This window comes from Amycolatopsis ponsaeliensis, assembly GCF_030182635.1.
In the GTDB taxonomy this organism is placed as follows: Bacteria; Actinomycetota; Actinomycetes; order Mycobacteriales; family Pseudonocardiaceae; genus Amycolatopsis; species Amycolatopsis ponsaeliensis.
The window spans coordinates 1-109,829 of record NZ_JAPZLD010000035.1 but is presented as its reverse complement, the minus strand read 5'-3'; the positions used below and the strand labels follow the sequence as shown (position 1 = coordinate 109,829).

At 70.5% G+C, this 109,829-nt stretch carries 125 protein-coding genes, 2 tRNA genes and 1 pseudogene (1 of these 128 running past the window's edge); 66 read left to right on the top strand and 62 right to left on the bottom strand.

From position 1 onward, the window contains the following. Positions 1–858, bottom strand: partial view of a PQQ-dependent sugar dehydrogenase gene (locus QQ657_RS39175; protein ID WP_284747400.1) — the start only. 1,971 nt of this gene lie to the left of the window's left edge; only the first 858 of its 2,829 coding nucleotides appear in the window; it begins with the start codon at positions 856–858; its stop codon lies off the left edge, out of view. A gap of 111 nt (positions 859–969) precedes the next feature. Beyond that, positions 970–1,620 carry a L,D-transpeptidase gene (locus tag QQ657_RS39170; protein ID WP_284747399.1) on the bottom strand — a complete coding sequence of 217 codons (651 nt, stop codon included), beginning with the start codon at positions 1,618–1,620 and terminating at the stop codon, positions 970–972. A gap of 108 nt (positions 1,621–1,728) precedes the next feature. Between QQ657_RS39170 and QQ657_RS39165 the strand changes: the two genes are divergently transcribed. Further along, a complete protein-coding gene (locus QQ657_RS39165) occupies positions 1,729–2,250 on the top strand; it encodes a GrpB family protein (protein ID WP_284747398.1) in 522 nt (173 codons plus the stop codon). A 113-nt stretch (positions 2,251–2,363) separates the two neighbouring features. After that, the gene (locus QQ657_RS39160) at positions 2,364–2,873 is read left to right on the top strand and encodes a hypothetical protein (RefSeq protein WP_284747397.1); all 510 of its coding nucleotides are present in this window, start codon (positions 2,364–2,366) and stop codon (positions 2,871–2,873) included. On the opposite strand, the gene QQ657_RS39155 is transcribed toward QQ657_RS39160, so the two are convergent. After that, positions 2,863–3,753 carry a serine/threonine-protein kinase gene (locus QQ657_RS39155; protein ID WP_284747396.1) on the bottom strand — a complete coding sequence of 297 codons (891 nt, stop codon included), beginning with the start codon at positions 3,751–3,753 and terminating at the stop codon, positions 2,863–2,865. The genes QQ657_RS39160 and QQ657_RS39155 overlap by 11 nt on opposite strands. Before the next feature lie 8 nt (positions 3,754–3,761). Next, on the bottom strand, positions 3,762–5,453 hold the full coding sequence (locus tag QQ657_RS39150) for an HsdM family class I SAM-dependent methyltransferase (RefSeq protein WP_284747395.1): 1,692 nt from the start codon (positions 5,451–5,453) through the stop codon (positions 3,762–3,764). Positions 5,454–5,531: 78 nt separating this feature from the next. Here QQ657_RS39150 and QQ657_RS39145 point away from each other — a divergent pair, with 78 nt between their 5' ends. From QQ657_RS39145 to QQ657_RS39120, 6 genes are all read left to right on the top strand, one after another. Continuing rightward, on the top strand, positions 5,532–6,296 hold the full coding sequence (locus tag QQ657_RS39145; RefSeq protein ID WP_284747394.1) for a PP2C family protein-serine/threonine phosphatase: 765 nt from the start codon (positions 5,532–5,534) through the stop codon (positions 6,294–6,296). 46 nt (positions 6,297–6,342) lie between these two features. Then, positions 6,343–6,427 (top strand) — tRNA-Ser (locus QQ657_RS39140). 576 nt (positions 6,428–7,003) lie between these two features. Beyond that, positions 7,004–7,264, top strand: coding sequence for a hypothetical protein (locus QQ657_RS39135; RefSeq protein ID WP_003056176.1), 261 nt, complete (start codon positions 7,004–7,006; stop codon positions 7,262–7,264). A 4-nt stretch (positions 7,265–7,268) separates the two neighbouring features. Beyond that, on the top strand, positions 7,269–7,514 hold the full coding sequence (locus QQ657_RS39130) for a hypothetical protein (protein WP_284747393.1): 246 nt from the start codon (positions 7,269–7,271) through the stop codon (positions 7,512–7,514). Positions 7,515–7,547: 33 nt separating this feature from the next. Beyond that, positions 7,548–10,277, top strand: a complete 2,730-nt coding sequence (locus QQ657_RS39125) for an FtsK/SpoIIIE domain-containing protein (protein WP_284747392.1) — start codon at positions 7,548–7,550, stop codon at positions 10,275–10,277. Beyond that, positions 10,274–10,681, top strand: coding sequence for a hypothetical protein (locus tag QQ657_RS39120; protein WP_284747391.1), 408 nt, complete (start codon positions 10,274–10,276; stop codon positions 10,679–10,681). The genes QQ657_RS39125 and QQ657_RS39120 overlap by 4 nt, the downstream gene beginning before the upstream one ends. Here the strand turns inward: QQ657_RS39120 and QQ657_RS39115 are convergent. The 6 genes from QQ657_RS39115 to QQ657_RS39090 form a co-directional block, all read right to left on the bottom strand. Then, positions 10,678–11,082, bottom strand: coding sequence for a YbaB/EbfC family nucleoid-associated protein (locus tag QQ657_RS39115; RefSeq protein ID WP_284747390.1), 405 nt, complete (start codon positions 11,080–11,082; stop codon positions 10,678–10,680). The two genes, QQ657_RS39120 and QQ657_RS39115, sit on opposite strands and share 4 nt — an antisense overlap. Next, positions 11,079–11,411 carry a hypothetical protein gene (locus tag QQ657_RS39110; RefSeq protein ID WP_284747389.1) on the bottom strand — a complete coding sequence of 111 codons (333 nt, stop codon included), beginning with the start codon at positions 11,409–11,411 and terminating at the stop codon, positions 11,079–11,081. Before QQ657_RS39110 ends, QQ657_RS39115 begins: the two co-directional genes overlap by 4 nt. Then, positions 11,408–11,983: a hypothetical protein gene (locus QQ657_RS39105; protein ID WP_284747388.1), complete on the bottom strand. Its 576-nt coding sequence runs from the start codon at positions 11,981–11,983 to the stop codon at positions 11,408–11,410. Before QQ657_RS39105 ends, QQ657_RS39110 begins: the two co-directional genes overlap by 4 nt. Further along, a complete protein-coding gene (locus QQ657_RS39100) occupies positions 11,983–13,185 on the bottom strand; it encodes a putative T7SS-secreted protein (RefSeq protein ID WP_284747387.1) in 1,203 nt (400 codons plus the stop codon). The genes QQ657_RS39105 and QQ657_RS39100 overlap by 1 nt, the downstream gene beginning before the upstream one ends. Then, on the bottom strand, positions 13,182–13,751 hold the full coding sequence (locus tag QQ657_RS39095) for a hypothetical protein (RefSeq protein WP_284747386.1): 570 nt from the start codon (positions 13,749–13,751) through the stop codon (positions 13,182–13,184). The genes QQ657_RS39100 and QQ657_RS39095 overlap by 4 nt, the downstream gene beginning before the upstream one ends. Before the next feature lie 135 nt (positions 13,752–13,886). Further along, complete coding sequence (locus QQ657_RS39090) at positions 13,887–16,364, bottom strand: DUF8508 domain-containing protein (protein WP_284747385.1); 2,478 nt, start codon at positions 16,362–16,364, stop codon at positions 13,887–13,889. A 126-nt stretch (positions 16,365–16,490) separates the two neighbouring features. On the opposite strand from QQ657_RS39090, the gene QQ657_RS39085 reads away from it, so the two are divergent. Further along, positions 16,491–17,462, top strand: coding sequence for a CapA family protein (locus QQ657_RS39085; RefSeq protein WP_284747384.1), 972 nt, complete (start codon positions 16,491–16,493; stop codon positions 17,460–17,462). Positions 17,463–17,755: 293 nt separating this feature from the next. On the opposite strand, the gene QQ657_RS39080 is transcribed toward QQ657_RS39085, so the two are convergent. The 3 genes from QQ657_RS39080 to QQ657_RS39070 are packed head-to-tail and all read right to left on the bottom strand — an operon-like array spanning position 17,756 to position 19,309. Further along, positions 17,756–18,202 (bottom strand): limonene-1,2-epoxide hydrolase family protein, encoded by a 447-nt coding sequence (locus QQ657_RS39080; RefSeq protein ID WP_284747383.1) that lies wholly within the window; start codon positions 18,200–18,202, stop codon positions 17,756–17,758. A gap of 16 nt (positions 18,203–18,218) precedes the next feature. Beyond that, positions 18,219–19,139, bottom strand: a complete 921-nt coding sequence (locus QQ657_RS39075; RefSeq protein WP_284747382.1) for a TauD/TfdA dioxygenase family protein — start codon at positions 19,137–19,139, stop codon at positions 18,219–18,221. A gap of 47 nt (positions 19,140–19,186) precedes the next feature. Then, positions 19,187–19,309 carry a hypothetical protein gene (locus QQ657_RS39070; protein WP_284747381.1) on the bottom strand — a complete coding sequence of 41 codons (123 nt, stop codon included), beginning with the start codon at positions 19,307–19,309 and terminating at the stop codon, positions 19,187–19,189. 152 nt (positions 19,310–19,461) lie between these two features. Here QQ657_RS39070 and QQ657_RS39065 point away from each other — a divergent pair, with 152 nt between their 5' ends. Both QQ657_RS39065 and QQ657_RS39060 read left to right on the top strand, forming a co-directional pair. Next, the gene (locus QQ657_RS39065) at positions 19,462–19,896 is read left to right on the top strand and encodes a hypothetical protein (protein WP_284747380.1); all 435 of its coding nucleotides are present in this window, start codon (positions 19,462–19,464) and stop codon (positions 19,894–19,896) included. Next, positions 19,893–20,465, top strand: a complete 573-nt coding sequence (locus QQ657_RS39060) for a hypothetical protein (protein ID WP_284747379.1) — start codon at positions 19,893–19,895, stop codon at positions 20,463–20,465. The genes QQ657_RS39065 and QQ657_RS39060 overlap by 4 nt, the downstream gene beginning before the upstream one ends. Here QQ657_RS39060 and QQ657_RS39055 read toward each other — a convergent pair. The 3 genes from QQ657_RS39055 to QQ657_RS39045 are packed head-to-tail and all read right to left on the bottom strand — an operon-like array spanning position 20,458 to position 22,855. Beyond that, positions 20,458–21,225: an SDR family oxidoreductase gene (locus QQ657_RS39055; protein WP_284747378.1), complete on the bottom strand. Its 768-nt coding sequence runs from the start codon at positions 21,223–21,225 to the stop codon at positions 20,458–20,460. The two genes, QQ657_RS39060 and QQ657_RS39055, sit on opposite strands and share 8 nt — an antisense overlap. Positions 21,226–21,281: 56 nt before the next feature. Continuing rightward, the gene (locus QQ657_RS39050) at positions 21,282–22,454 is read right to left on the bottom strand and encodes a hypothetical protein (RefSeq protein WP_284747377.1); all 1,173 of its coding nucleotides are present in this window, start codon (positions 22,452–22,454) and stop codon (positions 21,282–21,284) included. Continuing rightward, positions 22,451–22,855, bottom strand: coding sequence for a polysaccharide biosynthesis C-terminal domain-containing protein (locus tag QQ657_RS39045; protein ID WP_284747376.1), 405 nt, complete (start codon positions 22,853–22,855; stop codon positions 22,451–22,453). Before QQ657_RS39045 ends, QQ657_RS39050 begins: the two co-directional genes overlap by 4 nt. Positions 22,856–22,938: 83 nt before the next feature. Between QQ657_RS39045 and QQ657_RS39040 the strand changes: the two genes are divergently transcribed. After that, positions 22,939–23,463 (top strand): GNAT family N-acetyltransferase, encoded by a 525-nt coding sequence (locus tag QQ657_RS39040; protein ID WP_284747375.1) that lies wholly within the window; start codon positions 22,939–22,941, stop codon positions 23,461–23,463. A 25-nt stretch (positions 23,464–23,488) separates the two neighbouring features. On the opposite strand, the gene QQ657_RS39035 is transcribed toward QQ657_RS39040, so the two are convergent. The 4 genes from QQ657_RS39035 to QQ657_RS39020 form a co-directional block, all read right to left on the bottom strand. Continuing rightward, positions 23,489–23,576, bottom strand: a tRNA-Ser gene (locus QQ657_RS39035). Between the two features lie 33 nt (positions 23,577–23,609). Continuing rightward, positions 23,610–23,825, bottom strand: a complete 216-nt coding sequence (locus QQ657_RS39030; RefSeq protein WP_284747374.1) for a CsbD family protein — start codon at positions 23,823–23,825, stop codon at positions 23,610–23,612. 33 nt (positions 23,826–23,858) lie between these two features. After that, entirely contained in the window at positions 23,859–24,287 is a 429-nt protein-coding gene (locus tag QQ657_RS39025) for a nucleoside deaminase (RefSeq protein ID WP_284747373.1), read from the bottom strand. A 23-nt stretch (positions 24,288–24,310) separates the two neighbouring features. Further along, positions 24,311–24,793, bottom strand: coding sequence for a tRNA adenosine deaminase-associated protein (locus QQ657_RS39020; protein WP_284747372.1), 483 nt, complete (start codon positions 24,791–24,793; stop codon positions 24,311–24,313). A 77-nt stretch (positions 24,794–24,870) separates the two neighbouring features. Between QQ657_RS39020 and QQ657_RS39015 the strand changes: the two genes are divergently transcribed. Continuing rightward, on the top strand, positions 24,871–26,100 hold the full coding sequence (locus QQ657_RS39015) for a M20 metallopeptidase family protein (protein ID WP_284747371.1): 1,230 nt from the start codon (positions 24,871–24,873) through the stop codon (positions 26,098–26,100). Here QQ657_RS39015 and QQ657_RS39010 read toward each other — a convergent pair. Beyond that, positions 26,097–28,043, bottom strand: coding sequence for a phosphocholine-specific phospholipase C (locus QQ657_RS39010; protein ID WP_284747370.1), 1,947 nt, complete (start codon positions 28,041–28,043; stop codon positions 26,097–26,099). The genes QQ657_RS39015 and QQ657_RS39010 overlap by 4 nt on opposite strands. A gap of 69 nt (positions 28,044–28,112) precedes the next feature. Here QQ657_RS39010 and QQ657_RS39005 point away from each other — a divergent pair, with 69 nt between their 5' ends. Further along, a complete protein-coding gene (locus QQ657_RS39005; RefSeq protein ID WP_284747369.1) occupies positions 28,113–28,490 on the top strand; it encodes a VOC family protein in 378 nt (125 codons plus the stop codon). A 25-nt stretch (positions 28,491–28,515) separates the two neighbouring features. Further along, positions 28,516–28,980, top strand: coding sequence for a heme-degrading domain-containing protein (locus QQ657_RS39000; protein WP_284747368.1), 465 nt, complete (start codon positions 28,516–28,518; stop codon positions 28,978–28,980). Here the strand turns inward: QQ657_RS39000 and QQ657_RS38995 are convergent. From QQ657_RS38995 to QQ657_RS38970, 6 genes are read right to left on the bottom strand one after another with little or no spacing between them, the layout of a single operon-like run. Continuing rightward, positions 28,977–29,591, bottom strand: a complete 615-nt coding sequence (locus QQ657_RS38995) for a DUF3558 domain-containing protein (RefSeq protein ID WP_284747367.1) — start codon at positions 29,589–29,591, stop codon at positions 28,977–28,979. The two genes, QQ657_RS39000 and QQ657_RS38995, sit on opposite strands and share 4 nt — an antisense overlap. Positions 29,592–29,596: 5 nt before the next feature. Then, the gene (locus QQ657_RS38990; protein WP_284747366.1) at positions 29,597–30,325 is read right to left on the bottom strand and encodes a WXG100 family type VII secretion target; all 729 of its coding nucleotides are present in this window, start codon (positions 30,323–30,325) and stop codon (positions 29,597–29,599) included. Further along, positions 30,325–30,681, bottom strand: coding sequence for a hypothetical protein (locus QQ657_RS38985; protein WP_284747365.1), 357 nt, complete (start codon positions 30,679–30,681; stop codon positions 30,325–30,327). The genes QQ657_RS38990 and QQ657_RS38985 overlap by 1 nt, the downstream gene beginning before the upstream one ends. Beyond that, positions 30,678–30,983 (bottom strand): YbaB/EbfC family nucleoid-associated protein, encoded by a 306-nt coding sequence (locus QQ657_RS38980; protein ID WP_284747364.1) that lies wholly within the window; start codon positions 30,981–30,983, stop codon positions 30,678–30,680. Before QQ657_RS38980 ends, QQ657_RS38985 begins: the two co-directional genes overlap by 4 nt. Then, complete coding sequence (locus tag QQ657_RS38975; RefSeq protein WP_284747363.1) at positions 30,980–31,411, bottom strand: YbaB/EbfC family nucleoid-associated protein; 432 nt, start codon at positions 31,409–31,411, stop codon at positions 30,980–30,982. Before QQ657_RS38975 ends, QQ657_RS38980 begins: the two co-directional genes overlap by 4 nt. A gap of 7 nt (positions 31,412–31,418) precedes the next feature. Further along, on the bottom strand, positions 31,419–31,688 hold the full coding sequence (locus QQ657_RS38970) for a hypothetical protein (RefSeq protein WP_284747362.1): 270 nt from the start codon (positions 31,686–31,688) through the stop codon (positions 31,419–31,421). A 12-nt stretch (positions 31,689–31,700) separates the two neighbouring features. Between QQ657_RS38970 and thrS the strand changes: the two genes are divergently transcribed. Continuing rightward, positions 31,701–32,870, top strand: coding sequence for a threonine--tRNA ligase (thrS, locus tag QQ657_RS38965; RefSeq protein WP_284747361.1), 1,170 nt, complete (start codon positions 31,701–31,703; stop codon positions 32,868–32,870). On the opposite strand, the gene QQ657_RS38960 is transcribed toward thrS, so the two are convergent. The 5 genes from QQ657_RS38960 to QQ657_RS38940 all read right to left on the bottom strand — a co-directional run bounded on the left by QQ657_RS38960 (position 32,860) and on the right by QQ657_RS38940 (position 37,791). Next, a complete protein-coding gene (locus QQ657_RS38960) occupies positions 32,860–33,699 on the bottom strand; it encodes a MerR family transcriptional regulator (RefSeq protein WP_284747360.1) in 840 nt (279 codons plus the stop codon). The two genes, thrS and QQ657_RS38960, sit on opposite strands and share 11 nt — an antisense overlap. 111 nt (positions 33,700–33,810) lie before the next feature. Then, entirely contained in the window at positions 33,811–34,638 is an 828-nt protein-coding gene (locus tag QQ657_RS38955) for an ABC transporter permease (RefSeq protein ID WP_284747359.1), read from the bottom strand. Next, the gene (locus tag QQ657_RS38950; RefSeq protein ID WP_284747358.1) at positions 34,635–35,528 is read right to left on the bottom strand and encodes an ABC transporter permease; all 894 of its coding nucleotides are present in this window, start codon (positions 35,526–35,528) and stop codon (positions 34,635–34,637) included. The genes QQ657_RS38955 and QQ657_RS38950 overlap by 4 nt, the downstream gene beginning before the upstream one ends. Then, entirely contained in the window at positions 35,525–36,568 is a 1,044-nt protein-coding gene (locus QQ657_RS38945) for an ABC transporter ATP-binding protein (RefSeq protein WP_284747357.1), read from the bottom strand. Before QQ657_RS38945 ends, QQ657_RS38950 begins: the two co-directional genes overlap by 4 nt. After that, on the bottom strand, positions 36,565–37,791 hold the full coding sequence (locus tag QQ657_RS38940; protein WP_284747356.1) for an extracellular solute-binding protein: 1,227 nt from the start codon (positions 37,789–37,791) through the stop codon (positions 36,565–36,567). The genes QQ657_RS38945 and QQ657_RS38940 overlap by 4 nt, the downstream gene beginning before the upstream one ends. Positions 37,792–37,852: 61 nt before the next feature. On the opposite strand from QQ657_RS38940, the gene QQ657_RS38935 reads away from it, so the two are divergent. From QQ657_RS38935 to QQ657_RS38915, 5 genes are all read left to right on the top strand, one after another. Beyond that, positions 37,853–38,548, top strand: coding sequence for a GntR family transcriptional regulator (locus QQ657_RS38935; RefSeq protein ID WP_284747421.1), 696 nt, complete (start codon positions 37,853–37,855; stop codon positions 38,546–38,548). Continuing rightward, positions 38,545–39,450, top strand: coding sequence for a dihydrodipicolinate synthase family protein (locus QQ657_RS38930; protein WP_284747355.1), 906 nt, complete (start codon positions 38,545–38,547; stop codon positions 39,448–39,450). The genes QQ657_RS38935 and QQ657_RS38930 overlap by 4 nt, the downstream gene beginning before the upstream one ends. Positions 39,451–39,922: 472 nt before the next feature. Next, positions 39,923–40,966 (top strand): fatty acid desaturase family protein, encoded by a 1,044-nt coding sequence (locus QQ657_RS38925; RefSeq protein WP_284747354.1) that lies wholly within the window; start codon positions 39,923–39,925, stop codon positions 40,964–40,966. Then, positions 40,873–41,211, top strand: coding sequence for an RGCVC family protein (locus QQ657_RS56810; protein ID WP_350310740.1), 339 nt, complete (start codon positions 40,873–40,875; stop codon positions 41,209–41,211). The genes QQ657_RS38925 and QQ657_RS56810 overlap by 94 nt, the downstream gene beginning before the upstream one ends. After that, the gene (locus QQ657_RS38915) at positions 41,208–41,366 is read left to right on the top strand and encodes a DUF6307 family protein (protein WP_284747353.1); all 159 of its coding nucleotides are present in this window, start codon (positions 41,208–41,210) and stop codon (positions 41,364–41,366) included. The genes QQ657_RS56810 and QQ657_RS38915 overlap by 4 nt, the downstream gene beginning before the upstream one ends. Here the strand turns inward: QQ657_RS38915 and QQ657_RS38910 are convergent. Then, positions 41,363–41,518, bottom strand: a complete 156-nt coding sequence (locus QQ657_RS38910) for a hypothetical protein (protein ID WP_284747352.1) — start codon at positions 41,516–41,518, stop codon at positions 41,363–41,365. The two genes, QQ657_RS38915 and QQ657_RS38910, sit on opposite strands and share 4 nt — an antisense overlap. 147 nt (positions 41,519–41,665) lie before the next feature. On the opposite strand from QQ657_RS38910, the gene lysA reads away from it, so the two are divergent. Beyond that, positions 41,666–43,009, top strand: a complete 1,344-nt coding sequence (gene lysA, locus QQ657_RS38905) for a diaminopimelate decarboxylase (RefSeq protein ID WP_284747351.1) — start codon at positions 41,666–41,668, stop codon at positions 43,007–43,009. Here lysA and QQ657_RS38900 read toward each other — a convergent pair. Beyond that, positions 42,987–43,607: a TetR/AcrR family transcriptional regulator C-terminal domain-containing protein gene (locus QQ657_RS38900; protein WP_284747350.1), complete on the bottom strand. Its 621-nt coding sequence runs from the start codon at positions 43,605–43,607 to the stop codon at positions 42,987–42,989. The genes lysA and QQ657_RS38900 overlap by 23 nt on opposite strands. Before the next feature lie 63 nt (positions 43,608–43,670). On the opposite strand from QQ657_RS38900, the gene QQ657_RS38895 reads away from it, so the two are divergent. Both QQ657_RS38895 and QQ657_RS38890 read left to right on the top strand, forming a co-directional pair. After that, on the top strand, positions 43,671–45,032 hold the full coding sequence (locus tag QQ657_RS38895; protein ID WP_284747349.1) for an FAD-dependent monooxygenase: 1,362 nt from the start codon (positions 43,671–43,673) through the stop codon (positions 45,030–45,032). 192 nt (positions 45,033–45,224) lie between these two features. Further along, positions 45,225–45,701, top strand: a complete 477-nt coding sequence (locus QQ657_RS38890) for an Lrp/AsnC family transcriptional regulator (protein WP_284747348.1) — start codon at positions 45,225–45,227, stop codon at positions 45,699–45,701. 51 nt (positions 45,702–45,752) lie between these two features. Here the strand turns inward: QQ657_RS38890 and helR are convergent, their stop codons facing one another. After that, entirely contained in the window at positions 45,753–47,957 is a 2,205-nt protein-coding gene (gene helR / locus QQ657_RS38885) for an RNA polymerase recycling motor ATPase HelR (RefSeq protein ID WP_284747347.1), read from the bottom strand. Positions 47,958–48,095: 138 nt separating this feature from the next. Between helR and QQ657_RS38880 the strand changes: the two genes are divergently transcribed. Next, positions 48,096–48,488: a VOC family protein gene (locus QQ657_RS38880; protein ID WP_284747346.1), complete on the top strand. Its 393-nt coding sequence runs from the start codon at positions 48,096–48,098 to the stop codon at positions 48,486–48,488. Here QQ657_RS38880 and QQ657_RS38875 read toward each other — a convergent pair. Both QQ657_RS38875 and QQ657_RS56805 read right to left on the bottom strand, forming a co-directional pair. Then, the gene (locus QQ657_RS38875; RefSeq protein ID WP_284747345.1) at positions 48,464–48,952 is read right to left on the bottom strand and encodes a DUF6328 family protein; all 489 of its coding nucleotides are present in this window, start codon (positions 48,950–48,952) and stop codon (positions 48,464–48,466) included. The two genes, QQ657_RS38880 and QQ657_RS38875, sit on opposite strands and share 25 nt — an antisense overlap. A gap of 415 nt (positions 48,953–49,367) precedes the next feature. Further along, positions 49,368–49,934, bottom strand: a pseudogene (locus QQ657_RS56805) (helix-turn-helix transcriptional regulator); the annotation flags it as partial. A 56-nt stretch (positions 49,935–49,990) separates the two neighbouring features. On the opposite strand from QQ657_RS56805, the gene QQ657_RS38865 reads away from it, so the two are divergent. Beyond that, positions 49,991–50,518: a DinB family protein gene (locus tag QQ657_RS38865; protein ID WP_284747343.1), complete on the top strand. Its 528-nt coding sequence runs from the start codon at positions 49,991–49,993 to the stop codon at positions 50,516–50,518. Next, positions 50,515–51,123 (top strand): GNAT family N-acetyltransferase, encoded by a 609-nt coding sequence (locus QQ657_RS38860; RefSeq protein WP_284747342.1) that lies wholly within the window; start codon positions 50,515–50,517, stop codon positions 51,121–51,123. The genes QQ657_RS38865 and QQ657_RS38860 overlap by 4 nt, the downstream gene beginning before the upstream one ends. Before the next feature lie 3 nt (positions 51,124–51,126). Here the strand turns inward: QQ657_RS38860 and QQ657_RS38855 are convergent, their stop codons facing one another. The 3 genes from QQ657_RS38855 to QQ657_RS38845 all read right to left on the bottom strand — a co-directional run bounded on the left by QQ657_RS38855 (position 51,127) and on the right by QQ657_RS38845 (position 54,440). Beyond that, positions 51,127–51,519: a TIGR03667 family PPOX class F420-dependent oxidoreductase gene (locus QQ657_RS38855; RefSeq protein WP_284747341.1), complete on the bottom strand. Its 393-nt coding sequence runs from the start codon at positions 51,517–51,519 to the stop codon at positions 51,127–51,129. Positions 51,520–51,587: 68 nt separating this feature from the next. After that, positions 51,588–53,432 carry a DUF2339 domain-containing protein gene (locus tag QQ657_RS38850; protein ID WP_284747340.1) on the bottom strand — a complete coding sequence of 615 codons (1,845 nt, stop codon included), beginning with the start codon at positions 53,430–53,432 and terminating at the stop codon, positions 51,588–51,590. A 45-nt stretch (positions 53,433–53,477) separates the two neighbouring features. Further along, positions 53,478–54,440 (bottom strand): Gfo/Idh/MocA family protein, encoded by a 963-nt coding sequence (locus QQ657_RS38845; protein ID WP_284747339.1) that lies wholly within the window; start codon positions 54,438–54,440, stop codon positions 53,478–53,480. A gap of 100 nt (positions 54,441–54,540) precedes the next feature. On the opposite strand from QQ657_RS38845, the gene QQ657_RS38840 reads away from it, so the two are divergent. Beyond that, positions 54,541–54,933 (top strand): hypothetical protein, encoded by a 393-nt coding sequence (locus QQ657_RS38840; protein ID WP_284747338.1) that lies wholly within the window; start codon positions 54,541–54,543, stop codon positions 54,931–54,933. Positions 54,934–54,970: 37 nt separating this feature from the next. Next, on the top strand, positions 54,971–56,116 hold the full coding sequence (gene dusB, locus QQ657_RS38835) for a tRNA dihydrouridine synthase DusB (RefSeq protein ID WP_284747337.1): 1,146 nt from the start codon (positions 54,971–54,973) through the stop codon (positions 56,114–56,116). Here the strand turns inward: dusB and QQ657_RS38830 are convergent. Continuing rightward, a complete protein-coding gene (locus QQ657_RS38830) occupies positions 56,037–56,438 on the bottom strand; it encodes a hypothetical protein (RefSeq protein ID WP_284747336.1) in 402 nt (133 codons plus the stop codon). The genes dusB and QQ657_RS38830 overlap by 80 nt on opposite strands. 109 nt (positions 56,439–56,547) lie before the next feature. Here QQ657_RS38830 and QQ657_RS38825 point away from each other — a divergent pair, with 109 nt between their 5' ends. From QQ657_RS38825 to QQ657_RS38770, 12 genes are all read left to right on the top strand, one after another. After that, positions 56,548–57,201, top strand: a complete 654-nt coding sequence (locus QQ657_RS38825) for a VC0807 family protein (protein WP_284747335.1) — start codon at positions 56,548–56,550, stop codon at positions 57,199–57,201. Between the two features lie 32 nt (positions 57,202–57,233). Further along, the gene (locus QQ657_RS38820; RefSeq protein ID WP_284747334.1) at positions 57,234–57,926 is read left to right on the top strand and encodes a GntR family transcriptional regulator; all 693 of its coding nucleotides are present in this window, start codon (positions 57,234–57,236) and stop codon (positions 57,924–57,926) included. Beyond that, the gene (locus QQ657_RS38815; protein WP_284747333.1) at positions 57,923–58,942 is read left to right on the top strand and encodes an ADP-ribosylglycohydrolase family protein; all 1,020 of its coding nucleotides are present in this window, start codon (positions 57,923–57,925) and stop codon (positions 58,940–58,942) included. The genes QQ657_RS38820 and QQ657_RS38815 overlap by 4 nt, the downstream gene beginning before the upstream one ends. Positions 58,943–58,956: 14 nt before the next feature. Further along, the gene (locus QQ657_RS38810; RefSeq protein WP_284747332.1) at positions 58,957–60,396 is read left to right on the top strand and encodes a purine-cytosine permease family protein; all 1,440 of its coding nucleotides are present in this window, start codon (positions 58,957–58,959) and stop codon (positions 60,394–60,396) included. Then, a complete protein-coding gene (locus QQ657_RS38805) occupies positions 60,393–60,920 on the top strand; it encodes a cysteine hydrolase family protein (protein WP_284747331.1) in 528 nt (175 codons plus the stop codon). The genes QQ657_RS38810 and QQ657_RS38805 overlap by 4 nt, the downstream gene beginning before the upstream one ends. A gap of 10 nt (positions 60,921–60,930) precedes the next feature. Beyond that, on the top strand, positions 60,931–64,014 hold the full coding sequence (locus QQ657_RS38800) for an NACHT domain-containing protein (protein WP_284747330.1): 3,084 nt from the start codon (positions 60,931–60,933) through the stop codon (positions 64,012–64,014). Next, positions 64,011–64,844, top strand: a complete 834-nt coding sequence (locus QQ657_RS38795; protein WP_284747329.1) for an alpha/beta fold hydrolase — start codon at positions 64,011–64,013, stop codon at positions 64,842–64,844. The genes QQ657_RS38800 and QQ657_RS38795 overlap by 4 nt, the downstream gene beginning before the upstream one ends. Positions 64,845–64,930: 86 nt before the next feature. Further along, positions 64,931–65,494 (top strand): isopentenyl-diphosphate Delta-isomerase, encoded by a 564-nt coding sequence (gene idi, locus QQ657_RS38790; RefSeq protein ID WP_284747328.1) that lies wholly within the window; start codon positions 64,931–64,933, stop codon positions 65,492–65,494. A gap of 120 nt (positions 65,495–65,614) precedes the next feature. Continuing rightward, entirely contained in the window at positions 65,615–66,304 is a 690-nt protein-coding gene (locus QQ657_RS38785; RefSeq protein ID WP_284747327.1) for a GGDEF domain-containing protein, read from the top strand. 1,487 nt (positions 66,305–67,791) lie between these two features. After that, the gene (locus QQ657_RS38780) at positions 67,792–69,219 is read left to right on the top strand and encodes an LCP family protein (RefSeq protein ID WP_284747419.1); all 1,428 of its coding nucleotides are present in this window, start codon (positions 67,792–67,794) and stop codon (positions 69,217–69,219) included. A gap of 84 nt (positions 69,220–69,303) precedes the next feature. Continuing rightward, positions 69,304–69,969: a phosphate signaling complex protein PhoU gene (gene phoU / locus QQ657_RS38775; protein WP_284747326.1), complete on the top strand. Its 666-nt coding sequence runs from the start codon at positions 69,304–69,306 to the stop codon at positions 69,967–69,969. A 116-nt stretch (positions 69,970–70,085) separates the two neighbouring features. Beyond that, positions 70,086–70,646, top strand: a complete 561-nt coding sequence (locus QQ657_RS38770; RefSeq protein ID WP_284747325.1) for a dihydrofolate reductase family protein — start codon at positions 70,086–70,088, stop codon at positions 70,644–70,646. An 81-nt stretch (positions 70,647–70,727) separates the two neighbouring features. Here QQ657_RS38770 and pstB read toward each other — a convergent pair whose 3' ends face one another. The 6 genes from pstB to QQ657_RS38740 form a co-directional block, all read right to left on the bottom strand. Continuing rightward, complete coding sequence (pstB, locus tag QQ657_RS38765) at positions 70,728–71,504, bottom strand: phosphate ABC transporter ATP-binding protein PstB (protein WP_284747324.1); 777 nt, start codon at positions 71,502–71,504, stop codon at positions 70,728–70,730. 10 nt (positions 71,505–71,514) lie between these two features. Continuing rightward, positions 71,515–72,432, bottom strand: coding sequence for a phosphate ABC transporter permease PstA (gene pstA, locus QQ657_RS38760; RefSeq protein WP_284747323.1), 918 nt, complete (start codon positions 72,430–72,432; stop codon positions 71,515–71,517). 2 nt (positions 72,433–72,434) lie between these two features. After that, positions 72,435–73,499 (bottom strand): phosphate ABC transporter permease subunit PstC, encoded by a 1,065-nt coding sequence (gene pstC, locus QQ657_RS38755; RefSeq protein ID WP_284747322.1) that lies wholly within the window; start codon positions 73,497–73,499, stop codon positions 72,435–72,437. Between the two features lie 52 nt (positions 73,500–73,551). Beyond that, a complete protein-coding gene (gene pstS / locus QQ657_RS38750; protein WP_284747321.1) occupies positions 73,552–74,682 on the bottom strand; it encodes a phosphate ABC transporter substrate-binding protein PstS in 1,131 nt (376 codons plus the stop codon). 225 nt (positions 74,683–74,907) lie between these two features. Then, positions 74,908–75,813 carry a mycothiol synthase gene (gene mshD / locus QQ657_RS38745; RefSeq protein ID WP_284747320.1) on the bottom strand — a complete coding sequence of 302 codons (906 nt, stop codon included), beginning with the start codon at positions 75,811–75,813 and terminating at the stop codon, positions 74,908–74,910. Between the two features lie 63 nt (positions 75,814–75,876). Next, positions 75,877–76,626 carry a winged helix-turn-helix transcriptional regulator gene (locus tag QQ657_RS38740; protein ID WP_284747319.1) on the bottom strand — a complete coding sequence of 250 codons (750 nt, stop codon included), beginning with the start codon at positions 76,624–76,626 and terminating at the stop codon, positions 75,877–75,879. Between the two features lie 152 nt (positions 76,627–76,778). On the opposite strand from QQ657_RS38740, the gene QQ657_RS38735 reads away from it, so the two are divergent. The 9 genes from QQ657_RS38735 (at position 76,779) to QQ657_RS38695 (ending at position 82,833) form a co-directional block, all read left to right on the top strand. Further along, on the top strand, positions 76,779–77,675 hold the full coding sequence (locus QQ657_RS38735; protein ID WP_284747318.1) for an LmeA family phospholipid-binding protein: 897 nt from the start codon (positions 76,779–76,781) through the stop codon (positions 77,673–77,675). Between the two features lie 10 nt (positions 77,676–77,685). Then, positions 77,686–78,138 carry a TlpA family protein disulfide reductase gene (locus QQ657_RS38730; RefSeq protein WP_284747317.1) on the top strand — a complete coding sequence of 151 codons (453 nt, stop codon included), beginning with the start codon at positions 77,686–77,688 and terminating at the stop codon, positions 78,136–78,138. Between the two features lie 264 nt (positions 78,139–78,402). Continuing rightward, entirely contained in the window at positions 78,403–78,834 is a 432-nt protein-coding gene (locus QQ657_RS38725) for a DUF4395 domain-containing protein (protein ID WP_284747316.1), read from the top strand. Positions 78,835–78,863: 29 nt separating this feature from the next. After that, positions 78,864–79,700, top strand: coding sequence for a sulfurtransferase (locus tag QQ657_RS38720; protein ID WP_284747315.1), 837 nt, complete (start codon positions 78,864–78,866; stop codon positions 79,698–79,700). Then, a complete protein-coding gene (locus QQ657_RS38715) occupies positions 79,700–80,011 on the top strand; it encodes a DUF1416 domain-containing protein (RefSeq protein ID WP_284747314.1) in 312 nt (103 codons plus the stop codon). The genes QQ657_RS38720 and QQ657_RS38715 overlap by 1 nt, the downstream gene beginning before the upstream one ends. Before the next feature lie 240 nt (positions 80,012–80,251). Further along, the gene (locus QQ657_RS38710; protein ID WP_284747313.1) at positions 80,252–80,866 is read left to right on the top strand and encodes a heme-binding beta-barrel domain-containing protein; all 615 of its coding nucleotides are present in this window, start codon (positions 80,252–80,254) and stop codon (positions 80,864–80,866) included. A gap of 4 nt (positions 80,867–80,870) precedes the next feature. After that, a complete protein-coding gene (locus tag QQ657_RS38705) occupies positions 80,871–81,467 on the top strand; it encodes a 5-oxoprolinase subunit B family protein (RefSeq protein WP_284747312.1) in 597 nt (198 codons plus the stop codon). Further along, positions 81,464–82,309: a 5-oxoprolinase subunit C family protein gene (locus QQ657_RS38700; protein ID WP_284747311.1), complete on the top strand. Its 846-nt coding sequence runs from the start codon at positions 81,464–81,466 to the stop codon at positions 82,307–82,309. Before QQ657_RS38705 ends, QQ657_RS38700 begins: the two co-directional genes overlap by 4 nt. 98 nt (positions 82,310–82,407) lie before the next feature. Then, entirely contained in the window at positions 82,408–82,833 is a 426-nt protein-coding gene (locus tag QQ657_RS38695; protein WP_284747310.1) for a hypothetical protein, read from the top strand. Here QQ657_RS38695 and QQ657_RS38690 read toward each other — a convergent pair. Continuing rightward, positions 82,812–83,660 carry an aminodeoxychorismate lyase gene (locus QQ657_RS38690; RefSeq protein WP_284747309.1) on the bottom strand — a complete coding sequence of 283 codons (849 nt, stop codon included), beginning with the start codon at positions 83,658–83,660 and terminating at the stop codon, positions 82,812–82,814. The genes QQ657_RS38695 and QQ657_RS38690 overlap by 22 nt on opposite strands. Before the next feature lie 31 nt (positions 83,661–83,691). Here QQ657_RS38690 and ygfZ point away from each other — a divergent pair, with 31 nt between their 5' ends. The 3 genes from ygfZ to QQ657_RS38675 are packed head-to-tail and all read left to right on the top strand — an operon-like array spanning position 83,692 to position 86,376. Further along, positions 83,692–84,831 carry a CAF17-like 4Fe-4S cluster assembly/insertion protein YgfZ gene (gene ygfZ / locus QQ657_RS38685; protein ID WP_284747308.1) on the top strand — a complete coding sequence of 380 codons (1,140 nt, stop codon included), beginning with the start codon at positions 83,692–83,694 and terminating at the stop codon, positions 84,829–84,831. A 49-nt stretch (positions 84,832–84,880) separates the two neighbouring features. Further along, the gene (locus QQ657_RS38680) at positions 84,881–85,444 is read left to right on the top strand and encodes an RsiG family protein (protein WP_284747307.1); all 564 of its coding nucleotides are present in this window, start codon (positions 84,881–84,883) and stop codon (positions 85,442–85,444) included. Continuing rightward, on the top strand, positions 85,441–86,376 hold the full coding sequence (locus QQ657_RS38675; protein WP_284747306.1) for an asparaginase: 936 nt from the start codon (positions 85,441–85,443) through the stop codon (positions 86,374–86,376). Before QQ657_RS38680 ends, QQ657_RS38675 begins: the two co-directional genes overlap by 4 nt. Positions 86,377–86,406: 30 nt before the next feature. Here QQ657_RS38675 and QQ657_RS38670 read toward each other — a convergent pair whose 3' ends face one another. Beyond that, positions 86,407–87,303 carry a DUF8083 family protein gene (locus QQ657_RS38670; RefSeq protein WP_284747305.1) on the bottom strand — a complete coding sequence of 299 codons (897 nt, stop codon included), beginning with the start codon at positions 87,301–87,303 and terminating at the stop codon, positions 86,407–86,409. A 207-nt stretch (positions 87,304–87,510) separates the two neighbouring features. On the opposite strand from QQ657_RS38670, the gene QQ657_RS38665 reads away from it, so the two are divergent. The 3 genes from QQ657_RS38665 to QQ657_RS38655 all read left to right on the top strand — a co-directional run bounded on the left by QQ657_RS38665 (position 87,511) and on the right by QQ657_RS38655 (position 89,573). Further along, entirely contained in the window at positions 87,511–87,699 is a 189-nt protein-coding gene (locus QQ657_RS38665; protein ID WP_284747304.1) for a DUF3073 domain-containing protein, read from the top strand. A 125-nt stretch (positions 87,700–87,824) separates the two neighbouring features. Continuing rightward, entirely contained in the window at positions 87,825–88,679 is an 855-nt protein-coding gene (locus QQ657_RS38660; protein ID WP_284747303.1) for a 3-hydroxybutyryl-CoA dehydrogenase, read from the top strand. Between the two features lie 75 nt (positions 88,680–88,754). Next, a complete protein-coding gene (locus tag QQ657_RS38655) occupies positions 88,755–89,573 on the top strand; it encodes an alpha/beta fold hydrolase (protein WP_284747302.1) in 819 nt (272 codons plus the stop codon). Here QQ657_RS38655 and QQ657_RS38650 read toward each other — a convergent pair. The 4 genes from QQ657_RS38650 to QQ657_RS38635 form a co-directional block, all read right to left on the bottom strand. Next, a complete protein-coding gene (locus QQ657_RS38650) occupies positions 89,555–90,397 on the bottom strand; it encodes an ECF transporter S component family protein (protein WP_284747301.1) in 843 nt (280 codons plus the stop codon). The genes QQ657_RS38655 and QQ657_RS38650 overlap by 19 nt on opposite strands. 229 nt (positions 90,398–90,626) lie before the next feature. After that, positions 90,627–92,237 carry an ABC transporter ATP-binding protein gene (locus QQ657_RS38645; RefSeq protein ID WP_284747300.1) on the bottom strand — a complete coding sequence of 537 codons (1,611 nt, stop codon included), beginning with the start codon at positions 92,235–92,237 and terminating at the stop codon, positions 90,627–90,629. After that, a complete protein-coding gene (locus QQ657_RS38640) occupies positions 92,234–93,295 on the bottom strand; it encodes a CbiQ family ECF transporter T component (protein WP_284747299.1) in 1,062 nt (353 codons plus the stop codon). The genes QQ657_RS38645 and QQ657_RS38640 overlap by 4 nt, the downstream gene beginning before the upstream one ends. Beyond that, positions 93,285–93,917, bottom strand: coding sequence for an SCO2322-related protein (locus tag QQ657_RS38635; protein WP_284747298.1), 633 nt, complete (start codon positions 93,915–93,917; stop codon positions 93,285–93,287). The genes QQ657_RS38640 and QQ657_RS38635 overlap by 11 nt, the downstream gene beginning before the upstream one ends. A gap of 66 nt (positions 93,918–93,983) precedes the next feature. On the opposite strand from QQ657_RS38635, the gene QQ657_RS38630 reads away from it, so the two are divergent. From QQ657_RS38630 to QQ657_RS38620, 3 genes are all read left to right on the top strand, one after another. Next, positions 93,984–94,889, top strand: coding sequence for a Gfo/Idh/MocA family protein (locus tag QQ657_RS38630; protein WP_284747297.1), 906 nt, complete (start codon positions 93,984–93,986; stop codon positions 94,887–94,889). A gap of 263 nt (positions 94,890–95,152) precedes the next feature. After that, positions 95,153–95,809, top strand: a complete 657-nt coding sequence (locus QQ657_RS38625) for a VanZ family protein (RefSeq protein WP_284747296.1) — start codon at positions 95,153–95,155, stop codon at positions 95,807–95,809. Between the two features lie 173 nt (positions 95,810–95,982). Next, a complete protein-coding gene (locus tag QQ657_RS38620; RefSeq protein ID WP_284747295.1) occupies positions 95,983–96,726 on the top strand; it encodes a GNAT family N-acetyltransferase in 744 nt (247 codons plus the stop codon). Here the strand turns inward: QQ657_RS38620 and arfB are convergent. The 6 genes from arfB to QQ657_RS38590 all read right to left on the bottom strand — a co-directional run bounded on the left by arfB (position 96,723) and on the right by QQ657_RS38590 (position 101,660). Next, a complete protein-coding gene (gene arfB, locus QQ657_RS38615) occupies positions 96,723–97,154 on the bottom strand; it encodes an alternative ribosome rescue aminoacyl-tRNA hydrolase ArfB (RefSeq protein ID WP_284747294.1) in 432 nt (143 codons plus the stop codon). The two genes, QQ657_RS38620 and arfB, sit on opposite strands and share 4 nt — an antisense overlap. Before the next feature lie 33 nt (positions 97,155–97,187). Beyond that, on the bottom strand, positions 97,188–98,258 hold the full coding sequence (gene purM / locus QQ657_RS38610) for a phosphoribosylformylglycinamidine cyclo-ligase (RefSeq protein ID WP_284747293.1): 1,071 nt from the start codon (positions 98,256–98,258) through the stop codon (positions 97,188–97,190). Positions 98,259–98,288: 30 nt separating this feature from the next. Further along, the gene (purF, locus tag QQ657_RS38605) at positions 98,289–99,815 is read right to left on the bottom strand and encodes an amidophosphoribosyltransferase (RefSeq protein WP_284747292.1); all 1,527 of its coding nucleotides are present in this window, start codon (positions 99,813–99,815) and stop codon (positions 98,289–98,291) included. A 117-nt stretch (positions 99,816–99,932) separates the two neighbouring features. Then, the gene (locus QQ657_RS38600) at positions 99,933–100,238 is read right to left on the bottom strand and encodes a hypothetical protein (RefSeq protein ID WP_284747291.1); all 306 of its coding nucleotides are present in this window, start codon (positions 100,236–100,238) and stop codon (positions 99,933–99,935) included. Then, complete coding sequence (locus QQ657_RS38595; RefSeq protein WP_284747290.1) at positions 100,225–100,464, bottom strand: DUF397 domain-containing protein; 240 nt, start codon at positions 100,462–100,464, stop codon at positions 100,225–100,227. The genes QQ657_RS38600 and QQ657_RS38595 overlap by 14 nt, the downstream gene beginning before the upstream one ends. 317 nt (positions 100,465–100,781) lie before the next feature. Then, positions 100,782–101,660 carry a Sco1979 family transcriptional regulator gene (locus QQ657_RS38590; RefSeq protein ID WP_284747289.1) on the bottom strand — a complete coding sequence of 293 codons (879 nt, stop codon included), beginning with the start codon at positions 101,658–101,660 and terminating at the stop codon, positions 100,782–100,784. A gap of 200 nt (positions 101,661–101,860) precedes the next feature. On the opposite strand from QQ657_RS38590, the gene QQ657_RS38585 reads away from it, so the two are divergent. Continuing rightward, positions 101,861–102,658 (top strand): SAM-dependent methyltransferase, encoded by a 798-nt coding sequence (locus QQ657_RS38585; RefSeq protein WP_284747418.1) that lies wholly within the window; start codon positions 101,861–101,863, stop codon positions 102,656–102,658. A gap of 12 nt (positions 102,659–102,670) precedes the next feature. Here the strand turns inward: QQ657_RS38585 and QQ657_RS38580 are convergent, their stop codons facing one another. Next, positions 102,671–103,051, bottom strand: coding sequence for a sterol carrier family protein (locus QQ657_RS38580; RefSeq protein WP_284747288.1), 381 nt, complete (start codon positions 103,049–103,051; stop codon positions 102,671–102,673). Positions 103,052–103,112: 61 nt separating this feature from the next. Here QQ657_RS38580 and QQ657_RS38575 point away from each other — a divergent pair, with 61 nt between their 5' ends. The 5 genes from QQ657_RS38575 (at position 103,113) to QQ657_RS38555 (ending at position 107,983) form a co-directional block, all read left to right on the top strand. Next, a complete protein-coding gene (locus QQ657_RS38575; protein WP_284747287.1) occupies positions 103,113–103,811 on the top strand; it encodes a type VII secretion system-associated protein in 699 nt (232 codons plus the stop codon). Positions 103,812–103,910: 99 nt separating this feature from the next. Then, positions 103,911–104,708, top strand: coding sequence for a lysozyme (locus tag QQ657_RS38570; protein WP_284747286.1), 798 nt, complete (start codon positions 103,911–103,913; stop codon positions 104,706–104,708). Between the two features lie 192 nt (positions 104,709–104,900). Next, positions 104,901–105,770, top strand: coding sequence for a lysozyme (locus tag QQ657_RS38565; RefSeq protein WP_284747285.1), 870 nt, complete (start codon positions 104,901–104,903; stop codon positions 105,768–105,770). 235 nt (positions 105,771–106,005) lie between these two features. Continuing rightward, the gene (locus QQ657_RS38560) at positions 106,006–106,905 is read left to right on the top strand and encodes a flagellar basal body-associated FliL family protein (RefSeq protein WP_284747284.1); all 900 of its coding nucleotides are present in this window, start codon (positions 106,006–106,008) and stop codon (positions 106,903–106,905) included. A 4-nt stretch (positions 106,906–106,909) separates the two neighbouring features. Beyond that, positions 106,910–107,983 carry a pentapeptide repeat-containing protein gene (locus QQ657_RS38555; RefSeq protein WP_284747283.1) on the top strand — a complete coding sequence of 358 codons (1,074 nt, stop codon included), beginning with the start codon at positions 106,910–106,912 and terminating at the stop codon, positions 107,981–107,983. Here the strand turns inward: QQ657_RS38555 and QQ657_RS38550 are convergent. Then, the gene (locus QQ657_RS38550; protein ID WP_284747282.1) at positions 107,980–108,900 is read right to left on the bottom strand and encodes an NADP-dependent oxidoreductase; all 921 of its coding nucleotides are present in this window, start codon (positions 108,898–108,900) and stop codon (positions 107,980–107,982) included. The two genes, QQ657_RS38555 and QQ657_RS38550, sit on opposite strands and share 4 nt — an antisense overlap. Positions 108,901–108,991: 91 nt before the next feature. Between QQ657_RS38550 and QQ657_RS38545 the strand changes: the two genes are divergently transcribed. Further along, the gene (locus QQ657_RS38545; RefSeq protein ID WP_284747281.1) at positions 108,992–109,552 is read left to right on the top strand and encodes a TetR/AcrR family transcriptional regulator; all 561 of its coding nucleotides are present in this window, start codon (positions 108,992–108,994) and stop codon (positions 109,550–109,552) included. A 22-nt stretch (positions 109,553–109,574) separates the two neighbouring features. Here QQ657_RS38545 and QQ657_RS38540 read toward each other — a convergent pair. Continuing rightward, on the bottom strand, positions 109,575–109,829 hold a 255-nt coding region (locus QQ657_RS38540; protein ID WP_284747280.1), incomplete at its 5' end, for an IS30 family transposase.

Here is a 109,829-nt window from a genome sequence, read left to right as displayed (position 1 = left end):
CGGGTGGTTGCCCTCCCAGCACGGCCAGCCCTGGTTGGAGCCGCGCTGGACGACGTCGACCTCTTCCCAGGTGTTCCAGCCGACGTCACCCACGACCGGCAGGCCGGAGTTCTGGTCGATGGTCATCCGGAACGGGTTGCGGAACCCGCGTGCGAAGACCTTGCTGGCGGTCGACGCCGGGTTGGCGGCGTCGTAGTACGGGTTGCCCGGCACGCCCTTGCCGTCGGCGGCCAGGTGGAAGATCTTGCCGTACGGCTGGTTGATGTCCTGCGAGCGCAGCGCGCCCGGGTCCACCTTCGTGAAGTCGCCGTTGTCCCCGATGGACAGCCACAGCGTCCCGTCGGCGGCGGGGATGATGCCGTTGATGCCGTGGACTTCGAAGATGCCCGGCACCTCGAACAACGACTGCTCACCGGACAGCGACGCGGGTGCGCCGGCCCCGTCCAGATCCACGGTGAACTTCGAAAGCCGCATGACGAAACCGTTGCCGACGTTCAGCGAGCGCGTGACGTAGATCGTGTGCGACGTCGCGTAATCCGGCGCGACGGCCAGCCCGACCAGCCCGATGTCACTGATTTCGCGGACCGGCAGTGTCGCGATCGTCCGCGGTGTCCCGCTGGTCGGAACCCACTGGACGCGGCCGTTCTTCCCCGTGGCGAGAACGGACTGGTCCGGCAGGTACGCGAAGTCGGTGAGCTGGTAGTTCCCCAGTCCGGTGCTGCTGTCCTGCAGGACGAACCCCGGTGGGAGTGTGGTCGCCGCTGCCGCCACCCCCGTGGTCACGACGGGCAGCAGCGCCCCTGTCAACACCGCCGCCACGAGGGCGTGACGCAGTGCTCTGAGCTTTCCCAAGGCCATTTGGCCCCCCTTCCCAAGCGATCATTTATCGCCTGAGAAGGAGGGCCAGTTGCACTCGGCCGAGTGAATTTATCTGTTTGTAACCTACTGTCCGTGTTGGCTTATCGGTGGTTACGGGACAACCTGCACGACATCACCGATGTGCAATGTGGTGAAGAACTTCAGGGACGCGCTCGCCGACAGGTGGATGCAGCCGTGCGAATACACCGACAGGCTGCCGGTGTGGAAGGCGTCGCCCGGGTAGAAGAACACCGAGTTCGGCATCGGCGCGTTGTCGAACTCCTTCGACAGGTGCACCTTTTCCTTCGACAGCACGTGGAAGGTGCCGGTCGGCGTCGCGTAGCCCTTGCGGCCCGGCAGCATCGGCACCGGCCCGTAGACCACCTTGCCGCCCTGCAGGATCCACGCCTTGTGCGCGGAGATGTCGACGCAGGCGGCGGTGCCCGACGCGGCAGCCGCGGCGGCGCACGGGACGCCGGGGTTGCCCGCCGGAGCGACCGGCTTGGGCTTCGGCTTCGGCTTGGCCGTGGTGCTGGTCGGCGCCGGTTTCGTGGTCGACGGCGTCGGCGTCGGAGTCGCACTGGTCGTGGTGGGGGCCGCGGTGGTGCTGCTCGACGTCGTGGGCGTCCCACCCCCGGTACCGGCGGCCGCGACACCCCCGCCGCCGGCGTTCGGCCCCCCGGGTGCCGCCCCGCCCCCGGAGCAGGCGGCCAGCACGAACGCGGTGGCCAGCGCGGCCGCTCCCGCCAGAAGCCTCTTCACGATCCGTTACCCCCATGTTCGATCATCGCTTGTGGACACCCGTAAAGACGGCGGTCACCCGTTCGAGGTTCGTCCGGGAAGGTCACGATTTGGGTAGAACATGAACCCATGGTGATCGTTTCCCCGTACAACCCGGCGTGGCCCGCGCTCTTCGCCGCGGCCCGCACCGAAATCCTCACCGCCGCCGGCGGGCGGCTGACCGAGATCGAGCACATCGGCAGCACGTCCGTGCCCGGCCTGGCGGCCAAACCCATCATCGACATCGCCGCGCTGGCGCCGCACCTCGACGCGGTCCCGCCCGGGCTGTTCGACGGCCTCGGCTACCGCGCCGAGGACTTCGGCGCGCCGGGCCGGCTGCTGTTCGTCCGGCGCGACGGCGACGTCCGCACCCACCACCTGCACATCTTCCCGCCGGGCAACTGGACGCACAACAAGGAGCGAGTCATGGCCGCTCACCTGCGGAAGTACCCCGAAGAGGCACGCCGCTACGGCGAGCTGAAGCAGCAGCTCGCGGCGTCCGGCGTGACCGGCGACGCCTACACCCGGGCCAAGACGGCCCTCATCCAAGAACTGTCCGATGCGGCCCGCGCGGAACGCGGCCTGCCGCCGGCGCCGGTCTGGGAGGAATAGCGCCTCCACCCCCGGGTTGATCCCCGGTTCCACCCGGGCCCGGTCCCCACGCCGACGATTCCGCCCCGCCGTTCGCCGAAGCTGGGAGCACCTCGAAACCAAGGAGCCCCGAAATGCCCAGCGCAGCGAACGTCCTGCTCTACGCGGTCATCGCCGCCTACGTCCTCTACAAGGTCGTCTACCAGCAGGTCCGCGGCACGCTGCTCAACCGCAAGACCCTGGTCATGATGCCGCTGATCCTGGTCGCCGCCGGCGTCTACCTCGCCGCGAAGGCGCTGCCTGACGCGTCGCCAGCCGAGCTCGGGCTGCTCGGTGCCGACCTCGTCGTCCTCGCCGGCCTGGGCGTGCTGCGCAGCACCACCACGACGCTCACCGAACGTGACGGCACCACGTTCCAAAAGGGCTCGGCCGTCACCGTCGGGCTGTGGCTGCTGACCATCGCCGTCCGGGTGGGCCTGGTCGCGCTGGGCACCGCGCTCGGCGTCGCCGGTCCGCTGACCTCCGCGTCGATCGCGCTCACCCTGGGCGTCAGCATCGCGGTGCAGAACGCGACGACCTACTCCCGCATCCAGCGGCGCGGCCTGCCGCTCGCCGACCAGCGGCCGGCGGCGCTCAGCCGCTGACGCGCCCCAGCATCCGCGCGTACATCCGGCCCGGGCTGGGCACGGACGGCGGCACCAGGAACCCCGGCAGCGGGGGCAGCTCCCCGACGAACGCGCCGAGCCGGTCGTACAGCGCGGCCGCTCCGGGCGGCCGCGCTTCGGGGTCTTTCGCCAGCGTCTCGGCGAGCAGCGCGTTGAGCTGCTTCGGGACCCCCGCGACCGGCGGCGGCAGCTCCTTGACCTGCCGCTCGAACACCGCGTAGGCGGTGGGCCCGTCGAAGAGCCGCCGCCCGGTGAGCATCTCGTGCAGCACGCACCCCAGCGCGTACAGATCGCTTCGCGGTTCGGCACCGCCGCGCTGGATCTGCTCGGGCGCCATGTACGACGGCGTCCCCAGCAGCTGCCCGGCTCGCGTGAACTGCGCGGCGTCGGCTTCGCGCAGCACCGCGAGCCCGAAGTCCATCACCTTGACGCCGCCGTCGGGCCCGAGCATCAGGTTGGACGGCTTGAGGTCGCGGTGGCACACCGCGAGCGAGTGGGCGGCGGTCAGCACCGCGCACGCCTGCGCCGCGATCGCCGCGGCCCACGGCACCGGCAGCGGCCCGTGCTCGGCGAGCAGGTCGGCGACCGTCACGCCGTCGACGAACTGCATGACCTGGAACAACCGGTCGTCGTGCGTGCCGTAGTCGTACAGCGTCGGCACGCCGGGGTGGTCGAGCGTCGCCAGGATCCGTGCTTCGCGCGCGAAGCGGGCCTCGAGCTCTTCGTCCCGGCCCGGCAGTCTGAGCAGCTTGATCGCCACGCGCCGGCCGAGCCGGCGGTCGTGCCCGCCGTGCACCGCGCCCATCCCGCCGCGCCCGAGCGGCAGCTCGTCGAGCTCGTAGCGGTCGGCGATCAGCATCCGTTCCCCTATCGGCCCGGGATGAGCCGTCCTTCGACAAGTCCCGCGAAGCCTAGCCGGACCAGCTCACGACCCGTTTCCGCCGTCTCGCGCAGGACGGCGTCGAACTCGGCGAGCCGCCGGAAGACCTGGCCGTACTCGCGCTGGACGCCGATCGCGACCCGCGGGATCCGCACGCGCCTGCCGTCGATGCGCGTCGACGCGGACGCGGCGGGCAGGTCGGCCGCGCGCAGGCAGCCGGCCAGGAAGTCCGCGTCCAGCCGGTCCGGGTCGACGCGGTACACGGTGAGCCCGGGCCCGACCGGCTCCGATGGTCCACTGTGGACGTACGCGATCCCGGTGACGGACGCGACGACGTCGCCCGCTTCGGCGCTCGGGTGCTCGGCGTCGGTGCGGGCCGCGTGCTTGACCTCGACGACCCCGGCCTTGACCAGCTCGCCGATCGTGGTGAACGTCGGTTCGGTGTCGGCGGCGTCCAGCGGTGGCAGCCTCGGCGCCAGTTCGGCGAACCGGCCCCGCACGGCCTGGAACGCCTGCCCGAGGTCTTCGTCCCGGCCGCGGCGCCGAGCCGGCGTCAGGTCGATGTCGTCGTCGAGCAGGTCGATGATCCGGACGCCGGATTCGGGGTGCTCGCGGAAGTCCTGCCACATCTCGTCCACTGTGGACAAGTCCTCGCCGGCCTCCGCCAGCAGCACGGTGGACGGCGGACGCTGCCCCGGCACCGGCCGCCGCAGCAGCCAGAGATCGGGGCCGGCCGGCGTCAGCGTGACGACCGCGCGGACCGCGCCCGCGCGCAGCAGGTTGCCGCGGATGCGCTTCCCGCTGCGCCGCCCGGCCGCCGCGCCCGGCATCAGGATCGCCACCGCACCACCGGGTTCGACGTGGGCGAGGCAGTGCTGCACCCACGCGAGCTCGGGCTCGCCGCGCGGTGGCAGGCCGTACTCCCAGCGCGCGTCGCCGACGAGCTCGTCGTGCCCCCAGGCCCGTTCGTTGAACGGCGGGTCGCACAGCACGGCTTCGGCGGTCCGGCCGGCGAAGGCGTCTTCGCGCAGCGCGTCGACCGCGTAGACCTCGGCCTCGATGCCGCGCAGCCGCAGTCGCAACGTCGCGATCGAGGCCGTCATCGGGTCACTGTCCTGGCCCAGCACGGTTTTCGCGCCGCTCGCCAGCGCGAGCGCGCCGAAGCCGCACGCCGGGTCGAGGATCGTCGAAACCGGGCCGGTGAGCCGGGCCATCAGCTCGGCAACCGGCTCCGGAGTGGCCGACAGCCGCCGCGAATGCGCCTCGAAGTACCGGCGGCACAACAGTTCGAACGACTCCAGCGGCCCGGCGCGGTGCGTCATCTCACTGAGCAGGGTGAGCAGCTCGGGGTCGTCGAGCTTGCTGTCGAAGGTGTCGAGGACCCCGGCCTGGAAGGCGAAGAAGACGCCGGCGCGGCTCACGCGCTCGGCGAGGTCGAGGTCGTCGCCCAGGGCACGCAGGCGCTGCCACGCGCGTTCACCGGCGGACAGCTCGAACTTCTTGCCCCGGGCGCGGAACCAGCCGGCGACGGCGGACAGGCCGAACAACGGGCTCGACGCCGTGCCGCCGACCGGCGGCGGGAAGTCCGGGTAGCGACGGCGCCAGTTGCTCACCGCGGCCCGGCCGACCCCGGCGAGCCGCGCGATGTCGGCCGCGCTGACCGTGGCGTCGTCGTCCATGGCGGGCACTCTATCGGAGAGTGCTCCATTCAGCCGAGTTGCTTGTGAACTCAGTCAACCAATGCTTTCATGGGAGGCATGACACACGATCGGTACGTCCTGCGGTACGCCGCGGGGTCGGACGTCGGCAGGCGCCGCCAGATCAACGAGGACTCGCTGTACGCGAGTTCCCGCCTGCTCGCCGTCGCCGACGGCATCGGCGGCCAGCCGCACGGCGAAGTCGCCAGCGCGACCGCGGTCGACGTGCTGCGCGAGCTCGACGTCGACCTCCGGCGGATGGACCTCACGGGCGTCGACCTGGCCGCGACCCTGGCCGGCGTGGTCAAGTCGATCGACCAGCGGCTGACGGAGGTCGCTTCGAACGAGCCGGCGACCGTGGGCATGGGCACGACGCTGACGGCACTGATGTTCGACGGCGTCGAGTTCGCGGCGGCCCACGTCGGCGACTCCCGCGGGTACCTGCTGCGCGAAGGCGGCCTGCGGCGGCTGACCCGCGACCACACGCTCGTGCAGGCCCTGGTCGAGGACGGCCGGGTCGCGGCCGAGGACGCGGACTCGCACCCGCGGCGTTCGCTGCTGATGAAGGCCCTGCAGACGACGGGGTCCAGCGACCCCGACATCTGGACGTTCAAGGCGAAGCCGGGCGACCGGTACCTGCTCTGTTCGGACGGCCTCAGCGGCCCGGTGACCGAGGCGACCATGCGCGACGTCCTGGCGGCGATCCGCGAGCCGGCCGACGTGATCCCGGAGCTGATCCGCCTGGCCAACGAAGGCGGCGGCCCGGACAACATCACCTGCGTGGTGGCCGACATCGTCGCGCCACCGCAGCCCACCGACGGCTGAGACCCACCTTCAGGTCCCGGGACTGCCATCCGGTATCGTCTCCTGCGGAGGATTGGCCGAGCGGCCTAAGGCGCACGCTTGGAAAGCGTGTTGGGTTCACGCCCTCGCAGGTTCGAATCCTGTATCCTCCGCACTTGAACAGGCGAAACGCCGGGCCGCGCGCCCGGCGTTTCGCCGTTCCGCCCCGGATACCGTGGCCTGTCCCGAATCCAGTGAGTGCGCACCGGCTTCCCCGCGTGATCGACCCAGCGAACCGGGCTCGCACGAGCACGTGCCTGTGCGGATGCGGATGCGGCACTCGTCCCGTTCGTCCGACTGCCCGAAATGTGAAATGTCTTTCGAGCGATTGCTGGACAAATCTGTTCGTCCACAGGGAGTTACGAGTAGGGCTGAACGCAGCCCGTTGCTCCGGTCGCGCTAGTCTCACCCCAACCCGAGCCCGACGCTTCCAGAAAGGCCAGCAGTGGCACGAAAACCGCTCTGACCTGGGGTTGCGCCGGCCAGCGACTTCAGTGTGCGACAGCCGTGCCAGGTCAACCCCGGCACGCACCGTGATCGGCCCGGCCCCGGACGTCCCACGTCCGGGGCCTTGCTGATTCCGGGGCCGTGATCACTCGGCACAGTCAGATGATCACGCTGAGTCGTTGGATCTGTTTCAATGGATTCGCCCCCGCAAGACCGACGAAATTTCGAGGAGTAGAGGCCCGATGGCCGGAGTCGAAGAGATCCGCGCTGGCATCGCGCTCGCCAATGAAAAGGCGTCCGCGAGCATCGCCGCCCTGCAGCAGGCAGCGCAGTCTCTCGAAGAAGCCCAGCAGTCGCTCGCACAAGCGACGCAAGGCAGCAGCCAGCACGAAGTGAGCCAGGCGCACGGGTTGCTGGCGGAGGCACTGCAAGGCATCAACGGCTTGCAGAGCACGGTTCAAGCAAGCATTTCCTCCGCCGACTCCTACTCGGCGCGTCTCTAGCCGGATGACGCTCGCCGAACTCCACCAGCTGCTCACCGCCGTCGTGGCCGGGCTCGCCGACGCGCGCGCCCACTCCGAGCGGGCCACAAGCCTGCTCGGGGAAGCCCGGCAAGCTCTCGTGGACGCCCAGGCCAAGGCCGATCCCTGGCTTCCTTCGCAGTACGCGCAGGCCGGCGAGGGGCTGGACCAGCTCCTCGTCCGCCTGTCCTCTGCCGAAGATCTGGTGAGCGGATACCGGTCGCGCCTGTAATCCTTTTGGGGACACCTTTTCTTGGGGACGCCGATGGCCAACAAGTCAGCCGAGCAACGCAACCGCGTCGAAACCGCACTCGACCGGGTCCGCCACCAGATCGGTCTGGTCCTGGGCGCGGCGGCCGGAGCGCGCCAAGCCGCCGAGACCGACCTCGCCAAACTCGAGCTGGAGCGCGACATCGTCCGCGTCGGCATGAACCACGCCAATGCCGAGCAACAGAACGAGTGGTCCCGGCACCCCGCCGCGCACGAGGTGTTCGGCGCGCTCGGCAGTGTGCGGAGCGCTTTCTACACCGACTGGGGTCAAGGGCCTTCGACACTGCGCGAGCTCGTCTCGCAGAACGCACCCGGCCCGGCCGGGCTGCCACCGGGTGACTGGCTCGGCCGCGTCGGCCACATCGCCGGCATCACCTCGCCCGGCCTGTGGCGCGTCGGCTCCGCGACGGCGGCCGGCGGCGACGCCACCCGCACGTTCGACGTCGCCGTCCCGCTGCTCGACGAGTCGCACCTGGCGATCACGTCGGCGCCGAAGACGCGGCCCACCATCGACGGCATCGTGCAGAACCTGCTGATCCGCGTGCTTTCGACGTTCGAACCGGGCGCTGTTCGCGTGCACCTGTGGGACATCGGGCAGCTGACCGCGATCCTGCCCGACCTCTACCCGCTGAGCCGCACGAGCGCGCTTTCGCTGTACGACCCGGGCCGGCTCGAGGACCTCCTCGACGAGCTGGCCGGGCACATCCGCCGCATCCACGCGACCGGGATGCAGGACGGCAAAACGTCACTGCGGGAGCTGCGCATCCACCGGCAGGAGCGGATCGAACCGTTCCGCATCGTCGTGCTGTACGGCAACGGCGAAACGCTCGAGCCGGAACGCGCGCGCGACCTCAAGCGCGTCGCGAGCGGGGCGCTGGCCGCCGGGATCTGCCTGATCATGATCGACGTGCCGACCGCCGTGAGCGCGTCGGTCGAGACGCTCAGCCTCATCGACGACCGGCACGCGATCAGCAGCATGACCGGCACCGACCTGGTCGTCGACCTCGATCCGCCGATGCCGTCCGGGCAGGTCATCCGCGCCGCCGACCGGATCGCCGCGGCGCTGATCGCCAAGCAGGGCGGGCCGCGGTCGTTCGACGACCTGCTGCCGGCCGAGATCGGGCACGAGAGCTCGGCGCGTGAGCTGCGCGCGCCGGTCGGGTTCTTCGAGGGCGAGCCGGTCGAGGTCGTCATCGGCGACGCGAGCCCGCACGCCCTGATCGGCGGGCCGTCCGGTTCGGGCAAGACGAACTTCCTGTACGCGCTGCTCGGCAGTCTCGCGGCCCGGTACTCGCCGGAAGAGCTGGCGCTGTACCTGTTGGACTTCAAGGAAGGCGTCTCGTTCGCCGGGCTGGCGCCGGGGCGCAAGGACGCGAGCTGGCTGCCGCACGCGCGGCTCGTCGGCGTCAACGTCAACACCGACCGCGAGTTCGGCCTGGCGCTGCTGCGGTTCCTGGCCGACGAGCTGCGGCGCCGGTCCGCGGCCGCGAAGGAGCACGAGGTCACGAACCTCGCCGACCTCCGCGAAGCCGACCCCGGCGGGCACTGGCCCCGGATCGTCGCGGTGATCGACGAGTTCCAGTACTTGTTCGCGGGCCGCGACCAGGTGACGGCCACGGCCACGCAGCTGCTGGAGGACATCGCGCGGCGCGGCCGGTCGCAGGGCATCCACCTGGTGCTGGCCAGCCAGGACGTCGCCGGCATCGAGGCGTTCTGGGGCAAGCCGGCGGTGTTCGAGCAGTGCACGCTGCGCATCGCGATGCCGAAGGCACGGCGCGTGCTGGCCGAGACGAACAACGCGGCGGTGTCGGCCCCGAAGTGGCACGGGGTGATCAACCACGACTCCGGCGTCGCGCACGGCAACCAGCTGGCCCACATCCCGGACGCGAGCAGCAAGAACGTGTTCGTCCGGCTGCAGCACCGGCTGTGGGAGGAGTACCAGGGCCGGTTCCCGCGGCCGCGCCTGTTCGACGGCGCGCATTCGCCGGTGCTGGAACAGTTCTCGGCGTACCTGGACCTCAAGCCGAACTCGCGGCCGCGGGCACTGCTGGGGCAGTCGATCGACGTCGCCGAGGCCGCGTGCAGCGTGGAGCTGCCACGGGCGCCGGGCCGCAACATCGCGGTGCTCGGGTCGGCCACCGCCGAAGCACTGTCCATCATGGACTCGGCGGCGCGCTCGCTGTCGCGGCAGTACGAGCCCGGCGAGGTCGAGTTCGTGCTGAGCTGCCCGATCGAGGCCTGCGCCCCGGCGGCGCTGGAGCTGACCGAGCGGCTGCGCGCCGACGGCCACGCGGCCACGCTGGTGGACGACCTGACGGGCGTGCTGGAGTCGATGACCGGCTCGATGTCCGGCGGCGCGAAGATCCTGCTCCTCTACGGGGTCGACGCGGCGCTGCCGGCCTTGGAAGCGAAAGCCGTCGGGCAGCTGAAGAGCGGCCTCGACCACCTGCGCGTGATGCTAAAGCACGGGCCGGGCCACGGCATCCACACGATCGGCTGGTGGCGCAGCATCGCCCGGCTCAAGGACACGCTGGGCTTCGCGGGCACCGACGACATCGGCACGTGGGCGGCGCTCGACGTCCAGGGCAACGAGCTGTCGCCGTTCGCGGCGGGCCAGGTGGTGCACTGGTCCCCGCGTCCGGGTCGAGCGTTGTTCTTCGACCGCACGACCCACGGCGCTCCTGAAGTGATCATCCCGTTCCAGCGCCCGGAGAACGACCGATGACCGACGACGGTGCCACCGCGGCCATGCGGTACAAGGAAATCATCGCCCTCTCCCGGGGCTCGGCGGAGAACCTGCGCGCGTGGGAACTGGCCCGCGCCGAAGAGCTGACCGGGGAGATCGAGGAAGCCCAGACGGCGATCGAGGTGGCGACGGAGCGCGAAGCCCGCGCGGCCGAGCGCGCGACCCGCTGGTGGAAGATGGCGCTCCACAACATCCAGGGCTTGCTTTGGCTGGACCCGGGCGACGAGCCCCGCCCGGTGTTGACCGCGCGTCCGGCGTATCTGGAGCGGTACCTCGAGGAGGTCAAGCCCAGTTACCAGGAGCTGGTCCAGGCGGTGTTGGGCTTGGGGTGGCGCGCCAAGCGAGCGGTTTCGAAGCGGGGGGAGCAGCCGCCACCGGGCTAAACATCGAACACCGTGTCGTAGGGCTCGTCGTCGGCCGGGCTCGGCTTGCGTTGCGGCGTCGGCGCACGGTGCGGCTGCGGCGCCGGCCGCAGCTGCTGTGGCGACGGACTCTGCGGCGCCTTGGCCGGCTGTCCTCCGGCAGCGACCGCCTCCCGGATGGCGGCGGTGATGGTCCGGCTCAGCGTGACAGCGTCGAGCCGCATGGCCTCGGGCGCGAGCCGCACCTCGGAGACGACCCCGCCGGGCCCGGCGAGCACGGTGACGGACCGATCCGGCGAGACGACCGTGGTGTGGTCGCTCCCGGCGATGCCGGCGAGGAGGCGCTGGTTGTCGGCCTTGCGGTCGTCGATCCGCTTGAGCTGCCAGCGTATTTCCTCGATGAGCTGCGCGTTGTCGCTCATGCCAGTCTCCCCGGCTGGTGCGGTGTGTAGACGAACTCGTAGTACTTCCCGACCCGGTGGTCGATCAGTGAGTAGCCCCGGCTGTGGGCGACGCGGAGGAGATCCTCCTGGGCCAAACCGATCTCCATCTTCCGGAAGTACACCTGCGGCCGGCCGTCGAGTTCGCCGGCCAGCACCGCCATCTGGTGTTCACGCGGCTTCATCGAACGCCGGGTACGGACGAAGGTCAACGTCAGGCCGCCGATGATCACCACGCCGAACAGCGCGAAGATCAGCCAATCCGACGGCGAAGAGGGGTCAAAACCGTGCGACGACGCCACGGCGCTCACGCCCCCTCCCCGCTGCGAAGGCTCCAAGCCACCCTTGCCGTTGCTTCGGCGACCGAGGGCCAGGCGTCCTCGGACTCCGCGACCACGGAAAGGATCACCACGGACCGGCCGTCCGGCATCGGGATCTGGTACTCCGCCTTGATCTGGGCGCGGACGTCGCTTTCGGGCAGGTGGAACTCACCGCCGCTGATCGCGACGATCGCCGGGCCGATCGGGAGGCGTACGGGCTGCACCACCGCCCGCTTGTGCCGGCTCCGGTACTGCTCGGCCATGGCCGCCACGATGGCGTCCCGGCTGCCGGGCGCCGACTCCGGCCACTGCACTACACCCAGCGTCAGGGTCGCGACGTCCCCCTTCCGGGTACCGACCGCGAACTTGCCGAACACGCGGATGCCGTTGGCTTGCATGGTCGGCACGAGGGCCATCAGGTAGCTGCCGAACTCTTCGGCGGACTTCCCGGCCCCGGCCGCGACGTTCTCCGCGATGGACCAGGCGTGACCGCGGTTCATCTTGTCGTCCGTGCCCACCGGCATGCCCGCGAACCCCGGCGGCAGATCGATCTCGAGAGGCATCAGTTCCACACCTCGTCTTCCGCCCGCTCACGCTGGCGCTTCGGCGCGTTGTCGGCCTGCACTCCCGCATCAGCCGCATTGCCCAGCGCCACCGCCGCCCATGGCGCGGGCCCGGCGACGAGCGTGCCGGCGACCACCGCCGCCTGGCCCATGTCCTTGGGCACCCAGTAGTTCTTGAAGTCGTCTATGGGGCTCTCGAAGTCCTTGCCGCCCACGCCCTCACCGATCCCTTGGTCGACGAGCAAGCCATAGGTCACCACCTTGATCGCGGTATCCGGAAGTACCTCGGCGAGGCCAGCCAACGACGTGGCCGCGCCCGCCAGGTCGAAGGTCAGCGTCTCGGTCGACACATTGGCTCCGGCTGCCTTGGCGAGAGCGTGACCGCCGAGTGCTCCGAGCCCCAGGCCGGTGGCGACCACGCTCGCGACCTCCTTGGCAGGAGGCGGCAGTACGTCGCTCAGGACGCCGAGGCCGTTGCCGATGTCGCCCACCACATCCGAGAGCTTCGAAATCAGCTCCGCGTGGTCCTGGACGAAGTTCCACGCGTCGTCCACCCCGTCGGCGATGGTGTTGGTCAGATCGCCGAGTGCCCCACCGACTGCGTCGCTCAGCTTGTCGAGGACGTCCGGTTCGTCCGGGGCCAACTCCTTCGCCTTCCGCAGCGCCTCGGCGACCCGGCCTGCCGCGTCCGTGTGCTCCTGCTTGAGCTGCTTGGCCGCGTCCTGGATGTTCTGGCAGCCGTCGATGGCGGTCTGGAGCTGCCGGCCCGCGTTGTCCAGCAGGCGCTGGGCGAGCTGCAGGGACTGCTGGTCCGGGAACGTCCGGTTGGCCAGCGCGAGGTCCGGATTCGCGCGTGCCTGCTCGGCCGCCTGCGCCGCCGCCTCCGCGCGGGCCTCCAGGTCTGCCGCGCGTTTCTGCAGGTCGCCGAGGTCTCGGGACCAGCCTTCGAGGGCGTCCGCGGCCTCGCCCATCGACCTGGCCGCGCCCTCGAGGTACTGCGGCAGCGGGCCGATGCGCCGCGCGAAGGCTTCGCTCGCTTCGCCCTGCCAGATGCCCTGCTTGCGGACGATCTGCCGCAGCGAGTCGTCGGCCTCAGTGAGGTCCTTGCTCACCGCGCGGTACTTGCCCGCCAGGTCGGTGACGCCGTCGAGGTCGCCGGGCGCCGGGTCGAAGCCCAGGGCCGGGAAGTCGCGGGTGCTCATCGGTCGAGGCCGTTCAGGATGTCGGTGATGCCGCCGGTCGCGCCGCCACCCACCATGCCACCGCCGAGGTCCGAGACCGGCTCCTCGCGCTCGGCCTGGTCGTTGATGCCCGGCACGCCGCCGGTGACTCCCCCGCCCACCATGCCGCCGTCGCCCAGCACGTTGCCGAACGAGCCGCCGCCGGCCGGGCCTTCGCCGCTCGGCCGGCCGACCCGGGGGTAGTTCCCACGCTGCGCGTGGGGCACAGTCGGGTCGTCCTCGCCCATCACCATCGAACCGAACTTTTTCAGCTCGCCGCCGAACTCCGCTTCGATCTGCTCGTACTTCTGCTTCGCCTGCTTCAGGCGCTCCGTGATCCCCGAAGCCGCCTCTCCCAGGCGTCCGATGCCGTAGCCCCAGGCCTCCTCGAACTCGACGCCTGCTTTGCCCAGATCAGCCGTGCCCAACGACCCGAAAGCCCCGCCGCCGCCGAGCTTCTTGTTCGCGTCAGCCATCCTGTCCGCCGCCGTGCCCAAGTCGTCGATGAGCTCGCCCAGCTCATCGACCTTCACCGCATACCCGTCCACGCCACCCCTCCCCTGTGGTCCCGTCACCAGTAAAGACGGCAGCACCCGCGTTGCGGTTTCCCCATCACCCGATGGTGTGGCAACAAAAAGCCACCACCGGGCAAACGCCCGGTGGTGGCTTTCGTCAAGCGGGACTTACGGGAAGTACTTGTCCAGCACCTGCTCCAGGTAGTCGAGCAGGTCGTTGAGCGCGTCCTGGATCGCGTTGCCCGTGCTCGGCCGGAACCGGATCACCTGCGGGTCGTGGTCGCTGGCCTGGTCGGCGAACTCCGCGTTGATGTGGACGACGTCGTAGTCCACTCCGCGCGGCGCCTTCGACGCCAGGATGTGGTCCAGCACCTGCGACTGACCCTCGAACACGTAGCTGTACCGCTCGGCCTCGGGCACCGACGCGATCAGGTCCTTCAGCGCGCCACCGGCGGTGAGCGTCTGGACCGCGGGCGAGAACGGGTAGTCGTTCAAGTCGCCCGCCACGACGATGTTCGCGTTGCGATCCGCCGTCAGCAGCGAATCGACGAACCCGCGCAGCACCGTCGCCTGCTTCGCCCGCTGCACCTCGGAACTGCGCACCGGCGGCTGGTTGCGGCCGTGCGTCGGCTGGTCGCCGCCCTTGGAGTTGAAGTGGTTGGCGATGACGAACACCGTGCGGCCCTTGAAGACGAACTCGCCGGCCAGCGGCTTGCGGCTGTCCTCCCAGGCCTCGTTCGCCGGGTCGACGCGGCCGGGCGACGCCGTCAGGTGCGTCTTCCCGCGCTCACGAACGACGCCCACCGGAGCAGTCGACGTCCCGCCCGGACGATCCACAAAGGACACTCGGGCCGGGTTGAACAGGAACGCCACGCGGATGTTGCCGCCCGGCTGGCCGCCGTCCTGGTCGTTCACCGGGTCGATCGAGCGCCACTGGTAGCGCGGGCCGCCCTTGGCGACGATGGCGTCGGTGAACTTCTGCAGTGTCTGGTCCGCCGCGACGGTGCCGTCGTCGGTCGCGCCCGTGTTGTCCTGGATCTCTTCCAGGTTCACGATGTCCGGCGTCGCCAGGTGCGTCACGATCGCCTCGCCGAGCCGGTCGTACTTCGCCTGCGAGTCGCCCGGCGCCAGGTTCTCGACGTTGTACGTCGCGACCGCGAGCTCGCCGGACCGCTGCTTGCGCGTGGTCTCGCCCTGCAGCCCGTTGTCCTTTTCCGCACCGAGCACGCTGGCGAACAGCGTGTAGCCACCGAAGTTGCTGTACTCGACCGGGCCGGACGTGGTGCCGGTCAGCACGTCACCGACGTTGAGCTTCGGGAACGGCCGCTGCTCGAACGGGATCAGCGACGACACCTTCATCACGCCGCTGTTCAGCTGGTCGTACCCCAGGTAGACACTGCCGCCGCGCACGGACTTGTGCTGGTCCGGCTTGGACGTCACGTACAGCTCGTTGAACGAGTTCGACGGGCCTACGACCCGGGCGTCGCTGACCGAAACGATCTCGCTCTCGTGCGACTCCCAGAAGTCCAGCGCGTACTTCGCGGGCTCCAGCGGGAGCGACTCGATGTTCCCGCCCGGCGACGGCGCGTACGTCGTCGGCACGGTGTCGGGGTTCAGCACGGTCGGCGCCGGGAGGGCGTTCGCGTGCGAGTCGACCGTCCACTGTGCACTGCCCAGCTCGGTGAGCGACTGGTAGTTCGACGTCGCCGGCGCGTCCGGGTAGAACTCGCGGACGGTGCCGGTCGCGGTCACCGCGTCGCCGACCGCGACGGCCGGGCTCGTCGAGCCGGTGAACACGAACAGGCCCTCGCTGGTGCGCGGGTCGCTGTCCGGGTTCGGGTCGGTGAGCCAGAAGCCGCGCACCGAGCCGAACGTCCGGGTCGCGGTGACGACGCCGGTGACGTCGCTGACCTTCTTGTCCTTGAACGGCGAAATGCGCGTGGTGCCCTGGATTTCGTGGATCTTCGCCGGGGTGCCCGGTTCGCCGGGGCCACCGCCGCCGGTCGTCTCGCCCTTGGTGTTCGTCGGCGACGGGTCGCCGACGGTGAAGTCGGCCGCGTTGTCGTCGGTGTCGGCCAGCGACGCGCCGCGCGCGACGGACGTCGCGTTGGCCGGCGCGGCCGTCGGAGCGCCTTCGCGCACGGTCGCCACGCCGAACCCGACGAGGTCCTTGATCCGGGTGTCGGCAGCGCAGTCCGCGGCGGTCTTGCAGGTCAGCGCGGCGGTACCGGAGACGAGGGCGATCGTGCCCGCGGTCGCCGACATCGCGATCGTGCCGGTCGCGTCCGGGGTGGGCAGCGCGACCGTGCCGCCGCTGCCCTTGCCCTCGGCCACGAGGTAGCGCCCGCCCGGCGCGACGCTGCCGGCCAGCTGCGTCACCTGCCAGGTGCTCGACGCACTCGGCGAGCCGGACAGGTACTGGACGCTGAAGCCGTCGACGCTCGTGGCGGCAGTACCGTGGTTCGCGAGCTCGACGAAGTCGTTGGTCAACGTGGCGCCGGAGTTGCCGCCACCGCCGTAGACCTCGGCGATGACCGCGTCGGCGCTGGGTGCCGCGAAGGCGGCCGGTGCGGCCACTCCGCCGAGCACCAAGCCGGACGCGACGGCCACCGTCAGCGTGGTCTTGGCTCTGTGGGTCTTGGTCACCCTGAGTCCCCTTTGTGCTTGAACAGTCGTGGCATAGTCCCCCGAACAGATGAGGAGGAGGAAGACAAAGGTGCAACGATTCGTAACAACTACTTTCGTCGTCACTCTTTCGGCAGAGCAGGTTTTGTGATCACGCTGGTACTCGGCGGAGACGTCAACGTTCAGGGCCGCGCGACGCCGTCGACGGCGTTCGAACAGCTGGATCCCCTGCTCAAGGGCGCCGACCTCCGGTTCGTGAACCTCGAAGGACCCCTCGACGCGAAGGCGGCTGAAGCGCTGACCTCGGCCGGCATCGACGTCGTCTCGTGCGCCAACGACATGACGCACCCGCCGGCCGCGGCGATGGCGAGCCTCGCGGTCCTCGACCGAGCCGGGATCGCGCACTGCGGTGCCGGCGCGAACCTCGACGCCGCGCACGCACCCGCGGTGCTCGAGCGATCCGGCGAAAAGGTCGCATTCCTCGCGTACACCTCACTTCGCCGCGCCCACGGCCAAGCCGCGCAGTCGGGCTCCCCGGGTGTCGCGCAAGCGTTTGCGACCACGGCTTACCAGCCCGATCCACGCGTCGCGGAGATCCCGGGCCGCCCACCGCTGGTCCGCACGACACCCGTGCCCGAACACCTCGAACGGCTCGTCGCCGACGTGAAGCAGGCCAAATCCGCCAACGATCACGTCGTCGTCTCGATGCACTGGGGCCTGCCCGGCGCGGACCTCACGGAGTACCAGGTGACCTACGGACGCGCGGCGATCGACGCCGGCGCCGACCTGGTCGCCGGGCACGGGTCGCACACGATCCAGGCCGTCGAGGTGTACCGCGGACGCCCGATCCTCTACAGCCTCGGCAACCTCGTCTTCGACTGGCCGGCGATGCGCGGACGGCACATCGACGGGCTGCTGGCCGGCTGCATGTTCGGCGAAGAACCCCGGCTCGAGCTCATCCCCGTGCGGCGCAACGCGGACAACGAGTGCGAACCGCTCGCCGGGGAGGAAGCGGGCAAGGCGCTGCGGTACCTCGCGGACGTTTCGGCGCTGCGCTCCACGACGTTGTCCGTGCGGGACGGAATCGCCTCAGTGGCCGGTCTGGGCGTTGGTGCGTAACCGATTGCGCGCGGACTGTGACAGGACCTCGCACCTCTGTCACCCATCCGGCGCATCTGCCTTAAATGCTCCCTAAGACCCGGAACAACCCGCGTGAAGCGGCGGTACGGTCTGCGTGAGCCGCCGGAAAAGTGGCACAGACCACTTTCGGACAGCTCTCGACCAGCACGAACACGCGGGGGAGGGAGAACCATCATGTGGGGGCTGATTGTTCTCAGTTGCGTGTTCGTGCTGGTGCTGGGGATAGCCGCGGTCGTGGACCTCCGGGACCACGACCGCGGCGCACCCGGGGTCTAGCGCACCGCCTGCTTCGCCTTGTAGCGGCCGATAAGCGTGCGTGCGCCGGCCAGCGCGACCCGCCCGGCGCCCTTCGCGCTCGCGGCCAGGAACGTCGTCCAGTCGAAGTAGTCGCGCCACAGCACGATCCGGCCGGCTTCGACCTCGAACGTGCCGCACACCCAGAACTCCGCTTCCCACGCGCCGCGGCGCAGCACGTCGGTGCGTTCGGTGAGCACGACGTTGCCGTCCGCGGCGATGTGGTGCGTGCGCGCCTCGAACCCGGAGCCGTACTTGGCCATGAAACGCAGCTGTTTCTCGACCGCCGCGACGCCGCGGGCGGGCGGCAACGGCACGTTCTGGTACACGATGTCGCTCGCCGCGAACGTCAGCGCGCGGTCGATGTCGAGGTCTTCGAGGGCCTTCAGGAAACCGGTCACCACTGCCTGGGGTTCATCGGTCATGTCCCCAGGCTAAGGGTCAGCGGGGCCGGTCGCCCGCGATGGCGACGCGCTCCGCGATCCGGACGTGCGGGTGGTAGTCGTTGACCGCGTAGTGCTGCGTGGCGCGGTTGTCCCAGAAGGCCACGGAGTTCGGCCGCCAGCCGAACCGGACCTGGAACTCCGGCGTGTGGGCCTGCAGGAACAGGTACCGCAGCAGCCGGTCGCTCTCGTCGCGGTCCATGCCGACGACGTGCGTGGTGAACGCCTGGTTGACGAACAGCGTGCGCCGCCCGGTCTCCGGGTGCGTCCGGACCACCGGGTGCTCGACCGGCGGGAACTCGTCCTGCCACCGCGCGAGGAGCGCGGGATCGGCGAACCGGTCGAAGCCGGGAAGGTAGTCGTGCACCGCGGTGAGCCCGTCGATGCGGGCGCGGACGTCCTCGGGCAGGTTGTCGTAGGCGGCGGCCATGTCGGCCCACATCGTGTCGCCGCCGACGGGTGGCACCTCGATGAGCCGCAGCACCGAGCCGAGCGCCGGGTTGGGCCGCCAGGTGACGTCGACGTGCCAGATGTTCTCGTAACCGGGCATGGCGGCGGTGCGCTCGAAGCGCGTGACGGCGTCGTCGTCGCCCTTCGGGATGAACGGGTTCGTCTCCAGCTCGCCCCAGTTCGCGGCGAACGCGCGCTGCTGCGCCGACGTGATGTCCTGGTCGCGGAAGAAGATCACCTTCCACTCGAGCAGGGCGCGGTTGAGGTCTTCGCGCAGCTCGGGAGTCAGCGGCTCGGCCAGGTCGACGCCGTCGATCTCGGCGCCGATCACCCGGCCCAGCGGGCGGAGGGTGAAGCGCTCGTACGGCTCGCTCTCGCATCGGTGCAGGACGCGGGGGCCTTCGACGATGCCGTCGTCGGGTGTGACGGCCTCGCGCAGCGGAATCCGGGCAGGCAGGTCTACGGACATGGTTGTGCTCCAAGGGTTTTCGGGAGGATTCGGACGCCGGGCTCGCGTCAGGCAGGGGGCGAGCCCAGGCGGCCGCGGCGCAGCAGGAGCTCCACCGTGCCTTCTCCGATCGACCGCTTGGAGGCGCGGCCGTGCCACCGGATCGGCGTGCTTTCCGAGGTGGCGGGCATGTGCTCATGGTGTTCTTCCTCCCGCCCTGCGGTCAAGACGTCCACTTGGTGGAACGCGATCAACGCCGCAGGTCACCGCGATGCGGGCGGCTCGGGAGCATGAGGCAAGATCTTCCACGATCGGGTGAGCGCCCTTGACGACGGAGGTCCCCATGCCGGAAGGCAGAGGCTCGCGGATCGGCAGTGACGTCCCGGAGCTGCGCTCCGAGGCCGGGGGCTTCGCCACCCGGAACCCCCTGAAGAAGGGGGGTGACGTCCCGGAGCTCCGCCCCGCGGGCTTCGTCAGCCGGAACCCCCCGAAGAGGCCTGACCGGCTCCGCACGGCCGCGGACCTGCTCGACCAGGCCGCGGCCGCCGACGACAAGGCGGCGGGACAGTTCGCCGAGGCCCGCGTCGACTCGACGCCGTTCGGCCTCTCGGCGCAGGCCCGCGAACTGGCGGCGCGCTGGTCCGCCGCCCTCGCCGCCCGCGAAGCGGACGCGCGCGTCCTCGGCGACGCGACGTCCGACCTGGCCGGCCGGCTGCGCATGGCGGCGGAGAGCACCCGGAGCACCGGCTTCCGGGGCCGGATCGCGGTGGCGCCGTGACCGCTCCGGTGTTCGAGCACCCGGCGCTGACGTCGGCGGCCGAGCGGCTGGCTTCCCTGCGCACGGCGGCGGGCCGCATCGGCGCCCCGGACCCGGTCGCGGCCCTGCGGCACCTGGACTGTTCGCCGTCGTCGATCAGCTCGTCCGCTTCGGCGGTCGAGGCGGGCGCGGCGCTGGTGACGTCGGCTTCCGCGGAGTTCCGCAACGGCGTCGAGCAGGGCGAAACCGGCGGCAGCGCGGAGACGTTCGGCATCTGGGCGGACACAGTGGACGGTCAGTACGCGGCGGCGGCCCACGCGGCCGCGGCCACCGCGGAGCTGGGCGCCCGGATCGCTTCCGAGCTGGACGCCTTGGCGACGTCGGCGTCGGCCGAGGTGTGCGCGCTCGCGGACGCGGCCGCGGTGGCCGTCACGGCGGTGCTGGCGGACGACCGGTCACCCGAGGTGGTGAGCACGGTCAGCACGACGTGCGCGGCGGTGGTCCGGACGGTTTCCGCGAAGATCGCGTCGCTGTCTGGACTGCTGGCGGAACTGGAGCCGCTGACGGCGCCGGCGGTCCAGCTCAGCTGAACCGTTCCCGGGCCCAGTCTTCGAAGCTCCTCGCCGGATGTCCGGTGACGGTGGCGACGTCCAGCGAGACGGGCTCCGGATCGTCGACGAGGGAGGCCCAGTAAGGCAGGGCGCTCTTCGCGAATTCCTCGCCCAGTTGCAGGGTGGCTTCTTGTTCGGGCTGTTCTTCCCATTTCGCGGGTGTTCCGAGCGCTTCGCCGATGATCGTCACCTGGTCTTCTTGGCTCAGGGCTTCCGGTCCGGTCACGAGGTAGATCTGCCTCGCGTGGTCTTCGGTGAACGCCTTGATCGCCATGTCGGCGACGTCCTTTTCGTGGACGAGCGATCGTTTGGCTTGGCCGTAGGGTGCCCGCACTTTGCCGGTTTTCGCTTGCGGTACCCAGCCGAGGGTGTTGGTGGCGAGGCCGGTGATGCGGAGGAAGGTCCAGTCGTCGGTGACGTTTCTGACGGCTTCCTCCACGTCGGCCCAGAACCCGCCGTCCTCGGCTGCTGCCGATGAGACGTAGACGACCTTCTTGTCTTTGAAGGGTTTTACGGCTTTGTCGATTCCCTCGGCGGAATAAAAGGGCCAGATGAAGTAGACGGCGTCGACTCCGTCGGCGGCTTCGGCGGGGTCGGTGATGTCGCCCTGGACGACTTCTCCTCCGGGTGCTTTGGCCGGGTCGCGGACGAGGACCCGGACGTCTGCGCCTTGGTCGAGCAGGCCACGGACGACGTGCCGGCCGGTGTTGCCGGTGGCCCCGGTGATGAGGACCTTCATGGTGCGCTCCTTGGTGATCGGTTCCCACCACCGTCACACTTCAAGAGCCCTTCAAGTCAAGCTTCCGCCGCCAAGTCCAGCGCCTTGCGCAGCCGCCTGATCCGCCGGGCGGAGGCCTCGTGCCCGAAGCTGTAGAGGAAGGGCCATTGGGCGCCGGTGTACTGCGCCGGCACGTATCCCAAGCGCCGCAACACGCCGTTGCCGACCGGAACCGCTCCGAGCAGCACGCCGGCCAGCGACAGCATGCTGGGGCCGTCGACGAACGGCCCGGCGATCGTCGTGGCCAGGCCGAGCGCGAAGACCGGGGCTTCGACCCTCCGGGAGATCCACGACCGGAACGTGTTGTGCAGGCGGCCGCCGTCGAGGGCGCGGTTCAGTTCACGGGAGACCTTGCCTTCGAGCGATTTCGGTCGTTCGAGGGCGACGCAGCGGCAGATCGACGCGTACCAGCGGGCCAGCTCGTCGTGCCCCGCCGAACCGACGAACCGGCCGAGGTCGGTCGCTCCACCCGAGATCTCCATGGTCCGCAGCAACGCGAGCAGCTGAGCGGCGAGTTCGGCGTGGTCGAGGTGCTGTTCGCGATGCGGCGCAGGTATTTCCGCAGTGGAGTCGATCCACCGCAGGAACTGGCTGTCCCGGGGACTCAGGAAGAACGGTGCTTCCGCGCCCGACCGGGTAATGGCGTCGCCGTGGTTGCAGACGTCCCGCAGAATGTGCTCAACGGTCTGCCGCGGGTCATTTTCGTATCGCCGCGCGGTTTCCAGTACGCCGATCGGAATGTTCTTCTCCGGCGCACGGCCTTTCAACACCCGCGTCACCTTGGCGACCAGCTCACCGTTCTCGTCGTAATGGTCCGTGGCCCACGTCTTGCCGGGTTCGGGCGGAGCGACCGTGACCCGCCGCTGCGAGGCCTCGAGATCACGGTCGGCCTCCGCGAACTTCTTGAGTTCGTCGTCCACCGACGGTGTCCAGGCGGCTCCTTCCCACGGGTGGCCGTTCCGCTTCGACGGCGAGAACAGCCATTCCTCCCGTGCCATGACCCGCACGTGCCCCCGGCGGACGAAATCGACGAACTCCCGCGGCTCGACCTGGCACGAGGGAGCCGACAGCAAGGTGCTGGACGGCGCCCAGAGGACCAGCGGGCTGCTGCTGGCGATCATGCGGTGCAGCTGCAGGTAGCCGGCTTCGCCGTATTCGCTGATGTGGCAGAACGTCCGGAATTCGGTCACGCCGGCTCCACGACGTGCCGGGACACGGCTTCGCCGGGATCGAAAGCCCGATCGCTGAGCGCGACGATCCACAGGTCGGCGTCGCCGTCGTTGCGGATCGCGTGCGACCACCCCAGCGGTGGCCGGACCACCACCCCACCGGCTCCCCGGAACTCCTGCCGGCGGCGTTCGGTGCCGGCGCCGCGGTCCCAGTGCAACGACCACGGGCCCTGGTAGGCGACCGCGATGATCTCTTGCTTGCGCGTGTGGAAGTGGTTGCCCCGTACGGCACCCGGCCGGATCGCGGCGATGTGCACGTCTTCGACGGGCCCCATGGCGCGCAGGTACTCCCCGAGCACCGACACGCTGAGACCGCGTTCCTCGACCTTCCCGGGGAGGTGCTCCACCAGCAGATCGTCCACGTCCGCACCTCCGTCGCCCGTCGTCGGGGTCTGTATCGCGCCGGCCGGCGGCGGCATTACCGGCGTGCGATAGCTTGCCGGGCATGCCTGAGCCCGGAGCCGCCTGGCCACCCGCCCCGATCAGGACCGGCCGGCTCGTCCTCCGCGAGTCCGAACCCCGCGACCGCGCCGCGTTCATCGAGCTGTTCGCCTCGCCGGACGTGGGCACCTACATCGGTGGCCCGAAACCACGGGACGAACTGGAGCGCACGACAGCCGAACTGCCCGGGCGGCGTCCCGGCCTGTTCGTCGTCGATCTCGGTGGGGCATTGATCGGCATGATCACGCTCGATCCACACGACACGGATGCCGCGAAGACCGAACTCGGCTACCTGTTCCTGCCAGAAGCATGGGGCCACGGCTACGCGTCCGAAGCGTGCACGGCGGCCCTCGGCTGGTTCGCCGGCGCAAACCCCGGCGAGAAGGTGGCACTCTGCACCCAGACCGCCAACGCTCCCTCGATGCGCCTCGCGGCGAAGCTGGGTTTCACCGAGGTGAAGCGGTTCGAGGCGTACGGCGCCGAGCAATGGCTCGGCGTGTGGTCACAGCAAAACGCCCGGCAACCCTGATCAGGGCTGCCGGGCGATTCGAGAGCGGTGGCGGTGGGATTTGAACCCACGGACGGGGATTAGCCGTCACACGATTTCGAGTCGTGCTCCTTCGGCCGCTCGGACACGCCACCGCCGAGAACAATACCGGAGGGCACCCGCGTGCCTCACAAGGGGTCGGCAGGCCCGTCCGGCCGGCGCCTGACCTGCACGTCTCGCACCAGACGAGATGCCTTCGAACGCAGGTCGTGGGCCACTTCGGCCACCTGGGCGCGGCGGCGCTGCATCCGCCCGGATGCCTCGAGGCGCCGGTTGCCCGTCACCGAGCCGAGCTTCTCGCGCGCGCCGCCCATCGTCTGCCGGACCTTGTCCTTCATAGTCATACCCATTGGGGTACCCACCCCGGACGAGCCGAATCAGCGCCGCGTCGCGAAGTACGTCTCGAGCAGCGAAGCGCACTCCGCCGACAGCACGCCGCCGTGGACCTCCGGGCGGTGGTTGAGGCGGCGGTCACGCACGACGTCCCACAGGGACCCCACCGCGCCCGTCTTGGGCTCCCACGCCCCGAACACCAGCCGCGAGATCCGGGCCAGCACCAGCGCGCCCGCACACATCGTGCACGGCTCCAGCGTCACCGCCAGCGTGCAGCCCTCCAGGCGCCAGCCGTCGCCGACCGCGCCCGCCGCCGCGCGGAGCGCCAGGATCTCCGCGTGGGCCGTCGGGTCGCCCAGCTCGACCCGCGCGTTGCGGGCCGCCGCCAGTGGCTTGCCGTCGGGGTCGAAGACCACCGCTCCGATCGGCACGTCCGAGCCGGGGGCGCGCGCTGCTTCCAGCGCCGCCTCCACGGCTTCGGTGTCGGACGGCCGTCTCAGAGCTCGTCCAGGAGCTTGGCGAACTCGCTGCCGAACCCGACGCGCTGCGCGATCATCTGCAGCTGTTCGTCCGGGTACAGGTCGACCTCGCCGACGATGACCTCCAGCTCCGGCCCCGGCAGCCCGATGTCCGCGAGGATCGACAGGTCGCCCTCGGGCCAGACGGAGTCGTCCTCTTCGTCCGGTGGATCGACGCGCAGGACGTCGAGGACGTCCGCCGCGATGTCGTAGTCCAATGCCGCCGCCGCGTCCGAGAGCAGCAACGACGGCCCGCGCGGACTCGGCCGGACGATGACGAAGAACTCGTCGTCGACGGCCAGCAGCCCGAAGGATGCACCGGTGGAACGTAGTTTGCCCAGTTCTGTGATCGCCGCGTCGAGCTCGGTCAACGCCCCCGGGTCGAGCGCGCTGCACCGCCACCGACCGTCTTCCCGGACCACGGCTACCGCGAAGCCCGTGACCGGCTCATCCACCGCCATGCGCACACCGTATTCCGCCGGTCGACCGAGCGCACGCACGGTGCACCCGAAGCGCCGCATGGGGCACTATCGGGAGCATGACCGGCCCCACTGACCTGCCCACGCTGCCCGGCACGCCGTTCGCCGGCCTCCTCGACGACGCGCGGGCGCTGCAAGACCGCACGGTCGCCCTCCGGCGCGCCGTGCACCGCCACCCGGAACAAGGGCTCCACCTCCCGCGCACCCAGGTGGCGATCCGCGAAGCCCTCGCCGGCCTGCCGCTGGAGATCACCGAAGGCAAGGCCACGACGTCGCTGACGGCCGTCCTGCGCGGCGCCCGGCCCGGCCCGGCGGTGCTGCTGCGCGGCGACATGGACGCGCTGCCGCTGACCGAGGAGACCGGGCTGGACTTCGCGTCCGAGGACGAGGAGTCGATGCACGCGTGCGGGCACGACACGCACGTCGCGATGCTCGCCTCGGCCGCCCGGCTGCTCGCCGAGCGCAAGGAGCAGCTGGCCGGCTCGGTCGTCTTCATGTTCCAGCCGGGCGAGGAGGGGCACCACGGCGCCCGGTTCATGATCCACGAGGGCGTGCTCGACGCCGCCGGGACGCGGGTCGAGCGCGCGTTCGGCGTGCACATCCTCGCCAACCTGCGCAGCGGGCTGCTGTCGGTCCGGCCGGGCCCGCAGATGGCCTCGGCGGACTCGTTCTCGGTGCTCGTCACCGGCAAGGGCGGCCACGGCTCCGCGCCGCAGCACACGATCGACCCGGTGCCGGCGGCCGCGGCGATGGTCGGCGCGCTGCACACGATGATCACGCGCCGGGTCAGCGTGTTCGACCCCGCGGTGCTCTCGGTGACGCGGATCCAGGCCGGCACGACGACGAACATCATCCCGGAAACCGCCGAGCTGCAGGGCACGATCCGCACGCTGTCCGAGCAGACGCGCGCGCTGGTCCGCGCCGAGCTGCCGAAGGTGTGCGAGCAGGTCGGCGCGGCGTACGGCTGCCGTGTCGTCGCCGACGTCGAGCCGGGCTACCCCGTGACCGTCAACGACGACCGCGTCGCCGCCGAAGTCCTGACGCTCGGCGAGGCCGTGCTCGGCCAGGAGAACGTCGAGCTGATGGCGGACCCGCTGATGGGCGCCGAGGACTTTTCCTACGTCCTGCAACGCGTTCAGGGCGCGTACGCGTTCCTGGGCGCGTGCCCGCCCGGCGTCGACCCCGCCGAGGCGGCCGCGAACCACTCCAACCGCGTGCTCTTCGACGAGGACGCGATGCCGAGCGGTGTCGCGATGCTCGCCGCGTTCGCGCTGGACGCCCTGCGTTAGGGCCCGGTCCGCGACGGGCGGCCGTCCTCGAGGTGCCCGGCGAAGCGGCGACGCCACCCGGGCGCCTCGAAAGTGACGTCGTACCAGCCATTCTTCGCCGGCACCGGGAAGTCGTGCGAGGTTTCCGGCGCGATCGTGACGTCGTTCAGCGCGACCGGCGCCGGGCCGTTGTTGGTCACCGTGACGCGCAACGCCGGTGCCGGCGTGAACGTGACGGCGGCGTCGAGGCCCGCTTTGCCGGAGGCCTCGACGACGAATCCGTTCGGCCCGTGGATGGCGATGTCGTACGACTCGGCGTACGGGACTTCGCCCGTCAGCTCGCTCTTCGGGCCGACGTCGAAGCGTTGTGACGCTCCGCCCGCGTGGTAGGCGTACGCGGCCAGCTGAAGTGTCTGAGTTCCGTGGTTGGCCAGGTGCAGCTTCAGCGCGCCCGGCCCGGCCGTGGCCCAGGCGACCGGCTGGTACGGCAGCGGGCGCGCCTTCGCCGTGCCGGGGTCCTGCACGAGGGCGCCCGGCCCGAGCCCGGGCTTCGGGAGCCGGGACTGCGTCCGGTCGGCTTCGGCGCGCAACGCGTCCGCGTCCGGCAGCAGCGGGATCGTCGTGTCGTGCGCGCGGAAGTCGAAACAGCTGGTCAGGTCGCCGCAGATGGCGCGGCGCCAGGCCGAGATGTTCGGCTCGCGCACCCCGGTCCACGTCTCGAGGAACCGCAGCACCGACGTGTGGTCGAAGACCTGCGAGTTCACCCAGCCGCCACGGCTCCACGGCGAGACGACGGTCATCGGCACGCGCGGCCCCAGCCCGATCGGCAGCGGGGCGCCGGACGCCCCGCCCCTCTCCGGGCGGTTCCCCGGCAGGTACTCGCCCGGGGTCCCGGGTGGCGGCGTCGGCGGGACGACGTGGTCGAAGAAGCCGTCGTTTTCGTCGTAGTTGAGGAAGACGACGGTCGATTCCCACAGTTCCGGGTTGTCCCACAACGCTTTCAGCATCCGCTGGATGTAGGAGGCGCCGTCGACCGGGCGGGCGGCGGGGTGCTCGCAGTAGCCGTACGGGGCCACGACCCACGACACCGCGGGCAGCGTCCCGGCCGCGCAGTCGGTGAGGAACTCGGCCAGCACGTGGTCGAGGTCCTTGCCCTTGCCGGAATCGGGCAGCAGCTTCTTGCGCAGGTTCGCGCGCTCGGCCAGGCGCTGCTTCACCGGGTCCATCGAGTACAGCGCGTCGTGGAAGTTCTCGAACAGCCACAGCGGGTTGTCGCCGTAGTCGCCGGCGAAGTGCTCGGGGACGCCGCGCTCCTCGTCGTTCGCGTAGATCCGCCACGTGATCCCGGCGGACTCGAGCCGCTCCGGGTACGTCGTCCAGCGGAACGACGGCTCGTAGTCGGGGAAGTTGTGCGTGACCGGGCCGCCGGCGACGCCGTCCGGGTCGATCGTGCCGGTCCAGTGGAACAGCCGGTTCGGCTGCGTCGGGCCCTGGATCGAGCAGAAGTAGTGGTCGCACAGCGTGAACGCGCCGGCCAGCGCGCGCTGGAACGGGATGTCGTCGCGCGTGAAGTACCCCATCGTCATGGGGCTCTTGGCCTTGACCCAGCTGTCGTACGCGCCGCCGTTCCACGCGCGGTGCGTGCTGTTCCAGTCGTGCGGCAGCTCGCCGAGGTCCTGGCCGTCCACAACGGACGTGTCGACCCGGAACGGCAGCACCGGCGCGCCCTTGCCGCGCTGGCGGAAGACGTCCCGCAGCGCCGCGCGGTCGCCGAAACCGCGCACGCCGGCCATCGTGCCGTAGTAGTGGTCGAACGACCGGTTCTCCTGCATCAGCACCACGACGTGGCGGACGTCGTCGAGCGTCCCCTTCCGCGCCGGCGCGGCGCACGAGGCCGTCAACGAGCCGGCGACCGTGGCCGCGGCGGCACCGCCGAGCACCGTGCGCCGGCGGATCCGGCCCATTCTGCCTCCTCATCCCCACGTCAGCGGCCTGGCGAGGGGGTACGTTCTCCGCCGAGAGAGGTGGTACCCATGCTCGACTCAGCGGATCTGGTCGCCTTCGCACCGTCGACCGACCTGGAGCGCTCACGTGCCTTCTACACGGATGTCGCCGGGCTCGAGTTCATCGAGCAGACCCCCTTCGCGTGCGTGTTCCGCAGTGGCGCGACCATGCTGCGCGTCACCGCCGTCGCCGAATTCACGCCGCAGCCGTTCACGGTGCTCGGCTGGGCGGTGGCCGACATCCGGGTGGCGGTGGCCGGGCTGCGCGGCCGTGGCGTGGAGTTCCTCACGTTCGACACGCTGCCACAGGACACCGACAAAATCTGGACCACGCCCGGCGGCCGGATCGCCTGGTTCCGCGATCCGGACGGCAACGTCCTGTCGCTGACCGAGTTCACTGGCAATTAAACAACACTGTTGATTTAATGGACGGATGACCGACGCCGATCGCCTCGCCCAGCTAGCTGACCAGGAAGAACGTCTCCAGTTCACGAAGTTCGACAACGAGACGGCGCTGGCCCTCGGCGCCCAGCTGCTGGCCGCGGCGCGCGAGCGCGGGCTGCCGGTGACGATCTCGGTCCGCCGCAACGGCCAGCGGCTCTTCCACGCGGCCCTGCCGGGGACATCAGCCGACAACGACGCGTGGATCGACCGCAAGAGCCGGGTGGTGGACCGCTACGGCCACAGCTCCTTCCTGATCGGCACGCAGTTCCGCGCGAAGGGCGGCTCGTTCGAGGAGGACTCCCGCCTGAACCCGGACGAGTACGCGGCCCACGGCGGGGTGTTCCCGGTGATCATCCGCGGGGTCGGCCCGGTCGGGACGGTCGGCGTTTCGGGTCTTCCGCAGGCCGACGACCACGCGTTCGTCGTCGAACAGCTCGAGCTGTTCCTGGCTTAGCCCTTCCGCAGGTTGCCGAGCACGTACTCGGCGGTCTTGAGGACGCCGCCGCAGCGATCGCTCTCCCAGTACGTCGAGTGCGTGCCGCTTCCGTGGTAGCTGAAGATGAGCAGGTCGGTGTCGGTGACACCGACGGCGACGTCACACTCTTCCGGTCCCCTCGCCTCGTGGAAGACCGCGGCCGGCAACCCGGCCACCGACGTTTCGGTCCACGGGTCCATCGCTCCCGATTCGCGCCGCGGCAGGTTCTTGAACTCCTCGAGCGTCTTCGGCTCTTTAAGCTGCTTCAGCACCGACACGAGCGGGGAATACCACGTGTTCCAGGCGCACCCCGCGGAGCCGGCCGTCACCGACTTGCCCGGCCGTACGTTGTCCGGCGGATCTTCGACCACGGCGGCGACCTGTTCCCTGGTGAGCAGGCTACAAGGATCGGAGTCGAACTTCGCCAGGTCTACGGGATCTTGGACTGGAGTGAATGGCAAAGCAGGCCCCGTCTGCGCCGGCGTGGGCGGTTCCGCGAGGATCCGCTTCGGCTCGGAAGGCCCGCAAGCTGTGAGCAGCGAAGCGCCGAGCAATGCGGCGGCGATGGTCGGCAGAACCCGTACTCGCATCGTCCTCACTCCGGCCACGCCGACGGGTCGACCCGCCACTGTTTCTGGTTGTCGATTCCCGAATTGCCACCGAGCTCCGGCATCTCGGGGAAGTCGGTTTCGCTGCGGACGAGGGCATTCGCCTTCCCGTGGAACTCGCCCATCCTCGTCGTCGCATCGGCCAGCAGGTCCACGAAGTCCTTGACCAAGGCTCCGAACGCCTCGACGATCGAGTCGATGACGTCCTTGGCGGTGAAGATGTCGACGATCGGGATTTCCACGGTCAGCAACGCGATGACCGCCTTGAGGCTGAACTTGGACAGCTCGGCGGCACAGGTACCGAGGAGCTTGATCGCCGAGGCGTAGGTGTCGACCACCAGGTTCGCCATGTCGGTGAGGATCGACGCCACCGCGCCGACCGAGGTGTTCTGCTTGTCCAGCGCCTCACTCACCCTCGTCGTGTAGGCACCGAACTGGTCTGCGGCACGTCCTGACCAGGTACCGCTGACCGCCTGGACGGCCGCGCCGACCTCGGCCTTCGCATCACCGAGCGTGCCGACCGTGGCGAACTGGTCGGCCAGCTTCTGGACGCTGAGAGCGTTGCCCAGCAAGTTCTTCCGCATGTCGTCCAGCAGGCGGAAGATGTCATCACGCCCGAAGATGCCGGCGAACTGGCGGACCTTGGCGTCGGCGTCTTCGGGGTAAGGCGGTGCGTCGTGCTGTTGCGCCGGGGAGACGGCTGGGGTGACCATCATCAGTTCAGCCCCTCTTCCTTCGAGCGCAGCTGCCGATAGTCTTCTTCGTCCTGGGTTTCGTAGTGGTCGGCCGCCTTGTCCAGCGCCTCGGCCAGCGCGGTGAGGCGTTCGGCTCCGCGTTCGCTCTTCTCGCGCATGCTCTGGACGACCGCGTTGAAGACCGGCACGATCTGCGACCGCACGCCGATCATGCCGACGTCTTCGTCGCGCAGCACCATCGGCGCGAGATCGCCCTGCGCGAACTTGGTGACGCGGTCGCGTGCCGCGAAAACCTCATTCGTCGCCGCCCGGAGCGCCTGCGGGTAGACCTCGAAACCCGAGTCACCGCCGAGGGGATCGAAACCACCGGTGCTCATCGAACCTCCCGCGCCGCTTCGTCGACCATGGTCTTGCGCCGGGCCTCGGCCGCCGACTCGGCGTTGGTGATCGCCCGCAGGACGTGGTCCGCCAGTGAAGCGCCGTTGTGCCCGGCGACCGCGTCACGTGCGAGGTCCACCGAGACCAACCCGCCCGATCCATCGACGGTCACCGTGCCCAGGCCCGCGCCGATGTCCAGGACCAGAGGCAGGCTCTCCCCGGTCTTCGCCGCCTGCTCCACCGCCGCCACCCGCGCGTCGATCTCCTTCGCGAGGTTGTAGAGCTGTTCTTCGCTGTTCACCAGCGACCACCGCCCGATCCCGGCTCTTCGTCGGTCAGGAAATCGAGTTCCTCGAAGTTTTCGTCGTCCTGAGGCTCGGACCGACGCTCTTCGCGCGCGGGAACCGGCGGAAGCTTTTCGTGCTCTTCGGCGACCGGTGGCGGCGGTTCCTTGCCGAACAACGCGTTCAACTGCGGCAGCGACGACGCGCTTGCCGCATTTCGCGCGTTCCGGACAGCTTCCACGATGCCGAGCCCCAGCTTCTGCGCGTGCGACCCGTACCGCGCGCGATCGTCGATCCGCAGGTCGACGAGCTTGCCCTGACCCGTCACCACCGCGGTGACCAGCTGGTCGGCCGAGTACGCGGTGTGCCGGGCGACCGCGAGCCGTGCGTCCAGCTCACCGGCCTGCCGCTGCATCAGCCGGAGATCGCGGTGCGGTGCGGTCATGGCCGCATCACGGCGTCGAACATCCCCGTTTCCCCTCCTCCAGGTCCCGTCGCGATGACGGAACGTGCCCGGTCTGCACCTTACTGCGACCGACCGACAAAACAGCCGCGGCCGGAAAAGAGCTGGCCGAAATCACACCTCCTGCTACCGTCGACCACATGAAGCGCGCTGCGAACACGACGACGCCGGAAAGTGTCCCGGCGCGCTGAACCATGCTCACGAAGCCCGGGGCGATCGCCCCGGGCTTCGTCTTGTGGCCGATCACCTCGCCGTCCACGAGGAGTCCACAATGCACGATCACCGCAAGCTCGGCCGTGAGCTCGGCCTGTTCGACACCGACCCGCTCATCGGCGCGGGCCTGCCCTACTGGCTGCCCGACGGCGCGATCGTCCGCCACAGCCTCGAGGAGTACGTCCGCGGCCTGGAACGGCGCGCGGGGTACCGGCACGTCCATTCGCCGGTGCTCGGCAAACGCGAGCTGTACGAGATCTCCGGGCACTGGGCGCACTACCGCGACGACATGTACCCGCCGATGGACGTCGGCGGCGAGCAGCTCGTGCTGCGGCCGAGCCTCTGCCCGCACCACGCGCTGATCTACCGTTCGCGCGGTCACAGCTACCGCGAACTCCCGCTGCGCATCGCGGAAATCGGCGGGATGTACCGCAGCGAGCTCTCCGGCGTGCTCGGCGGGCTGAGCCGGGTGCGCGCGATCCAGCTCAACGACGCGCACATCTTCTGCACCCCCGAGCAGGTCGAAGCCGAGGCCGCCGCCGCGCTGGCCATGATCCGGCAGGCTTACGACGCGCTGGGCATCAGCCCGGCGCGTTACCGGCTTTCGCTTCCCGGCCCCGGTGGGAAGTACGTCGCCGGCGACTGGGACCGTGCCGCGGACATCCTGCGTTCGGCCCTCGACGGGCTCCCGTACGACGCCGTCGAGGGCGAAGCAGCCTTCTACGGGCCGAAGATCGACGTCCAGATCGTCGACAGCGCGGGCCGCGAATCGACCCTTTCCACCGTCCAGATCGACTTCCACCAGCCCGAACAGTTCGGCCTCGAGTACGTCGGCGCGGATGCCGCGAAACACCGGCCGGTCATGGTGCACCGCAGCATCATCGGCAGCGTCGAACGCGCGGTGGCGCAGCTGGTCGAGGTCCACGGCGGTGCGTTCCCGGCCTGGCTGGCGCCGGTTCAGCTGCGGCTGCTGCCGCTGTCCGCCGCCGAACTGCCTTACGCACAGGCGATCCTCGACCGGTGCGACGACCTGCGCGCCGAAATCGCGCCGGAAGGCAGTCTCGGCGCGCGGATCCGGGACGGGCGGCTGGTGCCCTACCAGGCCGTGCTCGGCCCGCAGGAGGTCGCCGCGGGGCAGCTTTCCCTGCGGCTGCGCGACGGAAGCCGGGTCGACGCGCAGCCGGTCGACGACGCACTGGCGTGGATCCGGGCGGAGGTCAAGCCGTAGCCGCGGCCAGCCAGCCGAACGCCGGTGCCAGGCTTTCCGGGGCGGCCCAGCCGTTGACCACCGCGAGCAGCCGCAGGTAGCGCTCACGGCGAGGATCGCCGACGAGGGCCAGCCATTCCTTCAGCTGACCGGAGTCGCGGCCGAGACCGTCGACGATCGCCTTCGCCTCCGGCGAGTCCGGGGCGACTCCGGCGTCGAGAGCCGACGTGACCGCGTCGCGGACCTCGGCGGCCAGGTCGCGGCGCAGGCCACCTTCGTGCTGCTCGGCCAGCCGGCGCAGGATCGCGCGGAACTCCTTGTCCTGCGCCAGTTCCGCCAGCTCGATCCAGGCCTCGAGCTGCTCGGGGCTCGCGTTCTCCGGCAGCTCGGGGGTCAGGGTGCGGGCGAGGCCTTCGAGTCCGGGACGGCCACCCAGGGCGTCGGCGAGGAAGTCGTCGACCAGGCGACGTCGTTCCCCTTCGGACAGCCGGGCCAGCTTGTGCATCAACGTTGTCTCCTCCGGGGTCGAACCGCGCTTCGCCACGGCCGTCAGCACCGCGTGGCGCACGCGCAGCACGCGGATCTGCACCTCCAGGGCCTCGGCGTGCGTCGCCGCAACGTCGGCGACGGTCGCTTCGCCGTCGACGACCCGCCGGATCGTGGCGAGGCCGACGCCCAGGTCCCGGAGGGTGCGGATGAGGTCGAGCCGGGTGCGCGCGGCGTCGTCGTAACGGCGCTGACCTGCGGTGTTGCGTCCGGACGGCGGCACGAGACCGCGGTCGGAGTAGAACCGGACGGCCTTGACCGTCAGGCCGGCACGGCGGGCCAGCTCGCCGATCGAATACCGCATGCCTTCAGCGTGACACCTCCCCTCGGGGGAGGCGCAAGAGCCGGATTCGCCCGATCGTGTCGATCACCTGTTCGACGTTTCGCGGTAAAGTCGATCACATGAGCGAACGAACTAGGTCTCCTCCCGGATCCGGGTGACCAGCTGGGTCGGGTTCACGAACCGCAACGCGACGAGAAGGAGCACGAGCATGGAGGCGGTGTAGATGGTCGCCATGGCGTCGACCGACTGGTTGGCCCGGATGCCCGCGGCGAACACGGAGTTGTAGAGCGCGACGACGAGGGTCGTCGAGTCCGGGCCGGCGGTGAGGAACGTCAGCTCGAACATGCCGACCGTCCGGACGAGCACGAGGATCGAGGCGGCCAGGATCCCCGGCAGCAGCAGCGGGCCCAGGATCCGGGTGAACACCGAGACCGTGCGGGCGCCGGACATGCGTGCGGCGGCTTCGATCTTCGGGTCGATCTGCTCGATGAACGGCGTCATGGTCAGCACGACGAACGGCACCGACGGCACCAGGTTCGCCAGGATCACGCCGGTGGTCGTGCCGGCCAGGTGGAACTTGTAGAGCACGGTGGCCAGCGGGATGCCGTAGGTGATGGGAGGGATCAGGATCGGCAGCACGAACAGCAGCATCACCAGGCGCTTGCCGGGGAACGAGCGGCGGGCCAGCGCGTAGGCGGCCGGGACGCCGACCGCCACCGAGACGGCGATCACCACCAGCGCGACGATCGCCGTGGTGAGGAGGACGTCGGACAGGCCGAACTCGCGCCAGGCGTCGGCGTACCAGTGGGTGGTGAAGCCGTCCGGGAGCCAGGTGCCGAACCACTGCCTGCCGAACGAGTCGACCACCACCGAGAGCACGACGCCGGCGAGGTTGACGAAGAAGAACACGACGATGGCCCAGACGACCCAACGTCCGGGACGCGCGACCCAGCCGGTCATCCCTTGCCTCCGGTCGCTCCGCGGTACAGCGTGCCGCGCCACGCCATGACCAGGCCGATCACGATCAGCATGATCACCGCCATGAGCATCGCGACGGCCGAGCCCATCGAGTAGTCGTACTCCTCGAACGCGGCGTGGTAGGCCGCGATCGAGATGACGCGGGTCTCGTTCGCGGGGTCGCCGACGAGCTGTGCCGAGGGGAAGACCGAGAACGCCATCACGAACGAAAGGCAGAAGGTGATCGCCAAGCCGGGAGCCAGGAGCGGCAGCGTGATGCGCCGGAAGCGCTGGGCCCAGTTCGCGCCGAGGGTCGCGGCCGCCTTCTCCAAGGAGGGGTCGATGCCCGAGAGATAGGACAGCGTCAGCAGGAAGGAGAACGGGAAGCCGGTGATCACGAGCGACAGCAGCACGCCGGTGTAGTTGTGGATCAGCGGGAGCGGCTCGTCGGTGATGCCGAGGACGGTGAGCACCTTGTTCAGCCAGCCCGCCGGCCCGCCGTACATGATCAGGCCTTGCGCGGTGAGCACCGTGCCGAGCGTGATCGGCACGACGAGGATCGTCGTCAGGAGACGCTTGCCGCGGACACGGCCACGCATCACGTACGCGATCGGGATGCTGGCGAGCACGTTGATGAACGTCGCGGGCAGGGCGATGCCGAGCGTCGTCCAGATGGTGTCGCGCAGGTAGGGGTCGCCGAAGAAGCGCGCGTAGTTGGCGAAGACACCGCCTTGGCGCGGGGCGAAGGACAGCTGGAGGCCATAGAGAAAGGGGTACAGGAACAGGCAGGCAGTGACGAGCAGCCCGGGGACGAGGAGAAGCAGGGTGCGGTCGATGCCGCGTTCGGCCAGGCGGTGACGCAACGCCGGGCGAGCGCTCGCGACGGCGGTCATGGCTCGAACACCAGGACGCGCTCGGCCGGGACACCGATCCTGACCGTGTCTCCCGGGGCGAGGCGCTTGTCCGTGCGGAAGTACACCTGGGTCCCGCTCACCAGCCGGGCCGAGATCGACAGCTCGCGGCCGTGGTACTCGACGATCTCGACCGTGACGTCGAGGGCGTTCTCCGCGCCGTCGCCGACGACGAAGTCCTCCGGGCGGATCGCCACCTTGGCGGGCCCCTCCGTGAGCGAGCCGCGGCCCGTCAGCCGGGCTCCGGCGCCCTCGACCGTCACCGACGAGCCCGTGGCGCCGGTGACCGTCACGTCCAGGAGGTTGCGGTAGCCCATGAACGACGCGACATAACTGTTCACCGGCTGGGCGTAGACCTCCTCGGGTGTGCCGATCTGCTGGACCGTGCCGTCGCGCAGCACCACCAGGCGGTCGGCCAGTGACAAGGCCTCCTCCTGGTCGTGGGTGACGTACACCGTGGTCAAGCCGAGCGTCTGGTGGAGGCGGCGGATCTCCATCCGCATCTCGAGGCGGAGCTTGGCGTCGAGGTTGGACAGCGGCTCGTCCATCAGGACGACCGGGGGCTCCAGCACCACGGCCCGGGCGATGGCGACGCGTTGCTGCTGCCCGCCGGAGAGCTGCGCCGGGAACTTCGCCGCGTGGTCGGTGAGCTGCACCAAACGCAACGCCTCGTCGACCCGGCGGCGGGCGTCGGCGCGGGCGACCTTGCGCATCTTGAGGCCGAAGCCGACGTTGGCGCGGACCGACATGTGCGGGAACAGCGCGTAGTTCTGGAAGACCATCCCGAACCCGCGTTGCTCCGGGGGCTGCCCGTCGATGCGGGCGTCGTCGAGCCAGATGCTGCCGCCCGTCAACGGCAGCAGGCCGGCCAGGCAGTTCAGCGCGGTCGACTTGCCGCAGCCGGACGGGCCGAGCAGGGCCACGAACTCGCCGCGTGCGATGGCGAGGTCGAGGCCGCTCAGGGCGTTCGCGGTGCCGAAGCTCCGGGAGACCCCGTCCAGCCGGAGCTGCTCGAACGTCACTTCTTGCCGACCTTCGAGCCGCCGACCAGCTGGTTCCACTTGTCGAACGCCTTGACCTGCTGTTCGGCCGGCAGCGAGGTCTCCTTGGGGTACTGCGAGATCCACTGCTCGTACTCCGGGCGCCCGAACTGCTTGATCGTGTCCTGGCTCTTCTGCGGCGCCATCTGCAGGGTGACGTCCTTGACCGCAGGTCCGGGGTAGAAGTAGCCGTCGTCGTAGGCGATCGCCTGCTGGTCGGGCTTCAGCATCCACGCGATCAGCTGCAGGATCGCCGACTCCTGATCAGGCGAGAGGCCCTTGGGGATCAGGGCGTACTGGGCGTCGGTGACCCAGTGCATCGGCTGCATGATCGCGGTCCTGACCGTGTTGGGCACCGTGCCGAGCTTGCGCGGGTTGATGTCCCAGCCGGTCGTCGACATGACCATGTCCACCGCACCGGACGCGAGGTTCTTCATCGTTTCGGTGGTGCCCGACGGGTAGTACTTCACGTACTTGCCGAGCTCCTGCAGGAACGCCCAGGTCTTGTCCCAGCCCTTGTCCGGGTCCTTCGGGTCCTTGTCGCCGAGCAGGTACGGCAGGCCCATCAGGAACGTCCGGCCCGGGCCGGAGTTCGACGGCTGCGCGTACTGGAACTTCTCCGGGTGGGCCTTGGCCCAGTCGAGCAGCTCCTGCGGGGACGACGGCGCGGCCGGGACCGCTCCGGGGTTGAACTCCAGCAGCGGGCCGGACGGGTAGTAGACGACCTCGACGCCGTAGCCGTTGGCCAGCTCCTGCATCTTGGCCGCGGGTTCGAGGTAGTTCTGCATCAGGTTCGGGAACCGGCTCGAGAAGTCCGGGAGGACCTTCGCCAGCGTGCCGTTCGCGATGCCGGCGGACAGGCCGTCCGTGCCGCTGAGGACCAGGTGGGTCTGGGCGACGCCGCCGTCCTGCTCGGCCTTCAGCTTGCCCGCCATGCTCGGTGCGGGCGCCGTCGAATAAGTCACCTTCGAGAGCACTTCCGGGTGCGCGGCCTTGAAGTTCTCGATCATCTGCTTGGTGAGCTGCAGGTTGCCCGCGATGTCGAGGATGTTGAGGTCGACGGGCTTGCTCGGCTTGTCGGGCACGGCCGACGGGTTCGCCGCCTGGCTGCCGTCCCCGCCGGGCGCGCCACAGGCCGCCAGCCCGGCGGCGAGGCCGGCCGCCAGGAGCACTCGTCGGAATCGGAAGCCGGTGCGACGCTGCATGGCTGCTCCTGGGTCCGTGATAATGTTGTATGTCGCATCGTATATCAGATCGGACATGCCAGTGGCGAGCACTTCTTCGGCCCGGAGGCCGCCGCCGCCCGTCTCGCGCACGGATTTCGTGCGTGACGCGATCAAGGATTCGATCTTGAGCGGGGAGTTCGGGCCGGGCGAAACACTCGTCGAAGCCGAGGTGGGCGCCCTGCTCGGCGTTTCGAAGACGCCGGTGCGCGAAGCGCTGCGGATCCTGGCCGGTTCCGGCTTGGTCACGATGAGCACGTACAAGGGGGCCGCGGTCCGGGTCATGGACGCCGAGAGCGCGCACGCGGTGTACGACCTGCGTGCGCTCCTCGAGCCCGAAGCTGTCCGGCGCGCTGTCGAGAGCGGTGCCGACTTCGGCGAAGCGCGGCAAGTACTGGCGGACGTCGAGACCGGCGCGAACGCCGCCGACCGCGGCAAAGCCAGCCTGACCAACCGGCTGTTCCACCGCGCGCTCTACTCCGGGTGCGGGAACCCGTTGCTGGTCGAGATCCTGGACGGCCTGCGCGACCAGGCCGCCCTGATCACCGTCACCGGCTGGGGCATCAGCCCGACGTGGCGCGGTGAGGCGGCCGAGCACCGGGCGATCCTGACCGCCGCCGAGAGCGGGAACGCGCGGCAGGCGGAACACTTGCTGCGCAAGCACATCACGGACTTCATCGACCGGGTCGCCGGCGGGCTGCCGGAGGAACACAGCACTGAGACGAAGGGAGCCCGATGACGTTCGAGGAGCAGAGGCGGCGGCTGTCCGGGGTGGTGGCCATCCCGGTCACGCCGTTCGACGCCGAGAGCGCCGTCGACGGCCAGACGTACGCGAAGCTCGTCGACCGGCTGATCACCGGCGGCATCGAAGTCGTGACGCCGAACGGGAACACCGGCGAGTTCTACGCACTGGACGCGGCCGAAGCGCGGCAGTGCCTGGAAGTCACCGTCGAGGCCGTCGCCGGCCGGGGCAGTGTGCTCGCCGGGATCGGCCACGACGTCGCGTCCGCGACGCGGGCCGCCGCGCACGCGCGGGACGCCGGCGCCGACATGATCATGATCCACCAGCCCGTGCACCCGTACATCTCCGGCGACGGCTGGGTCGACTACCACGCCGCGATCGCGGCGTCGGTGCCCGAACTCGGCGTCGTGCTCTACGTCCGCAACCCGGCCATCGCCGGCGAGCAGCTGCACGCCCTCGGCGAGGCGGCACCGAACGTCATCGGCGTGAAGTACGCCGTGCCGGACCCGGTGCGGTTCGGCTCGGTCGCGCGGGACGCGGGCTTCGAGCGGTTCGTGTGGATCGCCGGTCTGGCCGAGCTTTCGGCGCCCGGGTACTTCGCCGTCGGCGCGACCGGGTTCACGTCGGGACTGGTGAACGTCGACCCGGCGATCTCGCTGGAGATGTTCCACGCACTGTCCACAGGGGACTATCCGGCCGCGATGGCGGTCTGGGAGAGGATCCGGCCGTTCGAGGAACTTCGCGCCGCCAACGGGAACGCCAACAACGTCAGCGTCGTCAAGGACGCGCTCGGGCAGCTGGGCTTGTGCCGCCCCGACGTCCGGCCGCCGAGCCGGCTGCTGACGGGCGCCGAACGCGAACGGCTCTTCGGTTTGCTGTCGTCCTGGGGACTTTCGTGAAGATGGCGGCTCATCGGCGCGCTGGAGCGCGGTGACGCCGAAGTCCGGCTCGCCGACGAGCCACCTGATGACCGGAACCACGCCGGAAAGAACTGGCTGTAGCAACCCAACTGGGCGCCTCGGGCGTCGCTGTGCGCGACCACGGGCGGCTGCTCGTCGGCCGATCGGCCGACACGGCTGCGTACGAGCGGGTTCGGACCCGGATTCGGCTCCTGTCTCCGGTCGGAGCGATCCGGCCGGAAGGTCACGGGTGTGTGGTAGATCACCTTCATCCCGATGTGGCTGACTGTACACCTCCTCGGCAGCCTGCGGGGAATTGCCATCAAGGCGGTGGGGTGAGAGGCTTGAACCAGGACGCGGTACCACCGCGACCAGGCCCCAGTGCCCTTTTCCCGGACCGGACCCGGACCCTGTCGGGGACGGAAACCGTTGCTGGACAAGCCTTTACGACTTACCCAGAGCGGTGACATCGATGACGTCCACCCAAGTTCCGGATACCCCTTCCACCGCCGGCAGTGACTTCGCCGAACTCTCGCGGCTGATCAAGGCCGCCGGCCTCCTCCAGCGACGGCGCCGCCACTACGCCGTGCGGATCGGGCTCAACCTCGTCGCCTTCGGCGGGGGCTGGGTCGCGTTCGTCTTCCTCGGGGACTCGTGGTGGCAGCTGTTCCTCGCGGCGTTCTTCGCGATGATGTTCGCGCAGCTGTCGTTCATCGGGCACGACGCCGGGCACAAGCAGATCTTCAGCAGCCGCAAGGCGAACGACGCGACCGGGTTCGTCCACGGTGGACTGACCGGGTTGAGCTACGGCTGGTGGGTGGGCACGCACTCGCGGCACCACGCCAACCCGAACCACGAGGACGAGGACCCGGACGTCGACATCGCCGCCCTCGCGTTCAGCAAGGCGCAAAGCGCGCAGAAGCGCGGGTTCCTGCGCTGGATGGCGAAGTACCAGGCGTTCCTGTTCTTCCCGCTGCTGCTGCTCGAAGGCCTCAACCTGCACGTGTCGAGCGTGAAAGCGGTGCTGCAGAAGGACATCCGCCGGCGCAAGCTCGAGTCCGCGCTCCTGATCGCGCACCTCGTCGCCTACCTCGCCGCCGTGTTCATCGTGCTCTCGCCGCTCACCGGGATCATCTTCATCCTGGTGCACCAGTTCCTGTGGGGGCTGTACATGGGCTGCTCGTTCGCGCCCAACCACAAGGGCATGGAGATGCTGACGGCCGGGCACAAGCTGGACTTCCTGCGCAAGCAGGTGCTGACCTCACGCAACGTGCGTGGCGGGCCGGTGGTCGACTTCGCCCTCGGCGGGCTGAACTACCAGATCGAGCACCACCTGTTCCCGAGCATGGCCCGGCCGAACCTGAAGCACGCGCAGGTGATCGTCCGGGACTTCTGTGCCCGGCACGATATTTCCTACGCGCAGTGCGGCTGGGCGCGTTCCTACGGGTACGTGTTGCAGCACCTGCACGAAGCCGGCGAACCCCTGCGGCGGCGATCGGCCGAGGTGACGGCGTGACGGCCCCGGTGCCGGACGCGCCCGAGGTGCCCCGCGCCGGCACGGAGTGCCCGAGCTGCCCGCACCCGCTCGGCACGCACGACGCGATAGCGCGCCGCTACTGCGCCGCGACCACGGCCGGCCAGGGAGCCGACCGCGGCTGCGTCTGCGGTTCGGTGCAGGACCACCAGAGCCCGGAAGGTCCGCGAGGGCACAAGAGCCACACATCAACAGCCTTCGAAGAGCAAAAGAGGACCGAACGATGATCGCACCCGCCGATTCCCCCACCCGCTACCAACTACGCGTCGACCGCGTGAAGAAGATCGTCATGGAGGACACCAAGCTCGGCGACGCGAAGGCGCTCGCCCTGGCCGTCCGCATGGTGCACGAGCTCGACACCGTCCCGGAGCCGGTCCGCTAGGTCTCCAGCACCTCCGGCAGGCCGAAGGTGGTCACCTCGGCCACCTGCCCGCCGTCGATCGACAGCGCGTCGAGACCGAACGCGCGGAACCGGCCGTCGTGGCAGAGGTATGTCGCCACGGCCGGGCCGCCGTTCAGCTCTGCGCAGGTCACGCGGGGTGTGGCTGAGGTTACTCGCGCGTCAATAACGAGTAAGCGGCCGGCGGAAACCCGTCAGGACGGCATTCACGGGGGAAGCACAGCGAACTAGACAGCGGTGTCCTGACCGGGTCCGATCCGCCGTGATGCCCGGAGGCACCCGTGACGCTCAGCGAGCTTCTTCCCAGCCTCGGCTGCGAAGCCGCCGATCACCTCGAGCCAGGAGTCTGGCCGCGAAGCACCCGACTCGGCGAAGACGGCGAACTCCTCTTCGCCGGCGCGAAGGTCAGCCACCTCGCCGCCCGCTTCGGGACGCCGTCCTACCTCATCGACGAGCAGCAGGTCCGCGACGCCGCCCGCGAGTACCGCCGCGCGCTGCCGGACGTCGAAGTCGCGTACGCGAGCAAGGCTCTGTGTACGCGGTCCGTACTGCGCTGGGTCGCCGAAGAGGGGTTGTCGCTCGACACCTGCTCCGCGGGCGAGATCGCCGTCGCACGCTCAGTCGGCTTCCCCGCGGAGCGCATGCTGTTGCACGGCAACTCGAAGACGCCCGAAGACCTGAAGGCCGCTCTCGCGTACGGAGTCCGGCGGATCGTGGTCGACTCGCTCGACGAGATCGAGCAGCTCGGCGCGCTCGCCCACGGCGCGCAGCAGGTGATGATCCGCGTGACGCCCGGTGTCGCCGCCGGCACGCACGCGGCCATCAGCACCGGCACCGAGGGCCAGAAGTTCGGCTTCTCGCTGCTCGACGGCGTCCCGGACAACGTCGACGCCGCGGTGAAGGCGGTGGGAGGGCAACCCGGGTTGCGGCTCGTCGGCCTGCACTGCCACATCGGCTCGCAGGTCTCCCGCATCGACCGCTACGAAGCCGCCGCGCGCCGGATGGCCGAGGTGCTCGTCCGGATCCGTGACGTCCATGGCGTCACGCTGCGGGAGCTCGACCTCGGCGGCGGGCACGCGGTGCCGTACGTCGGCGGCGAGCCCGCGTTCGACCTCGGCGGCTACTCGCGGCGCCTGCGCGTGGCGCTCGCCTACGAGTGCGCGGCGCACGGCTTCCCGTTGCCGCGCTTGACGATCGAGCCGGGCCGGGCGCTCGTCGGGCCCGCCGGGATCACGGTCTATCGCGTGTGCGCGGTCAAGCGCGGCAGCCGCACGTTCGTCGCGGTCGACGGAGGGATGAGCGACAACGCGCGGCCGTCGCTCTACGGCGCGCGCTACACGACGCGCCTGGTCGGCCGGCGCTCCAAGGAAAAGCGCGTCCCGATGACCGTCGTCGGCCGGCACTGCGAATCCGGCGACGTCCTCGCCGACGGCATCAGCCTGCCCGGTGACCTGCACGCCGGCGACCTCCTGGCCGTGCCGTGCACCGGCGCCTACCACCACTCGCTGGCCTCGAACTACAACCAGGTCGGCCGGCCGCCGCTGGTCGGCGTCCGCGACGGCGTCGCGACGCTGCTGGTGCGCCGCGAAACCGAGGAAGACCTCAGCCGCCGCGACTTGGGCTAACCGCGTCGAGCCCGGCGAGCAGCACGCCGAGCGCGTACCGGAAGTCGTCGTCGACCGTCGAACCGGCGCGTTCGCGCAGGCCACGCGCCATCAGCGGAAAGGGGAACGTGGCCAACGCGATCGCCGCCGCCTCGTCGGCAGGCGCCGGCCGCGTCTGATCCTCGACGGCCCGCCCGAGCACGAAGTGCACCAGCACCCCGGCCGCGCGGGTGGCCTCGCCGAGCGGGAAGCCCGCCTCGTGCAGTACCCCGACCGCGCGCTCGGCGAGGTCACCGAGCGCGCGAGCCGTGGTGAGGTCGGCTCCCAGCGCGACGCGGGCGCCATCGCGGTGCGCTAGCAACGCCTTGTGCAGCGCGAAGCCCGCGTCTTCGAGCCACTTCAGCCACGGACCGCCGTCGGGCAGCCCCGCGACGACCGGTGCGACGATCGCGTCCGTCATGTGGTCGAGCAGCGCGCGCTTGCTCCGGAAATGCCAGTACAACGCGGGTGCCTTGACGCCCAGCCCGGTCGCCAGCCGCCGCACGGTCAGCTTGTCGAGACCCTCGTCTTCCAGCAGTTCCAGCGCGACACGCACCGCGTCGTCGACTTCCAGCGGCATGCTCCTCCTTGACGCTTTAACTTGTTAAGGCCATCCTAGCCCTTAACAAGTTAAGGAGAAAGTATGGATGCCGATGTGATCGTCGTGGGCGCGGGCCCGGTGGGCCTGTTCCTCGCAGCCGAGCTCAAGCTGGCGGGTGCGGAACCCCTGATCCTGGAACGCCTCGAGGCACCTTCCGAAGAATCGAAGTCACGCGGCCTGGGCGCGCTGGCCACCGAAGCGCTTTGGCGACGCGGGCTCGGCCCTCAGCTCGCCGAGGCCGACGTCGCCGGCACGAAGGACCTCGCCCGCGACCACGGCAGCACCCGCGGCCACTTCGCGAACATCTTCAAGATCGTCCCCAGTGCGGACCGCCCCCGGACGAACATCTGGCAGCCGGAGCTGGAACGGGTCCTCGCGAAGCACGCCGAAGGCGTCCGGATCCTGCGCGGCCACGAGGTCACCGCGCTGGAGTCCGATGTAGACGGTGTGACCGTGACCGCCGGGAAGACCTGGCGCGCGCGGTACGTCGTCGGCTGCGACGGCGGTCGCAGCACGGTCCGCAAGCTGGCCGGGTTCGAGTTCCCCGGCACGCCGGCGCTGCTGCGCACGATCGCCGGTCAGGCGCGGTTCGCCGGCGACCTCCCGCCGAGCGGGCGGCACGCCGGCGGGACCTTCCTGCACGGCGGCAGCATGGTCGGGCTCGCCGAGCCCGCGGCGAACCCGGAACCGGTGACCGCCGCCGATTTCGCCGCGAGCATCCGGCGGATCACCGGCGCCGACGTCGTCATCGAGGAGTTCCGGGAGGAACGGCGGTTCGGCGACCAGGCCCGGCAGGCCGACGACTACCGCCGCGGCCGCGTCTTCCTCGCCGGCGACGCCGCGCACGTGCACTCGCCGAGCGGCGGCCAGGGCCTCAACCTCGGCATTCCCGACGCGGCCAACCTCGGCTGGAAGCTCGGCGCCGTCCTCCGCGGCGACAAGCCCGAAGCGTTCCTCGACACCTACACGCGCGAAAGGCACCCGGCCGGCGAAGCGGTGCTACGCAACACGCGCGCACAGTCGGCGTTGCTGGCGCCCGGCCCGCACGTCGACGCGCTGCGGGAGATCGTCGGCGAAGTGCTGGACCTGCCCGAGGCGAACCGGTACTTCGCGGACCTCCTGTCCGGCGTCCGCGAGCGCTACGACTTCCCTTACCCCGCCCCGGCTCCGGCCGGCGAGCACTGCCCGGACCTCGAACTCGTCGACACTGCCGGCCGCACGACCCGGCTGCACGAACACACCCGCACCGGCCGCGGCCTCCTGCTGACCGCGGAGCACCCGGCCGATCCGCGCGTCGACGTCGTGCCGGTGACGAACACCGGACCGCTGCTGCTCCGGCCCGACGGCGTCATCGCCTGGGCCGGCGAAGGTCCCCTCGACGTCGCCCTGGACACCTGGTTCTAAATCGGCCGTGAGCGGGCCCTCGAACCCGCCTCGGAATGACTCGTGAGTTTCCTCCGCAGCCACCGATTCCTCGGCAAATCACGATCCTGGCGCCGGATCACGTGAAGCTGGCGCAGGGGTCTCGCTTTCTGGTCAGGTCTCGATACGCTGCGCACTTGACAAATCACATGCCGAAACACAGGGAGGGACGGCATGGGTGAAGATTCACGTGCGCGCGGACTGGACAACACGGACAGATCGCTGATCGCCCTGCTGCAGCAGGATGGCCGGGCCTCGTTCACCGCGCTCGCGAAAGCGGTCGGGCTTTCGGAGGGAGCCGTCCGCCAACGGGTGCAACGGCTCCTGCGCGACGACCTCATGCAGATCGTCGCGGTGACCGACCCGGCCAACGTCGATCTGACGCGGCAGGCGATGGTCGGGATCAGCGTCGACGGCGCTGATCCGCGCGTAGTCGCCGACAAGCTCTCCGAACTGCCGAACGTGCACTACGTCGTGTTGTGCGCCGGGCGCTACGACTTGCTGGCCGAACTCGTCTGCCGGGACGACGACCACATGCTCGAAGTGCTGGGCGAGGAGATCCGCAAGATCGACGGCGTGTCCGGGACCGAGCTGTTCGTCTACCTGAAGCTGGCCAAGCAGAACTACGCCTGGGGCCGGCTCACGGCGTAGCGGTCGTGAGTGAGAAACAGGGTTAGAACACTGTTTCTCACTCACGAGCGGCTACTGGAACCGGCGGTGGCCGGCCCGCGCGGGCACGCCCGCTTCGGCGAGTCCGGCCAGCGCCGCCGGGAGCGGATCCCGGTGCAGCACCCCGAGGCGCTGCGTGGCGCGGGTGAGCGCGACGTACAGCTCGGCCGCGCCGCGCGCGCCCCCGGCCAGGATCCGCGCGGGCTCGACGACGAGGACCGCGTCGAACTCCAGGCCCTTGGTCGCCGACGGCGGGACCGTGCCCGGCACGCCGGGCGGGCCGATGACGACGCTGGTCCCTTCGCGCACGGCCTCATCGCGGTCGAAATCGTCGATGGCGGCCGGCAGCTCACCGTCCTCGATCCGCCTGGACCACGGCCGGACCCCGCTCGCCCGCACGGATTCCGGCGGCCGCGCGGCCGGCGCGAACTCCGCGAGCAGCGCGCCGGCGACGGTCATGATCTCCGCCGGCGTCCGGTAGTTCACGGTCAGCTCCCGGTAGACCCACCGGTCGGCGACGTAGGGCGCCAGCACCGGCCCCCACGCCGTCGCCCCGGCCGCGCTCCGGCGTTGCGCGAGGTCGCCGACGATCGTGAACGAGCGGCTCGGGCACCGCCGCATCAGCGTCCGCCAGTCCATTTCGGACAGTTCCTGTGCTTCGTCGACGACGACGTGCCCGTACGTCCAGTCGCGGTCCGCGGCCGCACGTTCGGCGAGGTCGCGGGTGTCGCGTTCGACGAACCGGCCGGCCAGGTCCTCGGCGTAGAGCAGGTCGGTGGCGACCAGGCCGAGGTCTTCGTCCAGTTCCTCCCGGTCCAGCTTGATGAGGTCCATGACGCCTTCGGCGTACTCCGCGTCGTCCTCGGCCCGGCGGCGCGCGGCGGCGCGTTCGGCGGAGTCGTCCCGGCCGAGCAGGTCGACCAGCTCGTCGAGCAGCGGCACGTCCGAGACCGTCCAGGCCGCGCCGTCCGCGCGGAACAGCGCCGGATCGGCCCCGGCGGCTTCGAGCCGGCGCGGCGACATGTACAGCGGCGCCAGCAGCGTCTCCGGCGTCAGCTCCGGCCACAGCGCGGCGAGCGTGGCGTCGAGGTCTTCGTGCTCGGCCAGCTCGTCGAGGACGTCGGCGCGCAGGTCGGCCCAGGCCCCGCGGTCCTCGCGGGTCAACCAGCCCTCGCCGATCCGCGCGACGGCCCGCTCGGCGAGGATCGTCACGACGTGCTCACGGAAGACCGCGCGCGCCTCGTTGTGCGGCAGCCCGGACCGGCGGGCTTCGAGCCTGGCCTCGCCGGCGACGCCGGCGTCGAGGTCGACGGTGACGTCGGCCAGCTCGACCGGCACCGGTTCGTCGGGCACCTTCTGCCGGTCGGCGACCGCCGCGGTCAGCACGCCGAGGATCTTCAGTGATCCCTTGAGTTTCGCCACCTCCGGCTCGTCTTCGGCCGTGACGCGCAGGCCCGGTACGAGGTCGCCGGTGGTCAGGAAGACGACGTCGGACTCGCCGAGCGAGGGCAGCACCCGGCCGATGTGGTCAAGGAACAGCGGGCTCGGCCCGACCACCAGCACGCCACTGCGCGACATCCGTTCGCGCTGCGTGTAGAGCAGGTACGCGACGCGGTGCAGCGCGACGGCGGTCTTGCCGGTGCCGGGCCCGCCCTCGACGACCAGCACCCCCGAGTGACCGAGGCGGATGATCTCGTCCTGCTCGGCCTGGATCGTCGCGACGATGTCCCGCATGCCCTCGCCGCGCGGCGCGTTGACGGCCGCGAGCAATGCCGCGTCCCCGCGTTCGCCGTCGCCGGGACGGCCCAGGACTTCGTCGGTGAAATCGACGACGGTGCGCCCCAGCGTGTGGAACTGACGGCGGCGGCGCATGTTTTCCGGCGTCGCCGCGGTGGCGACGTAGAACGGCCGCGCCGCCGGCGCCCGCCAATCCAGCAGAAGGGGTTCGTAGTCGTTTTCGCCGTCGAAGAGCCCGATCCGGCCGATGTACTCCGTTTCGCCCGAAAGGGCGTCCAGCCGACCGAAGCAGAGCCCGTTGTCGGCGACGTTCAGCCGGACGGTCTCACGGGCCCGGACGCGCACGTCGGCATCGCGCTCCACCAGCGTGGTTCCCGGTTCCCCGAGCGCGTTGTGGTAGCGCGCCCCGGCCTGTTCGCGTTCGCGGTCGAGGCGCGCGTACAGCCCGGTGACGTACGCGCGCTCGGCCCGCAATTCCTCGTCGTACCCCTGGTTTGACAAATTCCCCTCACAGCGGTTAGACTGACGCTACATTCGGCGGGTCTTCCTGTTTATTTCGGAAGGCACGTCGATTTTTTATTGTCCACCCGTTGTCAAGACCCCTATCCGAGCCGGAATGACCAGCGGTACTGTTCGCGCATGAGCGGCCCGCGGGTGTTCCGGCTGATCCAGCCTGTCGACGACATCGAGATCGCGGTCGCCTTCTACGCCGCCGTCTTCGGGGACCCGGGCGAACGGATCGCGGTCAACCGGCACTACTTCACCTGCGGTGGCGTCGTGATCGCCTGCGTCGAAGCGCCGCTCGAACACCGGGAACCGCGGCCGCAGCGGGACCCGCGGATCGTCTACGTCGCGGTCGACGACGCCGAGGAGACCTTCCGGCGGGTGCGCGCCGCCGGGCCGCGCTGGATCGACGACGCGATCGAGACCCAGTTCTGGGGCGAACGGTCCTTCTACGCGGACGACCCGTTCGGCAACCCGCTCTGCTTCGTCCAGGAGGACACGCTCTACTTGGGCGGTCCCGTCGGCTGATCGCCGTTGGCGCGGTGGATCCGCAGCGGCATGGCCAGCCAGAGGATCCCGAAGAGCAGCAGGCACAACACGGCCATGATGGTCATGGCGATCCCGCCGTAGACCACCTTCGCGATCAGCGCGACCGTCGACGTGATCGCCAGGGCCAGGCAGACCAGGCCGACCAGCACGAGCCGGTTGCCGACGGTCAGGATCCGCTCCCGGCTGCCCGTCCGGAACAGCAGCCGGTGCCACGCGGCGGGCGCGGTCAGCAGCGCCGTCGCCGCCACCGCGAGGGCGACCGCGGACAGGTGCAGCGCCTTCTCGAACCCACTGGCGTCGTGGAACCGGTCGGTGAACACGACCGAAAGCAGGAAGCCGAAGAGGATCTGCACGCCGGCCTGCGCGACCCGCAGCTCTTGGAGCAGCTCGCCGATGTTGCGCGTCAGCTGCTCGTTGCGGGTCTCGCCGGTGTGTTCCGCCACGGGAGGACGATACGCGGACCCGGCGGTGTTCACCGGTCTTCGGCGGCCGCGAGCAGGCGCTGCCCGAGGACGCGCGTGGCCTGCCGGAGTTCGGGACACCGCACGATCCGGAAGGGCGCCGGGCGAGCTGCTCGGCGTACCAGGCGGGATTGCTGGTGCTGCCGGTCAAGCGGGTCGTCTCGTCGTCGAGGCGCTCGAGCCGCCCGAGGGCGCGGGGCAGGCACCGGCTCATCAGGTCGAGGGGCGCGTCGATGACGACCTCGGCGTCGTACTCCCAGCCGACGGCGAGGTGTTCCTCGACCACGGCGACCGGGTCGAGGTCCCGGGGTGGCTCGAAGGCGTCGTCCAGGATGCCGACGGTGCGGACCCGGTCGATCCGGTACGCCCGCCGTGCGCCCTCCGGGTGTTTGCGGCACAGCAGGTACCAGCGGCCGTGGCGGACGACGACGGCCCACGGCTCGACGTCGCCGGTCCATTCCCGGCCGGCCTCGGAGCGGTAGCCGAGGCGGACCCGCCGGTGGTCGGCGCAGGCGTCCACGAGGGCGGCGGTGGTGTCGGGGTCCGGCCGCGCGGCCGCGGCGTCCGGCGCGGGCGCGGCGGTCCGCCGGACGGCCTCGGCCTGCGCGGCGACCGGCTCGGGGAGCGCCTGCACGATCTTGCCGAGCGCGCCGCCGACCAGGGTCGCGGGATCGCCGGCGTCGTGGTGGCCGTCGAGCACGGCCATGACCAGGCCGAGGGCCTCGGCGGGGCTGAACGTCAGCGGCGGCAGCCGCAGGCCGCGTCCGACCCGGTAGCCGCCGTAGGGCCCGCGGACGGAGACGACCGGGATCCCGGCCTCCCGCAGGATGCCGACGTAGCGCCGGGCGGCGCGTTCGGAGACGCCGAGCTTGCCGGCGAGCCGGTCGGCGGTGATGCCCGGCCCGGCCTGGAGGAGTTCGAGGGTGCGCAGCGCCCGCGCCGTCGGGCTTGTGTCGTCCGCCATGGGAATTCCCGATTCCGGAAGTGGATCGTCCGGAATGGATCCTAAGCTCCGCGGCCATGACCGACACAGACGCGACGCTCGTGGTGGACGGAGGCGAGCTCTCGACGCTCCTGAGCACGCTCGAACGCATCCGGCGGACCTTCGCCTGGAAGTGCGGGGGCCTCGACGCGGACGGGCTCCGCGCCACCATCGCGGCGAGCACGATGACGCTGGGCGGCCTGCTCAAGCACCTCGCCTACGTCGAGGCCGCCTGGTTCGCCGTCAAGCTGCGCGGTGAGCCGATCGGGCCGCCGTGGGACACCGCCGAGCCGGGCTCGGAGTGGTCCACCGCCGCCGGTGACAGCCCCGCCGAGCTGTACGCCCTCTGGGACGCGGCGGTCGTCCGGTCCCGCGCGATGGTCGCCGCCGCCCTGGCCGAGGGCGACGCCGGCCAGCCGGGCAGCTTCACCTGGCCCGACGGGCGAACCCCGAACCTGCGGCGGATCATCGCGGACACGATCGAGGAGTACGCCCGCCACACCGGTCACGCCGACCTGCTCCGCGAAGCCGTGGACGGCCTGGTGGGCGAGGACGCGCCGGCGTGACGGCGGCCGTCAGCATCGTTCCCGCCAACGAGGCGTCGTGGGACGACGTCGCCGCGGTCTTCGGGACCGCCGACTACCCCGGCCGCTGCCAGTGCCAGCGGTTCAAGGTCGCCGGCTGGATCTGGCGCGACTCCACGCAGGAGCAGCGCACCGCGATGCTGCGAGCCCAGACCGCTTGCGGCGAGCCGGACGCCGCGACGAGCGGGCTCGTCGCCTACGTCGACGGCGAACCGGCGGGCTGGGTGGCCGTCGAGCCGCGGACCGCCTACCCCAAGCTGCGCGGCTCGCGCGTCCCGTGGACCGGCCGCGCCGAGGACAAGGACGACGACGGCGTCTGGGCGGTGACCTGCTTCGCCGTCCGCAAGGGCTTCCGCGGCCGCGGGCTCACCTACCCGCTCGCCCGCGCCACGATCGCCTTCGCCCGCGAACGCGGGGCCCGCGCGCTCGAGGCGTACCCGATGATCACCCAGCCGGGCAAGGAGATCACCTGGGGCGAGCTGCACGTCGGCGCCCGCCAGGTGTTCGCCGACGCCGGCTTCGAAGAGGTCAGCCACCCCACGCCGCGACGGGTCGTCATGCGTATCGAGTTGTCTACTGTGGACTGACCCTCACCACCCCCAGGTGCGGTCGGGCACCACGCGGATGCGGACGGAGTACTCGGCGTCGAAGGCCTCCGGCGTCGCGAACCCGATGGCGTCGTAGGACGCGCCGTATTTGTCGAGGTAGCCGGGCGCTTCCGACGCCTTCCCGTCCTCGACGTGCGCCTTCCCGTTGACGACGAGGATCGCGCCGCCGCTTTCGTTGCCGTTGAGGTGGAAGCTCACCTCGGGGTTCGCCTCGAGGTGCCGCAGCTTCGCGGTGTCCGGCTTGCTGAACACCACGATGTCGTCGCCGTCGAGCACGAACCACACCGGCCGCGGCGCGGGCCGGCCCTTCGGCGTGACGGTGGTCAGCCAGCCGATCTTCTCCGCGGCGCGGTCGGCGAGTTTCGGTTCTGCCATCGGTCCTACCCCCTGGTCGTCGGGACTGTGATCCAGCTAACCACGAGGCACCGACAATTCTTCCCGCGTCAGCGGGAGGCGACCAGCCGGGCGTACCGCGTCCCGGCCGCGAGCAGGACCAGCCCCGCGCCGAGGAACGCGCCGACCCGCGCCAGGCCGTCCAGCGCGGACAGGTCGAACAGCACCAGCTTGAGCACCGCGGCGCCGACCAGGACCAGCCCGCTCACACGCAGCCCGACCACCGCGATCCCGCGCAGCAGCAGCACAAGTGCCGCGATCGTCCAGGACACCGTGATCAGCGCGTGGCCGAGGAGGAAGCCGGTGCGGCCGGGGACGGCCAGCAGCGCCCCGCACAGCACGACCCCGGCGGCGCCGTAGAGCGCGGAAACCCCGGCGACGAGCCAGATCGGCAGGTCGTCGGCCGGCCCGCGGAAGACCGCCAGCCGCACCGCCGCCCACGGCAGCGCGACCGAAACCGCGAGGATCAGCAAGGCGACCGCGAGCGCGCCGGCGACGTCACCGGCCGGCCGGATCCGGTGCACCATCAGCAAAGCGGGCGTGACGTCGAAGAACACGCCGATCAGGCCACCGATCGTCGCGAAGCCGAGCGCGGCCCCCAGCGCGAACTTGGTGCGTGCGCCCACCGCGGCCACGACGAGCAGCAGCGCCTCGCCGAGCAGCACCGCGGCGCGGGCCGGCCCGTCGAACTGCGTGACGGTGGCCTGCAGGATCGCCAGCAGCCCGGCGAGCCCGGCCAGCTGCCCGGCGATCCCCGGCCACCAGCGGCGCGCCGTCCAGACGGCCAGGAGCACGACGCCGGCGCCGGCCGCGACGGGCACGGCCTGGACCTTGGGCAGGAGCAGTGCCGCGATCAGCGTCGGGACGACTGCCGTCGCCAGCACGGACAGCGCGGCGGGGTCGTTTTCGCGGCGGCGCAGCACGATCAGGGCGAGCGCGACGCCGACGACGCCCGTGCCGAGCGCCGCGGAGGTGTTCTGCCAGCCGCCGTGCCCCACGGCGGTGCTGATGACGGAGGCGAGCAGCGGCGGCACCCCGGCGGCGAGCGTCAGCGACGACCAGTCGCGGCGCAGCTGCACCGGCGCCGTCGCGAGCTGGACCATCAGCAGGAAGGCGACGAGCTCGGGGGTGAACCCGCGGGTGATCATCGGCGCGCACACCGCGCAGCCGGCAACGACGACCGAGGCCAGCAGCGGCGACTCCCACCGCAGGGCCAGGAGCAGCCCGCCGACGGCGACCGTGAGGCCCACGGCGAGCCCGGCGAGCACCGGCAGGAAGTCGTACAGCGACGTCGCGGCGACGGCGTCCAGGTAGAGCGTCGCGATGCCGGTCCAGGCGAGGGCGAACGCCCCGGTGCGGCCGGCGGGCTTGCGGTGCAGCCAGATGCCGGCACCGGTCAGGGCGAGCCCGAAGGCGGCACCGACGAGCACCCGCGGCATCGGCCCGAGCCAGCCCCGCTGGACGGCCAGCACGAGCAGCAGGACGACGCCGAGCAGCGTCACGGCCCCGCCGACCCAGGCCAGGACGCGGCTGCCCGCGCCCTCCTTGCCGAGCTTTTCGCCCAGCGTCTGGCGCGGCGGAGCGGGCAGATAGGGCGAGGGCGGCGGGACGTAGTGCTGCTGCTGCGGCGGCTGCCAGGGGTTCTGGGGCCACGGCATCTGCTGGGGCCAAGGTTGCGGCTGGGGTTGCGGCTGAGGCGGCACGTGGTGCGGCCGCGGTTGTTCGGCCTGCTTCGGCTGCTCGGCCGGCTTGGGCTGCTCGGGTTGCTCAGCCTGTCGGGGCTGCTCGGCCTGCCCGGCCTGGACGGTGCGGAGTTCGGAGCCCACCACGGCGAGACGACGCCCCAGGTCGTCGATCTCGCCGGCGAGCCGGAGGAGCACATCTTCGGTGGTCATACCGGAAAGAGTCACCCACAAGTGGCCTCCGGCGGATCCGTAGCACTACTCAACCGCGGTGAGTACCCGGTCCATGGTGGTCATGATCGAGACGGTCTCGTCGAGCGGCATGAACGCGCTCTCGGTCTCGCCTGCGGCCAGCAGCCGCGCCACTTCGTCGGCCTGGTGCCGCAGGCCACGACCCTCGTCGAGGTACTCGAAGCGGCTTCGCTCGCCTTCGCGCGGGATGAGCGTGAAGGACGCGGGCGCGTAGAACGGCCCGTCGATCTCGATGCGCGCGTCCGTGCCGACGATCGACGCCGTGGTCGGCGAAACCGCGCTCAACGTGCAGCTCAACACGGCCTGCGCCCCGCTCGCGTAGCCGAACAGCATCGACGTCTGCCCGTCAACGCCCGTGAACGCGGGGGTCACCATGGCGGCGACGCGATCGGGCGTGCCGAGCACCATCGACGCGAACGAAACCGGGTAGATCCCCAGGTCGAGCAGGGCGCCACCGCCGAGTTCGGGGGCGAACAGCCGGAAGGCGGGGTCTTCGGCGAACCACTGCCCGTGGTCGGCGGTGACGGTGACGACGTCGCCGAGGCTCGGCAGCAGCTCCCGGACGTGCCGGATGTGCGGCAGGAAGCGCGTCCACATGGCTTCCATGAGGAAGAGACCGCGTTCCCGGGCGAGCACGACCAGGTCACGCGCCTCTTCGGCGTTCATCGTGAAGGGCTTCTCGACCAGCACGGGCTTGCCGGCCTCGAGCGCGAGCCGCGCGTTGCCGTAGTGCAGGGGGTGCGGCGTGGCGACGTAGACGATGTCGACGTCCGGATCGTTCGCGAGGGCTTCGTAGCTGCTGTGCCGGGTGGGGATGCCTCGCCGGTCGGCGAAGGCTTCGGCACTTTCGGCCGTGCGGGACCCGACCGCGGCGACGACGCCGGAGTCGGTCAGCTTCAGGTCTTCCGCGAAGGACGTGGCGATGCCACCGGTCCCCATGATTCCCCAGCGCAGGGGCTTGTCGGTCATGGTTCGAACCCTACGTCCCGGGCTGTCGGCAAAAGCACGGTGGAAGTTCGCGCCCCCGGTCGGGCAGGGTGGAGGTTCCCCAGCCGAGCGGAGGCTCGCCGTGCCCCGTCGCCGTGTTCCCGAACGCGCCACGCCTGTCGGCGCCGGCCGGATCTTCCTGCCGGTGATGCTGGTCGTCTTCGGCCTGGGCACGCTGGTGCTCCTGGTCGCCGCGATCAGGGTGCTGGCGAGCGACCTGGACCACGGCGGGGACCCGTCGCCGTGGTTCGTGCTGTCGGTGTTCGCGACGGCGATCCAGCTGATCGGGGTGGTCGCGCTGGGGTTCAGCCGTCGATGGGGCGCGAAGGTGCTGGCGGCGGCGTTCGTGGCGAGCGTGCTGCTGGACTTCACGGCGCTCACGGGGCTGACCTCGGGGGCGGTCCTGATCAAGATCATCGTGGCCGGCCTCCTGGCGACGGCGATCCTGGTCCGCTGGGACGACCTCGTCGGTTGACCGCCCCTGGTCGACGTGATCGACACCACAGGCGACAATGGAGACCGTGACCGCCACCCTGAGCAAGCCCACCCTGAAGATCGGCCCCTACCAGGTCGATCCGCCAGTGGTGCTCGCTCCGATGGCCGGCATCACCAACGTCGCCTTCCGGCAGCTGTGCGCCGAGTACGGCGCCGGCATCTACGTCTGCGAAATGATCACCGCGCGGGCCGTCGTCGAACGGCACCCCGGGACCATGCACATGATGACCTTCGGGGCCGACGAAAAGCCCCGGTCCATGCAGCTCTACGGCGTCGACCCCAAAACCATGGCCGAAGCCGTCCGCATCATCGTCGGCGAAGGACTGGCCGACCACGTGGATAGCAACTGGGGTTGCCCTGTCGCTAAAGTCACCCGGAAGGGTGGCGGGGCAGCGCTGCCGTACAAGCGGAAGCTGTTCGCCGACATCATCTCCGCTTGCGTGAAAGCCGCCGAACCGGCCGGGGTCCCGTTCACCGCGAAGTTCCGCATCGGCATCGACGACGACCACCGCACCTACCTCGACGCCGGCCGCATCGCCGAAGCCGAGGGCGCCGCCGCCGTCAGCCTGCACGCCCGCACCGCCGCCCAGCGCTACTCCGGCCAGGCCGACTGGACGAAAATCGCCGCGCTCAAGGAAGCCGTGACCAGCATCCCGGTGCTCGGCAACGGCGACATCTTCAGCGCCGCCGACGCCCTGCGCATGGTCGATGAAACCGGCTGCGACGGCGTCGTCGTCGGCCGTGGCTGCCTCGGCCGGCCGTGGCTCTTCGGCGAGCTCGAAGCCGCCTTCGCGGGCCGCCCGCTGCCGACTCCGCCGAACCTCGGCGAGGTGTCGCGCGTCCTGCGCCGCCACGCCGAGCTGCTCATCCAGCACGACGGCGAGACGAAGGCCCTGCGCGACCTGCGCAAGCACATGGCCTGGTACTTCATGAACTTTCCGGTCGGCTCCGAGCTGCGCCGCGGCTTCGCGATGGTGAACAGCCTGACCGAGCTCGACGACCTCATCGGCCGCCTCGACCACGACGCACCGTTCCCCGCCAACGCCGACGGCCCGCGAGGCCGTCAGGGCTCCCCGGGCAAGGTCACACTCCCGCATGGCTGGCTCGACGATCCGGACGACGACTGCGTCCCGGAGGCGGAAGACATGCACTCCGGCGGCTGAGCTGCAGCAGGCTGAACCCGAACAGCAGCACCCCCAGCGGGACGTGCACGACCGTCACGTGCGCGATGCCCAGCACCACCTGCGCCAGCACCAGCCCGAGGAACACGGTCGCGGAGACGATCGGCCCGGGTGAGCCGCCGCCCGGGCGCCACGCCAGGACCGCCGCCGCCACGTGCACCATCGCCACGACGAACACCGTGTACGCCGCCGCGCTGTGCAGCGAATGCCCGTACGGCGTGGTCAGCAACAGGCCGGCGGTGACCGGCGAGAGGAACACGGCCAAGGTCTGCAGGCCGATCGTGAAACGCAAGAACGTCGCCATACCCGTACGACGACGCGGCCGCGCCGAACGTGAGGTCGTGACATCTGTCATCCCCTGATCGTGGCGGATCGCATCTCTGCGAAACCCCGCGCCGCGACAGGCTCTTCTCATGACGAACGAGAACGCACCCGCCGCCCTGATCAAGACCATCGGCATCGAAATCGCCGTCCCGCTCGGGGTCTACTACGGACTCCACTCGCTCGGTGCGAGCGACTTCACCGCGCTCGCCCTCTCCGGTGTCTTCCCGTTGGCGCGGACGCTCTTCCAGTTCGCCAAGCACCGCACCCTCAACGGGCTCGCGCTCGTCGTCCTCGTGACCAACGTCGTCGGGATGCTGCTGACCTTCGTCTCCGGGGACGCCCGCATGATGATCGCCAAGGACTCGATCGGGAGCGGGATCACCGGGGTCGTCATCCTGATCTCCGCGTTCACCGCGCAGCCGATCATGACGAAGGCCCTGCGCCCCTTCCTCACCCACGGCAAGGCCGACCACGAAGCCGCGTGGGAACGCCTGCAGTCGAACAAGAGGTTCCACATCGTCCTGCGGCGCGGCAGCTTCATCTGGGGTGTCGGCTTCATCTTCGAAAGCACTGCCCGCGTGATCGGTGCCTTCACCCTGCCCGTCTCGACCATGGTCTGGCTGAGCACGGTCCTCTTCGTGGCCTCGTTCGCGGTGATCATGGTGGTCGCCGGGGCTTCCGCGAAGGAAGCCGGCGAGATGGTGGCCCGGGAAGCCGCCGCCGAAGAGCTCGTCGCCGCTTGACCAGCACGAACGCAGCGTGTACAGGTGTGTACATGTACAGCAAACGGCAGCAGCTCGTCGGCGACCTCTCCGACCTGATCCGGTCGGGCCGGCTCGCCCACGGTGAGCGTCTCCCGGGCGAGAACCAGCTCGCCGAGCAGTACCAGGTCAGCCGCGGGACCGTCCGCAGCGCCCTCTCCGAGCTCCAGCAGCTCGAACTGATCTCCACCCAGGCCGGGGTCGGGTCGTTCGTCACCTTCGACGGCGTCCAGCTCGACCAGCGGCTCGGCTGGGCCCAGGCCCTCGCCGACGCCGGGGCGCCCGTCAGCACGCGGCTCCTCGGCATCGAGACCGTCGAAGACCGGGCCCTCGAAGAAGAGTTCGGCGAGAAGACCTACGTCGCCGTGCGGCGGCTGCGGCTGGAGCACGACTGTGGCGTCTCGCTGGAGACCGCCACCGTCTCCGCCGACGGTGCGCTCGCCGACCTCCCCGAGACCGGCCTGCGGGACGGCTCCCTCACCAAGACCCTCGAGGCCGCCGGCCGGATCTCCGTCGGCGGCGACCAGTGGATCAGCACCCAGCGCCTCGACGCCGGCGACGCCGAGCTCCTCGGCCGCGGCGCCGGCGAGCTCTTCCTCCGCGCCGAACGCACTTCGGTCGACGCCGAAGGCCGGCTCGTCGAGCGGGTCGTGAGCCTGCTGGACCCGGACCGGTTCCAGTTCCACCTCACCTTCGGACACCGGTGAACGCGCGGGACCGGGCGCTCGGCGCGTTCACCGGGCTCGCCGTCGGCGACGCGCTCGGCATGCCGACGCAGTCCATGTCCCGCGCCGCCATCGCCGCCGCCTACGGGCCGGTCACCGGCCTGCTCAGCGCCGTCGCCGAGCAGCCGATCGCGCCGTCGATGCCCGCCGGGTCGGTCACCGACGACACCGAGCAGGCCGTCCTGCTGGCCCGCCTCCTCATCGACGGCCGCGGCACCGTCGAGCCGCACGTCTTCGCCGACGCCCTGCTCATCTGGGAAGCGGACATGATCCGCCGCGGCTCCGCGGACCTCCTCGGCCCGTCGACGAAACGCGCGCTCTCGCAACTCCAGAACGGCGTCCCCGCCGAAGAGGCCGGCCGCACCGGGACGACCAACGGCGCCGCCATGCGCGTCACGCCGGTCGGCATCGCGACCCCCTCCGAAGACCTCCACGCGCTGGTCGACGCCGTCGCCGCGACCGCGCGCGTCACGCACAACACCAGCCTCGGCATCGCCTCCGCCGCCGCGGTCGCGGCCACCGTGTCCGCCGGGGTCGAGGGCGCGAGCCTGTCCGAAGCACTCGACGCCGGCGAGCGCGCGGCCGTCGTCGGCGGGGAACGCGGGCACTGGGCGGCAGGCGGGGAGATCGCCGCCCGGATCGGCTGGGCCCGCGGCTGGGTGCGGGACATGGCGCCGGCCGCCGTCGCCGACGCGGTCGCCCGCGTGATCGGCACGTCGGTCGCGTCGCAGGAGTCCGTCGTGGCGGCGTTCGCGCTGGCCGAGGCGATGGGCGACGACCCGCCGGCGGCGCTGCGCCTGGCCGCCGGGCTCGGCGGCGATACCGACACCGTCGCGGCGATCTGCGGGGCGATGCTCGGCGCCACGCACGGTGTGGGTGCGTTCCGGCCCGATGTCGTCGAGACTGTGCTCTCGGTGAACCGTCTCGAATTCGGGCCGCTCGTCGACGAGCTGCTCGCCCTCCGGCGGCGGACCGGGAAGCGTCACACCACCTACTGACCAGGGGGCGGGCCATGACCGAAGCGGGCACGCGGAAGCTCAAGGTGGAGACCAACGGCCTCGACGTCATCGACGACGCCGAACGTCGCGGCCGGCCACGCCAGCTGTTCTGGCCGTGGTTCGGCGCGAACGTCTCGGTACTGGGGCTGAGCTACGGCTCGTTCACCCTCGGCTTCGGCATCTCGTTCTGGCAGGCGCTGGTCGCCGGCGTCGTCGGCATCCTGTTCTCGTTCCTCCTGTGCGGGTTCATCGCGATCGCGGGCAAACGCGGGTCGGCGCCGACGATGCTGCTCTCGCGCGCGGCTTTCGGCGTCCGGGGCAACCGGCTGCCGTCGGCGATTTCGTGGCTGCTCACGGTCGGCTGGGAAACCGTGCTCACCGCGCTGGCGACGCTCGCCACGTCGACCGTCTTCGAACGGCTCGGCTGGGGCGGCGGGACCGCGACGAAGGTGATCGCGCTGGTCGTGGTCGCTGCGCTGACCGTCGCCGCCGGTGTCCTCGGCTTCGACGCGATCATGAAGCTGCAGACGTGGATCACCTGGATCACCGGCGTGCTCACGATCGTCTACGTCGTCCTGGTCGTCGGCGACGTGCATTGGGAAACCGTCAGCGCGCTGCCGTCCGGCTCGGCGCAGCAGTGGGTCGGCGCGCTGGTGTTCCTGATGACCGGCTTCGGCCTCGGCTGGGTCAACGCGGCCGCGGACTACTCGCGCTACCTGCCGCGGTCGTCGTCGAGCCGCGGGGTGGTCGGCTGGACGACGTTCGGCGCGTCGGTGGCGCCGCTGGTCCTGCTGGTGTTCGGGCTGCTGCTGGCGGGCTCGTCCACCGAGCTGAACGGCGCCATCGCGAAGGACCCGATCGGCGCGCTGACGACGTTGCTGCCGCTGTGGTTCCTGGTGCCGTTCGCGCTCGTCGCGGTGCTCGGCCTGGTCGGCGGCGCGGTGCTGGACATCTACTCGTCCGGGCTGGCGCTCCTGTCGGCCGGCCTGCGCGTCCGGCGGCCGGTGGCGGCGTTCGTGGACGGCGTGCTCATGGTGGCGGGCACGATCTACATCGTGTTCTTCGGCGGCGAGTTCCTCGGCCAGTTCCAGGGTTTCCTGGTGACGCTGGGCGTGCCGGTGGCGGCGTGGTGCGGCGTGATGCTCGCGGACGTCCTGCTGCGCCGGCGCGACTACGCCGAGCCGGACCTGTTCGACCCGGCGGGCCGCTACGGCGACGTCCGGTTCGGGCCGATCGCGCTGGTGCTGGTGGCGACAGCGCTCGGCTGGGGCCTGGTCACGAACACCGCGGCGGGCTGGCTGCAGTGGCAGGGCTACCTCCTCGGGCTGTTCGGCCTCGGCGGTCGCGACGGCTCGTGGGCGTACGCGAACCTCGGCGTCCTGGTGGCGCTGGTCCTCGGCTTCGCCGTCACTTTGCTTACGCGGCAACGTGTTCGCGCGCAGGAGACGGCGTGAAGTCGGTCCTGGCGGTCATCGACCTGCAGAACGTGTTCGCCACCCCGGCGAGCGAATGGTTCACCCCGCGCTTCGCCGAGGTGCTGCCGCCGATCCACCGCTTGGTGACGGCGTTCGGCAACGACGTCGTCTTCACCCGCTTCATCGCCCCGGCGCACCCGGAAGGGGCGTGGAAGCAGTACTACGAGCAGTGGCCGTTCGCGCTGAGGCCGCCGGATGACCAGCTGTACCAAGTGATCGACGAGTTCGACCCGCCGTCCACAGTGGACGCTACGACGTTCGGCAAGTGGACCCCGCGGTTGGCGACGCGCGTGGGCGGCGCCCGGCTGGTACTGGCGGGCGTGTCGACGGACTGCTGCGTGCTGTCGACGGCGCTGGCCGCGGCGGACGCGGGGGTGTCGGTGACGGTGGTGTCCGACGCGTGCGCGGGCGTGGACGACGAGAGTCACGCGAAGGCGCTGGACCTCATGCGGCTGTACGGGCCGCTGGTGAAGGTGGCCACGACGGACGAGGTGCTGGGCTAGGCTCGCCTCGGTGAGCCTCGAAGCCTCGGCCATCGCGTTGACGACAGCGGTGGTCAAGGCCGCCGCGAAGCTCTGGCTCGGCGACCGCCCGATCGCGGCCGACGCCTCGGCGAAGGTGTTCGACCTGCTGGAGAAGCAGGTCACCGGCCTCAACGACCGCCGGAACCTTCGGTTGCTGTTCACGAACCTCGAGTCCCGGGTCGCCGACCGCCTGCTGCCGTTCCTCGACGTCGAGTTCCGCGCGCTGCCGGAGAACGAGCGGACTGCGGCGGTGGACGCGGCCCGCGAGACGTTCGACCGGGCGGCCCTGACCGACGACGACCTGTTCGCGACCGACCTCGACGCGGCGTTCCTGTACCGCTCCCTCCTCCGGACGGCCCCCGGCGCCACGTCCCTGCTGTCGGCCGACGCGACGGAGCTGTACCGGCGGGTGCTCCGGGAGTGCTGCGCGTACCTGGTGCAGGTGACGAGCACCCTGCCCCGCTTCCAGCCCGGCGCGCTGGTCGAGGTGCTCCGCCGCGAGACGGAGATCCTGGAGACGGTCCGGAACGTTTTGGCGACTCTGCCGGAACGCCGCCACCCGGACGACTTCGCGGCGGACTTCCGCCGCCAGGTCGTGACGGCGTTGGACCGGATGGCGCTGTTCGGCGTGGGCCTGACCGACGCGACCCGGCTGTACCCGCTGTCGGTCGCGTACCTGAGCCTGAGCGTCAGCGCCGACGACGACGGTCCGCCCGCCGGCCGGATCGAGCACGTGCTGCCCCGCACCCGGCGGATCCTGCTGCGCGGCGAGGCGGGCTCCGGCAAGACGACGATGCTGCAGTGGCTGGCCGTGCAGTGCGCGAGCCGGCAGCTGCAGGATGCCGACGGCTGGGCCGACCTGGAGCCGTTCCTGGTTCGGCTGCGGCGGTTCAGCCGGTCGCCGCTGCCCACGCCGGAACGCTTCCTCGACGAGGTCGGCAGGCACATCGCCGACGAGATGCCGCCGGGCTGGGTGCACAAGCGGCTGCGCAAGGGGTGGGCCGTCGTCCTCGTCGACGGAATCGACGAGCTGCCGGACGAGCGCCGCCGCGAGGTGCGCGGCTGGCTCCGGGAACTCGTCGGCGCATTCCCGAAGGCCCGGTTCGTCGTCACCACCCGCCCGGCCGCGGTGGCCCCCGGCTGGCTGCGCGGCGAAGGGTTCACCGAAGTCCGCCTCCAGCCGATGACCCCGCGCGACGTCCGCACGTTCGTCAAGCGCTGGCACGCGGCGGTGCCGGCTCCCGAAGACCGCGGAGACGCGTTGATCGCGGTCATCGGCGCCCGGAGCGCGTTGCGGCGGCTCGCCGAGAACCCGCTGATGTGCGCGTTGCTCTGCGCTCTGCACCAGGAGGGCAACGGACGCCTGCCCGACAACCGCATGGAGCTCTACGACGTCGCGCTGCGCATGCTGCTCGACAGCCGGGACGTCGAGCGCCGGATCGAAGCCACCGTGCGGCTTTCGCTGACCGAAAAGCTCGTGCTGCTGCGAAGTCTGGCTTACTGGCTGGTCCGCAACGGCCACACGGACGTCCCGGTGTCGGACGCCGAAGCCCGTGTCGCGGCGAAACTGCGCTCGATGGGCCAGATCGACGTCACACCGCACACGGTGTTCCGCCACCTCGTGGACCGCGGCGGCGTGCTGCGCGAACCGGTCCCGGGCCGGATCGACTTCGTGCACCGGACGTTCCAGGAGTACCTGGCCGCTCAGGCGGCGGTCGAAGAGGACGACATCGGCATCCTGACGGCGAACGCCCACCTGGACGAGTGGCGTGAGGTGGTGGTCCTGGCCGCGGGGCACGCGCATCCGGCGCAGCGCGAGCGCCTGCTGGACGGGATTCTCCGATGGGACGCGGACGAGCAGGAGCGGCTGAAGCTCGACCTGGTGGCGTTGGCGTGCTTGGAGACGTCGCCGGTGTTGACCGAGCGGCTGCGGAACGAGATCGAGGACCGGGCGAGCACCCTGATCCCGCCGTCGACCTTCGAGGAGGCGACGGCGCTGGCGGCGGCGGGCGAGTTCGTCTTGGACCTCCTCGCCGACAGCGAACCCGAGACCGCCACGGCGGTGGCTGCGACCGTCCACGCCATCGCGCTGATCGGCGGCCCTGGCGCGCTGGAGCTGCTGACCCGCTACCGCGACGCCCAAGACCAGCTGGTGGTGGACGTGCTGGTCGATGCCCGGAAACGGTTCGATCCAGCCGAGTTCGCAGAACGCGTGCTGGCCGATTTACCGATCGGATACCTGTTGGCGCCGGATCCGGCGGAACTGGCCGGCTTGGAACACCTGCGGCACCTCGAATACCTCGACTGCTGGTTCGCAGCCGGACACGGCGATCTCAGCTTCGTCCGGAAGCTTCCCCGGCTGAAGGGGCTCGAGGTCGCCGACGCGAGCGGGTTCGACCTGCGGTCACTAGCGGGCACTTCACTCGAACGCATCACGTTGACCGGCGACTTGTTCCCGGAGTCGACCGACATCGGGTCGCTTGCCGAAGTTCCCACCCTGCGCACCATTCTCGCCGAGGTGACGACGCACGGATGGGCGCGGCTTGCCGAGCTGCCGGGCCTGCGGTACCTCAAGCTGAGCTACGTCGAGGACCTCGACCGGTTCGCCGAGCTCGCCGCTTTGCCCCTTCTGCCCGCGCTGGGCGTCGAGGGCCTGCCGGAGCTGACCGACCTGCGTCCGCTGTCTTTCCTGGCGCGGCCGACCGGGCTGAGCTTCCGGAACTGTCCGCGTCTGCGGGAAGTGCACGCTCTCGCCGGCTGGGCCGGCAGCCTGACCCAGCTGAGCTTCAAGAACTGCCCCGAGATCGAGCCGAGCGTGCTGCCTTCGCTGACCGGGCTCCAGGTCCTGCAACTCACGAACACCCCGTTCCCGGACCTTCGGGTCCTGTCCGGACTCCCGGCGTTGCGGCACTTGACCCTGAACGGTCCCGCCGAGATCGACCTCACGCCCCTCGCCGGCCGGACCGACCTCGAGGTGCTCGTGGGCGGGGATGTCCAACTCGTCGGCGAGGAGCTGCTGGGCCCGGGGAGCCGAGTCGAACAGCTCGGGCGCGGCGGTAGATTCGGGCCGTGATCGACCACATCAGCATCCCCACCGAGGCCGGTTCCTTCGACGCCATCGCCGCCGGGCCCGAAGACGGGCGGCCTGTGCTGTTGCTGCACGGCTTCCCCGAAGCCGCCGCCGAGTGGGAGCACCAGGTCGCCACCCTCGGGGTGCTCGGGTACCGGGCCGTCGCTCCCGATCAGCGGGGCTACTCGCCCGGCGTCCGGCCCGAACAGGCCGCCGAATACTCGATCGACCACCTCGTCGAAGACGTCGTCGCCATCGCCGGGCAGCTGGGCTGGGCGCAGTTCGACCTCGTCGGGCACGACTGGGGTGGGGCCGTCGCCTGGTGGACCGCCGATGCGCACCCCGAACGCCTGCGCAGCCTGACCGTCGTCTCCACGCCGCACCCCGCCGCACTCGCCGAGGCCATGAAGACCGACGAAGACCAGCACCTGCGGACGCGCTACATGACCGAGTGGCGGCAGACCCGCGTCACCGAGCGGCGCATGCTGGAGAACGACGCCCGGGCGCTGCGGGACATGTTCGAACGGCGGGTCCCGCTGCACAAGATCGAGGACTACGTGCAACGCCTGTCCGAGCCGGGCGCGCTCACCGCGGCCCTCAACTGGTACCGCGCGGGCCGGCCGGGCGGGAAGATCGGCAAGATCTCCGTGCCGACGCTGTACATCTGGAGCACCGAGGACGTTTCGTTCGGCTCGATCGCCGCGCTCGACACCGCGAACTGGGTCACCGGGCCCTTCCGGTTCGAAATGGTCGAAGACGTCACACACTGGGTGCCCGAGGAGGCACCGGAAGCCGTCACCTCACTCATCGTCGAGCATCTCGACGCGCGGTAACCGCCCATCACCCGGCCGGGCGGACCGCCGGTAACCCACCCGGCTCGCGGTACGGGCCGCTCCGGCTCGTCGTGTTCACTGGGCCCGTGGACATCGCGATCGAACCCGAGACCGAGCAGGTCGTCTTCGTCACCGAAGACGGCGTACCCACCGGCGAGACCGGCCCGAAGCTGGCCAGTCACCACGAGCACACCCGGTTGCACCTGGCCTTCTCCTGCTACGTCCTGCGACGCGGCGACAACGCCCTGCTGATCACCCAGCGCGCGCTGCACAAGAAGGTCTGGCCCGGGGTCTGGACCAACAGCGTCTGCGGTCACCCGGCACCCGGCGAGTCCCTCGAGGACGCCGTCCGCCGGCGCGCGGCCTACGAGATCGGGCTGCCGTCGCTGTCCGGGCTGCACTGCGTGCTGCCGAGCTACCGCTACCGGACGCCGCCGTTCCAGGGGATCGTCGAGAACGAGTTCTGCCCGGTCTTCGCCGCCTGGGCCGACGTCGAACCCGAACCGAACCCGGCCGAGGTCGGCGGCTGGCGGTGGGTCAGCTGGGCCGACTACCAGGAGCTACTGAACGACGAGACGGCTAATGTGAGTTACTGGGCCAAAGATCAGTTCTCCCAGCTCAAGGGTCTCGAACCGTTCTCCGGACTCTGACCGTGTAACTCCGGAGCGTCACTGTCGTAGTCCCGTTTGAGGGAAATTCACCTTCGTCCGCACCCGCGCCTCAAGAGCGGCCTCCACTGCGACGACAACCAATGCGTGGTGGAGGTGGGCATGGTCGCCGGGGACGAAGGCGTGCTGCGCCGGAGCCCGCAGCCGCCGGACCTGCTGCGTCTCCACGAGGCCGTCGCCACGCTCTTCGCGACCCAGGGCGACTGGCGCCGCGCCTACCAGCACCTTCGCTCCGCGCTGGACATCGCCCGCGACGGCAGCCTGCGCGACGCGCTGACGTCGAGCTACAACCGCCGCTATCTCGACGAGCGCTTGTACGGACCGTTCACCGATCGGCCACCCGCCCGGCCGCGGCCGGCGCTGGGCATCGCGCTCGTCGATCTGGACCGCTTCAAGCGCGTGAACGACACGTACGGTCACCTCGTCGGCGATCGCGTCCTCCGCCGGGTGGCCGCTCTGCTCCAAGAGGGGCTGCCCCCTGAGGGCTTCTGCGCCCGCTACGGCGGCGAGGAGTTCGTGCTGTGGCTGCCCGGCGTCGACGCCGGGCACGCGGTCCGCATCGTCGACGCCGCCCGGCTGCGCGTCGCCCGTCACCCCTGGTCAGAACTCCAGCCGGGGCTGCACGTGACCATCAGCGCCGGGCTCGCCCACGAGGGGCCGGACGCCCCGACGCCGCCCGAGCGCCAGCTGCGCGACGCCGATGACCTCCTTTACGCGGCGAAACGGGCCGGGCGCAACAAAGTCGCCTATCAGGACGCGCAAAGCACGCAGTTAATAACCCACTCTGAGTAACGTAAACGCCGCATTACCCCGGAAAGCTGCGGGCACCCTTCACCCGTTTGTCGACGGCCAGCGGCCGTTCGTCGACTCAAGGTGAAGAAAATTCCGGGAGGGTGTCGTCACGAACGGGGGGTATCCGTACGATAACGAAAACCTCCGGGGGAACGATCACCTCTCGCGGGGGAAGACGGCCAAGTAACAAACCCGCCTTCGATCGCGCGAAAGGAGACCGAGTGCCCGACGAGCACGACAGCCCGGGGACCGGTCGCCGTTCGGACGGTCCCGCGCGGCCCCGCACCGGCAGACGCCGGTCGATGGAGGACCAAGGCGGGATCAGCGTCTCGGACGTCGTGGCCAAGTCGACCGGCGTTCGCCCGGTCCCGGCCCGCGAGGACCACTCCGAGCAGCCCGGACGCCGTGCCCGCGCCGCCGAACCACCCGCCCCGCCGGCTCCGGCGCGAGGTGCGCATTCGCGGGCACCGCAGGCGCCCGCCGAGAACCCAGTACCCACGGACGCCACGCGTCAACCGCGCCCGCCGCGGCCGCGCCAGCCGCGCCGCACGACGGCGGCCGCCCCGCAGCCGGAGGCCCCGCTCCAGCGCCGCCCGCCGGTCGCGAACCCGGGCCCGCAGCAGACGTCGGCCGCCCCGCAGCCGCCTCGGCGCCCTCGCCGTCCCGCGGCCGGTCCCGACGGCGCCGCACCCCAGCGCCCTGACAGCGCACGTCAGCGCCCCACGGCCGATGATGCCGCGCTCCAGGCCGACGGTGCCGCACCCCGGCGGCCCGAAAGCGCACGTCAGCGCCCCACAGTGGATGACGGCGCCGCTCGCCAGCGCCCCGCGGCCGACGCACCCCCGCGCTCCGCCGATGACAGCACCGGGCTTCGCCGCCCCGGACAGCGCGCTGCCGCTGCTGCGGCCGACGCTGCCCAGCGTCCGGCTGACGGCGGTGCCGCACCCCGTCCCACCCGCCAGCGGCCCAGCGCCGAGGGAGCAGTACCCCAGCGCCCGACGGCCGAAGACGGCCCTCGCCGCCCCGACAGCGCCGCCCGTCAGCGCCCCGCGGCCGACGCATCCCGTCGGCCCGCAGCTCCCGCCGAAGGTCTCGCACCTCAGCGCTCCGCGGCCGACGCATCCCGCCGATCCGCGACTCCCGCCGAAGGTCTCGCACCTCAGCGCTCCGCGGCCGACGCACCCCGCCGGCCAGCGGCCCCCGCCGACGGTCCCGCACCTCAGCGCCCCATGGCCGACGCACCCCGCCGATCCGCGACCCCCGCCGAAGGTCCCGCCGCCGACGCACCCCGCCGTCCCCAGGACGGGGCCGCACCTCGCCGGCCGGCGGTCACCTCGGCGTCCGAAGCACCCGCGCGCAAGCGGCCCACCCCGGACTCCCCGGCACCCCAACCCCAGCGTCCGGCCCCGGACACCGAGACCCCCACGCCGGAAGGCGAAGCAGCTGCGGCGAGCAGGGGCGATGCCCCGATGCGCCGTCCGGGCGCGGTGCCGTCGCGCGCCGAGCTCGACCCGCTGACCATGACCGACGAGATGGAAGCGATCGACGAGGCGACGCAGTACCGCCGCAAGATCGACCACACTCTCGCCCGGTTCTCGGCCGCCCACGACGAGATGAACGCCGAAGAGGCGAAGCGACGCGAACGTCGTGAACGCCTTTCGCCTGCTTCGCTGATCGAGAGCACACGCACGGCGCTTCAGCGCGTCGTCACACCGGCGCCGTCTCCCGAAGAAGAGGTCGACGCCGCGCAGACCGCGCTGCAGGAGAAGAAGGCGCGGAACATCGAGCGCTCGGCCCGGTTCGGCCGGATCGCCGCCGCCGTCGTCGCCGGACTCGTGTTCCTCGGCATCGGGGGCGCGTGGGGCGCCCAGACCTACTTCGACGCCAAGTTCACCCAAGTCTCCGCCCTCGACGAGAACTCGTCCGACATCCAGGACGCCGACGCGCAGGCCAACGACGAGAACTTCCTCATGGTGGGCTCGGACACGCGTGACGGCGCGACCGCCGAAGAAGGCATCGGCACCGCGGACAGCACGCCCGGCGCCCGGAGCGACACCGTGATGGTGGCGCACATCCCGGCCGACCGGAAGCGGGTCGTCGTCACGTCGTTCCCGCGCGACCTCGAGATCAACCGGCCGGACTGCCAGAAGTGGGACCCGGCGCAGAACAAGACGACCGACGAGGTCTTCCCCGGCCAGAAGATCGCCAAGCTCAACACCGCCTACGCGGTCGGCGGCCCGGCGTGCGTGACCAAGGTGATCCAGCAGATCACCGGCCTGCGGATCAACCACTTCATCGGCATCGACTTCAACGGCTTCAAGGAGATGGTCGACGCCGTGCACGGTGTCACCGTGCACAACGAGAAGCCGATCGACGACGGCATCCTCGGCAAGGTGCTGCTGGAGACCGGGGACGTCACGATCTCCGGCGACCAGGCGCTGAACTTCGTGCGCGCCCGGCACGTCAAGGGCGACCCGACGTCGGACTACGGCCGGATCAAGCGGCAGCAGGAGTTCATCGGCGCGCTGCTCAAGAAGGTCATGTCGTCGGACGTCGTGCTCGACCCCGGCAAGCTCAGCGACTTCATCACCGCCTTCGCGAAGGCCACCTTCGGCGACAACCTCGGCGTCAAGCAGATGATGACGCTGGCGCAGTCGATGAAGGGCATGGACCAGTCGAAGATCTCGTTCCTGACCGTGCCGACGACCGGCGAGGCCAACAGCCGCGGCAACGAGGTTCTCGTCCGCAGCAAGACGAAGGCCCTCTTCGACGCGCTGCGCAACAACACCCCGCTGCCGGACCCGAACGCGCCCGTCCCCGTTAGCGAGCAGCCGGCGCCGACCAGCACGTCGAAGTCGTCGTCCAAGACCACTTCCAAGACCACGACGAGCAAGAAGACGAGCACCACGGGCTGATCCCGCGAGGATCGTTAGTCCGGGTTCACGTGCGGTTCACCCGGCGATGAGGTGTTTGGCCACGGTTGGCCGTAGGGTTGGGCCATGCGTGAGGCTTACCATGTCGAACTCGAACAGCTCGCCGTCAACCTGGCCGGGATGTCGGTCCAGGTCGCCGACGCCATGGAGCGCGCCACGCGCGCGCTGCTGGAGGTCGACCTCGGTCTCGCCGAGCAGGTCATCAGCGACGACGTGAAGGTCGACGACGCCCGCGCCCAGTGCGAGGAGCAGGCGTACGCGCTGCTCGCCCTGCAGGCGCCCGTGGCGACCGATCTGCGCACCGTGCTGGCGGCGATCCACGCCGCGGAAAGCCTGGAGCGGATGGGTGATCTGGCGCTGCACGTGGCGAAGGCGGCGCGGCGGCGCCACCCCGAGCCGGTGCTGCCCGAGGCCGTGAAGCCGTACTTCGCCGAGATGGGCGAGGTCGCGGTGAAGCTGGCCCGGTCGACCGAGCAGGTCATCAAGACGAAGGACGTCGAAGCGGCGAAGACGCTCGAGTCCGACGACGACCAGGTGGACGACATCCACCGCCACCTGTTCACGGTCCTGATGGACCGCGAGTGGCCGCACGGCGTGGCCGCGGCGGTCGACGTGACGCTGCTGGGCCGCTTCTACGAGCGCTACGCCGACCACGCGGTGTCGGTCGCGAAGCGGATGATCTTCGTGGTGACCGGCAAGATGCCGGGCTACGGCTCCGACGACGACATCTGAGAAGCCCGCGAGAAGCCCCTGACCGCCTGGTCAGGGGCTTTTTTCGTGGCGACCGATGAGTTTCGCGACGCCGGTGTCTCTCAACGGGTGACAGCACACTCACGAAGGAGCCGGCCATGCGCAACGTCATCGCCTACGTCAACCTCACCCTCGACGGCCACCTGGCCGGCCCGGCGGGCGAGCTGGACTGGATGTCGTCCGACCCCGGGCTGAACATCGCGCTCTCCGACGCGATGCGCTCCCGCGTCGACACGATCCTGACGGGCCGGAACTTCCACCACGGGATCGAGCGGAACTTCCGCGCCCAGGCCACCGACCCGGCGAGCCCGGCCGAGCTGGTCGACTTCGCCACCTGGATGATCTCGACGCCGCAGGTGGTCTTCTCCCGCTCACTCCGGGAAGCCGCCGCACCACACCGGATCGCGGGCGAGGACCTCGCGGCCGAGGTCGCCGGGCTGAAGGCGTTGCCGGGCAAGGACATGGTGCTCTTCGGCGGGGTGTCGATCGTGCAGCAGTTCGCCCGGGCGGGATTGGTGGACGAATACTGGATCAAGCTCTACCCGACGGCGATCGGGGCGGGGCAGCCGCTGTTCACGGAACGGCGGACCGAATTGCGGCTCGTGGAAAGCAAGGCGTGGGAATCGGGAATTCTCACCCTTCGCTATGTCCCGGCGTGATTATCCACAAAGGACAAAGAAGAAGGCCCTTCTCGCCGGCCCCGAGCGCCGGCGAGAAAGGCCTTCGACCCCAACGACAACTCAGCCGAAACGCCCGGAAATGTAGTCTTCCGTGGCCTTCTCGTCCGGGTTGGAGAAGATCTTCTCCGTGTCGTTGAGCTCCACCAGCCGGCCCGGCTGCCCCACGCCCGCCAGGTTGAAGAACGCCGTCTGGTCGGAAACCCGCGCCGCCTGCTGCATGTTGTGCGTGACGATGACGATCGTGTAGTCCTTCTTGAGCTCCCCGATCAGGTCCTCGATCGCCAGCGTCGAAATCGGGTCGAGGGCCGAGCACGGCTCGTCCATCAGGAGGACGTCCGGCTGGACCGCGATCGCCCGGGCGATGCAGAGCCGCTGCTGCTGGCCGCCCGACAGCCCGCCGCCGGGCTTGTTGAGGCGGTCCTTGACCTCGTTCCACAGGTTCGCGCCGCGCAGGGCACGCTCGGCGATCTCGTCGAGCGTCTTCTTGCCCTTGGTGCCGCCCAGCTTCAGGCCCGCGACGACGTTGTCCTTGATGGACATCGTCGGGAACGGGTTGGGGCGCTGGAACACCATGCCGATCGTGCGGCGCACCTGCACCGGGTCGACCGCCGACGCGTAGATGTTCTCGCCGTCCAGCAGGACGTCGCCCTCGACGCGGGCACCCGGGATGACCTCGTGCATGCGGTTCAGCGTGCGCAGCACCGTCGACTTGCCGCAGCCCGACGGGCCGATGAACGCGGTGACGTTGCGCGGCGGCACGGAAAGGGTGACACCGTCGACGGCGTGGAACTTGCCGTAGTAGATGTCCACGTCCTTGACGTCGATTCGCTTTGCCATGGCTTACAGCTCACTTCTTCTTCGGGGCGACAAGGCGCGCGAACACGGTGGCGAGGAGGTTGATGATCGCGATGATGAGCACCAGGGTCAGTGCCGCGCCCCAGATCCGGTCGAAGCCGACCGAGCCGGGATCCATCGAGTTGGTGACGCGCTCGTTGTTCATCAGCAGTGGGAGTGCCGCCTGCTCGCCGCTGAAGATGTCCCAGTTCGTGTAGGCGGAGTAGCCGACCAGGACCAGCAGCGGCGCCGTCTCGCCCATCACCCGGGCCAGCGCCATCATGATGCCGCCGATGATGCCGGACAGGGCCGTCGGCAGCACGATCTTCACGATCGTCTTCCACTTCGGCACACCCAGCGCGTACGACGCCTCGCGCAGGTCGTCCGGGACGATCCGCAGCATCTCCTCCGACGAGCGGACGACGACCGGGATCATCAGCAGCACCAGGGCCAGCGACACGGCGAAACCGCTGCGCGGCAGGCCGAACGTGGTGATCCAGAGCGCGTAGATGAACAGCGCCGCGACGATCGACGGGACACCGGAAAGGATGTCGACCATGAAGGTGGTGGCCTTCATGAGCTTGCCCCGGCCGTACTCGACCAGGTAGATCGCGACGAGCATGCCGATCGGCACCGCGATGATCGCGCAGACGAGGCCCTGCAGCAGGCTGCCGATGATCGCGTGCAGCACACCGCCGCCGACCTCGTCGGACAGGAAGTTGCCCAGGTCCTGCGACCACCAGTTGGTGTACGGGATGCGCTTGATGCCGTTCGCGATGACCGTGTACAGCACCCACACCAGCGGGACGACGGCGATCAGGAACGACAGCCAGACCAGCGTGGTCGCGAAGCCGTTCTTGACCTTGCGGGCCAGGCTGACCTGCTGGAACGCGGGCGTCGCCGCCGGGGCTTCGAGGGACGTGGTGGACATGCTCAGTCCCCCTTCTTGCCGATGACGGACCGCGCGGCGAAGTTGACCAGGAAGGTGAGCACGAACAGCACCAGGCCGGCCGCGATGTAGGCGCCGGCGGAAATCTCGTTGTTGAACTCGCTGTAGTTGGCGGCGATCTTCGAGGCGAAGGTGGCACCGCCGTCGAAGAGGCTCCAGTCGAAGTTGCGGCCCTGCGGGATGAGCAGGATGACGGCCAGCGCGATCGTCTCGCCCAGCGCGCGGCCGAGGCCGAGCATGGACGCGCCGACGTAGCCGGCCTTGCCGAACGGGAGCACCGTGGTGCGGATGACTTCCCAGCGCGTCGCGCCGAGCGCCAGGGCGCCCTCGAGGTGCGGGGTCGGCGTGCGCTCGAAGACCTCGCGCGAGAGCGACGTGATGATCGGCAGGATCATCACGGCCAGCACGATGCCCGCGGTGAAGATCGTGCCGCGCACACTCGGCGCGACGTTGCCGGGCGCCAGCAACGGGAACCACGAGAACGTGTCGTTGATCCACTGCGAGAACGGCTCGATCGCCGGGGCGAACACGAGGATGCCCCAGAGGCCGAAGATGATCGACGGCACCGCGGCGAGCAGGTCGATGACGTACGCGAACGGCCGCGCGAGCCGCTTGGGCGCGTACTGGGTCAGGAACAGCGCGATGCCCAGCGAGACCGGCATCGCGATGATCAGCGCCACGAGCGACGTCGCCACCGTGACCTCGAGGAGGTCGAGGATGCCGAACGACATGTTCGCGGGGTCGTTGGTCGACCAGCCGTGGTTGGTCAGGAAGTTGGCCTTGTCGGCCTGCAGCGCGGGGATCGCCTGGATGAGCAGGAAGAGCCCGATCAGGCCGATCAGGGCGACGACGAAGATCCCGGCCCCGGTGGTCAGGTTCTGGAAGATGCGGTCACCGGGCCGCTTCTTCGGTTTGTCACTCGCGGGCGGCTCGGGTGCCGCCGTCGAGGCTGGTTGCTCCGAAATCGGATCCTCCGGGGGCGTCGTGGCGGACGACGAACGCCCACCGGGGTCGCCGGTGGGCGTTCGCGTCGAGGATGACTCGCTCATCAGCTACTTCTGACCAGCCTCTATCAACTCGGGTGTCAGTCGCAATGCGGGATCAGGAGATCGCCTTGACGGCGGCCAGGACCTTGGTCTGCAGCGACTGCGGGATCGGCACGTAGCCCTTGGCGGACAGCGGCTGCTGACCGTCGGTGGCCGCCACCGTCAGGAACGCCTTGACGGCCTTCGCGACGTCCGGGTTCGCGTACTTCGAGCAGACGATCTCGTAGGTCGTCAGCAGCAGCGGGTAGGCACCCGGGGTGTTGCTGGCGTAGATGCCGTTGAGGTCGAGCGCGAGGTCGTTCGAGCCGTCCTTGAGGAACTTCGCCGCGTCGAGGGACTTCGCCACGTTCGCCGCGTTGAGCTCGACGCCGCCGGAGCCGCTGTCGATGAGAGCCGGGGTCAGGCCGTCCTTGGCGAACGCGCCCTCGACGTAGGTGATGGCGCCGTCGGCGGCCTTCACCGCGGTCGCGACACCGTTGGAGCCCTGCGCACCGTTGCCGACGCCACCGTTGAACTTCTTGCCGGCACCCTTGGTCCAGTCGGCCTTGGCGGCCGCGCCCAGGTACTTCTGGAAGTTGTCGGTGGTGCCCGACTCGTCGGCGCGGGACACGACCTGGATGGCCTTGTCCGGCAGGTTCAGGCTCTCGTTGCCCTTGACCGCCTTGATGGCCGGGTCGTTCCACTTGGTGATGCCGCCGCTGAAGATCTTGGCGGTGACCGACGGGGTCAGCGTCAGCTTGTCCACGCCCGACAGCTTGTAGGCGACCGCGATCGGGCCGACGACGAGCGGGATGTTCCAGGCGTCGCTGGCGCAGCGGGCCTTGGCGGCCGTCGCGTCGGCGTCCTTGATCGGCGAGTCCGAGCCGCCGAAGTCGATCTGGTTGGCGTTGAACTGCTTGACGCCCGCGCCCGAACCGCTCGGGTTGTAGTTGACCTGCTGGCCGGCGCACTTCTTGCTGAACTGCTGCGTGAAGATGTCGATGGCGTTCTTCTGGGCCGACGAACCTTCCGCGGAGAGCGGGCTCTTGCCACCGCACTCCACGTCGGCGGTGCCGGTCGCAGCGGGCGCCGAAGCCGAGTTCGAGCTGCTGCTGTTGGACGCCGCGGGGTCGGAACCACAGGCGGCGAGCACGAGGGCGGCGCTCGCGACGATGCCCACCGCGCTCAGGGGCCGCATGATCTTCACTGCTGTTTCCTCCATCAGGAGCTTGACCGGGTCGTCGCGGCGTGGTGCCGCGCCGGATCCGGACATTAGGCAGCCCTGGTGGACGGTCGGCCGTGAACAAATGAACGCGAAGTGAACAAGGCCCGGGATGTGAGCAGTGCTACTAGCCCGATAGGGTGCCGTGTCCCGGCCGTGACCTGCGCGTTCGCACACGGTGACGAGTCGTTCGCGCGGCGTCGATCGTGGTCACCGACCGTACTGGACGTCGGTTTCGTGACGGGCAAACCCGAGCTTGGTGTAGACGGCGAGCGCCGGGGCGTTGTCGCCCTCGACGTACAGGATGATCTGCCGCAGCCCGCGGCTCGCGAGGTACCGCAGCCCGGCGAGCGTCAGCGCCCGGCCGAGCCCGCCGCCCTGGGCCGCCGGGGCGACGCCGACGACGTAGACCTCGCCGACGCGCTCGCCGTCGAAGCGGCCCGGCGTCGCCTCGTGGACCTTCGTCCAGTGGAAACCGATCACTTCGCCGTCCTGCTCGGCGAGGAAGAAGCCGTCCGCGTCGAACCACGACCGGCCCTCATCGGCACGGAGGTCGTCGGCGGTGAGGGCGCCCTGCTCGGGGTGCCAGTCGAAGGCCAGCGCGTTGACCCCGATGACGGCGTCCTCGTCCTGCCCCGGCACGAACGTCCGCAGCGAGACGCCGTCGCGCAGCCGTGGCTCCGGCCAGTCCGCGCCCTCGACGTCGGCGTGCAGGATCAGCAGCTCGCGCTTGCGCTCCAGGCCGGTCCGCACGGCCAGCTGCCGCGCCGCCGGGTGGTCGCCGTGCGCCCAGATGCGGAAACCGATCGCGGCGCGCTCGTCGACGGCCTGAAGGAGCTTCGCGCCGTAGCCGCGGTTGCGGTGGGCGGGGTGCACGAACAGCTCGGCGACCTGGTGCCCGAAGGAGTCGCCCGTGGTGTCGAGGTGGACGTAGCCGACGACATCGCCCTCGACGCAGGCGACGAGGTGCTCACCGCCGTCGAACTCGCCGGGCAGCGGCCCCTCGGGCTCGGCCTCAGGCCGCCCGTCGGCTTCGCGCACGGCCAGCAACAGCCCGCGCACGTCCTCGAGCTGCTGCTCGTCCAGCTCCTGGCGCCACTCCCCGTCTCCGCTCACCCCGTGACCGTACCCGCGCCGGAGGCAACGCGACGGTTGCCGGCGCGTCCTGGGAGTGTGGCGTCAGTGCGCGAGTTCGGGGGTCTCGGCCGGCGCCTCGGCCTGCGCGGGCACGGCCGCCCGCGGCGCGCCGCCCTTGGCGGGCCGCTCGAACTTGTAGCCGACGTTGCGCACGGTACCGATCATCTGCTCGTGCTCCGGGCCGAGCTTGGCGCGCAGCCGCCGCACGTGGACGTCGACCGTGCGGGTGCCGCCGAAGAAGTCGTAGCCCCAGACCTCCTGCAGCAGCTGGGCGCGGGTGAACACCCGGCCGGCGTGCTGGGCGAGGTACTTGAGCAGCTCGAACTCCTTGTAGGTCAGTTCGAGGGTGCGCTTGCGCAGGCGGGCGGTGTAGGTCGCCTCGTCGATGACGAGCTCGCCGACCCGCAGCTCGGCGTCGACCTGCGCGGAGCCGCCGTCGCGGGTCGTGACCAGGCGCAGCCGCGCGTCGACCTCGGCCGGGCCCGCGGTGGGCAGCAGGATGTCGTCGGTGCGCCACTCGGCGCTCACCGCCACCAGCCCGCCCTCGCCGACGACGGCGATGATCGGGGTGGCCGCCTCGTCCTCGCCGGTGCCCTTGAGCAGGCGGCAGAGGCTCTTCGCCGAGGCCAGGTCGCTGCGCGCGTCCAGCAGGATGACGTCCCGGTGGCCCGCGTCGAGCAGGGCGGTCACCTCCGGGGGACGTACGCGTACGGTGTGCGGCAGCAGGTCCAGCGCGGGCAGCACCGAAGTGGCGTCGGCCTCTGCCGTCAGCACCAGAAGGTCCAGGCTCATGAGCCGCACCGCCTTCACAGATCGTCGCCTCACGGTGGCGTTGTTCGGTGCTAAGTGAGAATAGCGGCTCGACGGCCCGGCACCTAACCCTTGCTGGATCGATCACACCTGGAGAAACCCCGGTGGACCCGACGAACAGGAGTACGGACGCGATGGTGAGCAGGCCCGTGACCCGGGACGACCGACCCGCACCGAGGCCGGACGCGCGCCGCCGCGGCCGCCGCGCGCGACGCTGGGTGATCGCGCTCGTCGTTCTGGTGCTGCTGCTGGTCGGTGCCGATTTCGGGGCCGCCGCGTACGCCGAGCACATGATCTCGCAGAAGGCCCGGACGCAGCTGCAGCTGACCGACGACCCCTCGGTGACGATCCACGGCTTCCCGTTCCTCACGCAGGCGCTGGGCGGTGACTACAGTCACATCAGCGTGTCGGCCGCCGGCGTTCCGGTCGGCGGCAAGCTCCAGGACGTCGCGCTCAACGCCGAGCTCGAGGACGTCACGGCGCCGCTGTCGGACCTCACCAACGGCAACACGAAGGCGATCACGATCGGCAAGCTGACCGGCGCGGTCACCATCAAGGCCGCCGACCTCGCCCGCGTCGCTCCGCTGGACAAGATCAAGGACCTGCGGATCGAGCCGGCGACCACGGACTACGTCGAGAACGGCGACAGCGGGCAGAGCGAGCCGACGCCGACCACGACGACCACCGAGGGCCAGGCCGCCCAGGACGAGTCGAGCACCGGTGTCCGCATTTCGGGACACCTTCCGTTCGCGGGCAAGGATCTGGAAATCTTCTGCTTCGCGATGATCGAGGCCGACGCGAAGGCCGGGGCGATCAACTTCATCCCCAAGCGGCTGCAGTTCGGGAATGACCAGGAGACCACCGTCGTTCCGGCTGCTGTGCAGAAGGTGCTGATGCCGAACTTCAGCGCTTCGATCAACACGAAGGACTTGCCGCTGTCGGTCACCCCGACCGGCGTGCGGGTGCAGAGCGGATCGGTGACGATCAAGGGCGAGGCGACGAACGTGTCGTTCGCGGAGCTGAGCAAGTAGGAGGCGGCCGGTGACGGGGCTGTGGGTGCTCGTGGCGGTACTGGTGGCCGGCGTGGCCGCCGGCCTGCTGCTGAAGGCCCGCAACGGCCGGGTTCGCGTCGCGAAGCCCGGTCCGCCCGCCGGCGCTGCCGAGCCCGCCCGTGAGCTGCCCGGTCCCGTCGCCGCCGCCCTCGACCCGGCGTCCGCCGTGACGCTGGTCCAGATCTCCACCACCTTCTGCGCGCCGTGCCGGCACGCGAAGGCCGTGCTCGAACCCCTGGCCGAGCGCACCGACGGCCTGCACCACGTCGAGCTCGACGTGACGAACCAGCCGGAGGTCGCGCAGTCGCTGTCCGTGCTGCGGACGCCGACCACGATCGCGCTGACCCCGGACGGCCGGGAGCTGCTGCGCGTCGGCGGCGTCCCCAAGGGCCCCGAACTGCTGGACGCGCTCCGGCCACATCTCACGACTCGGACGCCCTGACCAGGGCATGTCCCACGTACCGGGAATCGTCCCAAGGTATGAACGTGGTTCCCACTCTGAGGGAGCTCTGGGTACCCTCGCACCCGTGACCGGGCTGACCACCTTCTTGACGCAGCGACGCGCAGTCGACCTCTGCCGCGTCCGCAGCAGCCTGTGTCGCGCTCGCACCGACCGGCGCTGAAGCACGTCCGGTCCCACCCCAGCCTCGATGCCGCTGACGCGTGCCGTTCGCACGCACCCCCTGGAGCTCCTGCTGGAGGAACCATGTCCGCCGGACCGGCCGTCGACCCGCGAGGCCCGCGGTTCGCCGCCATCCTGACCACGATCGTGCTCGCGGTCGTCCTGGTCACCCAGTGGTGGCCGTTGCTGGCGATCCAGACCGTCGTGTTCGCCATCGGCGCGTTCGCCGGGCTGAAGCCGGCGCCGTACTCGATCGTGTACCGCACGCTCGTGGCCCCGCGCCTCGGCCCCACCGACGAGCGAGAGGACGCGGCGCCGCTGCGGTTCGCCCAGGCCGTCGGGTTCGTGTTCGCGCTCGTCGGGACGATCGGCTTCGCCCTCGACGTCACCCCGCTCGGCATCGTCGCGACGGCGTTCGCGCTCTTCGCGGCCTTCCTCAACGCGGCCTTCGACTTCTGCCTCGGCTGCGAAATGTTCTTGCTCATCAAGCGCTTCACCCCCGCCCGCGCGTCCTGAAGTTCAACCCCAGAAAGAGAGTCCGTTCCATGAGCCGTGAAGACGTCCTGGTCACCACCCAGTGGGCCGAGGAGAACCTGGACACCCCCGGCGTCGTGTTCGCCGAGGTCGACGAGGACACCACCGCGTACGACGGAGGCCACATCCGGGGCGCGGTGAAGTTCGACTGGCGCAAGGACCTGCAGGACGGGGTGCGCCGCGACTTCGTCTCCAAGGAGGGCTTCGAGAAGCTCCTGTCGGAGAAGGGCATCTCGAACGACGACCGCGTGATCCTCTACGGCGGCAACAACAACTGGTTCGCCGCCTACGCGTACTGGTACTTCAAGCTGTACGGCCACGAGAACGTCCAGCTGCTCGACGGCGGGCGCAAGAAGTGGGAGCTCGACGGCCGTGAGCTGAACTCCGACGAGGTCAAGCGCGACACCACCGACTACAAGGCCCAGGACCAGGACCTGTCCCTGCGCGCGTTCCGCGACGAGGTCGTCCAGTCCATCGGCGCGAAGAACTTCGTCGACGTCCGGTCGCCGGACGAGTTCTCCGGCAAGCTGCTCGCCCCGGCGCACCTGCCGCAGGAGCAGTCCCAGGTCCCCGGCCACATCCCGGGCGCGCTGAACGTGCCGTGGGCGAAGGTCGCCAACGAGGACGGCACGTTCAAGACCGAGAGCGAGATCGACGAGCTCTACAAGGAGCAGGGCATCGACGCCGGCAAGGGCACCATCGCCTACTGCCGGATCGGCGAGCGGTCGTCCATCGCGTGGTTCGCGCTGCACGAGCTGCTCGGCCACGAGGACGTGAAGAACTACGACGGTTCGTGGACGGAATACGGCTCGCTGGTCGGCGTGCCGGTCGAGTTGGGAGCCAAGTGATGGCGGTTGACGACAGCTGCGGCGCACCGGTCCAGGAGGCCACGCCGGCGGACTACGACACCAAGGGCCAGGTCGTGCTGGCCGGCAAGGTGACCGGCGCGGACGGGCCGGTCGGCGGCGCGTTCGTCCGGCTCCTCGACGGCGGCGGCGACTTCACCGGCGAGGTCGTCTCCTCGGCCGACGGCGACTTCCGCTTCTACGCGGCACCGGGTGACTGGACGGTGCGCGCGCTGCACCGCACCGGCAACGGCGAAGCTTCGGTGACGGCGGAAGGCCCGGGCCTGCACCAGCTGGCCATCTCGGTCGCCTGAGTCCCATGCCGTCAAGGCCACCTTGCGGGCGTCTGACGCCCGCAAGGTGGCCTTGACGGCATTCTGGGGTCGTGACCGTGCTCACCGCGGTGACCCTGCGCCGGGCCGGGTGAGCGGCGGCGGACTATCCTGCTGGGCGTGGAAGCTCTGTTTACGACCTTGCTGGTGCTGGCGGGCGTCGCCATCACGTGGTTCGCCGTGTACGTCGTCTACCGGCTTTACGCGGACCAGCGCTGACCCATGACCGCCAGCGGCGACGACGCCATCGCAGCAGCGGAGATGCGCGCGGGGAGCACCCGGACGCGCAACCTTCCGCTGTGGGACGACCTGCCCATCCCCAACGACACCGCGAACCTGCGCGAGGGGCCGGACCTCAACGACGCCTGCCTCGCGCTGCTGCCGCTCGTCGGCGTGTGGCGCGGTGAGGGCGAGGTCGACTACCCGACCATCGAAGGCCCGCGCAAGTTCGCGCAGCAGCTGACGATCTCCCACGACGGCCGGCCGTTCCTCGTCCACGAGTCGCGCGCGTGGCTGCTGGACGACGACGGCAACGTCATCCGCCCCGCCGCCCGCGAGTCCGGGTTCTGGCGGCCGCAGGAGGACGACACGCTCGAGCTGCTGCTCACGCACAACACGGGCATCCTCGAGCTGTACTACGGCAAGCCGCGCAACCAGACGTCCTGGGAGCTCGGCACCGACGCGGTGATCCGCACGTCCACGGCGAAGGACGTCACCGCGGCCCAGCGGCTGTACGGCCTGATCGAAGGCTCCCTCGGCTACGTCGAGGAGCGCGCGATGATGGGCCAGGAGATGCAACCGCACACCTCGGCACTGCTGCGCCGCGTCGTCGGCTGACGCCGTGCGCTGGCGGCGGTGCGGCGAGGACGCCGCTCTGCTCGACTGCGACTCGCTCGAGCAGATGCGGGCGGCCCACGCGACCGTCCGCGCGTCCCGTCCCGACGGCGTCGTCGACCTCGTCCCGGGCGCCCGGAGCCTGCTCGTGATCGGCGGGGTGGCGGCCGTCAAGGCGCTGCTGGACGGCGCCGACCTGACGCACCCACCCGCCGGTGAACCCCGCGAAGTCACGCTCGACGTCCGCTACGACGGCGAAGACCTCGCCCTGGTCGCCGCGGACGCCGGGGTCTCCGAGGACGCCGTCGTCTCGCTGCACACCGAGGCCGTCTACACGGTCGCGTTCACCGGGTTCGCACCCGGATTCGGCTACCTGACCGGACTTCCGCCGGAGTTGCGGCAGCCGCGGCTGGAGTCCCCGCGCACCCGCGTCCCGGCCGGGTCGGTGGGGCTGGCGGGCGAGTTCACCGGCGTCTACCCACGCGAATCGCCGGGCGGCTGGCGACTGCTCGGGCACACGACGGCGACGCTGTTCGACCCGCACTCCGACCCGCCCGCGCTGTTCGCGCCGGGTGACCGCGTGCGCTTCCGGCGCGTCCGGTGAGGTTCCTGGAGGTCCTCGACCCCGGGCGGTACGCGCTGGTCGAGGACCTGGGCCGGCCCGGCTACGCCCACCTCGGCGTGGCGCCTTCGGGTGCGCTGGACGTCCCGTCCCTGCGGCTCGCGAACCGCCTGGTGGGCAACCCGTCCGAGGCCGCGGGCATCGAAGCGCTGCTCGGCGGTCTCTCGGTGCGGCTGACGGCGTCGGCCACAGTGGCGGTGACCGGCCCGGTGGTCGACGTCCGGGTCGACGGCCGGTCCTTCGGCTCCCACGCGCCGGTGCCGGTCCGGGCCGGCCAGACGTTGTCGGTCGGCACACCCGCGACCGGCTTGCGCTGCTACCTGGCGTTTTCCGGCGGGATCGCCGTCGAACCGGTGCTGGGCAGCCGCTCGCGCGACGTCCTGTCCGGCATCGGGCCCGAGCCGCTGAAGAGCGGAGACGTGCTCCCGCTCGGCGAACCCGGAATCCCGGTGGGCGCGGACGTCGTCGTCCCCGTCCCGGCGCCGGGCGAGCTCGTGGTGCCGGTGACGCTCGGCCCCCGCGACGACTGGCTCGACGACCCGGCCGGCGGGCTGTCGGCGTGGTGGACGGTCACCGCCGAGTCGAACCGCGTCGGCCTGCGCCTCGACGGGACGCCGCTGCGCCGGGCCGTCGACGGTGAGCTGCCCAGCGAAGGCGTGGTCACCGGGGCGATCCAGGTGCCGCCGAGCGGGCTGCCGGTGGTGTTCCTCGCCGACCACCCGACGACCGGCGGCTACCCGGTCGCGGCCGTCGTTCGGGCGGACGCGCTGAGCGCGCTCGCGCAGGCCCGGCCGGGCACCCGGGTGCGGTTCCGGATGTCCTGAAAGTCCCGTACCGCCACGCGAGTGAGACCCAGGTCACGCCGTGCACCCGTCCGCGTGAGGCCTGGAACCATGTCGCGCCGTCGCCCGTCCTCATAGGCGTGGAGAAGGTGACGATCAGCGGTGGCACGGGTTTCCTCGACGTGAACACGCGGGAGCGGGCGGAGCTGCCCCAGTCGCTGCGGATCGCACTGGCCACCGGCCAGTTGCGCCGTCCGCTCGCCACCACGCTCGGCCCGGTCCTCGACCTGCTCGTCGACGGCGACTACGGCGTGAGCGGCCCGGAACGGCTGCCCGAAGACCAGCTGCTCACCCCCACCGACGTCTGGCCGCCGTCCGACGAAGCCCGCGTCGGCTACTACCGGACCGCCATCCGCAGCGGCCACCGCCCGGTCGCGGTCCTGCTGGCCGACGGCGACCGCGAGCTGATCATCGACGGCCACCACAAGATCGCCGCCTACCGCGCCGAAGAGATCGCCCCGGCCGTCGTCCGGATCAGCCTGGGTCAGGCGTACTCGGCCTCGTAAGCCGCCACGAGCTCGGCGTAGACCGCGGAGGAGCCGGGCAGCCGCTCGCCGTCCAGCGTGTGCACCCGGGTCAGCTTGCGCACGCTCGAAGCCATGAAGACTCCGTCGCCCTCGACGAGGTCGCGCACGGTCAGCGGCTCGACCTTGACCACCCAGCCCGCCTTCTCCGCGCCGCGGAACAGCGCGGCCTGCGTCGTGCCCGGCAGGATGCCGATGCTCGACGGCGGCGTGTAGAGCGTCCGGCCCTTCGCCAGCACCACGGTCGACGTCGGCCCTTCGAGCACCGAACCGTCGGCGGCGGTGAAAATCACATCTTCGGCACCGCGGCGGCCGGCTTCGCGCACCGCGGCCATGTTCATCGCGTACGACAACGGCTTCGCGCCCAGCAGCAGCCAGGGCGCGCGCTCGGCGAGGTCCGGCGGGAAACCGCGTTCGAGGGTGACCGCGGCGACGCCCTCGGCACGGGCCCGCAGGACCGACGGCGAGACCTCGGAGCCGAGCGCGAACCCGGTCGGCGTGGCGCCGGGGTCGCCGTCGGAACCCCTGGTGTACACCAGTTTCAGCGCCATTTCGGGGCTGCCCGACCACCTTTCGAGCACCAGCGAAACGACGCGCTCCCACGCGCCGAGGTCGGGCTCGGGGAGGTCCAGCATCGCCGCCGAACGGGCCAGCCGCTCGAGGTGCGGGCGCAGTTCGCGGGGCTTGCCGTCGACGACCAGGATCGTCTCGAAGACGCCGTCGCCGCGCAGCAGACCGAGGTCGTCGACCTTGATCTGGGCGGTGTCGGGGTCGGCCGGGGTTCCGTCCAGGAAGACGAGCACGCGCATGCCGACACGGTACTCACCTAGGCTGGGCGGTATGCCGTACCGCTCGCCGCTGCTGGACGTGCCCGGATCCATTCCGCCGCCTGAGTCGGACACTGCCCACCCCGAGGCGGGGGTGCCCTGGCATTGGGGAGACCCGTTCGCGGAGCAGCGCACGGCGTCGCGCGGCGTGGTCGTGATCGACCGCTCGCACCGGGAGTTCATCGCCGTCACCGGGGAAGAGCGGCTTTCGTGGCTGCACCTGGTCATCTCGCAGCACGTGACCGAGCTGGCCGAGGGCACCGGCACCGAGGCGCTGGTGCTCGACAGCCAGGGCCGCGTCGAGACGCACATGGTGGTCGCGCACCTCGACGGCACCGTGTACCTCGACACCGACCCGGACACGAGCGTCACCAGCGCGCTGCCCAAGGGCGGCCCCCAGACGCTGCGCGAGTACCTCGAAGCCATGAAGTTCTGGTCCAAGGTGGACATCCGCGACGCGACCGGGGAGTTCGCGCTGCTCACCGTGCTCGGCCCGGACGCCGAGCGCGTGCTGAGCGCGGTCGGCGCCGAAGTCGGCCCGGAGCCGTACGCGGTCGCGGCGCTGCCGGGTGGCGGCTTCGCGCGGCGGATGCCGTGGCCCGGCCGGTCGAGCGTCGATCTGGCGGTGCCGCGCGACGCGCTCCTCGACTGGTGGAAGCGGCTCACCGACGCCGGCGCCCGCGCGGCCGGCAGCTGGGTGTTCGACGCGCTGCGCGTCGAGTCGCTGCGGCCGCGGCTCGGCGTGGACACCGACGAGCGCACGATCCCGCACGAGGTGAACTGGGTCGGCTCGGCCGCGCACGTCGCGAAGGGCTGCTACCGCGGGCAGGAGACGGTGTCGAAAGTCCACAATGTGGGCCGTCCGCCGCGCAACCTGCTCCTGCTGCACCTGGACGGCTCCCCGGAAATCCGGCCGGAGCCCGGCGACCCGGTGCTGCTCGACGGCCGGACGGTCGGGCGCGTCGGCACCGTGATCCAGCACCACGAGCTCGGGCCGATCGCGTTGGCGCTGGTCAAGCGGTCGACACCGGTCGGTGCGGAGTTGCTGGCCGGCTCGGAGGACAACCTCGTCCAGGCGGCGATCGACCCCGACTCCGTCCCGTCGGAGCAGCCCGCGCCGGGCCGCGCGGCGGCGGCGCAACTTCGTGGCTGAACAAAAGCCCCTGACAGCGAGATCACGCTCAACCGGGATAAACTGCGCTGTGATCGAAGTGCGGCCCGGCGGCAGGCGGCGAATCGACCGCGTGCTCGGCCCGGGGTACCTCAGCGGCCTGGGTGAACTGCCGCTGAAGGTGCTGCGCGAGCGGCGCGACGAAGCCGCGCAGGAAGAGACGGACTTGTCCTACCTGCGCCGTCTCCTGCACGCCCGGATCGACATCGTGCGCGCGGAGCAGGCGCGGCGCACCTCCGGCGGCGAGTCGAGCATCGTCGACCAGCTGGCCACGATCCTGGCGGACAACGCGCTGGGCCCGGCCGCGGGTTCCGGACGGCACCAGCAGCTGGAGCCGTCCCGCGCCGGCGAGCACCGCCGGCACGCCGAGGCCCTGATCGGCGACACGGGTCTCACCGACGTCGAGTCCCTGACGGACGAGAAGCTCGCCTCCGCTTTGGACACCTACGCCAGCGAAGAGCTGTCGGTGTCGTCCTTCCGGCGCGAGGTCCAGGGCGTGATGGACACGTTCAACGCGGAGATCGCGAAGCGCTACCAGCAGGGTTCGGCCACTGTGGACGAGCTGCTGGAGAGCGAAGGCGGGAACGGCGAGTGACGAACCCCGTCCTCGCCGAAGTCGTCCGTTCCGGTTTCGTCGAAAGCGTCCACCGCGGCGCGCTGGTGATCACCGGCCCCGAAGGCGACGCACGCCTGGCCCTCGGCGACGTGGTGTCCCCGGTCTTCCCGCGCTCGTCGAACAAGCCGCTGCAGGCCGTCGGGATGCTGCGGTCCGGCCTGGACTTCACCGGCGAAGACCTCGCGCTGGCGTGCGCGTCCCACTCCGGCGAGCCGGGGCACGTCAAGCGCGTCCTCGAGCTGCTCGACGCGGCCGGCCTGCACGAAGACGACCTCGCGTGCCCGCCGGACTTCCCGCTGCACGTGCCGAGCATGCGCGACGCCGCCGAGCCGCGGCGCGTGATGATGAACTGTTCGGGCAAGCACACGGCGATGCTGACGACGTGCGTCCGCGCCGGCTGGCCGACAGCCGGCTACGAGTCCCCGGACCACCCGCTGCAGCAGGCGATCGCCTCTTCGGTCGGGGAACTGACGGGCGAGCCGATCGCCCACACGGGAGTCGACGGCTGCGGCGCGCCGTTGTTCGCGTTTTCGCTGACGGGGCTGGCCCGCGCGTTCGGCCGGGTGGCGGTCGCGACATCCGGGCCGTCGGAAGCGGTTTCGTCGGCCATGCGGGCGCACCCGTGGCTGGTGGCGGGAACGGGCCGCGAGGACACGGAGCTGATGTCCGCCGTGGACGGTCTGCTGTCGAAGGGCGGCGCGGAGGGCGTCCAGGCGTTCGCCCTCCCGGACGGGTTCGCGGTGGCCATGAAGATCGACGACGGCAACAAGCGCGCGTGCGCCCCGCTGGCGGTCGAGGCGCTCCGGTACTTGGGCGCGGATGTGTCGGGATTGGAAGGTCTGGCCCACGGCTCGGTGCTGGGCGGCGGACGCCCGGTGGGCGAGGTCCGGGTCCCCGAACTACGCGGCTGAACAACGGGTCGGCCGTGCCCGCTTTCGCGGTCAGTTCGAGCGTTCGCGGGACGCCAGGTCGCCCCAGAACTCACGCAGGTCCGAGAACAGCTCCGCGAGCTCCTCGACGTTGCCCGAGCGCAGCGCGTCCAGGATGTCGTGCACCTCGTCGGCCGTGTTGTCGGCCTCGAGGATCGGGTCCGCGAACAGCTGGACCAGCCCGCCGTAGTCGAGCTCGACCACCGAGTCCGCGTGGAAGTTGTCCAGCCACCGCCGCGTCTCGTACAGCACGCGCCCCGGTCCGGAGTCGCCGAACGTCTGCTCCAGCAGCTCGCCCGCCTCGCGGGCCCGGTGCTGCGCGTCGGCGAGGGTGGTGCGCCAGGAGACCTCGCGCTTCGGGTCGTCGCGGCCGCTGCCCAGCACCAGCCGCCGCTCGTCCGGCTCGATCAGCACGAACCACGGCAGCGGGACGGTCCAGGTCGTCGACAGCGTGTGCGCCGCCGACGTGCTCAGATCCGCCATCGCCGACTTCGTCCGCGCGCGGATCGTCTCCTGGGTGAAGCCGCCCTCGTCGAGGACCACGTTCTTCAGCGAGGGGTGCGCGTCGCCGAGGAAGGTGACCAGCGCGGCGGCCGAGCGGGCCCGCAGCTCCAGCGGGCTCACGAACGGCCCGTGCTCGGCCTTGCCCTCCGGCACGTCTTCGGCCGCGAGCACCAGGACGTCGGTCAGCAGGCTCGGCGCGGGACGCCCGTCGGCGAGTTCGGCGGGCAGCAACCGCCTTGGCGCGGCGACCTGTGACTTGAGCCACATGGCCTGCTCGCGCGCCCCCGCGTCGGTGCGCCGCAGCTTGGCCGCGGCGACGGCCGCACGCAGCCGTTCGTCCGGTGGGTCGCCCAGGGCGAGCAGGGGTTCGTACACCCGCAAGTAGGCCACGAAGGGACGGAGCACGAGTAGATCGTGGCACGCCTACCTGCGTCGATCGCCACCGACCGGCCGGTAACCGGCGTCCGGCGGACACTGTCACCACCGGCACACCGTGCCACGTCGCATCGAACCCCCCGGACACGGTACGGTGTGAGCAGGAAATAATTGTCGAGACGATGCGGGGCCGCCGATTCCCCCGGCCGCCCCGCCCCTGTGCGAGGGGGTCGAGCCATGGGGCGCGGCCGGGCTAAGGCCAAGCAGACGAAGGTGGCGCGCGAGCTCAAGTACAGCTCGCACGAGACCGACTTCGATGCTTTGCAGCGCGAGCTGTCGAGTGGTTCCTCTAGTGGTCACTACGAGGAGTCCGATAGCGATGATCAAGACCCGTACGACGACGGGTACGACGAGTACCGTCGTTGAGCACGCGTAACCGCGCGAGGGCATAGCCGGACACAATCCGGCGACCGCCCTCGCGCGCTGTGTGCTGCCCACGTGTTGTCTACAAGGGCACGCGGGGCTGCGAAGCCGATGAACGGAGTGAGCCGGTGGTAAGTCGGGTTGGAGTCGTCGGGGCGGGCCTCATGGGGTCCGGCATCGCCGAGGTGCACGCACGGTCCGGAGTGGACGTCGTGGTCACCGAGGTGAACCAGCCGGCGCTCGACGCCGGCCGGGCCCGGATCGAGAAGTCGCTGCAACGCGGCGTCAAGAACGGCAAGCTCTCTCCCGAAGACGCCGAGGCGGCGCTGAGCCGTCTCCGCTTCACGACGGACATCGCCGAGTTCGCCGACCGCGAACTGGTCATCGAGGCGATCCTCGAGCAGGAGCAGGCGAAGGTCGAAGTCTTCCGCCAGCTGGACAAGATCGTCGAGGCGGAGGACGCACTGTTCGCGTCCAACACGTCGTCGATCCCGATCATGAAGCTGGGCATGGCGACGAGCCGGCCGCAGCAGGTGGTCGGCATCCACTTCTTCAACCCGGTGCCGGTGCTGCCGCTGGTCGAGCTGGTGCCCTCGCTGCTGACCAGCGAGGAGACCGCCCGCCGCGCGGAGGACCACGCGACGACGGCGCTGGGCAAGACCGTCATCCGTTCGCAGGACCGCGCCGGGTTCATCGTGAACTCGCTGCTGGTGCCGTACCTGCTCTCGGCCATCCGCATGATCGAGTCGGGCTTCGCGTCGGCCGAGGACATCGACCGCGGCATGGAGCTGGGCACCGCCCACCCGATGGGCCCGCTGCGCCTGTCCGACCTGATCGGGCTGGACACGATCAAGGCCATCGCGGACTCGATGTACGCGGAGTTCAAGGAGCCGCTGTACTCGTCGCCGCCGCTGCTGCTGCGCATGGTGGACGCGGGCCTGCTGGGCAAGAAGACCGGCCGGGGCTTCTACTCCTACGGCTGATCGATCTTCGTCACGCCCGGCCGGCACCCTCGTCGGCCGGGCGTTTTAGTGTGCGGAATGTCTTCTTCTCATCGCGTGGCCACGTTCGTCTTCGCCGCCGGCGCCAACGGCGTCTCGGCCGCACCGAACGAGCTGGTCCTGCGCGGGCACCGCGGTGTCGGCGTCGACCAGCCCGGCCAGCAGTACCGGCGCTCTTACCAGGCACCCCAGGACCTCGCGGCGTTCGCGACGGAACCGTCGGCGCTGGCGGGCGTCACGGTCGCCGACCAGGTGGCGGCCACGGTCGAGGTGGTCCGCCGCGCTGCGGCGCACGGGCCGGTCGTGCTGGTCGGCGCCAGCATCGGCGGCGCGATGGTCAGCCTGGTCGCGGACGCGGTGCCGGACCTGATCGACCTCCTCGTCTACGACACGGCGTTCTGCTGCGTCGACCTGGCCACCCCGGACGAGTACATGGCCACCCCGGAGGCGGCGTCGTCCCGGGTCGGCGACCTGCTGGGGTTCATCGCCGCGGACCCGTCGGTGATCGGCGCGATCCGGTTCAACTGGCGCACGGCCGACCCGGACCTGCTCACGGCGGCGAAGGAGGCCTTCCTGGCGGAGGGCACGGACGCCGAGTTCTACGCGTTCCTCAACTCGATGGCCCCGGACGACCTCGTCGGCAAGGGCGCGACCCCGGCCCGCGGCGACCGCACCAGGTGGGGTCGTGTGCCGCGGGTGTACGTCCGGCACCTGCGTGACCGGATCGTCTCGCTGGAGCTGCAGGACCGCATGATCCGCGAGGCCGACGCGGCCACGCCCGGCAACCGGTTCCGCGTGTTCGACCTCGACACGAGCCACGTCCCGGACGCCGCCCGGTTCGCCGAGCTGGTCGACATCTACGACACGCTGGTCTGATCGAAGCTCACGGGCGCATCGAAGGCCGCCCGCCTGGCGGCACGCCGCAGCACCGCCAGGACGGCCGGCCCCAGCAGCACGATCGCGACGGCATTGGTGACCGCGCGGCCGGTGTCCCAGCCGAGGGTCGACGTCAGGACGGTGAAGACCGCGAACCGGTGGAGGTTGTCCAGCAGCGGCGCGCCGGGGACGAACCCGAGGCCCGCGGTGGAGCCGACGCCGGTCCCGGCGAGGAACGGCCACGACCACAGGCTCATGAGGAGCCCGAAGAGGTAGGCCGCGAAGACGCCGTACGCCACGAGCAGCGCGATTTCCGCCTTACCGCGCGGTTTCCGCGGCAGCAGCCCGGCACCGAGCCCGATGAGCGAGGACGCGAGCATCTGAAACGGCAGCCACGGCCCGACGCCGGCGGTGAGCAAGGCGCTCGTGAAGAGCGAAGTCGAACCGAGCACGAACCCGAAGCCGGGCCCGAACACCCGCCCGGCGAGCACGAGCAGGAAGAAGACGAGCTCGATCCCCCCGGTCCCGGCCCCGAGCGGCCGCAGCCCGGCATTGACCGCCGAGAGCACACCGAGGAGGGCGAGCGCTTTGGCATCGATGCCCCCGCGGGAGAGCTCGGCGAGGACAACGAGGATCAGCACCGGCAGGGTCGCCATGAACACGAACGGGGCATCGGCGGTATGCGCGGCTTCGCTCGGCGCGGGGTGCGCGAGGAGGGGCCAGCAGAACATGGCGAGGCCGAGGACGGTCGCGAGGCCGAGGACCAGCGCGGGCCGGAGGGTGACGCGGACCGCGCGGGGTGATGGGTTGAGGAAGTCGGTCATGCCGAAGCCTCGGACTCCGCGCGCGGCGGCAGCGGGGCGAGGCCGCGCTGCCGATGACAGGTTGCGGAGGCTGGCGAGCCACCGCCAACCCGCCGCTCGCCGAGCGAGACGGGGCGCAAGCCGGCACCACGCCGGCCAGGCCAAACACCGCCAGCGGGCGCGCCGGGGCGCTGAGCCGCACCGGGCCACGCGAACCCAGCCGTCCTCTGCCGACGAGCTGCCTGGCCCCTCATGCCAGCGCTTCCGCGACCTCGTCCACCGTCAGCCATCGCTCCGGTGCCAGGACCTTTGCCACCTGCGGCGCGAACGCCGGCGACGCGACGATCACCTCCTTCGTCGGGCCGTCCGCGACCACCTCTCCCTCGGCCATGACCACCACGCGGTGCGCCACCGTGGCCACGAACTCGACGTCGTGGGTTGCCAGCAGTACCGCGTGGCCCTGCGAGGCCAGCTCTCGCAGGGTCTCCGCGAAACGCCTCTTCGCGTGGTAGTCCAAGCCGCGGGTGGGCTCGTCGAGCAGCACGACCGGTGGGGCCGATGCCAGCTGGATCGCCAGCACCAGCGCCAGTCGCTGCCCCTCCGAGAGGTCGCCGGGGTGCGCTTCACCGGCGATTCCGGGGGCGAGCCGGTCCAGCAGGGCCCGGGCCGTGCCTGCCGGGACCTCCGATTCGGTGTCGGCCTGTGCGCACTCGGCGTCCACCGAATCGAGGTACAGCAGGTCGGCCGGGGTCTGCGGGACCAGTCCGACGCGCTGACGGGCCACTCGTGGCTTGAGCGACGCCGGATCCGCGCCACCGACGTCGACCTTCCCCGCCGACCTCGGACCGCTGCCCTGCACCGCCCAGAGAAGCGACGACTTGCCGGAGCCGTTGCGTCCCATCAGCGCGACCACTTCCCCCTGCCCGACGCGCAGGTCCACCCCGCGCACCGCCAGGACATCGCCGTATCGGACCACCACCCCTCTCACGTCCAGTGCTCGACCGGTCACCGAGAGAGTAGAACCCACCACCGACAATTTCCGATCGACGAGCGAGAGTCTGGTCCGCAAGGGCCCCGCGACCCGGCGAGCGTCCCGCACCGACAACGGCAGCGGCGACCACCCCGCCAGCCGCCCCAGTTCGGCGATCGGTGGCGCGATCGACGACGTCGCCAAGATCTCCGATGGCGGGCCGGACCGCACCGAACCGTCGCCCGGCACGTACAGCACCCGGTCCGCGTACTGCGCCACCCGCTCCATCCGGTGCTCCGCGACGACCACCGTCGTCCCGAGGTCGTGCACCAGCCGCGTGATCGCCGCCAGCACGTCCTCGGCCGCCGTCGGGTCGAGCGCCGACGTCGGTTCGTCGAGCACCACGACCGAAGGGTGCGCCGTCAGCACCGAACCGATCGCCACGCGCTGCTGCTGCCCGCCCGACAGAGTCCGAAGTGGACGGTTGCGCAGCTCCGCGATCCCCAGCAGGTCAAGGGTTTCCTCGACGCGCTTGCGCATGACGTCCGGCGCCACCGCGAGCTGCTCCATCGCATACGCCAGCTCCTCCTCGACGGTGTCGGTCACGAACCCCGAAAGCGGGTCCTGCCCGACGACCCCGACGACCGAAGCCAGCTCGCGCGGCGGATGAGACGCCGTGTCCAGCCCGCCCACCAGCACCCGGCCGGCCAGACGACCGCCCGTGAAGTGCGGGACGAGCCCGTTGATCGCCCCGAGAAAAGTCGACTTGCCGGCCCCTGTCGGCCCCGCTACCAGGCACAGCTCACCCTCCTCGACCAGCAGTGAGACGTCCGAAAGCACCGGCCGTGCAGCGTCCGGGTAGGTCACCGTGACCCGCGAGAACTCGATCATCGGACGACCTCCCGCGAAGCAGGCACCACGAACGCGGGCACCACCGCGACGAGCAGGGACACCACGTGGACCAAGGAAACCTCCGGCCACCGCAACGGGCTCAACGACGGGTACAGGTTCGCCGGATCGATCTGCGCGGAAACGAAGAGCGAAACGCACGACCCGATCCCGGCGAGCACGACCACCGTCTCCGGCCACCGCCACGGGTCCGGCCGGTACGCCGTCCGCCGCACGCGCCGCCCGCCGACGACGAACCCCACGACGGCCACCGCCAGCCCCACGGCCAGCAGCGGCACGCCGAGCCACGACGACGTCCCGTCGAGCACCCCGTAGACGCCGACGCACACGCCGACCAGCCCGAACAGGACGCAGGAAGCGATCAGCACCCGCACCCCGGGGCTCAGGTACGCCCGGCGCCCGTAGCCCCGGGAGTCCATCGCGGCCGCGAGCCGCAGCGACCGGTCCATCGCGTCCTCCAGCACCGGCACCACGATGCCCTTCACCGCCCGCAGCCCGCGAGTCCGCCCCGCCCGCAGTCGCCGGGCCCGCCGCACGCGCTGCACGCTCTCGACGAGCTGCGGCGCCACCGTCAGCGCGACCGTGACCGCCGTGCCCACCTCGTACAGCGCCCCGGGAACCGCCTTGAGCAGGCGTTTCGGGTTGGCCAGGGCGTTCGCCGCACCGACGCAGACGACCATCGTGGCCAGCCGCAGGCCGTCGTAGAACCCGCCGAGCAGCGCCTCCGCCGACGTCGGCCCGAGCAGGGACAACCCGGCGGTCAACGGGATCCGCGGCAGCGCGAGGAGCACGTGGCCGCCGTCCTCGCCGCCGACCAGGATCCGGAACAGCACGCGGGACGCGACGATCAGCGCGCCGACGTACGCGTACAGCCGGAACGCCAGCGCCCACGGCGCGTCACTCCGGCAGTTCGCGACGACGAACCCCGCGACGGCGATGACCAGGCCGAGCAGCAGCGGGTTCGTCGTCCGGCTCGCCGCGACGGCCAGCGCGAGCGCCCAGACCCACCAGGCGCCGGGGTGCAGCGCCCTACTGCGCACGCCGGCGGCGCATCGCGACGACCACGCCCGCACCGCCGACCAGCACGATCACGACGGCCCCGATGACCAGGCCCCAGGGGAACGAGCTGCCCTCGCTCGCCGGAGCAGGAGCCGGCGAAGCAGCCTGCCGCACCGGCGCCACCCGCGGCGGCGCCGGCATGTCGTTCGCCGACTTCGGCCGCGCGAACGCCCAGCCCTCGAAGCCACCGGACACCGGCTTGGACGTCTGCGCGCCCTCCTGGCTCGACTCCCACTGACCACCCGCCGAGGCGTGCCAGTAGCTCCAGTACGCCGTCGCCGACGGCATCCCCGCGCACGACTCGACGTCCGGCCCCGGCTTGCCGTCGATCCGGCAGGCCACGGCCAGGCCGTACTTCTGCGAACCGGCGACGTCCACGCCGGCCTCCTGCAGGGCCGCGATGCCGTTCGCGGGCGTGCCGGAGGCGCAGCGGATCAGCGGCTGCGGGCCCAGGTCGCCGAAGTCGACGACCACCGTGACCCCGCCGCCCTCGGCGCAGGAGCCCGCGGTCCCCGTCGCCGACGCGGGCGCGGCCCCGGCGAGGCAGGCGCCCAGCAGCACGGCACAGACAGCGGAGAAACGGGCGAAGCGCGCGGCGATCATGCAAGAACCTTAACCAGCGGCGGACGCGGTTCCGGCGCGACGAGCACCACACCTAGACTGCGGGCCGTGGGACAGCTCATCGCGGACGGACAGCTGCGCGTCGGCCTGATCGGTGCCGGCCCGTGGGCGACGACCATCCACGCGCCCGGCCTGGCGGATCACCCCGGCACGGCGCTGACCGCGGTCTGGGCCCGGCGGCCCGAGGCCGCGCAAACGCTTGCGGACACGCACTGCGCGGCCACCGCGAGCACCGTCGAAGAGCTGTTCGAGCAGGTCGACGCAGTCGCGCTGGCGGTTCCGCCGTCGATCCAGGCCGAGCTGGGCGTGCGCGCGGCCGAAGCCGGGAAGCACCTGATCCTCGAGAAGCCGATCGCCGCCGACCTCGCCGGTGCGCAGCGGCTGGCCGACGCCGTCGCGGCCGCTGACGTCGCCGCGCTCGTCGTGCTGACCTTGCGGTATTCGGCGCAGACCCAGGAGTGGCTCGCCGGGCTCGCCCAAGCGGGCGGCTGGGCCGGGGGCGGCGCGCGCTGGCTGTCCGGCGCCCTGCTCGGCGGCCAGTACGCAGCCTCGGAGTGGCGTCAGGACGACGGCGGCGCGCTGTTCGACATCGGCCCGCACGCGCTGGACATGCTGGACGCCGCGCTCGGCCCGATCACCGAGGTCGTGGCGGCCCGGCAGAGCCCCGGCGACCTCTGGCACCTGATGCTGGCGCACGAGAACGGCGTGGTCAGCACCGCGACGCTGTCGCTGCGGCTGCCGGTGCAGCCGACCGTCGTCGAGGTCGCCGTCTGGGGACAGCACGGTTATCGGACACTCGGGCGCAAACCGGGCTCGGCGCAGGAGTCCTACACCGCCCTGCTGGACGACTTCGCGGCGATGATCGCCAGCGGCACCACGACGCACCCCTGCGACGTCCGCCGTGGTCTGCACCTGCAGAACCTCCTCGAGCAGGCCCGGCGGCTGGCCGAGTAGTACACAGGCTCACATCGCGGGTTTACGTTGTGAAGTAAGGCTTCCTCACAAACTCCCCGAATTCATCCACAGGGTTGTCCACAGGCTCCACTGTGGACAGTGCGCCTCCCGACCGAACCACGGGAACCTTCGTCGCGCCACCGGAAAGATCACCGAATAGTGCGGTCCGCTCGGACTGCCGAGGTGATCTTGTGATGCGAAGGTGATCTTGGGAGGGCCAACGCGCATCGAAGTTTCTTGAGGGGATTCGAGAAGGGAGGCGCATGGAAACCCTGCTGCGCGCCTTCTGGGGGATGATTCCGGTTTCGGCCATCGCGCTGCCGTACGCGCTGCTCGGCTGGCCACTGCTCGCCGCGCGTCGCCGCCGAAGACTTCCCGCCCGCTACGCGACCGCGACGGCCGGCGTCGACAGCGCCGCGTTCCTCGTCGCATTCCTGGTGTTGTGCCTGGTCACAATGCCCGTCGGGTCTTCCGGCGAGAGCACGCTCGACCTCGTTCCCGGCGCCGACATCACCGCGGCCTTCGGCGACGACGGGTCGCTCTGGCAGGTGATCGGCAACGTCCTGCTGCTGTGCCCGCTCGGTGCGTTGCTGCCCTTGAGGATGCGGCGCCTGCGCACCCTGCTGCGGATCGCGCTGGCCGCGCTCGTCGCATCAGTGCTGGTGGAAGGTACGCAATATCTGATCCACACCGGCCGGGTGACCTCGACCGACGACGTCCTGCTGAACACGGCCGGCGCGACGCTCGGCGCGGCGCTGAGCCGCCGCGGCTGGCGGGCACTCGATCCGCCACCACCGGTGCCGGTGGCCATCCCGGCGCAACGCCGGACGGTCTGCGAGGCCCCGACGCTCCGGATGCGGGTCCCGCGCTCGGTCTGGGACACGCGGTACGCGGCCATCGCGCACCCCGACCGGCAGTAAACCGGTTGCCCGCCGTGCCAAGATGGCCGGGAAGAGTCCCTTTCGAGTCAAGGAATGACCGCCTATGCCTGGCGCCGCCTCCGGCGTCGGCCTCCGCTAGGCCCGACGCCCAGCGAACCACCCGCACTGAGCTGCGGTTCCTTGACGTGCTCTCGAAAGGGCCTCCACCAGCAATGTCTGCCATCCAGACGTATGTCCGCAAGACGGCGCCTCGCGGCCGTGAGACCGAGCGGATCGGGCCGTTCCTGGCCACCTACTCGCCGGACACCCCGCACCCGATGCTCAACTACGCGATCCCGGACGACGGCGCGCGGCCGTCGGCGGCCGAGATCGACGCGCTGACCGCGGCGTACCGGCGGCGGAGCCTGCTCCCGCGGCTGGAGTACTTCACCGACGTCGCCCCCGACCTGGAGAAACTCCTGGTCGGCGCGGGGTACGGGCTCGAACGGCGGGTCGCGCTGATGACCTGCGGGCCGGCCGGCCTGGTCGACCGGCCCGCGCCGGACGGCTACGTCGTCCGCGAACCGGTGTCCCGTGAGGACCACCGGCGGATGCGCACGGCGCAGAACCACGCGTACGGCGAGCCGGGCGAGGTCACCGACCAGGACGTCGACAAGGCGATGCAGGGCAAGGCGACGTCGGCGCTCGTAGAACACTTGGTCAGCGGCGAGATCGTCGGCGGCGGTATCGCCCTCGAGATCGTCGACGGCACCACCGAGATCGCCGGCATCGGCGTGCTCGGCACCCACCGCGGGCGCGGGCTCGCGGCGGCGATCACGGCGTTCCTGACCAGGGAAGCCTTCACGAAAGGCGCGCACACCGCGTTCCTGACCCCGGGTGACGGCGAGATCCAGCGCATCTACGCCCGGGTCGGCTACCGACCGGCCGGGGAGTGCGTGCACCTCTCTTTGAGCTAGTCGTTCAAGCGGCCGGAGCGGCCACGCTTCACGTCGCTCCGGCGCTTCTTCGACGCCAGGCGGCGCTCCTTCGAACCGCGAGACGGCTTCGTGGGGCGCCGCTTGGCCGGCGGCGGGGCCGACGCGTCGAGCAGCAGGTTCGTCAGGCGGCCGCGCGCGGCTTCACGGTTCTGCAGCTGGGAGCGGTGTTCGCTCGCCGCGATCGTCAGGACGCCGTCGACCAGCCGGGCGCCGAGCCCGGCCAGTACCCGGTCCCGCAGGTGTTCCGGGATCGACGGCGAACCGGCGACGTCGAAGGACAGCTCGACCCGCGAATCCGTGGTGTTGACGCCCTGGCCGCCCGGGCCGGACGACCGCGAAAAGCGCTCGTTCAGCTCGGCTCCCGGGATCGTGAACCGGGAGCCGATCACCACGTCTCCGGCTGCCATGACACCAGTGTGACAGCCGCGATCAACCGCGTTTCAGAAGCGCGGGTGGTCGCCCGAAAGGACGGCGCGCGGGCCGTCGACGTCGTCGGCGGGCTGGACGTCGCCGAGCACCCACGCCGGCACGTGCCGCGCGGTCAGCATGGCCAGCGCCCGGTCGACGTCCTCGGCACCGACGATCGCGACCATGCCGACGCCCATGTTGAAGGTCTTCTCCAGCTCGGCCCGCTCGACCTTGCCGCGCTGGCCGATCAGCGCGAACACCGACGCCGGCGACCAGGTGCCGCGCTCGAGCCGGGCGACCAGGCCACGCGGCATGACGCGGGCCAGGTTCGCCTCCAGGCCACCGCCGGTGATGTGCGCGAACGTCCGGACCTCGGTCTCGGCCGCGAGCGCCAGGCAGTCCTTGGCGTAGATCCGCGTCGGCTCCAGCAGCTCCTCGCCGAGGGTGCGGCCGAACTCCTCGACGTGCCCGCCGAGCGGCATCCGCGCGATGTCCAGCAGCACGTGCCGGGCCAGGGAGTAGCCGTTCGAGTGCAGGCCCGACGAGCCGAGCGCGAGCACGACGTCGCCCGGGCGGACCTTCTCCGGCGAGAGCAGCTGGGACGCCTCGACGACGCCGACGCCGGTGGCCGACATGTCGTAGTCGTGCTCGCCCATCAGGCCGGGGTGCTCGGCGGTCTCGCCGCCCAGCAGCGCGCAGCCGGCCTGGACGCAGCCTTCGGCGATGCCGCCGACCAGCGCGGCGATCTTCTCCGGGTGCACCTTGCCGACGGCGATGTAGTCCTGCAGGAACAGCGGCTCGGCGCCGGTCACGACGAGGTCGTCGACGACCATGGCGACCAGGTCGATGCCGACCGTGTCGTGCTTGTCCAGCGCCTGCGCGACCGCGATCTTGGTGCCGACGCCGTCGGTCGAGGACGCGAGCACCGGTTCCTTCCACTTGTCGAGCTTCAGGGAGAAGAGCCCGGCGAAACCGCCGACGCCACCCATCACCTCGGGGCGCGTGGCCCGCTCGGCGTGCGGTTTGAGCAGCTCGACGGCTTGGTCGCCGGCGTCGATGCTGACCCCGGCGGCTGCGTACGTGGCGCTCGTGGACTCGCTCACGGTGGAAGGACTCCCTACTGGAAGGAACTGCTAGGGACGCCGGACGGCGTCTTCGGCACCGTACCCGGCGGAGCTGACCGGGGTCGCCGCGCCATTGACCGAGTCGAGGCTTTCGAGCAGGTGCTTCCCGATCAGCGCGTCCTCCGGCAGCGGGATGGGGTACTCGCCGGAGAAGCACGCCGTGCACAGCCGCGATTTCGGCTGTTCCGTGGACGCGACCAGGCCGTCCAGGGAAATGTAGCCCAGGGAGTCGGCTCCGATCGAGCGCCGGATGCCGTCGAGGTCGACGCCGTTCGCGACGAGCTCGGCCCGCGACGCGAAGTCGATGCCGTAGAAGCACGGCCAGCGCACGGGCGGCGACGCGATCCGGACGTGCACCTCGAGCGCGCCGGCCTCCCGCAGCATCCGGACGAGCGCGCGCTGGGTGTTTCCGCGGACGATGGAGTCGTCCACCACGACCAAGCGCTTGCCGCGGATGACGTCGCGCAGCGGGTTCAGCTTGAGCCGGATGCCCAGCTGGCGGATGGTCTGCGACGGCTGGATGAACGTGCGCCCGACATAGGCGTTCTTCACCAGGCCTGTGCCGTAGGGGATGCCGGAGCCCTGGGCATAACCGATGGCGGCCGGTGTGCCGGACTCCGGCACCGGCATCACCAAGTCGGCCTCGACCGGCTGCTCGTGCGCCAGGCGGCGGCCGATCTCGACGCGGGTGGCGTGCACGCCACGGCCGGCGATCGTGGTGTCGGGGCGGGCGAGGTAGACGTACTCGAAGACGCAGCCCTTGGGGTCCGGGCTCGCGAACCGGGAGGAGCGCAGGCCCTCGGCGTCGATGGCGATGAGCTCGCCGGGCTCGACCTCGCGGACGAAGGACGCGCCCACGATGTCGAGGCCCGCCGTCTCGCTCGAGACGACCCAGCCCCGCTCGAGCCGGCCGAGCACGAGCGGGTGCACGCCGTGCGGATCACGCGCCGCGTAAAGCGTGTTTTCATCGGCGAAGACCAGGCAGAAGGCACCCTTGAGCGTGGGCAGCAGCTCCATCGCGGCGGCTTCGATGCCCTTGTCGGCGGCGTTCGCCGCGAGCAGGCCGCAGATCAGGTCCGAGTCGCTCGACGAGCCGGTCAGGCCCGCGTGCGGCTTGAGCCCGGCGGCGATGGTGCGCTCGCGCAGCTCCGCCGTGTTGACGAGGTTGCCGTTGTGCGCGAAGGAAAGGCCGCTGCCGGTCTCCGTGGTGCGGAAGATCGGCTGGGCGTTCTCCCAGATGGTGGCGCCGGTGGTCGAGTACCGGCAGTGCCCGACGGCGATGTGGCCCTGCAGCGACTGCAGGATCTGTTCGTCGAACACCTGGCTGACCAGGCCGAGGTCCTTGAAGACCACGATCTGCGAGCCATCGGAGACGGAGATGCCGGCGGCCTCCTGGCCCCGGTGCTGCAGGGCGTAGAGGCCGTAGTAGGTCAGCTTCGCGACTTCTTCCCCGGGAGCCCAGACGCCGAAGACGCCACACTCCTCACGGGGTTCCGGTTCGGGCTGGTCGGACACGACTTGCGGGTCGGAAACCACCGAGGAGCTCCTGGGAAGACGTGGTCAGGCCGGTTTCAGTGTAGACGGTGCGGACATGAGTCAGGCCCCGCCCGACGTGGTACTGACCACTTCGGACAGGGCCTGAAGTCTTCATGTCTAGCAAGCATCCGGCAGCGCGAGGATCTCCGTCAGCACCTGGGCGCCTTCACCGCGGCGGCGCCACAACCAGCGCTCCGGTTCGAAGATGTTCTCTTCGGTGCCGGGCATCCGGGTCGCCTCGACGTCGTCTTCGGCATTGAGCCGGACCACGTCCACCACGTCATCGTGCACTCGCACGCCGACGACGGCGAGCACTTCACCGCGCTCGTCGGCGGGGTGGACGAACTGGTAGCCGCGAGCCACCAGTTCCTGCAGTCCGGTTTCGATGTCGAAGACGGGGGCGACGGCCTCAGCCGAGGACATCGTCGAACTCACCGTCCTTGGCGCCGGCCAGGAAGGCCGCCATCTCCGCGCGCGTGTAGACGAGCGCCGGGCCGGTCGGGAAGCGCGAGTTGCGCATCGCGATCTCGCCGGTGACCAGCGGTGCGACCTCGACGCAGTTGCCGACCGAACCGCTGTAGCTTGCCTTGCGCCATGCGGCCCCGGACAGCCGATCGGCCGGGATGCCGTTCTCGAATCGCTCAGCCATGGTCCCACCTCTCGATGCGGAAAAGCTTCCGGGCAGCGCATCTGCATGTGCATTTGCCCGCGTATCGGAGGCTAGCACGTGTGCTTGCAACGGTAAATGCACGTGCAGAATTTCTTGCAAAGTTCTCGGACGGTAAGAGATCACCAGGTCACGGTTAACCTAACGGGTGATACTTAGGGCCCCTAATGGGTTAACAACTACGAGTAGTTACCGCTCATCGGGGCATGATCGAGAGCCACCAGCGGGCCGCGGAAACCGACGGTGACCATTCACCGGACACACGTCGGCCCCGGCGAGCCGGTTCACCAGGGACGTTCTCAGATCTCCGCGCGCCGCTTCGCCAGCAGGGCGCGGCTCCGCTCCGGCGTCTCGGCGTCGACCGCCAGCATGTCCAGCGAGCGGCTGTACTTCTCGATTTCTTCGCGCTTCTCGATGTAGTGCGCGCCGGTCAGGTACTCGACGTACGCGATGTTCGGCAGTTCCGGTTCGCCGAACCTCAGCAGCGAGAACGCGTGCTCCGCGGACAGCCCGCTGCGCGTGTACGGCAGGACCTGGACCGATACGTGCGGCAGCGCGCTCATCTCCAGCAGGTATTCGATCTGCTGCTTGAGCACCCGCATCCCGCCGATCGGCCGGTACAGGACGGACTCGTCGAGCACCATCCACACCCGGGGCGCGTCCGGCCTGCTGAACATCTTCTGCCGGCGCATGCGCAGCGCGACCAGCTGGTCGACGCGCTCGTCGGCCATCTCCGGGCGGCCGTGGCTGAAGATCGCCCGCGCGTACCCCTCGATCTGCAGCAGCCCCGAGACGTACAGCGGCTCCCAGATCTGGATTCGCGCGGCGGCTTCTTCGAGGCCGACGAGGTCGGTGAACCAGTTCGGCATCGTGTCGCCGAAGCGCCGCCACCAGCCCGGCTCGTTCGACTGCTTGACCATCTCGAGGAACGTCTGGCGCTCGGTCGAGTCCTCGACGCCGTACATCGTCAGCAGGTCGGTGACGTCGCGTTCCTTGAAGCCGACCCGGCCCAGTTCCAGGCGGCTGATCTTCGATTCGGACCCGCGGATGTTGTACCCGGCCTGCTGGCGGGTGATGCCGGCCTCTTCACGGAGCCGCCTCAGCTGCGAGCCCAGGATCATGCGGCGCGCAGTGGGGCCGATGTTCTGTTCTCCTGCGGACGCGTTCACCGCGTTCATTACCGGACCTTCCGCGCTCACGTCACCAGGGGGTTCTAGCCCGACTACCGAAAGTACACGTTAACCCGTCCTGCGCAAAGAGGTGACCCGGTTTACCCCATGCGCGCGTCGGCCTACTCTACGTAGAGTACGAGACTTTCGACACAGAACTTGCGAGGTTCAACATGCCCGACGCCGCGACCCGGACCGAACGAGTTCCCGTGGGGGTCGACCCGACCCGAGCGAGCATCGCGCGCGTGTACGACGCCTTCCTGCTCGGGAAGGACAACTACGAGATCGACCGGGAGGTCCTGCACAAGGTGCAGCAGGCCGCGCCGGAGGCACAGGACCTCGCGTTCGAAAACCGTGGTTTCCTCATCCGGGCGTGCCGGTTCCTCGCCAGCCAGACCGGCATCACGCAGTTCCTCGACCTCGGCTCCGGCCTCCCGACCGCCGAGAACACCCACCAGGTCGTCCAGCGGATCAACCCGGAGACCAAGGTCGTCTACGTCGACAACGACCCCGTGGTCCTCGCCCACGGCCGCGCGCTGCTCGAAGAGAACGAGCACACCCACTTCGTCGCGGAGGACATCTTCGAGCCGCAGCGGATCCTCCAGAACGAGGTCGTCCGCGAGCACATCGACTTCACGCAGCCGCTCGTACTGCTGCAGATGGGCACCCTGCACCACTTCAAGGGCGACCACGACCGGCCGGCCGAGATCATGCGGGAGTACGTCGACGCGCTGCCGTCCGGCTCCTTCGTCGGGCTCAGCCACTTCTCCGACCCCGAGAACGAGGACTCCGCGACCGCGCGCCGCATGGAGGACTTCTTCCTGCACAGCCCGATGGGATCCGGCACGTTCCGGACGCAGAAGGAGATCGAGGGGCTGTTCGCCGGCCTCGAAATGGTCGATCCCGGCGTGACGCTGTGCGCCGACTGGTGGCCGGACGGCCCGCGGCTCAAGGAGCTCAACGTCGCGCAGCGGACCATCTCCGGCGGCGTCGGCCGCAAGCCGTAGGCACCCCGTCCGTCACAGGCGGACGATGGGGAGCCAGTGGGAAAGGTCGGCCCGGGTGCCCGACGCGGACACCCGGCCGTCCGCCACCGCCGTGGTCCAGTCCAGCCGGCCGGTGGCCAGTTCCAGCCACGTGCGCGGGTCGGTCTCGATCACGTTCGGCGGCGTGCCGCGGGTGTGCCGCGGGCCGTCCACGCACTGCACCGCCGCGAACGGCGGCACGCGGACCTCGACCGTGCGGCCCGGCGCGTCGGCCGCGAGCGCGCGCAGGCTGAGCCGGACCGCCGCGGCCAGCTCCGGTCGCGCCGGATCCGGCGCGTCGCCTTGCAGCCACGCGGAAATCGCCAGCACCGCCGCACGTAACTGTCCGGGGTCGACCGAACGCGAAGAGGCCATGGGCAAACAGTAGAGTGGCGCACCAAGAGTTTTCAGGCACACCCGAGAACGTGGGGATGAGATGGCGCAGCGGGACGAGGCGGATCGGATGGTTTCGCAGCAGCCCACCGGAAGCGGGCCCGATCGCCCCGGCAAGCACAGCAAGCACAACCGGGCCGCGCGGCGCGGCGGTCAGCAGGCCAGGCGCTCCGGCAAGCACGGCACACCCGAGATCACCGCGGAGATGCGGGCGAACGCCCGCGCCAACCCCGACAGCTGGCTCTACGTCATCGACGAGGCCTTCGACCCGAACGGCCCGGTGCCGTCGTGGGCGGTCGTCGGGGCCTACCCGGTGAACGGCGCGGGCGACGTCGTCGCCGACTTCCACCCCAACGACCGCTACCGGCCCTCGCCCAAGGCGCTCGGCTTCCCGGAGCCGTCGAACGACCTCGAGCAGCTGCTGCAGCTCGTCCGCACCGAGCACCGGCCGCCGTCGGACCTGCCGAAGGTCGTCCTCGACTCGACGCTGTTCGTCTACGCCATGTCACCGGTGCAGCGCACCGTGATCGGCTTCCACAACACCGACGGCCGGGTCATGGTGCCGGCCTACACCCGCAAGGCGCTGGTGCCGCGCGAGTGGCCGCACGCCCGCGCCGTGGTCGGCCGCGACATCGTCAGCCTGCTCGGCGGGCACCCCGTCGCGATCAACCCGCACGACCTGATCACGGCCGTCGTCCCGGCCGAGCACCTGCTGAAGGCGCTGGCCGACGAACAGCGCTGACCTGCGGTTTTAACTCCATCGGGTGACCACCCGAGTCGCCGATCCGGCGACTCGGGTGCATGGTGAGGCTGGAAAAGACTCACGAGACCGGTGGGGAGCATGAGGGTGAACCGTCTACTGCTACCCCTGGCCGCCGCCGTCCTGCTCGTCGCCGGACAGGCGCCGGCGACGGCCGCGGACATCTACGCGGACGCCGAGGACCACTACGCCGGTTCGCAGATCGCCAAGGTCGAAGGCGTCGATGCGGCACCCGGCGTCCAGTACGCGACCGACGACCAGCAGCTCGGGCACGACGTCAGCGGCCACCAAGGCCCGGTCGACTGGCCCGGGGCCGCGCGGACGGGCGCGAAGTTCGTCTACGTCAAGGCGACCGAGGGCACCGGGTTCGTCAACCCGCAGTTCGCCCAGCAGTACAACGGGTCCTACGAAGCCGGCCTGATCCGCGGCGCCTACCACTTCGCCCGGCCGGACGTCTCCGACGGCGCGTCGCAGGCGCGGTACTTCCTCGCCCACGGCGGCGGCTGGTCGGCCGACGGCCGGACCCTGCCCGGCGCGCTCGACGCGGAGTACAACCCGTACGGCGAAACCTGCTACGGCAAGGACGCCGCCGGGATGGTCCGCTGGATCAGCGACTTTTCCGAGACCTACCGCGCGGCCACCGGCCGCTACCCGACGATCTACACGTCGACGAGCTGGTGGAAGCGCTGCACCGCGAACAACGGCGGTTTCGGCGGGAATCCGTTGTGGATCGCCCGCTACAACACGTTTATCGGCGAGCTGCCCGCCGGCTGGAGCATCCACACGATCTGGCAGTTCGCCGACCGCGGTTCCCTGCCCGGCGACCAGAACTGGTTCAACGGCCCGGCCGACCGGTTGCAGGCCCTCGCGCTGGGCTGAACGGCCCACCGGTCGAGTAATAGGTGTTAACCAGTCACCAATTGAAGATCGACTTCCCGGGAAAATCACCCACGCGTATACCCAATTTCACGGAACTGAGTGACAAACGGGCATCTCGTCCTCACAATCGTGCACGGGCGGCTACCTGCAGTAAGCCGTCCTCAGCGAGGGTATCTGTGAAGGGATTCAACGATGTCCACTTCCCGAAGAGGGCGGCTGATCGCCGCCCTGGTCGTCCCGGCCACGCTGCTCCTGCTCGGCAGCACCGCCCAGGCGACGACCTTCTCCCCCGAAGTCGACCCCGTGGCCGCGATCAACGCGGACATCGCACAGCACAACCACGAACTGGGGTCGCAGATCCGGCGCGTCGAAGGTGACAAGTCGACCCCGGACACGCAGAAGGCGGCGCAGCAGCCGCAGCCCGGCCAGGCCATCCCGGGCCAGGTGCTGGCCACCGTGGCCGGCATGGACGTCGCGAGCTACCAGGGCAACGTCGACTGGGCGAGCTGGTGGAACCAGGGCAAGCGGTTCGTCTGGACCAAGGCCACGGAGAGCACCAGCTACACGAACCCGTACTTCGCCCAGCAGTACAACGGCTCCTACAACCAGGGCTTCATCCGCGGCGCCTACCACTTCGCGACCCCGAACACGGCGAGCGGCGCGGCACAGGCGCGGTACTTCGTCGCCCACGGCGGCGGCTGGTCGAAGGACGGCAGGACGCTGCCCGGGGCGCTGGACATGGAGTACAACCCGTACGGCGCGACCTGCTACGGGCTGACCAAGGCCGGGATGACGTCGTGGATCCTCGACTTCCACGACACCTACCACTCCCTCACCGGCCGCTACCCGGTGATCTACACGTCGACGAGCTGGTGGAGCAGCTGCGTGAGCGGTGACTTCTCCAGCACGGCCCCGCTGTGGGTCGCGCGGTACGCGTCGTCGGTCGGCACCCTGCCCTACAACTGGGGCTTCTACACCGTCTGGCAGTACACCTCGAGCCCGCTCGACCAGGACACCTTCAACGGTGCCTACGACCGGCTCCAGGCCCTCGCCAACGGCTGACCCGCACCCCGGCTCCCGGATCGTGACGACTGTGACAACCGGGGCTCCGCCCCGGGCCGGGGGCTCCGCCACCCGGAACCCCCGAAACGCAGTTTCGCGTCGTCGCGCCCGGGAGCCGGTTTCATGCCGTACCGTCCGAGCTTGCAGAATGCTGCTCACCACGTCCTGGGGGAACCACACGGGCCTTGCGGACGTCGGAAGCGCACGAACACCCAGCGCCCGGAAGGCATGAAAGATGACTTACCCGCCTCAGCCGGGCCAGCCCGGCCAGCCCGACCCGTACGGCCAGCAGCCCCAGTCCGGTGGCTTCCAGCAGCCGTACCCGCAGCAGGGTGGGTGGGACCCCAACCAGCAGCAACAGCAGCAGCCGTACCCGACGCAGCAGTACCCGCAGGGCTGGGACCCGAACCAGCAGCAGCAGGGCTACCCGTCGGGCGGGTTCCCGGCGGGCCAGCCGCCGCAGTGGGGTGACCCGAACGCCCAGCAGCAGCAGGCGTGGGCGGACCCGAACGCGCAGCAGTACGGCCAGCAGGCCTGGGACCCGAACCAGGGTGGCCAGATGTCGGGCTGGGACCAGTCCGGGGGCTACGGCCAGGGCTTCGGCGGGCCGCCGGCGCCGCCGAAGCAGGGCAAGACCGGGCTGTGGATCGCCATCGGTGCCGTGGTCGTCCTGCTCGCCGCCGTGGGCATCACCGGTTTCGTCGCGCCCGGTTTCTTCCTGTCGAAGGACAACAACACCGCGGCTCCGCCGGCGTCGAGCACGTCCGCCAAGCCGTCGACGCCGAAGACGACCCCGCGGAAGTCGACCACGCCGACCACGAAGCCGTCTTCGCCGAGTGGTTCGGGCGCGGGCGCCAAGGTGGTGCTGCAGGGCTTCATCGACAAGCTGAACGCGGGCGACACCGCCAGCGCGCTCGCGCTGGGCTGCTCGGACTCCAAGGACCTGCTCGACTCGTGGCTCAAGACGTTCCTCAAGCCGCCGCTGCAGCTGGAGCTCGGCGAGGTGCCGGACGACGAGTTCCTCGTCGAGGGCCAGGTCACCGGGACGTCCGCGGGCAAGAACGTCAAGGGCACGCTGAGCGCGACGAACTTCGACGACAAGGGCTTCTGCGTCAGCACGATGCTGGTGTCCTGACCCGGTGAAGCTGTGGCGATCGCCGCTGGCGTGGACGTTCCTCGCGTCGGTGGTGCTGCTGGCGGGGGTGGGCGGCTGGTTGCTGGCCGACCCCGCCACCAGCCGCAGTGACGCGCTGAAGACCGGCGGCCTCGCCGGCGGCGCGATCGTGGCGCTGTACGCGCTGTGGCTGAACGACCGGCGCCGCCGGGTCGAGGAACGCCGCCAGGACATCGAGCGGCAGCGGCACGAACTCGAGTCGCAGCGCGCCGAGCTGGACCGCGAACGGGTGGCCGACGAGCGGTTCGCGAAGGCGGTCGAGCTGCTCGGGCACGCGGCCGACCAGGTGCGCGTGGGAGCGATGCACGCGTTGGCGGGGCTGGCGCGCAGCCGGCCGGCGTACACGCAGACCGTGCTGGACGTGCTGTGTTCATACCTGCGACGGCCCTTCGACGTCGAGGAAGACGTCAAGCCGGAACCGGATCCGGACCGGGAGCGCGAGCTCACGGTCCGGCTCACGGCGCAGCGGCTGATCACCGAGCTCCTGCCGGCGCGGGACGCCGACGGCCCCGCGTACGACCTCGACCTGACCAGCGCGACGCTGGAGTACTTCGACCTTTCCGGCAAGCTCGTCGGCGGACTCCTGCTGCGGCGCGCTTCCTTGCGCAGCAGCACCAACCTCAGCGGCTGCCGCTTCAAGGGCCGGGTCTACTTCACCGCCGCGGGCACCGGTTCGGGCCGGTTGCTGGGCTACTTCCGGTGCCGTGGCGCGGTTTTCGAAAGTCACGCGTGGTTCAGCGGAACGACTTTCGCCGAGGGCGTCGAGTTCACGGACACGACGTTCGCCGGGAGGACGACCTTCAAGGACGCGAAGTTCGAGAAGGACGCCGAGTTCACCGGCGTGGCCGTGACCTGCGAAATCGACCTGCGGCGGACGCGCTTCGAGGGCCAGACCGACTTGCGGTTCGCGTCGCTGCCGGACTCGGTTTCGCTGTACAACACGCGCGTCCGGTCCGAAAAGGACGTTCGGCTCCCGGCTGGGTGGAAGCAAGAAGAGCTTCGCGACGGCGAATCCCGGATCGTCGCCGAAACCGGTTAGAGCACCAGGACGAGCTTGCCGCGGGCGCGTCCCGACTGGCTCAGCTCGACGGCCGCACGCCAGTCTTCGAGCGGGAACGTGCGTGCCACGGGGACGGAGAAGCGCCCTTCGGCGGCCAATTGCGCGTACTCGCCGATCACTTCGGGGCGCACCACGCCTTCCCCACCGGGACCGCTGAACCGCACGCCCAGCTCGCGTGCCGCGGCGAAGTCGCTGAGGGTCAGCACATGCTTCGGCGTCTCGACCGTGGCCACGAGCCGCGGCAGCGCGCCGCTGACCGGCGCGGCGTCGAGGGCGAGATCCACCGGCCCGCCCGCGAGTTCCCGGACGCGCTCGGCCATGCCGTCGCCGTACCCGGTGACTTCGGCGCCGATCGCGCGCAAGGCGTCGGCATGGGTTTCCCCGGCGGTGGCGATGACGCGGGCCCCGCGTCCGACGGCGATCTGCGTCGCGGCGTAGCCGACGGTCGTGCCCGCGCCGTGGACGAGGACGGTCGCGCCCGCGTGCACGCCGAGGGTGTCCACGCCCCGGTAAGCCGTCTCGACGGCCATCGGCAGGGCCGCGGCTCGTACCGGGTCAAGCTGCGGGGGTCGCTCGAACCAGACTTCGAGGAGCGCTTGGCCGGAGGCTCCGGCGGTCGGGCCGGTGAAGGGCGCCGGGCCGAGGACGTCGGCACCGATCTCGATGCCGGTCACGCCGTCACCGAGGGCGTCGACCGTGCCGGCCACCTCGAGCCCGACGCCGCGTGGCAGGTCGCCGGCGAAGAGCTGGTCGCAGAGGGCCCAGTCGGCCGGGTTGAGCCCGCAGGCCTGGACGTCGACCCGGATCTGGCCTGGTCCAGGGGTGGGTGGCTCGGCTTCTTCGAGGGTCAGGACGCCGAGCGGAGCGCCGTACTCGTGGAACCGGAGGGTGCGCATGGAGTCTCCTCAGGAAGTGATGACAACAGATGCTGTCGTCACTCACGCTACCAGAGTGACGACAGCATCTGCTGTCGCTAAGCTGGCGGGTATGGCTCGCTGGGAAGGCAACGCACGCGGCCGGCTCGAGCAGGCGGCCCTGGACCTGTTCACCGAGCAGGGCTACGACCGCACAACGGTCGCCCAGATCGCGCGGCGCGCGAATCTCACGGAGAGGTCGTTCTACCGCTGGTTCAGCGACAAGCGCGAGGTCCTGTTCGGCGACGACGAGCTGGTCTCACGGTTCACCGCCGAGATCGCGGCGGTTCCCGCGGGGACGGGTGCGTTGCCGACGCTGCTGGCGGCGTTCGCGAGCGCACCGGAGGTGTTCCGGCCACGCGCTTTCCTCCGCGAGCGAGCGGCGGTGGTCGCGGCGAACCCGCCGTTGCGGGAACGCGAGCTGATCAAGGCGACGAACCTGTCGGCGGCGCTGGTGTCGGCGTTGGCGGAGCGGGGCTGCGACCCGCAGACGGCGCGGCTGGCGACGGATGTCGGGTTGGCTGTGCTGCGGTTGGCTAGTGCGCGGTGGGTGGCTGATGAGAACGCCGACTTCCGCCGGCTTCTTGCGGAGGGGGCGACGGACCTGCTGACGATTGCCTCCGACGTCGGCTGAGCCCCCGCCCTTCCGGCGGTTTCTAGCGGTCGTTGCAACACTGCTGTTGATGGGCGGTGTTGAGTAAGTGTGTCATGCGTTCGGCGGGGCTTTCCCAGTCGAGGGTCTGGCGGGGGCGGTCGTTGAGTTCGATCGCGACGGCGTCGAGGTGCCCGGCGGCGTGGACGGCGAGGTCGGTGCTTTTGGGGAAGTACTGGCGCAGCAGGCCGTTGGTGTTCTCGTTGGAGCCGCGTTGCCAGGGTGCGTGCGGGTCGCAGAAGTAGACCGGCATCCCGGT

Coding starts and splice junctions, on each gene's coding strand:
- QQ657_RS38550 (WP_284747282.1), bottom strand. CDS start 108,900: ATGCGCACCCTCCGGTTCCACGAGTACGGCGCTCCGCTCGGCGTCCTG.
- QQ657_RS38810 (WP_284747332.1), top strand. CDS start 58,957: ATGACCGAAGCGGGCACGCGGAAGCTCAAGGTGGAGACCAACGGCCTC.
- QQ657_RS39100 (WP_284747387.1), bottom strand. CDS start 13,185: ATGAGCACCCGCGACTTCCCGGCCCTGGGCTTCGACCCGGCGCCCGGC.
- QQ657_RS39020 (WP_284747372.1), bottom strand. CDS start 24,793: ATGGCGGTGGATGAGCCGGTCACGGGCTTCGCGGTAGCCGTGGTCCGG.
- QQ657_RS38845 (WP_284747339.1), bottom strand. CDS start 54,440: ATGACCGACAAGCCCCTGCGCTGGGGAATCATGGGGACCGGTGGCATC.
- QQ657_RS38590 (WP_284747289.1), bottom strand. CDS start 101,660: ATGAACGCGGTGAACGCGTCCGCAGGAGAACAGAACATCGGCCCCACT.
- QQ657_RS39070 (WP_284747381.1), bottom strand. CDS start 19,309: ATGCCCGCCACCTCGGAAAGCACGCCGATCCGGTGGCACGGCCGCGCC.
- pstA (WP_284747323.1), bottom strand. CDS start 72,432: ATGTCCACCACGTCCCTCGAAGCCCCGGCGGCGACGCCCGCGTTCCAG.
- QQ657_RS38665 (WP_284747304.1), top strand. CDS start 87,511: ATGGGGCGCGGCCGGGCTAAGGCCAAGCAGACGAAGGTGGCGCGCGAG.
- QQ657_RS38825 (WP_284747335.1), top strand. CDS start 56,548: ATGACGAACGAGAACGCACCCGCCGCCCTGATCAAGACCATCGGCATC.
- QQ657_RS38990 (WP_284747366.1), bottom strand. CDS start 30,325: ATGATGGTCACCCCAGCCGTCTCCCCGGCGCAACAGCACGACGCACCG.
- QQ657_RS38855 (WP_284747341.1), bottom strand. CDS start 51,519: ATGGCAGAACCGAAACTCGCCGACCGCGCCGCGGAGAAGATCGGCTGG.
- QQ657_RS38890 (WP_284747348.1), top strand. CDS start 45,225: ATGGGTGAAGATTCACGTGCGCGCGGACTGGACAACACGGACAGATCG.
- QQ657_RS38620 (WP_284747295.1), top strand. CDS start 95,983: ATGTCTGCCATCCAGACGTATGTCCGCAAGACGGCGCCTCGCGGCCGT.
- QQ657_RS38985 (WP_284747365.1), bottom strand. CDS start 30,681: ATGAGCACCGGTGGTTTCGATCCCCTCGGCGGTGACTCGGGTTTCGAG.
- QQ657_RS38575 (WP_284747287.1), top strand. CDS start 103,113: ATGGCGCAGCGGGACGAGGCGGATCGGATGGTTTCGCAGCAGCCCACC.
- QQ657_RS38635 (WP_284747298.1), bottom strand. CDS start 93,917: ATGATCGCCGCGCGCTTCGCCCGTTTCTCCGCTGTCTGTGCCGTGCTG.
- QQ657_RS39160 (WP_284747397.1), top strand. CDS start 2,364: ATGCCCAGCGCAGCGAACGTCCTGCTCTACGCGGTCATCGCCGCCTAC.
- QQ657_RS38865 (WP_284747343.1), top strand. CDS start 49,991: ATGACCGACACAGACGCGACGCTCGTGGTGGACGGAGGCGAGCTCTCG.
- QQ657_RS38625 (WP_284747296.1), top strand. CDS start 95,153: ATGGAAACCCTGCTGCGCGCCTTCTGGGGGATGATTCCGGTTTCGGCC.
- pstC (WP_284747322.1), bottom strand. CDS start 73,499: ATGAGCGAGTCATCCTCGACGCGAACGCCCACCGGCGACCCCGGTGGG.
- QQ657_RS39155 (WP_284747396.1), bottom strand. CDS start 3,753: ATGCTGATCGCCGACCGCTACGAGCTCGACGAGCTGCCGCTCGGGCGC.
- QQ657_RS38785 (WP_284747327.1), top strand. CDS start 65,615: ATGGTCGCCGGGGACGAAGGCGTGCTGCGCCGGAGCCCGCAGCCGCCG.
- QQ657_RS38735 (WP_284747318.1), top strand. CDS start 76,779: ATGGTGAGCAGGCCCGTGACCCGGGACGACCGACCCGCACCGAGGCCG.
- QQ657_RS38580 (WP_284747288.1), bottom strand. CDS start 103,051: ATGGCCTCTTCGCGTTCGGTCGACCCCGGACAGTTACGTGCGGCGGTG.
- QQ657_RS39130 (WP_284747393.1), top strand. CDS start 7,269: ATGACGCTCGCCGAACTCCACCAGCTGCTCACCGCCGTCGTGGCCGGG.
- QQ657_RS38960 (WP_284747360.1), bottom strand. CDS start 33,699: ATGCGGTATTCGATCGGCGAGCTGGCCCGCCGTGCCGGCCTGACGGTC.
- QQ657_RS38545 (WP_284747281.1), top strand. CDS start 108,992: ATGGCTCGCTGGGAAGGCAACGCACGCGGCCGGCTCGAGCAGGCGGCC.
- QQ657_RS38950 (WP_284747358.1), bottom strand. CDS start 35,528: ATGACCGCCGTCGCGAGCGCTCGCCCGGCGTTGCGTCACCGCCTGGCC.
- QQ657_RS38570 (WP_284747286.1), top strand. CDS start 103,911: ATGAGGGTGAACCGTCTACTGCTACCCCTGGCCGCCGCCGTCCTGCTC.
- QQ657_RS38720 (WP_284747315.1), top strand. CDS start 78,864: ATGAGCCGTGAAGACGTCCTGGTCACCACCCAGTGGGCCGAGGAGAAC.
- QQ657_RS39010 (WP_284747370.1), bottom strand. CDS start 28,043: ATGGGCCGGATCCGCCGGCGCACGGTGCTCGGCGGTGCCGCCGCGGCC.
- QQ657_RS39055 (WP_284747378.1), bottom strand. CDS start 21,225: ATGAAGGTCCTCATCACCGGGGCCACCGGCAACACCGGCCGGCACGTC.
- QQ657_RS39075 (WP_284747382.1), bottom strand. CDS start 19,139: ATGTCCGTAGACCTGCCTGCCCGGATTCCGCTGCGCGAGGCCGTCACA.
- QQ657_RS38975 (WP_284747363.1), bottom strand. CDS start 31,411: ATGACCGCACCGCACCGCGATCTCCGGCTGATGCAGCGGCAGGCCGGT.
- QQ657_RS39115 (WP_284747390.1), bottom strand. CDS start 11,082: ATGAGCGACAACGCGCAGCTCATCGAGGAAATACGCTGGCAGCTCAAG.
- QQ657_RS38930 (WP_284747355.1), top strand. CDS start 38,545: ATGACGTTCGAGGAGCAGAGGCGGCGGCTGTCCGGGGTGGTGGCCATC.
- QQ657_RS38895 (WP_284747349.1), top strand. CDS start 43,671: ATGGATGCCGATGTGATCGTCGTGGGCGCGGGCCCGGTGGGCCTGTTC.
- QQ657_RS38940 (WP_284747356.1), bottom strand. CDS start 37,791: ATGCAGCGTCGCACCGGCTTCCGATTCCGACGAGTGCTCCTGGCGGCC.
- QQ657_RS38715 (WP_284747314.1), top strand. CDS start 79,700: ATGGCGGTTGACGACAGCTGCGGCGCACCGGTCCAGGAGGCCACGCCG.
- QQ657_RS38565 (WP_284747285.1), top strand. CDS start 104,901: ATGTCCACTTCCCGAAGAGGGCGGCTGATCGCCGCCCTGGTCGTCCCG.
- QQ657_RS38595 (WP_284747290.1), bottom strand. CDS start 100,464: ATGGCTGAGCGATTCGAGAACGGCATCCCGGCCGATCGGCTGTCCGGG.
- QQ657_RS38900 (WP_284747350.1), bottom strand. CDS start 43,607: ATGCCGCTGGAAGTCGACGACGCGGTGCGTGTCGCGCTGGAACTGCTG.
- QQ657_RS38725 (WP_284747316.1), top strand. CDS start 78,403: ATGTCCGCCGGACCGGCCGTCGACCCGCGAGGCCCGCGGTTCGCCGCC.
- QQ657_RS39120 (WP_284747391.1), top strand. CDS start 10,274: ATGACCGACGACGGTGCCACCGCGGCCATGCGGTACAAGGAAATCATC.
- QQ657_RS38915 (WP_284747353.1), top strand. CDS start 41,208: ATGATCGCACCCGCCGATTCCCCCACCCGCTACCAACTACGCGTCGAC.
- QQ657_RS38560 (WP_284747284.1), top strand. CDS start 106,006: ATGACTTACCCGCCTCAGCCGGGCCAGCCCGGCCAGCCCGACCCGTAC.
- QQ657_RS38880 (WP_284747346.1), top strand. CDS start 48,096: ATGAGCGGCCCGCGGGTGTTCCGGCTGATCCAGCCTGTCGACGACATC.
- QQ657_RS38925 (WP_284747354.1), top strand. CDS start 39,923: ATGACGTCCACCCAAGTTCCGGATACCCCTTCCACCGCCGGCAGTGAC.
- QQ657_RS38770 (WP_284747325.1), top strand. CDS start 70,086: ATGCGCAACGTCATCGCCTACGTCAACCTCACCCTCGACGGCCACCTG.
- QQ657_RS39005 (WP_284747369.1), top strand. CDS start 28,113: ATGCTCGACTCAGCGGATCTGGTCGCCTTCGCACCGTCGACCGACCTG.
- QQ657_RS38850 (WP_284747340.1), bottom strand. CDS start 53,432: ATGACCACCGAAGATGTGCTCCTCCGGCTCGCCGGCGAGATCGACGAC.
- arfB (WP_284747294.1), bottom strand. CDS start 97,154: ATGGCAGCCGGAGACGTGGTGATCGGCTCCCGGTTCACGATCCCGGGA.
- QQ657_RS38710 (WP_284747313.1), top strand. CDS start 80,252: ATGACCGCCAGCGGCGACGACGCCATCGCAGCAGCGGAGATGCGCGCG.
- QQ657_RS39040 (WP_284747375.1), top strand. CDS start 22,939: ATGCCTGAGCCCGGAGCCGCCTGGCCACCCGCCCCGATCAGGACCGGC.
- pstB (WP_284747324.1), bottom strand. CDS start 71,504: ATGGCAAAGCGAATCGACGTCAAGGACGTGGACATCTACTACGGCAAG.
- QQ657_RS38995 (WP_284747367.1), bottom strand. CDS start 29,591: ATGCGAGTACGGGTTCTGCCGACCATCGCCGCCGCATTGCTCGGCGCT.
- thrS (WP_284747361.1), top strand. CDS start 31,701: ATGCACGATCACCGCAAGCTCGGCCGTGAGCTCGGCCTGTTCGACACC.
- dusB (WP_284747337.1), top strand. CDS start 54,971: ATGGAGACCGTGACCGCCACCCTGAGCAAGCCCACCCTGAAGATCGGC.
- QQ657_RS38600 (WP_284747291.1), bottom strand. CDS start 100,238: ATGTCCTCGGCTGAGGCCGTCGCCCCCGTCTTCGACATCGAAACCGGA.
- QQ657_RS39015 (WP_284747371.1), top strand. CDS start 24,871: ATGACCGGCCCCACTGACCTGCCCACGCTGCCCGGCACGCCGTTCGCC.
- QQ657_RS38740 (WP_284747319.1), bottom strand. CDS start 76,626: ATGAGCCTGGACCTTCTGGTGCTGACGGCAGAGGCCGACGCCACTTCG.
- QQ657_RS38955 (WP_284747359.1), bottom strand. CDS start 34,638: ATGACCGGCTGGGTCGCGCGTCCCGGACGTTGGGTCGTCTGGGCCATC.
- QQ657_RS39080 (WP_284747383.1), bottom strand. CDS start 18,202: ATGACCGATGAACCCCAGGCAGTGGTGACCGGTTTCCTGAAGGCCCTC.
- QQ657_RS39065 (WP_284747380.1), top strand. CDS start 19,462: ATGCCGGAAGGCAGAGGCTCGCGGATCGGCAGTGACGTCCCGGAGCTG.
- QQ657_RS39150 (WP_284747395.1), bottom strand. CDS start 5,453: ATGGACGACGACGCCACGGTCAGCGCGGCCGACATCGCGCGGCTCGCC.
- QQ657_RS38690 (WP_284747309.1), bottom strand. CDS start 83,660: ATGCGCGTGCTCGTCTTCCTGGACGGAACCCCGGCCGACCCCGACACC.
- QQ657_RS39165 (WP_284747398.1), top strand. CDS start 1,729: ATGGTGATCGTTTCCCCGTACAACCCGGCGTGGCCCGCGCTCTTCGCC.
- QQ657_RS39000 (WP_284747368.1), top strand. CDS start 28,516: ATGACCGACGCCGATCGCCTCGCCCAGCTAGCTGACCAGGAAGAACGT.
- QQ657_RS39145 (WP_284747394.1), top strand. CDS start 5,532: ATGACACACGATCGGTACGTCCTGCGGTACGCCGCGGGGTCGGACGTC.
- QQ657_RS38820 (WP_284747334.1), top strand. CDS start 57,234: ATGTACAGCAAACGGCAGCAGCTCGTCGGCGACCTCTCCGACCTGATC.
- QQ657_RS39105 (WP_284747388.1), bottom strand. CDS start 11,983: ATGCCTCTCGAGATCGATCTGCCGCCGGGGTTCGCGGGCATGCCGGTG.
- ygfZ (WP_284747308.1), top strand. CDS start 83,692: ATGCCGTACCGCTCGCCGCTGCTGGACGTGCCCGGATCCATTCCGCCG.
- QQ657_RS38830 (WP_284747336.1), bottom strand. CDS start 56,438: ATGGCGACGTTCTTGCGTTTCACGATCGGCCTGCAGACCTTGGCCGTG.
- QQ657_RS39135 (WP_003056176.1), top strand. CDS start 7,004: ATGGCCGGAGTCGAAGAGATCCGCGCTGGCATCGCGCTCGCCAATGAA.
- QQ657_RS39030 (WP_284747374.1), bottom strand. CDS start 23,825: ATGACTATGAAGGACAAGGTCCGGCAGACGATGGGCGGCGCGCGCGAG.
- phoU (WP_284747326.1), top strand. CDS start 69,304: ATGCGTGAGGCTTACCATGTCGAACTCGAACAGCTCGCCGTCAACCTG.
- QQ657_RS39125 (WP_284747392.1), top strand. CDS start 7,548: ATGGCCAACAAGTCAGCCGAGCAACGCAACCGCGTCGAAACCGCACTC.
- QQ657_RS38645 (WP_284747300.1), bottom strand. CDS start 92,237: ATGATCGAGTTCTCGCGGGTCACGGTGACCTACCCGGACGCTGCACGG.
- QQ657_RS38650 (WP_284747301.1), bottom strand. CDS start 90,397: ATGACCGACTTCCTCAACCCATCACCCCGCGCGGTCCGCGTCACCCTC.